This is a genomic window from Cohnella silvisoli (genome assembly GCF_021190915.1).
Taxonomy (GTDB): Bacteria; Bacillota; Bacilli; order Paenibacillales; family Paenibacillaceae; genus Cohnella; species Cohnella silvisoli.
In genome coordinates this window covers 288,357-394,577 of sequence record NZ_JAIOAP010000005.1, presented here as the reverse complement: position 1 = coordinate 394,577, position 106,221 = coordinate 288,357, and the positions used below count along the sequence as shown (strand labels likewise).

Annotated in this window: 99 protein-coding genes, 2 tRNA genes, 1 rRNA gene, 1 pseudogene and 1 riboswitch (1 of these 104 cut by a window edge); of the genes and pseudogenes, 63 read left to right on the top strand and 40 right to left on the bottom strand. The window is 48.6% G+C overall.

Going from position 1 to position 106,221, the window contains the following annotated elements; translation table 11 throughout:
• From K7P76_RS12790 to cysI, 16 genes are all read left to right on the top strand, one after another.
• Nucleotides 1–173 (top strand): 23S ribosomal RNA (locus K7P76_RS12790); the annotation flags it as partial.
• A gap of 305 nt (nt 174–478) precedes the next feature.
• On the top strand, nt 479–1,708 hold the full coding sequence (locus K7P76_RS12785; protein ID WP_232185673.1) for a putative glycoside hydrolase: 1,230 nt from the start codon (nt 479–481) through the stop codon (nt 1,706–1,708).
• Between the two features lie 151 nt (nt 1,709–1,859).
• Entirely contained in the window at nt 1,860–3,317 is a 1,458-nt protein-coding gene (gene guaB / locus K7P76_RS12780; protein WP_232185672.1) for an IMP dehydrogenase, read from the top strand.
• A 136-nt stretch (nt 3,318–3,453) separates the two neighbouring features.
• On the top strand, nt 3,454–4,797 hold the full coding sequence (locus tag K7P76_RS12775; RefSeq protein WP_232185671.1) for a D-alanyl-D-alanine carboxypeptidase family protein: 1,344 nt from the start codon (nt 3,454–3,456) through the stop codon (nt 4,795–4,797).
• 78 nt (nt 4,798–4,875) lie between these two features.
• On the top strand, nt 4,876–5,757 hold the full coding sequence (gene pdxS, locus K7P76_RS12770) for a pyridoxal 5'-phosphate synthase lyase subunit PdxS (protein WP_255678475.1): 882 nt from the start codon (nt 4,876–4,878) through the stop codon (nt 5,755–5,757).
• Nucleotides 5,758–5,892: 135 nt separating this feature from the next.
• Nucleotides 5,893–6,480 (top strand): pyridoxal 5'-phosphate synthase glutaminase subunit PdxT, encoded by a 588-nt coding sequence (gene pdxT / locus K7P76_RS12765; protein ID WP_232185670.1) that lies wholly within the window; start codon nt 5,893–5,895, stop codon nt 6,478–6,480.
• An 18-nt stretch (nt 6,481–6,498) separates the two neighbouring features.
• Nucleotides 6,499–7,782, top strand: a complete 1,284-nt coding sequence (gene serS / locus K7P76_RS12760; RefSeq protein ID WP_232185669.1) for a serine--tRNA ligase — start codon at nt 6,499–6,501, stop codon at nt 7,780–7,782.
• Between the two features lie 83 nt (nt 7,783–7,865).
• Nucleotides 7,866–7,954 (top strand) — tRNA-Ser (locus tag K7P76_RS12755).
• Between the two features lie 111 nt (nt 7,955–8,065).
• On the top strand, nt 8,066–8,413 hold the full coding sequence (locus K7P76_RS12750; protein ID WP_232185668.1) for a hypothetical protein: 348 nt from the start codon (nt 8,066–8,068) through the stop codon (nt 8,411–8,413).
• A gap of 15 nt (nt 8,414–8,428) precedes the next feature.
• Nucleotides 8,429–8,605, top strand: coding sequence for a hypothetical protein (locus tag K7P76_RS12745; RefSeq protein WP_232185667.1), 177 nt, complete (start codon nt 8,429–8,431; stop codon nt 8,603–8,605).
• A 14-nt stretch (nt 8,606–8,619) separates the two neighbouring features.
• Nucleotides 8,620–8,769, top strand: coding sequence for a small acid-soluble spore protein P (locus tag K7P76_RS12740; protein WP_232185666.1), 150 nt, complete (start codon nt 8,620–8,622; stop codon nt 8,767–8,769).
• Nucleotides 8,770–8,914: 145 nt separating this feature from the next.
• The gene (locus K7P76_RS12735) at nt 8,915–9,820 is read left to right on the top strand and encodes a YitT family protein (protein ID WP_232185665.1); all 906 of its coding nucleotides are present in this window, start codon (nt 8,915–8,917) and stop codon (nt 9,818–9,820) included.
• Nucleotides 9,821–9,952: 132 nt separating this feature from the next.
• Complete coding sequence (locus K7P76_RS12730; RefSeq protein WP_232185664.1) at nt 9,953–11,098, top strand: hypothetical protein; 1,146 nt, start codon at nt 9,953–9,955, stop codon at nt 11,096–11,098.
• A 121-nt stretch (nt 11,099–11,219) separates the two neighbouring features.
• Nucleotides 11,220–11,450 (top strand): hypothetical protein, encoded by a 231-nt coding sequence (locus tag K7P76_RS12725; protein WP_232185663.1) that lies wholly within the window; start codon nt 11,220–11,222, stop codon nt 11,448–11,450.
• A gap of 150 nt (nt 11,451–11,600) precedes the next feature.
• On the top strand, nt 11,601–13,427 hold the full coding sequence (locus K7P76_RS12720; RefSeq protein ID WP_232185662.1) for an assimilatory sulfite reductase (NADPH) flavoprotein subunit: 1,827 nt from the start codon (nt 11,601–11,603) through the stop codon (nt 13,425–13,427).
• A 37-nt stretch (nt 13,428–13,464) separates the two neighbouring features.
• The gene (cysI, locus tag K7P76_RS12715; protein WP_232185661.1) at nt 13,465–15,189 is read left to right on the top strand and encodes an assimilatory sulfite reductase (NADPH) hemoprotein subunit; all 1,725 of its coding nucleotides are present in this window, start codon (nt 13,465–13,467) and stop codon (nt 15,187–15,189) included.
• A 462-nt stretch (nt 15,190–15,651) separates the two neighbouring features.
• On the opposite strand, the gene K7P76_RS12710 is transcribed toward cysI, so the two are convergent.
• From K7P76_RS12710 to K7P76_RS12675, 8 genes are all read right to left on the bottom strand, one after another.
• Nucleotides 15,652–15,867, bottom strand: a complete 216-nt coding sequence (locus tag K7P76_RS12710; RefSeq protein WP_232185660.1) for a hypothetical protein — start codon at nt 15,865–15,867, stop codon at nt 15,652–15,654.
• Between the two features lie 105 nt (nt 15,868–15,972).
• Nucleotides 15,973–17,460 carry an NHL repeat-containing protein gene (locus K7P76_RS12705; protein WP_232185659.1) on the bottom strand — a complete coding sequence of 496 codons (1,488 nt, stop codon included), beginning with the start codon at nt 17,458–17,460 and terminating at the stop codon, nt 15,973–15,975.
• Nucleotides 17,457–20,015, bottom strand: a complete 2,559-nt coding sequence (locus K7P76_RS12700) for a FecR domain-containing protein (RefSeq protein WP_232185693.1) — start codon at nt 20,013–20,015, stop codon at nt 17,457–17,459. The genes K7P76_RS12705 and K7P76_RS12700 overlap by 4 nt, the downstream gene beginning before the upstream one ends.
• 468 nt (nt 20,016–20,483) lie before the next feature.
• Nucleotides 20,484–20,559, bottom strand: a tRNA-Arg gene (locus K7P76_RS12695).
• A gap of 181 nt (nt 20,560–20,740) precedes the next feature.
• A complete protein-coding gene (locus K7P76_RS12690; RefSeq protein ID WP_232185658.1) occupies nt 20,741–23,290 on the bottom strand; it encodes an ABC transporter permease in 2,550 nt (849 codons plus the stop codon).
• Nucleotides 23,287–23,979: an ABC transporter ATP-binding protein gene (locus tag K7P76_RS12685; RefSeq protein WP_232185657.1), complete on the bottom strand. Its 693-nt coding sequence runs from the start codon at nt 23,977–23,979 to the stop codon at nt 23,287–23,289. Before K7P76_RS12685 ends, K7P76_RS12690 begins: the two co-directional genes overlap by 4 nt.
• Before the next feature lie 94 nt (nt 23,980–24,073).
• The gene (locus tag K7P76_RS12680) at nt 24,074–25,384 is read right to left on the bottom strand and encodes a sensor histidine kinase (protein WP_232185656.1); all 1,311 of its coding nucleotides are present in this window, start codon (nt 25,382–25,384) and stop codon (nt 24,074–24,076) included.
• The gene (locus K7P76_RS12675; RefSeq protein ID WP_232185655.1) at nt 25,372–26,061 is read right to left on the bottom strand and encodes a response regulator transcription factor; all 690 of its coding nucleotides are present in this window, start codon (nt 26,059–26,061) and stop codon (nt 25,372–25,374) included. Before K7P76_RS12675 ends, K7P76_RS12680 begins: the two co-directional genes overlap by 13 nt.
• Before the next feature lie 221 nt (nt 26,062–26,282).
• Here K7P76_RS12675 and K7P76_RS12670 point away from each other — a divergent pair, with 221 nt between their 5' ends.
• Nucleotides 26,283–26,567 (top strand): Spo0E family sporulation regulatory protein-aspartic acid phosphatase, encoded by a 285-nt coding sequence (locus K7P76_RS12670; RefSeq protein ID WP_232185654.1) that lies wholly within the window; start codon nt 26,283–26,285, stop codon nt 26,565–26,567.
• On the opposite strand, the gene tadA is transcribed toward K7P76_RS12670, so the two are convergent.
• Entirely contained in the window at nt 26,499–26,960 is a 462-nt protein-coding gene (gene tadA, locus K7P76_RS12665) for a tRNA adenosine(34) deaminase TadA (RefSeq protein WP_232185653.1), read from the bottom strand. The two genes, K7P76_RS12670 and tadA, sit on opposite strands and share 69 nt — an antisense overlap.
• Nucleotides 26,961–27,202: 242 nt before the next feature.
• On the opposite strand from tadA, the gene K7P76_RS12660 reads away from it, so the two are divergent.
• Together K7P76_RS12660 and K7P76_RS12655 are read left to right on the top strand one after the other, a co-directional pair.
• Nucleotides 27,203–27,976, top strand: a complete 774-nt coding sequence (locus K7P76_RS12660; RefSeq protein ID WP_232185652.1) for a hypothetical protein — start codon at nt 27,203–27,205, stop codon at nt 27,974–27,976.
• 15 nt (nt 27,977–27,991) lie between these two features.
• The gene (locus K7P76_RS12655) at nt 27,992–28,666 is read left to right on the top strand and encodes a Rossmann-fold NAD(P)-binding domain-containing protein (RefSeq protein ID WP_232185651.1); all 675 of its coding nucleotides are present in this window, start codon (nt 27,992–27,994) and stop codon (nt 28,664–28,666) included.
• An 80-nt stretch (nt 28,667–28,746) separates the two neighbouring features.
• Here K7P76_RS12655 and K7P76_RS12650 read toward each other — a convergent pair whose 3' ends face one another.
• The 3 genes from K7P76_RS12650 to K7P76_RS33120 form a co-directional block, all read right to left on the bottom strand.
• Entirely contained in the window at nt 28,747–29,574 is an 828-nt protein-coding gene (locus K7P76_RS12650; RefSeq protein WP_232185650.1) for a flagellar motor protein MotB, read from the bottom strand.
• Nucleotides 29,555–30,361 carry a flagellar motor stator protein MotA gene (gene motA / locus K7P76_RS12645; protein WP_232185649.1) on the bottom strand — a complete coding sequence of 269 codons (807 nt, stop codon included), beginning with the start codon at nt 30,359–30,361 and terminating at the stop codon, nt 29,555–29,557. The genes K7P76_RS12650 and motA overlap by 20 nt, the downstream gene beginning before the upstream one ends.
• 185 nt (nt 30,362–30,546) lie before the next feature.
• A riboswitch (cobalamin riboswitch) is annotated at nt 30,547–30,735 on the top strand.
• 38 nt (nt 30,736–30,773) lie between these two features.
• Nucleotides 30,774–30,896, bottom strand: a complete 123-nt coding sequence (locus tag K7P76_RS33120) for a hypothetical protein (protein WP_255678474.1) — start codon at nt 30,894–30,896, stop codon at nt 30,774–30,776.
• A 105-nt stretch (nt 30,897–31,001) separates the two neighbouring features.
• Between K7P76_RS33120 and K7P76_RS12640 the strand changes: the two genes are divergently transcribed.
• The 17 genes from K7P76_RS12640 to K7P76_RS12560 all read left to right on the top strand — a co-directional run bounded on the left by K7P76_RS12640 (nt 31,002) and on the right by K7P76_RS12560 (nt 51,457).
• The gene (locus tag K7P76_RS12640; protein WP_232185648.1) at nt 31,002–33,767 is read left to right on the top strand and encodes an S-layer homology domain-containing protein; all 2,766 of its coding nucleotides are present in this window, start codon (nt 31,002–31,004) and stop codon (nt 33,765–33,767) included.
• 47 nt (nt 33,768–33,814) lie between these two features.
• Nucleotides 33,815–34,486, top strand: coding sequence for a DUF4430 domain-containing protein (locus K7P76_RS12635; protein ID WP_232185647.1), 672 nt, complete (start codon nt 33,815–33,817; stop codon nt 34,484–34,486).
• A complete protein-coding gene (locus K7P76_RS12630; RefSeq protein ID WP_232185646.1) occupies nt 34,483–35,376 on the top strand; it encodes an energy-coupling factor transporter transmembrane component T in 894 nt (297 codons plus the stop codon). The genes K7P76_RS12635 and K7P76_RS12630 overlap by 4 nt, the downstream gene beginning before the upstream one ends.
• Nucleotides 35,349–37,052 carry an ABC transporter ATP-binding protein gene (locus K7P76_RS12625; RefSeq protein ID WP_232185645.1) on the top strand — a complete coding sequence of 568 codons (1,704 nt, stop codon included), beginning with the start codon at nt 35,349–35,351 and terminating at the stop codon, nt 37,050–37,052. The genes K7P76_RS12630 and K7P76_RS12625 overlap by 28 nt, the downstream gene beginning before the upstream one ends.
• On the top strand, nt 37,052–37,813 hold the full coding sequence (locus K7P76_RS12620; protein ID WP_232185644.1) for an ECF transporter S component: 762 nt from the start codon (nt 37,052–37,054) through the stop codon (nt 37,811–37,813). Before K7P76_RS12625 ends, K7P76_RS12620 begins: the two co-directional genes overlap by 1 nt.
• Nucleotides 37,788–38,075, top strand: a complete 288-nt coding sequence (locus K7P76_RS12615) for a 4a-hydroxytetrahydrobiopterin dehydratase (protein WP_232185643.1) — start codon at nt 37,788–37,790, stop codon at nt 38,073–38,075. The genes K7P76_RS12620 and K7P76_RS12615 overlap by 26 nt, the downstream gene beginning before the upstream one ends.
• A gap of 37 nt (nt 38,076–38,112) precedes the next feature.
• A complete protein-coding gene (locus K7P76_RS12610) occupies nt 38,113–39,840 on the top strand; it encodes an ABC transporter ATP-binding protein (RefSeq protein ID WP_232185642.1) in 1,728 nt (575 codons plus the stop codon).
• 85 nt (nt 39,841–39,925) lie between these two features.
• The gene (locus tag K7P76_RS12605; protein ID WP_232185641.1) at nt 39,926–40,531 is read left to right on the top strand and encodes a Uma2 family endonuclease; all 606 of its coding nucleotides are present in this window, start codon (nt 39,926–39,928) and stop codon (nt 40,529–40,531) included.
• Between the two features lie 229 nt (nt 40,532–40,760).
• Nucleotides 40,761–42,092, top strand: coding sequence for an ABC transporter substrate-binding protein (locus K7P76_RS12600; RefSeq protein ID WP_232185640.1), 1,332 nt, complete (start codon nt 40,761–40,763; stop codon nt 42,090–42,092).
• A gap of 73 nt (nt 42,093–42,165) precedes the next feature.
• A complete protein-coding gene (locus K7P76_RS12595) occupies nt 42,166–43,050 on the top strand; it encodes a carbohydrate ABC transporter permease (protein WP_232185639.1) in 885 nt (294 codons plus the stop codon).
• Nucleotides 43,047–43,892 (top strand): carbohydrate ABC transporter permease, encoded by an 846-nt coding sequence (locus tag K7P76_RS12590; protein ID WP_232185638.1) that lies wholly within the window; start codon nt 43,047–43,049, stop codon nt 43,890–43,892. Before K7P76_RS12595 ends, K7P76_RS12590 begins: the two co-directional genes overlap by 4 nt.
• A gap of 115 nt (nt 43,893–44,007) precedes the next feature.
• Nucleotides 44,008–44,814, top strand: a complete 807-nt coding sequence (locus tag K7P76_RS12585; protein WP_232185637.1) for a response regulator transcription factor — start codon at nt 44,008–44,010, stop codon at nt 44,812–44,814.
• On the top strand, nt 44,811–46,520 hold the full coding sequence (locus tag K7P76_RS12580) for a sensor histidine kinase (RefSeq protein WP_232185636.1): 1,710 nt from the start codon (nt 44,811–44,813) through the stop codon (nt 46,518–46,520). The genes K7P76_RS12585 and K7P76_RS12580 overlap by 4 nt, the downstream gene beginning before the upstream one ends.
• A gap of 142 nt (nt 46,521–46,662) precedes the next feature.
• Nucleotides 46,663–47,952 carry a class II aldolase/adducin family protein gene (locus K7P76_RS12575; RefSeq protein WP_232185635.1) on the top strand — a complete coding sequence of 430 codons (1,290 nt, stop codon included), beginning with the start codon at nt 46,663–46,665 and terminating at the stop codon, nt 47,950–47,952.
• Between the two features lie 184 nt (nt 47,953–48,136).
• The gene (locus K7P76_RS12570) at nt 48,137–48,787 is read left to right on the top strand and encodes a hypothetical protein (protein ID WP_232185634.1); all 651 of its coding nucleotides are present in this window, start codon (nt 48,137–48,139) and stop codon (nt 48,785–48,787) included.
• Between the two features lie 45 nt (nt 48,788–48,832).
• The gene (locus K7P76_RS12565; RefSeq protein ID WP_232185633.1) at nt 48,833–50,107 is read left to right on the top strand and encodes a glycoside hydrolase family 16 protein; all 1,275 of its coding nucleotides are present in this window, start codon (nt 48,833–48,835) and stop codon (nt 50,105–50,107) included.
• 27 nt (nt 50,108–50,134) lie between these two features.
• Nucleotides 50,135–51,457 carry a family 16 glycosylhydrolase gene (locus K7P76_RS12560; protein ID WP_232185632.1) on the top strand — a complete coding sequence of 441 codons (1,323 nt, stop codon included), beginning with the start codon at nt 50,135–50,137 and terminating at the stop codon, nt 51,455–51,457.
• Nucleotides 51,458–51,537: 80 nt separating this feature from the next.
• Here K7P76_RS12560 and K7P76_RS12555 read toward each other — a convergent pair whose 3' ends face one another.
• The 7 genes from K7P76_RS12555 to K7P76_RS12525 form a co-directional block, all read right to left on the bottom strand.
• Entirely contained in the window at nt 51,538–52,638 is a 1,101-nt protein-coding gene (locus K7P76_RS12555; protein ID WP_232185631.1) for a GerAB/ArcD/ProY family transporter, read from the bottom strand.
• Between the two features lie 16 nt (nt 52,639–52,654).
• Nucleotides 52,655–52,894 (bottom strand): hypothetical protein, encoded by a 240-nt coding sequence (locus K7P76_RS12550; RefSeq protein ID WP_232185630.1) that lies wholly within the window; start codon nt 52,892–52,894, stop codon nt 52,655–52,657.
• Between the two features lie 14 nt (nt 52,895–52,908).
• Nucleotides 52,909–54,117, bottom strand: a complete 1,209-nt coding sequence (locus K7P76_RS12545) for a Ger(x)C family spore germination protein (RefSeq protein ID WP_309244759.1) — start codon at nt 54,115–54,117, stop codon at nt 52,909–52,911.
• A 30-nt stretch (nt 54,118–54,147) separates the two neighbouring features.
• Entirely contained in the window at nt 54,148–55,686 is a 1,539-nt protein-coding gene (locus tag K7P76_RS12540; protein WP_232185629.1) for a spore germination protein, read from the bottom strand.
• Between the two features lie 187 nt (nt 55,687–55,873).
• Nucleotides 55,874–56,077 carry a DUF378 domain-containing protein gene (locus K7P76_RS12535; RefSeq protein WP_232185628.1) on the bottom strand — a complete coding sequence of 68 codons (204 nt, stop codon included), beginning with the start codon at nt 56,075–56,077 and terminating at the stop codon, nt 55,874–55,876.
• Between the two features lie 102 nt (nt 56,078–56,179).
• The gene (locus tag K7P76_RS12530; RefSeq protein ID WP_232185627.1) at nt 56,180–56,398 is read right to left on the bottom strand and encodes a GNAT family N-acetyltransferase; all 219 of its coding nucleotides are present in this window, start codon (nt 56,396–56,398) and stop codon (nt 56,180–56,182) included.
• A complete protein-coding gene (locus tag K7P76_RS12525) occupies nt 56,368–56,658 on the bottom strand; it encodes a hypothetical protein (protein ID WP_232185626.1) in 291 nt (96 codons plus the stop codon). The genes K7P76_RS12530 and K7P76_RS12525 overlap by 31 nt, the downstream gene beginning before the upstream one ends.
• A 229-nt stretch (nt 56,659–56,887) precedes the next feature.
• On the opposite strand from K7P76_RS12525, the gene K7P76_RS12520 reads away from it, so the two are divergent.
• The 4 genes from K7P76_RS12520 (at nt 56,888) to K7P76_RS12505 (ending at nt 64,113) form a co-directional block, all read left to right on the top strand.
• Nucleotides 56,888–57,520 (top strand): DUF975 family protein, encoded by a 633-nt coding sequence (locus tag K7P76_RS12520; protein WP_232185625.1) that lies wholly within the window; start codon nt 56,888–56,890, stop codon nt 57,518–57,520.
• Nucleotides 57,521–57,636: 116 nt separating this feature from the next.
• Nucleotides 57,637–58,827, top strand: coding sequence for an MFS transporter (locus K7P76_RS12515; protein ID WP_232185624.1), 1,191 nt, complete (start codon nt 57,637–57,639; stop codon nt 58,825–58,827).
• 39 nt (nt 58,828–58,866) lie between these two features.
• A complete protein-coding gene (locus tag K7P76_RS12510) occupies nt 58,867–59,706 on the top strand; it encodes a sulfurtransferase (protein WP_232185623.1) in 840 nt (279 codons plus the stop codon).
• Between the two features lie 630 nt (nt 59,707–60,336).
• Entirely contained in the window at nt 60,337–64,113 is a 3,777-nt protein-coding gene (locus K7P76_RS12505; RefSeq protein WP_232185622.1) for a KAP family P-loop NTPase fold protein, read from the top strand.
• A 537-nt stretch (nt 64,114–64,650) separates the two neighbouring features.
• Here the strand turns inward: K7P76_RS12505 and K7P76_RS12500 are convergent.
• The 4 genes from K7P76_RS12500 to K7P76_RS12485 all read right to left on the bottom strand — a co-directional run bounded on the left by K7P76_RS12500 (nt 64,651) and on the right by K7P76_RS12485 (nt 67,589).
• The gene (locus K7P76_RS12500; RefSeq protein WP_232185621.1) at nt 64,651–65,094 is read right to left on the bottom strand and encodes an effector binding domain-containing protein; all 444 of its coding nucleotides are present in this window, start codon (nt 65,092–65,094) and stop codon (nt 64,651–64,653) included.
• Nucleotides 65,095–65,126: 32 nt separating this feature from the next.
• Nucleotides 65,127–66,146 carry a hypothetical protein gene (locus K7P76_RS12495; protein WP_232185620.1) on the bottom strand — a complete coding sequence of 340 codons (1,020 nt, stop codon included), beginning with the start codon at nt 66,144–66,146 and terminating at the stop codon, nt 65,127–65,129.
• Nucleotides 66,147–66,170: 24 nt separating this feature from the next.
• Nucleotides 66,171–66,956, bottom strand: coding sequence for an RNA polymerase sigma factor (locus K7P76_RS12490; protein WP_232185619.1), 786 nt, complete (start codon nt 66,954–66,956; stop codon nt 66,171–66,173).
• A gap of 537 nt (nt 66,957–67,493) precedes the next feature.
• The gene (locus K7P76_RS12485) at nt 67,494–67,589 is read right to left on the bottom strand and encodes a putative holin-like toxin (protein ID WP_255678472.1); all 96 of its coding nucleotides are present in this window, start codon (nt 67,587–67,589) and stop codon (nt 67,494–67,496) included.
• A gap of 137 nt (nt 67,590–67,726) precedes the next feature.
• Between K7P76_RS12485 and K7P76_RS33650 the strand changes: the two genes are divergently transcribed.
• The 8 genes from K7P76_RS33650 (at nt 67,727) to K7P76_RS12450 (ending at nt 75,679) form a co-directional block, all read left to right on the top strand.
• A complete protein-coding gene (locus K7P76_RS33650; RefSeq protein WP_373692384.1) occupies nt 67,727–68,065 on the top strand; it encodes a nucleotidyltransferase domain-containing protein in 339 nt (112 codons plus the stop codon).
• The gene (locus K7P76_RS33445) at nt 67,984–68,355 is read left to right on the top strand and encodes a hypothetical protein (RefSeq protein ID WP_309244758.1); all 372 of its coding nucleotides are present in this window, start codon (nt 67,984–67,986) and stop codon (nt 68,353–68,355) included. The genes K7P76_RS33650 and K7P76_RS33445 overlap by 82 nt, the downstream gene beginning before the upstream one ends.
• Before the next feature lie 823 nt (nt 68,356–69,178).
• Complete coding sequence (locus K7P76_RS12475; protein ID WP_232185618.1) at nt 69,179–69,964, top strand: ankyrin repeat domain-containing protein; 786 nt, start codon at nt 69,179–69,181, stop codon at nt 69,962–69,964.
• A 448-nt stretch (nt 69,965–70,412) separates the two neighbouring features.
• Nucleotides 70,413–72,275, top strand: coding sequence for a terpene cyclase/mutase family protein (locus K7P76_RS12470; protein ID WP_232185617.1), 1,863 nt, complete (start codon nt 70,413–70,415; stop codon nt 72,273–72,275).
• Between the two features lie 1,186 nt (nt 72,276–73,461).
• Nucleotides 73,462–74,010, top strand: coding sequence for a dihydrofolate reductase family protein (locus K7P76_RS12465; protein ID WP_232185616.1), 549 nt, complete (start codon nt 73,462–73,464; stop codon nt 74,008–74,010).
• A gap of 281 nt (nt 74,011–74,291) precedes the next feature.
• Nucleotides 74,292–74,747, top strand: a complete 456-nt coding sequence (locus tag K7P76_RS12460; RefSeq protein ID WP_232185615.1) for a MarR family winged helix-turn-helix transcriptional regulator — start codon at nt 74,292–74,294, stop codon at nt 74,745–74,747.
• Between the two features lie 60 nt (nt 74,748–74,807).
• Nucleotides 74,808–75,194, top strand: a complete 387-nt coding sequence (locus K7P76_RS12455; RefSeq protein ID WP_232185614.1) for a DoxX family protein — start codon at nt 74,808–74,810, stop codon at nt 75,192–75,194.
• Entirely contained in the window at nt 75,191–75,679 is a 489-nt protein-coding gene (locus K7P76_RS12450) for a VOC family protein (RefSeq protein ID WP_232185613.1), read from the top strand. Before K7P76_RS12455 ends, K7P76_RS12450 begins: the two co-directional genes overlap by 4 nt.
• A gap of 19 nt (nt 75,680–75,698) precedes the next feature.
• On the opposite strand, the pseudogene K7P76_RS12445 reads toward K7P76_RS12450, so the two are convergent.
• From K7P76_RS12445 to K7P76_RS12420, 6 genes and pseudogenes are all read right to left on the bottom strand, one after another.
• Nucleotides 75,699–75,809, bottom strand: a pseudogene (locus K7P76_RS12445) (ABC transporter permease); the annotation flags it as partial.
• A gap of 119 nt (nt 75,810–75,928) precedes the next feature.
• Nucleotides 75,929–77,452, bottom strand: a complete 1,524-nt coding sequence (locus K7P76_RS12440; protein WP_255678500.1) for an efflux RND transporter permease subunit — start codon at nt 77,450–77,452, stop codon at nt 75,929–75,931.
• A 290-nt stretch (nt 77,453–77,742) separates the two neighbouring features.
• On the bottom strand, nt 77,743–78,510 hold the full coding sequence (locus tag K7P76_RS12435; RefSeq protein WP_232185611.1) for an ABC transporter permease: 768 nt from the start codon (nt 78,508–78,510) through the stop codon (nt 77,743–77,745).
• Nucleotides 78,511–79,272, bottom strand: a complete 762-nt coding sequence (locus K7P76_RS12430; protein ID WP_232185610.1) for an ABC transporter ATP-binding protein — start codon at nt 79,270–79,272, stop codon at nt 78,511–78,513. It abuts the gene before it with no gap.
• Between the two features lie 14 nt (nt 79,273–79,286).
• On the bottom strand, nt 79,287–80,150 hold the full coding sequence (locus tag K7P76_RS12425; RefSeq protein WP_232185609.1) for a pentapeptide repeat-containing protein: 864 nt from the start codon (nt 80,148–80,150) through the stop codon (nt 79,287–79,289).
• Between the two features lie 14 nt (nt 80,151–80,164).
• On the bottom strand, nt 80,165–80,494 hold the full coding sequence (locus K7P76_RS12420; protein WP_232185608.1) for a PadR family transcriptional regulator: 330 nt from the start codon (nt 80,492–80,494) through the stop codon (nt 80,165–80,167).
• Between the two features lie 414 nt (nt 80,495–80,908).
• Between K7P76_RS12420 and K7P76_RS12415 the strand changes: the two genes are divergently transcribed.
• The 4 genes from K7P76_RS12415 to K7P76_RS12400 all read left to right on the top strand — a co-directional run bounded on the left by K7P76_RS12415 (nt 80,909) and on the right by K7P76_RS12400 (nt 84,836).
• Nucleotides 80,909–81,592: a helix-turn-helix domain-containing protein gene (locus K7P76_RS12415; protein WP_232185607.1), complete on the top strand. Its 684-nt coding sequence runs from the start codon at nt 80,909–80,911 to the stop codon at nt 81,590–81,592.
• 79 nt (nt 81,593–81,671) lie between these two features.
• Nucleotides 81,672–82,538, top strand: coding sequence for a hypothetical protein (locus tag K7P76_RS33365; protein ID WP_304518403.1), 867 nt, complete (start codon nt 81,672–81,674; stop codon nt 82,536–82,538).
• Between the two features lie 396 nt (nt 82,539–82,934).
• Nucleotides 82,935–83,387: a helix-turn-helix domain-containing protein gene (locus K7P76_RS12405; protein WP_232185606.1), complete on the top strand. Its 453-nt coding sequence runs from the start codon at nt 82,935–82,937 to the stop codon at nt 83,385–83,387.
• A 21-nt stretch (nt 83,388–83,408) separates the two neighbouring features.
• Nucleotides 83,409–84,836 (top strand): hypothetical protein, encoded by a 1,428-nt coding sequence (locus K7P76_RS12400; protein ID WP_232185605.1) that lies wholly within the window; start codon nt 83,409–83,411, stop codon nt 84,834–84,836.
• 557 nt (nt 84,837–85,393) lie between these two features.
• Here the strand turns inward: K7P76_RS12400 and K7P76_RS12395 are convergent.
• The 5 genes from K7P76_RS12395 to K7P76_RS12375 form a co-directional block, all read right to left on the bottom strand.
• Complete coding sequence (locus K7P76_RS12395; RefSeq protein ID WP_232185604.1) at nt 85,394–86,419, bottom strand: alpha/beta fold hydrolase; 1,026 nt, start codon at nt 86,417–86,419, stop codon at nt 85,394–85,396.
• A 460-nt stretch (nt 86,420–86,879) separates the two neighbouring features.
• Nucleotides 86,880–88,265: a sensor histidine kinase gene (locus K7P76_RS12390; RefSeq protein WP_490166407.1), complete on the bottom strand. Its 1,386-nt coding sequence runs from the start codon at nt 88,263–88,265 to the stop codon at nt 86,880–86,882.
• Nucleotides 88,228–88,908 carry a response regulator transcription factor gene (locus tag K7P76_RS12385; RefSeq protein ID WP_232185602.1) on the bottom strand — a complete coding sequence of 227 codons (681 nt, stop codon included), beginning with the start codon at nt 88,906–88,908 and terminating at the stop codon, nt 88,228–88,230. Before K7P76_RS12385 ends, K7P76_RS12390 begins: the two co-directional genes overlap by 38 nt.
• Before the next feature lie 373 nt (nt 88,909–89,281).
• Nucleotides 89,282–90,223 (bottom strand): aminoglycoside phosphotransferase family protein, encoded by a 942-nt coding sequence (locus K7P76_RS12380; RefSeq protein WP_232185601.1) that lies wholly within the window; start codon nt 90,221–90,223, stop codon nt 89,282–89,284.
• 138 nt (nt 90,224–90,361) lie between these two features.
• Nucleotides 90,362–90,988 carry an FMN-dependent NADH-azoreductase gene (locus K7P76_RS12375; protein WP_232185600.1) on the bottom strand — a complete coding sequence of 209 codons (627 nt, stop codon included), beginning with the start codon at nt 90,986–90,988 and terminating at the stop codon, nt 90,362–90,364.
• 314 nt (nt 90,989–91,302) lie between these two features.
• Between K7P76_RS12375 and K7P76_RS12370 the strand changes: the two genes are divergently transcribed.
• The 4 genes from K7P76_RS12370 to K7P76_RS12355 all read left to right on the top strand — a co-directional run bounded on the left by K7P76_RS12370 (nt 91,303) and on the right by K7P76_RS12355 (nt 95,128).
• Entirely contained in the window at nt 91,303–92,694 is a 1,392-nt protein-coding gene (locus K7P76_RS12370) for a hypothetical protein (RefSeq protein ID WP_232185599.1), read from the top strand.
• 216 nt (nt 92,695–92,910) lie between these two features.
• Complete coding sequence (locus K7P76_RS12365) at nt 92,911–93,351, top strand: hypothetical protein (protein ID WP_232185598.1); 441 nt, start codon at nt 92,911–92,913, stop codon at nt 93,349–93,351.
• Nucleotides 93,352–93,585: 234 nt separating this feature from the next.
• Entirely contained in the window at nt 93,586–94,158 is a 573-nt protein-coding gene (locus K7P76_RS12360; RefSeq protein ID WP_232185597.1) for a helix-turn-helix transcriptional regulator, read from the top strand.
• Nucleotides 94,142–95,128 carry a BtrH N-terminal domain-containing protein gene (locus K7P76_RS12355; RefSeq protein WP_232185596.1) on the top strand — a complete coding sequence of 329 codons (987 nt, stop codon included), beginning with the start codon at nt 94,142–94,144 and terminating at the stop codon, nt 95,126–95,128. The genes K7P76_RS12360 and K7P76_RS12355 overlap by 17 nt, the downstream gene beginning before the upstream one ends.
• A gap of 56 nt (nt 95,129–95,184) precedes the next feature.
• On the opposite strand, the gene K7P76_RS12350 is transcribed toward K7P76_RS12355, so the two are convergent.
• Both K7P76_RS12350 and K7P76_RS12345 read right to left on the bottom strand, forming a co-directional pair.
• Nucleotides 95,185–96,057, bottom strand: a complete 873-nt coding sequence (locus K7P76_RS12350) for a hypothetical protein (RefSeq protein ID WP_232185595.1) — start codon at nt 96,055–96,057, stop codon at nt 95,185–95,187.
• A gap of 160 nt (nt 96,058–96,217) precedes the next feature.
• Nucleotides 96,218–97,489, bottom strand: a complete 1,272-nt coding sequence (locus tag K7P76_RS12345) for a hypothetical protein (protein ID WP_232185594.1) — start codon at nt 97,487–97,489, stop codon at nt 96,218–96,220.
• Between the two features lie 413 nt (nt 97,490–97,902).
• Between K7P76_RS12345 and K7P76_RS12340 the strand changes: the two genes are divergently transcribed.
• The 4 genes from K7P76_RS12340 (at nt 97,903) to K7P76_RS12325 (ending at nt 101,814) form a co-directional block, all read left to right on the top strand.
• Nucleotides 97,903–98,907: a stalk domain-containing protein gene (locus K7P76_RS12340; RefSeq protein ID WP_232185593.1), complete on the top strand. Its 1,005-nt coding sequence runs from the start codon at nt 97,903–97,905 to the stop codon at nt 98,905–98,907.
• A gap of 30 nt (nt 98,908–98,937) precedes the next feature.
• A complete protein-coding gene (locus K7P76_RS12335) occupies nt 98,938–99,510 on the top strand; it encodes a stalk domain-containing protein (RefSeq protein WP_232185592.1) in 573 nt (190 codons plus the stop codon).
• Nucleotides 99,452–100,033 carry a hypothetical protein gene (locus K7P76_RS12330; RefSeq protein WP_232185591.1) on the top strand — a complete coding sequence of 194 codons (582 nt, stop codon included), beginning with the start codon at nt 99,452–99,454 and terminating at the stop codon, nt 100,031–100,033. The genes K7P76_RS12335 and K7P76_RS12330 overlap by 59 nt, the downstream gene beginning before the upstream one ends.
• Nucleotides 100,034–100,290: 257 nt before the next feature.
• Nucleotides 100,291–101,814 (top strand): ABC-F family ATP-binding cassette domain-containing protein, encoded by a 1,524-nt coding sequence (locus K7P76_RS12325; protein WP_255678499.1) that lies wholly within the window; start codon nt 100,291–100,293, stop codon nt 101,812–101,814.
• Nucleotides 101,815–101,984: 170 nt separating this feature from the next.
• Here K7P76_RS12325 and K7P76_RS12320 read toward each other — a convergent pair whose 3' ends face one another.
• The 4 genes from K7P76_RS12320 to K7P76_RS12305 all read right to left on the bottom strand — a co-directional run bounded on the left by K7P76_RS12320 (nt 101,985) and on the right by K7P76_RS12305 (nt 103,933).
• Complete coding sequence (locus tag K7P76_RS12320; RefSeq protein WP_232185589.1) at nt 101,985–102,080, bottom strand: putative holin-like toxin; 96 nt, start codon at nt 102,078–102,080, stop codon at nt 101,985–101,987.
• Nucleotides 102,081–102,298: 218 nt separating this feature from the next.
• Nucleotides 102,299–103,261: an NAD(P)-dependent alcohol dehydrogenase gene (locus K7P76_RS12315; protein WP_232185690.1), complete on the bottom strand. Its 963-nt coding sequence runs from the start codon at nt 103,259–103,261 to the stop codon at nt 102,299–102,301.
• The gene (locus K7P76_RS12310; RefSeq protein ID WP_232185588.1) at nt 103,258–103,485 is read right to left on the bottom strand and encodes a helix-turn-helix transcriptional regulator; all 228 of its coding nucleotides are present in this window, start codon (nt 103,483–103,485) and stop codon (nt 103,258–103,260) included. Before K7P76_RS12310 ends, K7P76_RS12315 begins: the two co-directional genes overlap by 4 nt.
• 1 nt (nt 103,486) lies before the next feature.
• Nucleotides 103,487–103,933: a hypothetical protein gene (locus K7P76_RS12305; protein ID WP_232185587.1), complete on the bottom strand. Its 447-nt coding sequence runs from the start codon at nt 103,931–103,933 to the stop codon at nt 103,487–103,489.
• Between the two features lie 370 nt (nt 103,934–104,303).
• Here K7P76_RS12305 and K7P76_RS12300 point away from each other — a divergent pair, with 370 nt between their 5' ends.
• The 3 genes from K7P76_RS12300 to K7P76_RS12290 form a co-directional block, all read left to right on the top strand.
• Nucleotides 104,304–104,729, top strand: coding sequence for a VOC family protein (locus K7P76_RS12300; protein ID WP_232185586.1), 426 nt, complete (start codon nt 104,304–104,306; stop codon nt 104,727–104,729).
• A 5-nt stretch (nt 104,730–104,734) separates the two neighbouring features.
• The gene (locus K7P76_RS12295; RefSeq protein ID WP_232185585.1) at nt 104,735–105,508 is read left to right on the top strand and encodes an RNA polymerase sigma factor; all 774 of its coding nucleotides are present in this window, start codon (nt 104,735–104,737) and stop codon (nt 105,506–105,508) included.
• A 201-nt stretch (nt 105,509–105,709) separates the two neighbouring features.
• Nucleotides 105,710–106,221, top strand: partial view of an aminoglycoside 3'-phosphotransferase gene (locus tag K7P76_RS12290; RefSeq protein WP_232185584.1) — the 5' portion only. The gene runs 199 nt beyond the window's last position; only the first 512 of its 711 coding nucleotides appear in the window; it begins with the start codon at nt 105,710–105,712; the stop codon falls past the right edge of the window.

Genomic DNA, 106,221 nt, shown 5'->3' with positions numbered 1-106,221 from the left:
GTAGCCAAGTGCGGAAGGGATAAGCGCTGAAAGCATCTAAGCGCGAAGCCTGCCTCAAGATGAGATTTCCCAATTCGTAAGACCCCTGGAAGAACACCAGGTTGATAGGCTCGGGGTGGAAGCGCGGCAACGTGTGCAGCTGACGAGTACTAATCGGTCGAGGGCTTATCCTAACGAATAGACACGTAAGACAATGGATACTCACCTTCTTCCGAAGCTGACCCGCACGTAAGTGTGGTGTCGACCACCGCTTTGTTTCGCATCCAGTTTTCAAGGCGCAAGCCCTTTTGCGCGTCTAAACGAAGTATTCTCTAACGAGAGTAGCTTCGTTTTTTTGCGTTCTCGTCCATATTGAGCGCTTTCTGCGAGTTAGCCCCACAAGATGCAGTAACCCCCTTTTATCCCATAAACTCTAACGCTGCACAATCACACCCGATGCAAACACTACCTCTACTCTGTATGCGAGAGGTGTCCTTTTATGGATGACGATCACAAATTAAACAGGTCCGCCGCCTTGTTGATCCTATTCCTTATTCTGGGGTGCGCGATGACGGGATGCGGGTCAGCTGGGTTCAAGGCATTGGAGCAAAAGGTGAACGAAGGATCTCAAGATAATGCTAAGTCGCACAGCAAAGCGCAATTCAAATTAAACGCTTCAAAGTCCAGCGTTATTCTAGACGATAATCGGCCAGTCTCGATAATGAAAACAACTTCGCCTATACGCGCCATTTATGTATCATCTCATGTGGCCAACAGCAGAAGAATGAAAGAACTAATCGGTCTTGTGGATCAAACGGAACTAAACGCAATGGTGTTGGATGTTAATAGCGGTATTTCATTGTCGTCGGCCGTTCAATCAGAAGGCAAGAGCGGTCAGGTTCACTTCGTTCCTTCGAACAAACGATCCGCGCAGCATTATCGTCAAGTGATCAAGCAGCTTAAAAACCACCATATTTATTTAATTGCCCGTATTGTCACATTTAAGAATCCTTCTCTTGCGGAAGTAAATCCGGCTTGGGCTCTCAAACGGAAAGACGGTAAGTTATGGAGGGATAGAAACGGAACCCCTTGGATAGATCCTTTTCGTCAGGAAGCGTGGGAGTATCCAATCGCTCTGGCTGAGCATGCGGCTAAAATCGGTTTCGACGAAATCCAATACGACTACGTACGCTTTCCTGAAAACGGTTCGAAGGTAGATCGAGAAGTCGCATATGCCAATAAGCAAGGTTGGACCAAGAGCGAAGCCGTTCGCCGTTTTCTTCATCGGGCCACTATACGGGCGCACAAATATGGGGCAAGGGTTTCCGCGGATGTTTTCGGAATGGTTGGCTCCTCGAATGATGATATGGGGATCGGACAAAAATGGGATGCAATCGCCAAAGAAGTGGATGTTATCTCGCCTATGATTTATCCGTCTCACTACTCCAAAGGGATGTGGGGTATCGACAATCCGGATCTTAGCCCAAGCCCAATCATAACTCGGGCCTTAATGGATACGGCAAAGCATAACCGGAAGCTGAATCAACAAGGATTTGTAACGGCCAGAGTGCGCCCGTGGCTGCAAGGCTTCACTGCGGGATGGGTTCATCCCCATCAGAAATACGGAGCCGCGCAAATTCGCGAGCAAATTCAAGCCGCGCGCAAAGCGGGTTTTAATTCCTACATGATCTGGAATTCGGCCAATAAATATTCTAAGTTCAATGCTTAAGAATGCTCCAATTGGATGAAAAAACGCTTACATGGTGCGGGTTTCCGCGCTTTCGAATGTGCTTGACAGCCTATGATGCCTCTGCTAAGATTGACGATAATCAATCGGAGACATTAGCCGGATAAGCAACCGGTAAAGGGGGTAGTTAACTGTGTGGCAAACAAAATTCGCCAAAGAAGGACTTACATTTGATGACGTACTGCTCGTTCCTCGTAAATCTTCCATTCTTCCTCGGGACGTAGATGTCTCAACAGTGCTTAGTCCTTCAGTAAAGCTCAACATACCGTTGATCAGTGCGGGGATGGATACGGTCACGGAAGCGGCTTTGGCGATTGCGATTGCGCGTGAAGGCGGAATCGGTATCATTCATAAGAACATGTCGATAGCGCAGCAGGCTGAAGAGGTGGACCGCGTTAAACGCTCCGAGAGCGGGGTTATTACGAATCCTTTCTCTCTGACGCCTGACCATCATGTATACGATGCAGAAGAGCTAATGGGCAAATACCGTATTTCGGGCGTGCCTATCGTTAACGAAGAGGGCAAATTGGTCGGTATTCTCACCAATCGCGATTTGCGGTTCGTACATGATTTTTCCATTAAGATTAGCGACGTCATGACACACGAGAACTTGGTAACGGCTCCCGTCGGAACGACGTTGCAGCAGGCGGAAGGCATTTTGCAGCGTCATAAGATCGAGAAGTTGCCGCTTGTAGATGAGACGAATACCCTTAAGGGCCTAATCACAATCAAGGATATCGAAAAAGCCATACAGTTCCCTAACGCAGCTAAAGACAGCCACGGACGTTTGCTAGTCGGAGCGGCGGTCGGCGTTTCTAAAGATACATTCGAACGAGCCGAAGCCTTGGTTCAAGCAAGTATTGACGTTCTTGTCGTAGACTCCGCACACGGTCATCACATTGACATCGTTACGATGGTTCGTAAATTGCGGGAGAAGTATCCGGAGCTCACGATCGTCGCGGGCAACGTTGCAACGGGCGAAGCGACGCGCGATTTGATCGAAGCAGGGGCGTCCGTGGTGAAAGTCGGCATCGGGCCGGGATCGATTTGTACGACGCGGATCATTGCCGGTATCGGGGTGCCGCAGATTACAGCTATATATGACTGCGCAACAGTAGCCCGTGAGTACAACATTCCAATCATTGCGGACGGCGGAATCAAGTACTCCGGTGAAGTCACCAAAGCGATCGCGGCTGGTGCTAGCGTCGTTATGCTTGGCAGTTTGTTTGCCGGTACGGAAGAAAGCCCGGGCGAATCCGAGATTTACCAAGGCCGTCGTTACAAGTCCTATCGTGGAATGGGTTCCATTGGAGCAATGAAAGAAGGCAGCAAGGACCGGTACTTCCAAGAGAACGAAAGCAAGCTGGTGCCGGAAGGAATCGAAGGCAGGGTCGCTTACAAAGGGCCGCTTAAAGATACGATCCACCAATTAATGGGCGGCTTGCGTTCCGGTATGGGGTATTGCGGTACGTCTTCCATCGAGGAATTGAAGAACGATACCCAATTCGTTCGGATTACGGGAGCTGGATTGCGCGAGAGCCATCCGCATGACGTACAAATTACGAAGGAAGCGCCAAACTACTCGATGTAGGATCCTGATTAGGTATTAGGTTTGAGCCTATAGAGGAGCCGAGGGACAGGAACGATTCTGACCTTCGGCTTTTTCCTTTCCAGAGTCGTATGTTACAATGGAGCGAAGGAATTTTATCGAAAAAGGAGAGAATGCGTTGAATCGCCATCATCTATTGTTGTTACCTAAATCATTCTTTACGAAGCGGTTCGTCGCCGTTGTCGTTCTCATTAATCTTTTGTTTATGTTTGTTTTATCCTCGCTAGCTTCGGCTGCTGATTCTCAAACGCCCGGAGCACCGCAACTGGATGCCAAATCGGCTATCTTAATGGATGCGGAAAGCGGGCAAATACTCTATCAATTTAAAGCGGATGTTGCCGCCCCACCCGCCAGCATGTCGAAGATGATGACGGAATACTTAGTTTCCAGAGCGGTTAAACAAGGCAAGCTCTCCTGGGATGAGAAAGTAAAGGTTACCGAGAACGCTGCCAAACAAAAGGGCAGCCGAATTTTCCTTGCCGAGGGAGACCAACATACGATCAAAGAATTGTACGTTGCGATGGCAGTAGGTTCAGCTAATGATGCCACGGCACAGCTGGCGGAATCGGTTGCCGGGTCTGAGGAAGCATTCGCTAAGCAAATGAACGAAACCGCGGCGGAGCTTGGGATGACTACCGCTCATTTTATTAACTCGACCGGTCTTGACCGCGCGGATATGCCCGAGAAATTCCGGCCTTCTTCCATTGAAGGCGAAACGGTTATGTCAGCTCGGGATTCGGCTATTCTGGCTTACCATATCCTCAAGGAAGAGCCGGAGTTTCTGGAGACGGCCAAAATTCAGAAGTACAAGTTCCGCGAGCGCGATAAGAAAGCCATCGATAACTGGAACTGGATGCTTGGCAGCAATAAAGATAATCCTAACTTGCGTAAGTTCGCTTACGAAGGCGTAGACGGTTTGAAAACCGGACATACGAGCAAGGCAGGCAACTGCTTTACAGGCACTGCACTGCGTAACGGAACTAGGCTTATCGCTGTTGTAATGGGAGTGCCCGGAGGTACGAATGATGGCAAGCGGTTCTTGGAAACCGCCAAGCTGTTCGATTACGGTTTTAACAATTTCGAGAAAAAGACGATTATCCAAGCTAAGGCGACCGTACCTGAATACGAGACGTTGAAAGTCAAAAAAGGCGTATCGACGAAATTGCCGGTCGTAACGGCAACGGATATCACGGTACTGATTCCGAAAGGACAACCGGTCGTGCCGGTCGTTCAAGAAGTGAAAAGTACGCCTGATCCGCTCGTTGCGCCGATTAAGCTTGGCGATAAGGTGGGAACAGTCACTTATAAGTATAAGGATCCATCTACCCAAGAAGACAAAACGATTTCCGTGGATTTGATTGCGGCGGAAGACGTCGATAAAGCAAGCTGGTGGCGGCTGCTGTTCCGCGCGATCGGCAACTTCTTCTCAGGCCTGTTTAAGGGAATCGTCAATCTTTTCTAAATTCCGACTTAAACCGTTGCCTATTCAACATTCTTCATGTAAAATTTATGGTTAGAATCTTCGGGAGGCATAAAAATAATGGAAACAGGAACTTCGAGAGTTAAACGCGGCATGGCCGAAATGCAAAAAGGCGGCGTCATCATGGATGTCATGAGCGTCGAGCAAGCAATAATAGCCGAAGCAGCTGGTGCAACGGCGATAATGGCTTTGGAAAGAGTGCCATCGGACATTCGTGCAGCCGGCGGCGTAGCTCGCATGGCAAATCCGGAATTGGTTGAGCAAGTCATCAAAGCCGTAAGCGTGCCTGTAATGGCGAAAGCGCGTATCGGGCATTTCGTTGAAGCAAAAGTGTTGGAATCCCTAGGCGTCGATTATATCGATGAGAGCGAAGTGCTTACTCCGGCGGATGAAGTATACCATATCGACAAGTCCTTGTTTACGATACCGTTCGTATGCGGCGCTAAGGATCTAGGCGAAGCGTTGCGCCGGATTCAAGAAGGGGCATCCATGCTTCGTACGAAGGGCGAGCCGGGAACGGGAAACATCGTTGAAGCGGTCCGTCATATGCGGATTATAACCGGTCAAGTTCGCAGAATTCAGAACTTGTCTAAGGACGAGTTATTCCACGAAGCCAAGATACTGGGAGTCGCTTATGATTTGTTGTTAGACGTTCACAACACCGGCCGTCTTCCGGTCGTTAACTTCGCTGCCGGAGGAGTAGCGACTCCGTCCGATGCAGCGCTTATGATGCATTTGGGCGCTGACGGCGTATTCGTAGGTTCCGGTATTTTCAAATCCGACAGCCCGGAGAAATTCGCCCGTGCGATTGTCGAAGCGACTACGCATTATGAAGATTACGAATTGATTGCACGAGTATCCAAAGATCTGGGCGCACCGATGAAAGGAATCGAGATTTCCAAGCTCCATTCCAGTGAGCGGATGCAGGATCGCGGACTTTAAGCCATTCGATAAGGGCTCTATAACATGGCTTGTCATGCACGCGGTTAACTATCGAGCGGCTTCCATTCGGCACAATCCTATGCCGAAGGAGGCCGTTCGAGATTTATGATATGTGCGGGGGAAGAAGGAAGAGACATGAGAATCGGAGTACTGGCACTGCAAGGGGCGGTCGCCGAGCATATTCGAAGCATCGAGCTAGCGGGCGGAACAGGGGTTGCGGTCAAGAAAACCGAGCAATTAGCTGAAATTGACGGACTCATTATTCCCGGAGGCGAGAGCACGACGATCGGCAAGCTCATGCGCAAATACGGTTTCGTCGAAGCGATACGCGAATATGCAGGCCAAGGCAAGCCGGTGTTCGGAACATGTGCCGGATTGATCGTATTGGCTGAGCGGCTTGAGGGGGCCGAAGAGCCTCATCTGCGGCTCATGGACATGACGGTAGCGCGCAATGCGTTCGGACGTCAGAGGGAGAGCTTCGAGACGGATCTAGACGTTAAGGGTATCGATACGCCGCTAAGAGCGGTGTTTATTCGTGCGCCGTTAATCAAGCAGGTCAGCGACAAGGTGGATATACTCTCCATGTACAAAGGGGAGATCGTAACCGCCAGACAAGGGAACTTGTTAGCGTCTTCCTACCATCCCGAATTGACCGACGATTATCGATTGCATGAGCTGTTCATTGGCATGGCTCGGGAAGCCAAGAACGTCAAAGCGGAATAAGAAAGGGGATAATCCTTCATGTTGGACGTAAAATTGCTCCGCAATGACTATGATAAAGTCGCCCAAGCGCTCACTAATCGTGGGGCTTCTTTGGATTTGATCTCGGCTTTTCCACAGCTGGACGTCAGCCGCCGGGAGAAGCTTACGGAAAGCGAGCAGCTCAAGAATCGCCGGAATATCGTTTCGCAAGACGTTGCCAAGCTTAAGAAAAGCGGCGAGAATGCGGATGATCTGATTTCCGAAATGCGAAACGTAAACGACCGAATCAAGCTGTTGGACGATGAGGTGCGTGAAATCGAGGCAGAGATGGACACCCTGCTGTTGTCCATTCCGAATGTGCCGCATGAGAGCGTGCCGGTCGGAGCATCAGAAGAGGACAACGTCGTTCTGCGCACCGTAGGACAGCCGCGGCAATTCGAATATGATCCGAAAGCCCATTGGGACCTAGGCACGGAACTTGGGATATTGGATTTCGAAGCGGCAGCGAAGGTTACGGGATCGAGATTCGTGTTCTATAGAGGCCTCGGAGCACGATTGGAACGGGCTTTGATCAATTTCATGATGGATCTTCATGCCGATAAGCATGGCTACGAAGAGATTTTGCCTCCTTATATCGTAAATCGGGACAGCTTGGTGGGTACGGGCCAGCTGCCGAAATTCGCGGAAGATCTGTTCAAGATAGAGGGAACGGATTACTTCCTCATTCCGACCGCCGAAGTACCTGTAACGAATTATCACCGCGAGGAAATATTGGCAACGGATGCGTTGCCTCAAGCATTCGTTGCTTTCAGCGGCTGTTTCCGCTCCGAAGCCGGCGCTTCCGGACGGGATACGCGCGGATTGATTCGTCAGCATCAATTCAATAAAGTCGAGCTGGTTCAGTTGGTTGCTCCCGATAAGTCCTACGAGGTATTGGAACAACTGACAGGGCATGCGGAGCGCGTACTCCAATTGCTTGAATTGCCTTACCGCGTTTTGTTGCTTTGCACGGGAGATATGGGCTTCGCCTCTGCGAAAACCTATGACTTAGAGGTGTGGATTCCAAGCGCCGCGACGTATCGGGAGATTTCTTCGTGCACCAACTTCGAGGATTTCCAAGCTCGCCGCGCGGGCATCCGTTACCGTCCCGAGAATGGTGCGAAGCCGGAATTCGTTCATACGCTCAATGGTTCCGGTCTTGCGCTTGGCCGTACGGTCGCTGCCATTCTGGAAAATTACCAGCAAGCGGACGGAACGATTAAAGTGCCTGAAGTATTGAAGCCTTACATGGGTGGAATTGATTCGATAACATCCAAGAAGTAGGGGTTGAAGTCATCCCACGGCTTGTGATATGATAATTTGGCAGTATCGGTCTGACCTTCACGGGAAAGTCGTCTGCCAGTCGTGGAGAGGTACCGAAGCGGTCATAACGGGGCGGTCTTGAAAACCGTTAGGGTGCAAGCCCACGTGGGTTCGAATCCCACCCTCTCCGCCATTCATCCATCATATGAATCCGATCCTTTAACAGGGGTCGGTTTTTTTAGGTTTAAAATACCGCATAAGAAAGGTTCAATGGGTCAACCTAACGAAGGTGGAGGTGCTCATCATGTCAAGCAATGACGAACTGACGGTTCCGCAGGATGATTTGGCTGCGGCCTGGCAAAGAACGCTGCCTGAGCGATTGCACGGCGGCGATAAAGCCGAAATAATGGCCGATGAGGCTGATCCAAGTACGCTCCGAGTCCATATTAAAACAGCGGGGCATCAGATGTTGGAGTTTGATTTCGCAGTTCAATATGTCGATAGCCGCGAAATCGATATTCAATTGACGGATGTTGAGAAGGATGGACAGACGGTTGATGAACGAACCGATATCATGCAGGATTTGATCGCGGACTATCGCCGTCACCTGCATGAAACCGCTCAAGCGTTGCATCATTATACCCATTCGTAGGAGGAGGCCAACCAGTTGTCCGATTCTAACGGTTTTGTTGACAAAAATTTAAGCAATGTAGCGGAGGATTTGGCTAAAAATCCGGTCAATTCTCACCAGGCTCAACAGTTACAGCAACAAACAAATGATCGCCGCCATCAAGATGCGCTCAATCATGATAAAACGACAGACCTAAAGCATTTCAAATCGTAAGGAGGCTGCCCTCTATGAGTAAGCCGAAGACGCAACCCGTGCCTCAGCCGGCAGATCACAAATCGCGGGATTCGACGGTGGAACATCAGCCGACAGAGCCGCTTGCCGGCTCCAAGTCCGTTAAGAACCAAAACCATACAAGGCATAATAACGCGGAAGGTTAATCCGGTCCCGGCGATCAGCCGGGATCTTTTACATAAAATAGTCAAAAAATTGACTAATTAAGCAGGCAGGACAAGGCTTAATGCGTTTACCCCAAGTATATACATTGGTATAATTAATTAAAATCGAATAAAGGAGGACTTGTTCATGACCGATGTAACAACGCTAGCACCCCCAGGCGCAACTAATCAGATCCGCCATCACAAGCAAACCCCCTTGGAAATCGCCCGTCGCATTATTTTTATTATCGTAGGAGCCGTCCTGGTTGCCGTAGCCTTGGAAATTTTCCTCGTAAATAATTCCATTATTGATGGAGGAGTTACGGGTATCTCCATTATGACCTCTTATTTGTCAGGCTTCCCGATCGGGATCTTCCTATTCATCCTCAACCTCCCCTTTCTTATTCTAGGTTATAAAACAATAGGCAAGACATTCGCCTTATCTACTCTGCTTGGAGTTATCGTATTATCCATCTCCACTACCCTTTTGCACCCCGTAGAACCATTTACCGATGATATTTTTCTAGCGGCTGTATTTGGAGGCATTTTCTTGGGAGCGGGAACGGGTATCGTTATCCGTGCGGGAGGTTCCCTGGACGGTACGGAAATCGTTGCGATTTTGCTTAACCGAAAGACTCCCTTCTCCGTGGGCCAGACAGTTATGTTCATCAACTTCTTCATCCTCGGAAGCGCGGGTTTCGTCTATTCTTGGGATCGCGCGATGTTTTCCTTGATTGCTTATTATATTGCGTTTAAGGTGATCGATCTCACTATCGAAGGTTTCGATGAATCCAAGTCCTGCTGGATCATCAGCGATAACTACAAGGATATCGGGGATGCCATTTTCGCTCGGCTTGGGCGCGGCATTACGCTGCTTCATGGTGAAGGCGGCTATGCGGGCGATCAGAAAAAAGTGATTTTCTGCGTGATTACCCGTTTGGAAGAAGCGAAGTTGAAGTCGATTGTTAACGAATACGATCCGGGAGCTTTCTTGGCCGTTGGTAATATTCATGACGTTAAAGGCGGAAGGTTCAAGAAGAAAGACATTCATTAACAGCAGTTACGGGTTTTTACGGAATTTAACATAATTTTAACAAAGAAAGTCTTTTCGCGGATGCGGAATTGAGATACAATGAACTTTGCTTGATTTTTGTTTATTTGATTATTTGGAAGGGGTTTGTTCATCTTGTTCAAAAGTAAATTAGGTTTCGTGGTCTTATCTATTCTATTGACGGTAGCGATCGTGCTTAGCGGCTGTACTAAAGATAAATCGCCTAAAGAAGCGCTTCAATCATCCATGTCGAAATCCGCGGAGATGAAATCCTACAACTTCAAAGGAAACATGAAGTTCGAGGATATCAACTTCCCTCAAGAAGACATGAGCGCTAATGAAGCGGCAGCCGTAATCAATACGTTGAAAAGCGCGGAGCTGTCGTGGACGGGTGCTTATCGCGCCGATCCATTGCTGATGGAAATTAACCTGCAGCTTGCTCTGAAGGGCGATCTTGCGGTTACTTTCAACGTTCCTATCGTGATGACAGGCGAGAAGGTTTGGGTGAAAATCCCGAACATTCCGATGCTGCCGATCCCAGAAGACGTAGTAGGTAAATTCGTCGAACTCGACTTGAAGAAACTCGCCGAGGAATCCGGTCAAACCTTGCCTAGCATGGACGTAGGCAAATCGCAGAAACTGATTAACGATGTTCTCGCGATCGTGTTTAAGAACGTTGAGGAAAAAGATTACATGACCGAGATTAAAGTAAAAGACGCAGGCTTGCCTGCCGATGTCGATGTGAATCAAGTCGTACAATTCCACATGGACAAATCTCAAATCGAACCGTTCGTCAATACGGTTATCGACAAGATCGCTCCGGAAATCATCGATCTTCTTTCCAAGAATGAAGATTACCGCAATCTGTTGCAATTGAAACAGCAGGACCTTGATGACGCCAAGAAAGCGCTCAGCGATGTGAAAAGCGGAGAAGTTGCAGATGGCTTAGCAGAAATGAAAAAAGAGCTTAAATCGCTTGAAATCAAATCGAATATCGGTTTCGACAAGAAAGAGTATCCGGTTTATACGGACGCGACAATTAAAGCGGCGATTGAATCTGCTGATTTGACCGGAAGCATGGGGATTAAAGTTGTTTCCCAGATTACCGGTATCAATAGCGAAGTGAAGTTTGAAATCGGCGAGCCGAAGGGCGCGGACGTGATTCCAATGGATCAGCTGGAAGAGAAATTGGGCGGCATGTTCGGCCGAAGCATGGATGGTTTGGATGGCACGGATGGATCGACCAGTACGGATGGTACGGACAGCACGGAAAGCAATTGATCAGGGCTTAATAGCTAAGTAAATGAAACCCTCGCCGATGGCGGGGGTTTTTTCACGTTGTATATTGAAGTTCCTTTCGAGTATAATAAGAACAAATGTTCCTATTAAGGAGGGGTTTCGTGTGACCATTGAAAGTTGTATCGGCCGTTTAGTCGAGATTGTTTATGTGGATACTAGCGGCAAATTCTCGCAGCGCCGCGTTAATTTATTCGCAATTCGTAATGGAAAGGCACGAGTGTTCGACTTAAATAAACGAGGGTTCCGAACGTTAAGCGTAGACCGTATATTGGCGGTACTTCCACTATCATCTTCAAGTATTAAACCCGTCGTTACTGCTCGCCAACCAACATAAATTTCCCTTTATCAGTTTTAATGATGGATCCTATAAGATCATTCTAATTGACCCGTTCCGCCTGCAGTGATAGGTTTAAGTGAGAATAGAATTAATGCGACATGAATACTAGGAATTTTGCTCAATATAGACTACGCGGGGTGGATATTGTTGGAACTTCAAGTTACAAACAGTCCTTTTAATCAGGAGCAGGTAGAACTGCTTAATCGCCTTCTGCCTAATCTAACGGATGCACAACGGATCTGGCTGAGCGGGTATCTTACAGCTCTTCAAGGAGCAACAGGTGCAGTGACGTCCGGTGTTACGCCGCAAGCGACCTTGTTGGCAACGAATGTAACGGCTCCCTCCAAAGAAGTAACCATTCTCTTCGGATCGCAGACCGGCAACAGCCATGGGTTGGCCAAGAAGATGTCCAAGAAGCTGGAGGAGCAAGGTTTTCATGTAACGCTCTCCTCGATGGGCGACTTCAAACCGAATGGCTTAAAGAATGTCCAAAACCTGCTTATCGTGGTAAGCACTCATGGGGAAGGAGAGCCGCCGGATAACGCCATTCCTTTCTATGAGTTCCTTCACAGCAAGAGAGCCCCTCAACTGGAGAGCCTGCGATTTTCCGTGCTCGCACTGGGAGATACATCTTATGAGTTTTACTGCCAAACAGGCAAAGATTTCGATAAGCGATTGGAAGAACTGGGCGGTAAGCGGCTTACCCCGCGTATTGACTGCGACGTGGATTATGACGAGCCTGCTGCGGAGTGGATGAACCAAGTCCTAGGCTCACTTAGCGAGATGTCGACAGCCTCCACAATTGCGAGTGGAGCCAGCGCGGATGCCCGGAGTGAGAAGGAGTCGGAATACTCCAGGACGAATCCGTTTCAAGCCGAAGTTCTTGAGAATTTGAATTTGAACGGCCGTGGATCGGATCGGGAAACTCGCCATATCGAGCTATCTCTTGAGGGATCGAACCTTCAGTATGAACCTGGTGACAGCGTAGGCATTTATCCCGAGAACAATCCTCGTCTCGTGGATGAGTTAATCGAAGCGATGGGCTGGAGAGCGGATGAGCTCGTCCCCATTAATAAGAATGGCGATAAGCTGCCATTGAGAGAGGCGTTGCTACGCCATTATGAGATTACCGTGCTGACGAAACCGTTGCTGACGCAAGCGGCGAATTTTGCTTCAGGTAATGGGCTGAAAGAGCTTCTTGAATCGGGACGCGAACAAGAGCTTAGGACGTATATGGACGAGCGAGATTTATTGGATTTGGTGCAAGATTACTCCCTTAAGGGCGTGTCCGCTGGCGATTTCGTAACGATCCTTCGGAAAATACCTGCTCGCTTGTATTCGATCGCAAGCAGCTCGAAAGCATTTCCGGATGAGGTGCACGTCACGGTCCGCACGGTACGATACGAAGCCCATGGAAGAGACCGCTACGGCGTTTGTTCCGTTCAGCTCGCAGAGCGTGTGCAGTTGGGTGAAAAGTTACCGGTTTACATCCAACAGAACTCGAACTTCAAGCTTCCGGAGAATCAGGACACGCCTATCATAATGATTGGACCGGGTACGGGCGTCGCTCCGTTCAGGGCCTTCTTAGGAGAAAGAGAAGAGATCGGAGCGAAAGGGAAAACGTGGTTATTTTATGGCGATCAGCACTTCTCCACAGACTTCCTTTATCAGATTGAATGGCAGCATTGGCTTAAGGATGGCGTGCTTACACGTATGGATGTCGCGTTCTCCCGCGATACCGATAAGAAGGTATACGTACAGCATCGGATGCTTGAGAAGAGCGGGGAGTTCTACAAATGGCTGCAAGAGGGGGCCGTTGTATATGTCTGCGGCGACGAGAAAAAGATGGCACATGACGTCCACGCAGCCCTGTTAACGATCCTTCAACAAGAAGGCTCTTTGAGCCCGGAGGAAGCTGCGGAATACTTGACCCGTATGCAACAGCACAAACGTTATCAGCGGGACGTTTACTAGATCCGGATCCCAATGGTTGCGAGAGGAGAAAAGCCAAATGTCAGAAAATCATTTACTGTCGTCGAATAGTGCGCCGCACAGCGATGTAGAGCAAATCAAGAAACGAACCAATTACCTGCGGGGGAGCCTTGCAGAAACGCTTAAAGACGTAATCACGGGTTCCATACCCGAAGATGATAATCGACTGATGAAATTCCATGGCAGTTACATGCAGGATGATCGGGACTTGCGTAATGAACGGAAAAAGCAGAAGCTGGAGCCGGCTTATCAGTTCATGCTGCGTGTACGTGCGGCTGGCGGGGTTGTTACACCGGAGCAATGGCTGATGATGGACCGCGTCGCACAGAAATACGGAAGCGGAACGATTCGTCTGACAACCCGTCAGTCCTTCCAGCTGCATGGCGTAATCAAGTGGAACTTGAAGCAGACGATTCGAGAAGTGAACGATTCATTGCTAAGCACCCTTGCCGCTTGCGGCGACGTGAATCGCAACGTCATGTGTAACCCGAATCCGTATCAATCGGAAGTTCATTCCGAAGTGTACGAGTGGGCCAGCCGCGTCAGTCAACACCTTGATCCCCATACCAAAGCCTATCACGAGATCTGGCTTGATGGCGAGAAAGTGGTGGACAGCCTGGATAGCGGGGTAGAACAAGAGCCGATTTATGGGCCGGTCTATTTACCGCGTAAGTTCAAGATTGGAATGGCCATCCCCCCTTCTAACGATGTTGATGTATTTTCCCAGGATCTTGGGTTCATTGCCATTATCGAAGAAGGACGCTTAAAGGGCTTTAATGTCTCGGTAGGCGGCGGGATGGGAATGACGCATGGCGATACGAAAACATATCCCCAGGTGGGTCAAGTGATCGGGTTCTGTTCCCTCGAACAGCTTATCGACGTAGCGGAGAAGACGGTCACGATTCAGCGGGATTACGGCGATCGTTCGGTCCGGAAGCATGCGCGTTTCAAGTATACGATCGATGACCGCGGCATTGAATGGTTCATCGATGAGCTAAGCAATCGTCTAGGTTGGAAGCTTGAGGAAGCACGTCCTTACCATTTCGACCATAACGGGGATCGCTATGGCTGGGTGAAGGGGAGCAATGGAAAGTGGCATTACACCCTTTTTATCCAAAACGGCCGAATTAAAGACGAAGACAATTACCCTCTGATGACGGGGCTTCGGGAAATCGCTAAGGTGCATAATGGGGATTTCCGGCTCACGCCGAACCAGAACTTAATCATCGGCAACGTAAGCAGTCAGAAGAAGAAAAAGATTGAGGAATTGGCTGACAAGTATGGGCTCACCGATGGAATCCATCATTCAGCATTGCGGAGAAGCTCCATGGCCTGCGTAGCTTTCCCAACTTGTGGGCTTGCGATGGCCGAATCGGAACGTTATCTTCCTACGCTGCTTGATAAGATCGAGCCGATGCTTACGGAAGCCGGCTTGCGCGACGAGGAGATTGTCATTCGCATGACCGGCTGTCCGAATGGATGCGCACGTCCAGCGTTGGCGGAAATTGCGTTCATTGGCAAGGCGCCCGGCAAATACAACATGTATTTGGGAGGCGGTTTTGCCGGAAATCGACTCAACAAGCTGTATAAGGAAAACATCGGCGAAGCGGAGATTCTGGAGTCGCTGCAGCCCATTGTTACTCAATATTCGAAAGAACGGCAGCAAGGCGAGCACTTCGGCGATTTTGTCATTCGTACTGGCTATGTCAAAGAAGTTCATTCGGGATTGGATTTTCATTCGTAATGCAAAAGTCTTCAAGTTACTTGATTCTTGAGTATCTTGAAGGCTTTTTTGTTGGAGATGGGTACCAAAAAGAACCGCACAATAGCACGGTTCTGTAAACTTGCATGTGGTGGCGGCCCCTAGAGGACTACGGTTTAAGAAACAGTTAGTAACCCAGTATTAGCCAGCATGCCTTACGTTACTTCCGTACATTCAACAGATAAGGTATAAGAAAAAAGTAAAAATTATTTGGCAGCGGCTAAATGGGGGATTACACGTAGCAGAAATAAAACAAGTCAAGACGGACAACAACATAGAATGGGAACTCTCAAAAGAATATGATTATGAAAAAAGTAAATAATTAAAACGAGAACCACGGCCCTATGCTGTGGTTCTCGTTTTAATTATTAATGAGTATTGTTCATGACGGCAACATCGCTTTTTTGCACTATAAGAATGGACGCCAAACCGAGCCTTTTGCCGTTACTGTATTACGAGAATCCCTGCCACTTTCCGGCTGTCATGATATACGGCGAGTGCCATATGATCTTCACGATCGATGAAGGCCAGCGTGAAATATTCCAGAGGCACCGATAGATGCTGAAGGAATTCATGAACGAAGCGGTACGAGTCGTGCGGCGTTTGCGCCTGCAACGAGTGCAAACAAGCGAAAGCCGATCGCGACCTCGACGAGTTCATGGGGACTCCGAAGTAAAGGTTGGTAGAAAGGGTCTGTATTGAAAAAAGCCTGAGACTTACCTCCCCGAGGGACGGCGTAGTCGCAGGCTTTTTTGGTTGTAATTCTTATTGATGTCGAAGAAGGATGTGGTTATGCGCCTTGTCCCATTCCACGTCGAGACCGGCTTGTTCTGCTGCGGCGCGAAGGGAGACGTAATTCTTCTTGTCCTTGCCTTTCGTGATTTGGATAACCTTCGGAAGCGTAATTCCCAGCACCTTCAAAGCGTTGTCGGTCGTGATGAGCGTGGTGCCTTGGATAAGCACAGTATCGACTTTCACCAAAGCTCCGTCCAAGCTGATGCTCAGCTTACCGTTGGCCGGCAATCCGACAGGCAGCTTAGCGAACCGCAGAATTCGAATCTCGTTGTTGAGCAAGTCGGCAACGAGGATTCGGCCGTCGGCCGTTAATGCGACGTCGGTCGGATTATTGAACTGGGCATTCTTCTCGATCCCATTGGCCGATCCGGAATTCTGATTCGCATCTCCGGCTAACGTAGTCACGATCCCGTGGTACAAGTAACGGATGGAATGATTCAGGCTATCGGCGATGACCAATCCGCCTTCATCGGTGGCGACGATTCCCGTTGGATGGTTGAACTGGGCTTTGGCGGCGGCGCCGTCGGCATAGCCCCCTTGAGCATACAGAGGATCCGCATCATATAAGGAGCCAGTGGACGAGGATGCGGCGATGCCGGCAACCGTAGTTACGGTTCCTAGGGTCAAATCAATGTACCTAATGCTTTGGTTACCTGAGTCGCTGACGTATAGGTTGCCCTTGGAATCCAGGGCGAGAGCCGAGGGCTCGTTGAACTTCGCATCCTTAAGAGCGCCGTCTTGGAAGTCTCCAACGACAACGGTGGCGTCTGGAGAGGATTTCGCTTTGCGAGTCGAAGCGGCATTCAATGTGCTTACCGTTCCGTCCTTGGCGATGGCGCGAATGCTGTTATTCAAGGTGTCGGCTACATAAACGGTGCCATCCTTGGCTACCGCTACGTCCGAAGGGGAGTGGAACTTGGCTGCGCGGCCTACTCCATCGTCGTTGCCTTCAACGCCGTTACCGGCAAGAGTCTTAACATTGCCTTGCTTGTCGATGAGGCGAATCGCGTGATTGTCGGTATCGGCAACGTAGATGTTGCCTTGGTCGTCGGCCGCGATGCCGTTCGGATGGTTGAAGAACGACTCGTCGCCTTGGCCGTCGAGCAGACCGCCGACGGGAAGTCCCAAGCGATCCTTGTCTACGTAGACACCGGCGATGTCTTTCGTTACGCCGTTAGCAAGCTGCTTAATCGATTGATTGCCCGAATCCGAAATTAGGATCGTTCCGTCCGGCAAGGCGAGGATACTGCCCGGAGCGCGGAACGAGGAGGTCGCCGCTGCTCCGTTCAAATCATCGAATTGACCGGTTCCCGCAAAGGTGCTAATGCTGCTAAGTGCACGGTATGGGGAAGCTTGCGCGTGCAGGGAGTCCGAAGAAATCCCTGCCGCGTTGGTCGTCGTGCCGCCGATTAGTGCAATGGCTAATGCGGCTATTAATGGTTTTTTGAGATTGGTCATGGGTGGGGAACTCCTCCTCCTAGTCCTGGATCCGGAAATGATCCTCCCGGTCCTCCCGGTACTCCCGATCCTGATCCTGAACCGACGGTAGTCTCGCAAACGGTTTGAGTAATGCCTCCAAGCACCCCTGAATTAAAGGTAACCCGTACGACATCTCCGGGGTTCAAGGTAGTGCCGGGAATCGTAATAATGAGTTTCGGGGAACCCATTAAGGTATCCCAACCAATAGAGCTTGAGCTTAAAGTTATGGAAGTAGGAGCACCCATAGCAGGGGTCACTACGATCGATGATAAGAACTTCGAAAGAGTAGTATTGGATGTTATAGATTCTGCTAGAGGACTAGTGAATGAAATCGTTAATTGATTTTGAGATCCAACTCCTATATTCGAGAGAGAGAATGCATCCTGTGCCACAGGTAAAGTATAGTACGTGAGCACGAAGCCTACGACTTTGCCTGACGCGTCGGTAGCGGCCAGCCCGATATGTTGCTTACCGTTACTAATATCGATGTCTTGTTCGGATGAATAATCGGTTCCGCCGAAGGTTGCCCCTACAGCTGGGGTAGCGATCGAACTGGTGCTTGTTAGGATCTGATACTTCGTCGCTCCGGTTGGAAGGTTAGCGAGACTTACATAGAGCTTGGCCGTATCCGATTGACTTCCGCCTACGGGACCGGAATAATGTTTTGGAAAATACAATGAAACAAGTTCAGACGGCGTCTCGGTAGGAGCGGTATACTCGACGAGCTTGAATCTTACGACATTACCCGAAGCATCGGTAGCAGCCAAAGCGATAAATTGCTTTCCGCCGCTCATGTCGATGTCTACTCCCGCGGAATAATCCGTTCCGCCGAAGCTAGATCCGGCTATGGGCGTGGCGATCGGAGCGACGCTAGCGATGATTTGCCACTTCGTTGCTCCGGTAGGTAACTGCCCCAAAGTCGCGAATTTGGCTTTGCCCGATCCGCTACCTTGTTCGGGTAGGGAGTAATCCGTAGTAGGAGTCAGCGCTCCGGGAGCAACGGCAATGTTATTTCCGCTCACCGTAATATCGACGAATTTGACGACTAAGCCTGTTGAGCTAACGATCTCGTACAATCCGATATGGTCGCCCGCGGATACATTAGCGATATTGTTTCCCGAAACGTAAGCGACGCCGGTATCCCGAGCATCGAATGTTACGTTCGGAGTCGTAAAGGCGGTCGCTTGCTTCACAATGCGCAGACTGTTATTGGTGCCGGCGGCATACGAGATCCGAGTTGCGCCAACGACGGTGCCATTGGCGACGGTAAACCCTGTAATTTCGGTAGCATTAGCCGGGGCCGGCGGCGTAGAATTGTTCGATGTGCTCGTATTTGTTGGTGTTGTCGTTGAAGGTTTATTTAATCCCAAAGCTTCTTTTTCTTTCGCAATTCGAGCTTTCTCGTCTTCCAGCTTCTTCAAGGCATCCGCTAGCTTCTGTTTCGCAGCGGATTCTGCTGTCTTTTTGGCTGCATCCGCTGCCTTTTTCGCGTCTTCCAGCTTTTTCAGCTCGGCATCCTTCGCTTTCTGAAGATCGGGGTCGACCCCCGCCGTTTTGTCAAGTGGCGTGACTTTATTCAGATCGAGAGGCTTCGATGAAGTCTGATTTACTTCCTCAATCGTCTTTTCAATTTTCCCCTTGTCCACTTTGTTCGTATCAACCGCTGTTTTGACGACATTTCCGATCAGGTTGTCCAGGTTCTTGCTGACTTTATCTAGCGTATCTTGATCCGAAGTCGATAAGGAGGAGGTGGCGCCATCGCGGCTAAGAGCGGTATCTGCACCTTTGGCAATCTTGTCCTTCTGGCTAGCGATGAACTCTGCGTTCTCCTGATCGATAGAGGCTTTATCCTTAACAATAGCTTCAATGATTTCGGAAGAGGTTCCGGAGACGAGTGCATTAGGATCAATGATGCTGACTTTAGTCTCAAGATCGCTGACTTGATCCCGAGAATCCAAGGAGAGCTGTTGTGATGGCGCAATAAGAATAGGATTATTCTCGTTACTGTTATTATTACTATTAGGAGTGGCCGACACGATGCCGGCGGCTACGGCAGTATAAGTTTCCCCTGTTTCAGAGTCGACATTGGTCAACACTTTGGTTCCTCGAACGGTTAAATCCGCATTAGCTGTAACGAGCTTGAAGCTATCGTTCTTAGAGAGCTTGTTGACGTTAGACCAGACCGATCCGGCGACGATCTGAAGCTTCGTCAGCTTCCCGTTCCCTTGATTTTTCAGAACGGACAACACAACGGAAGTATCCGAGCCCAGAGAGACGACATCGTGACTGTCGCTTGCCGTCAATTGCGCGAACGACTTTTCGTCGACTTGGACGGAATCGCCTTGACGAAGCTTCATTCCCACGAAGGCGTTCCTTAATAGCGCTCCGCCGGCGGATTTAATATGTACCGTCCCTGCAAGCTCTGTAATTACCAGCTCGCGCGTTGCCGTCTTCCCCGCGGCATAGCCGGTTGAGGACGTGACTAACCCGAGCAGCAGACCTGCTGCTAGAATCATTTGAATCTTGGATCTCATTCCCACGTAAACACTCTCCTTAGGTTGGTGATTCGACAAAATTCTTTCATAATTGATTATATCGGCATAGGAAAAAAGAACCATTAGTCATTTTTGAATAACTGAAAAAAGAACCGCGCAGCTACGCGGGTCTGAAATATTTGAAAAATGGCGGACCCGACCAGAATCGAACGGATATCTACCCTTTAGGAGAGGGTTGCTCTGTTCGTTGAGCTACGGGGCCGCAATAGTGAAGATGATACCGAAAGTTGAATGAGACCTAAAGAGGTGCGTTCGCCCTCTCCAACCCGCAGGGCGGTTCTAGCCCAATCGTTGTTGTCCTGTTGTTGTCCTGTTGTTGTCCTGTTGTTGTCCTGTTGTTGTTCTAATGACAGCCGAAGGACAACCTTACCCACAAGCACCTAATCCCAACAATTCCACAACAAAAAAAGAACCGCACAACAGCACGGTTCTTCGAACTTTTATAAGTGGCGGCCCCGAGAGGACTTGAACCTCCGACCTGCGGTTTAGGAAACCGTCGCTCTATCCGCTGAGCTACGGAGCCACAATGGTTATCATTATAACACAAACCTCTGCCGAGGACATAGTAACACGACAAACTTTATGGGAACATCAAAACAAATTTTCCCGGCAGAATAAGGCGGACCTAGAGAAGGAGCAGGAAGCATAAAGGGTGATCTTAGGAAGCCAATATCAGCTCTTAAGACCACCCTTTTTAATGAAATTTAAGCTTCCTCGCGCAATTCTTCGATCAGGTTCGCCTTCTCCATTCGCCGCAGAGGGCCTTGCACGGAGATCAAACCCACGAGAAGCGCGGCACCGCCAGCGATTAGTGATGCACTCCAAGGGAACTCGAAAGGCATGCCTTGTACACCGGACAGCTGTACGTAGAGGAAATAGCTGAAGCCTGCCCCGAGCAGAATACCCCAGATACTTCCGATGACCCCGAACCAGACGCCTTCCGCCGACGCCATTCGCCGAATTTGACCCATTGTCATGCCTACGGCCTGCAGCAGGCCGATTTCACGGCGCCGGAGCAACAGATTAGTCTGCACAGTGTTAATAATATTCAGGCTGCCGATCACTCCGATGATGACCAAGAAGCTATATACGAATATTTGCATCTGCAGATTAAAGTTACGCGTTTCCTTCTGCTCCGCGGCAATGTCGATCAGGCGGCTGCCCGGAGTACTGCGCGCAATTTCCTCCAGATTCTGCTTGATTAAGTTGGAATCAGCCCCATCTTTCAGCGCTACGTCTATTCCAGTCCGCGCCGTACCGTATGAATTCAAATAATCAGTCTTCGGAATTGCCTCTAGCAGCTTAGCGAAAGTCGGCTTTGCCGCAATGATGACTAAACTATTTTCTTGATAGGCCGCGTCAAAAGGGGATTGAGTTAAGATTCCCGCTACCGTTACTTCGCGAACCTGTTTGGCTGTCGGCATCTTGGAATAGTCGGTCATCAGAGTCAATTTATCTCCGACTTTGTAGCGAGTTAAAGGCATAATCTCCTTTTTACCTGCAACGGTAAGAGGTTTAACTGTTTGTATGAGAAGTACCCCATCGGCAGCGGATAACTTCTTAGGATCCGCAGTTCCCGATATCACGTATTTCGCAGCTTCTTGAAATCTTGCCTCATCGTAAAGCATCAGCCTTGAGTAAACGACTTTATTAGATTGCCCATTCCATTTGACTTGCTCAAATTGACCATCCGTTTTCTTGGCGAAATCATTTTTGAATTGTTTGTCCGGCACTAGAGCCTGCGGATCAATACTCTGATATTTGCCATAGACGCCATAGACTCCCGGCAGCTCTCGAAGCTGCTTCATCTTATCGTCGGAGACAATATCGCTGGCTTGTTGGGGCTTACCCGTATCATCGGAGAAGAAATTACGAGTGAGTTGGAAAGCAACACGATCATCTTCGTTCGTAGTTGTCGTCAAGTTCAAGGTTTGCTGGGTAAAATAGTGAAATACGATAAACAGCATAATACTGATTACAATAGAAAAAGTCGTGATCCGGAATTTGGTGCGATTACGGCGTATATTGTTAGAAGCCATCTGTCCTTCGATTCCCAACAGGCTGAGAACAGAGGGAATTCGCAAGCGCCGATAGGATTCCCGCACGATACTGCCGGCGCCCTTCACGGCTTCGACGGGAGATACGCTTGAGGCTTTGCGGGCTGGGAGCCAAGCCGCTAAGTATACCGCTAGGAATCCAATTACGAAACTGCCCCCTATAATCCACCAATGGAAAGTTAACTGAAATTTTTCCATCATCATGATTTTCATTCCGCCCTTGGCCATGAGCGATAACACGAGCCATAAACCGGACCAGCCGATCAGCAATCCGAGAGGAACGCCAATGACGGATAAAACGGTTGCTTCGCGTAAGACCAAGTTGCGGACTTGTCGAGGGGAAGCTCCCAAAGTACGCAGCAGACCGAACTGCCTAATTCTCTCCAGTACGGCGATATGAAAGGCATTGTAGATAACGGCTACAGTAGAAAGCACGACAAGGCCGACTAATGTGCCGAATATGATGGCAAGCGCCCTGTTAAGGCCTGTATCGCGGCTTTCGCCCATGAGTGCGAGCAGGTTAGTATTGGTGAACATATCTTTGCTAAGCTTGCTGAAATCAGTCAACTGCCGGTTAATATCGACGCCGGGCTTAAACGTAAGAAATAGAGCGGTTTTCGAATCGATAATCAGGTGAGCAGGATCCATTAGCGTATAGGCTTTAGAAGAACCCTTTAGTTGGGTTATTTTCTGATTATTCATTATTCCTACGATCCGATAGGCATGGGGTTTCCCGTCCGGTCCGTTTAATTCCGCTGATCCGTTTAGCTTAGGCGTGCCCGGAAGCAGATCTAGAAGCCATTGTTCGACGATGAGTTCGTCGGCCGAAGCGGGCAACCGTCCTTCCTGAAGATGAGCCGGAAGAAGCTTAAGAGCGCCTTCATCCACGCTGCCAAGCTCGACTTTATAATTGCCTTGCAACGATGTGGACTCGCCAGGACGATAAATTCCTAATTGATCGACAAGCATGTGTTTCTTAAGCGTCTCGTACAATTCCGGGGTCGACTTACTGAAGCCTATATGGAAAGAGCCATCCTCGTATTTGGCGTTAAGGATCATATTATCCTTTAAGGCTTGCCCCATTGTTCCAAGAGCGCTTATGAGCGCAACGGAGAGGATAATGCCGACAATGGTCAGGATGGACCTTCTTCGTTGCTGCTTTAGATATCGTCCGGCCATTGCGCCATAGCTCTTCATATGCCCCTCCCGCCGCTGCTCGTATCATTGATAAGCTTGCCATCCTGCATATTCAATACACGATCGGCTTCCGCGGCGACATTCATATCATGGGAAATAACGATAACCGTCTGATGGTATTGTCGCACCGCCAGCTTCAAGAGCTCTAACACTTCCCGACCGTTCGCGCTGTCCAAGTTTCCCGTCGGCTCATCGGCTAGAACGATCGCAGGACGATAGGCTAGCGCCCGTCCGATCGCAACCCTCTGCTGTTGTCCGCCCGACAGCTCGGAGGGCAGGTGCTTTCGGCGCTCGTGCAATCCAAGCGTATGGATGAGGTCGTTAATATAAGCTTGATCCGGTTGGCGGCGATCTAACAATAACGGCAACTGAATATTTTCTTCCACGTTCAGGACGGGAATGAGGTTATACGACTGAAAAATAAACCCGATTTTCCGGCGACGGAATACCGCTCTCTGTTTCTCCATAAGCGCGTACAGATTTTCTCCGTCGATATGGACATAACCGCTGCTTGGTTTATCGAGACCGCCCAACATATGGAGCAGGGTGCTTTTCCCCGAACCGCTCGCACCGACGACCGCGACGAACTCTCCTTGTTTGATCGAGAAGGATACGTCATGAAGCGCGTTAACCTGCGTCGACCCTTTGCCATAAGATTTGCTTAAACCGTCTACATTAATTACGTTCACGTGTCATTCATCCTCCGGTTATTGGATTCGCGCAATCTCTGCTGCTACGAACCCAGTATAGCGCGGCAACCTTACAGGATAGCGGGTTAGCTGCTTACAGTTTTGTAAGCTTCGATGATGCAGGCGGGAAAGGATGATGGAGTAGCGTCAGGATAAAGGTCGTACCTCCCGAAGGGTTGCCTGCAGCGGAAACGATGCCGCCGTGTTTCTCGACAATGGATTTCACCAGCGGCAATCCCAATCCGACGCCATTGCTGTCCGAAGAGGTTCGATAAAATTTTTTGAAAATATGGGGCAAGTGCCGCGCTTCTATTCCGCGGCCTTGATCTTTGACGTGGAGCCGAGTGAATACGGGAGTGTTTTCCCAACCGACGAATACGGAGCTGCCCGGGGGGCTGTGTTCGACGGCATTCTTGAGCACATTCACGAGCGCCTCAGCCATCCAACGGGAATCGTGAGGAACAATTAGTCTCGTATCCGCTTCCTCTATGACAACTTTGATTTGTTTATTTTCCGCCAGGTGGCGAATGGAATTTACGGCTTCCCGCACGGTATTCGCAATAGGCGCTTCACTTAGGTTCATCTCCAGCGCATCGGCTTCTAGACGGGCCAGCTTAAGCAGCGTAAGCGTAAGCCATTCCATACGATCGAGCTCGCGCCTGCACGTTTCCAGAAACTCCGCCGCATGCTCGGCATCGACCTGCCCTTCCCTGAGCAAATCGACGTAGATCATTAAGGAGGCTAGGGGAGTTTTTAACTGATGGGAAATATCCGCTACGGTATCTTTAAGAAAGGCTTTATCCTCGTGCAGTTGCTCGATGGTCTCCCTTAGGCGAATCGTAAGCTCCTGAGCTCCGTTGGCTAACAAACCGAGTTCTCCTTCCTCATAACTGCGGAAAGCCATCGGCTTGTTATGCTTAACGGTGTCTTCAAGAGATACGGCCAAGCTCCGAATTTCCCCTAACTGCCGGCGTGATTCCCTAAGTAACAACAAGGCGGCAAGGGTAATGAACGCGATGACGCCAATGAGTAAAACCCACCAGGTACGGATTCGGTATTCTCCGATCACGGGCAACCAGCGCGTCTCTAGTTCTGCTGTTATGCCGTGACTCTCCATAATCTTGCGGCCTTCGGCTACGGCTTCTGGAGAAGGCTTATTGGTCTGCGCTAGTTCATTAAGCCAGCTGGCGGCCAGCTCCGGCCGCTCTGCGGACAGGTTGCCGATGATGGCCGCTTCCCTGTTGAGCCAGTCCTTCTTCAACTTTTCCGTGGAATAATGCGTATATAAACCGATGAACACGATTGCCAATACGATTAAAGCGGCTAGGATCAGGCAAAGCCGCCGTACGGAAGGGTTCTGGCGCATTCTTGCTAAACTCAGTCGCGATCCTTCTATACGTTCCATCGGTATCCGGCTCCTCTAATGGTCACGAGCGTTTGCGGATTATGCGGGTCGTCCTCAATTTTCTCCCTTAATCTCCGCACATTGACCGCTACCGTATTATCGTCCAACACCTCGGTACCGTCCGGCCATACGTGCTGAATAATCTGGTCCTTAGACAGCACCATTCGCGGATGCGTCATGAACAAGGAGAGCAGTCTGAATTCAGTAATGCTCAGGAGAACCTCGCGGCCTTCTTTTTCTAAACGCATCTCTCCGACATGCAGGACCAAGTTGCCCGCAGTGAGCAAATTTTTGTCCTCATCGCGGCTAACGGGGGCGCGGCGTCGGAGTACGGCATGAACGCGCGACAAAAATTCCCGCAGCCGGAAAGGCTTCGTAATATAATCATCCCCTCCGAGGTCCAAACCTCGGACAATGTCGAATTCTTGGTCACTAGCCGTTAAGAAAATAATGGGGATATCTCGAAATTGTCGAATTTCAGTGCAGAAGTCGAATCCGTTGCCGTCTGGAAGTTGTACGTCCAGCAAGAGAAGATGAATGTCATGATCTTTAAGCAACATTCGGGCTTCTTGCAGACTATGAGCGCTGAATACTTGAAACCCTTCTTGCTGTAGAGTGAACTGGATACCGCGATGAAGAGCTTCGTCATCCTCGACTAATAAGATCTGAACGCCCAAGGCCTGAGTTCCTCCTTAAGAAAATAGCGGATAATCGATAATTAAGCCTAATGGATTAGTCTTTAATACCTAATTTTGTCGGAAAATAAATTGTTAAACCGCATTCTTCTCGACATGGTTCTACAAAAATATGGATAATTTTGTCCTATAATGAGATTAGTTCGATTATCCTATCGTTGTATGGCAAAGCATGACGAAATTTATTAGAAAGGAGCGGTCAGATGACTCACTTGGAGACTTCACAGCTTATACGTCGCCTCCAGTTGCTTCAACGTCGTCTATGCGAGATGGCTAACGACCTGGGCAATCTGACCGATCCCGAGATTGTGGCGGTCAGTGAGGAAGCGGATTCGCTCATTATCCAGCTTCAACGATTGCGCAAGGAAGAAGCGGAATACCGGAAGATGGACGGCTCTTATGACGATTCGGTATCGGTATTAACGGCTTCTCAATCGACGGAAGAAGTCGGTCAACAAAGCCGAGCATTCCTCGTGAAGCACTCCTGATGTCCAAGGAGACACGTGATTGAATCGGGAATCTTGCAGCAAGTCCATTAGCGTTCCTACGCAGCCTGCTTTCGGATCGGATGCACCATAGACAACGCGTTCCACACGGGATTGCAGAATGGCGCCCGCGCACATTGGACAAGGCTCCAAAGTAACGTACAAGGTGCACCCGATCAGCCGCCATGCTTGCAAGCTTTCGCTTGCTTGCCGAATGGCGATCATCTCGGCGTGAGCCGTCGGATCGCGATCCCTTTCCCGCAGGTTATAACCTGCGCCGATAACGGAGCCATCGCGAACGATAACCGCACCGATTGGAACCTCGCCTAGGGATTCGGCTAGACGTGCCTGGTGAATGGCTTCTTTCATCCACCGTTCGTCTTCCGTAATTATCATATTTTCTACTCCTTACCTACCGAACGTGTATTCGTTGTTAACATGCTGTGTATAAATCTGTGGATAACTACCCTGTTATCCACAGATTTATACACATTTTTTATTTTACAGTGGGTACAAGTCAATTTAATTGTATCAGGTTGGCAAATAAGGTCAAACCGAGTGAAAAACGGAATAGAGTATAGAGAGCAAGTAGGACAAACTTATGTGAATTGCGATGCAGTACGGAAGGAGTTGTGTGGATGGATCGAATCGGTTCTGTATTTCGCAAGCATCCGGAGCTGGAGCCTACGGGGAAGCTGAGCATATTAGGTGCGGCATGCTGTTCCGCGGAGCGAATGAACGCCTATGTGAAGAGGCGTAATCCGAAAGCGCCCGAAATTGCCGAATTGTATTTACGGCAAGGGGAGCGTTACGGGGTAAGGGGGGATGTGGCCTATTGCCAGATGGTGTATGAGACAAGGGGCTGGACGGCTGAGATTTCGGGGCCTTCCTGGGCGCCGATTACGCTGAACCAATGGTCTGAAGAAGGATCGGTTGAGCAACAAATGCAGATTTTGCATACCTTTGCTGCTAATGGAGCCATGCCGCAAGACGCGAAGATAGCACAGCGGTCAATCGCGCTGATAGAGCGGGCGGGATGGAGAGGAAGGGTTGTTTGCTGGGAGGATTTGAACGGCAAATGGTCGGTGGCAGGCAATCGTTACGGGCAAGATATCGTGGCCATGTGGCGCAATATGATCGAATGGAGAGGGGAAGGGGAGGTAACTATGGAACAGCCGAATGAAGGGGACTATTCTCGTTCAGGAATCGCGAGGGAAAGGATTAACGGGAACGTCGATTGGTCATCCATCAGCAATGAGGAGATGAACTGGCTTAAGGGGCAACAATTGCTTCCGGATCCCGTACCCCACCCGGATCGGAAAGTAACATGGGCGGAGTTGGCCGTCTTGCTTCACCGATGGGAAAACCGACCACCAACTGCTACAATAGAGGCAAATAAAGTTTCTTCGTAGAAAGAAGGACGAGGTATGGCTTCCCAACCCAAAACCGCGCTAGTCGCAGGCTCAACAGGACTCGTAGGCTCTTGCTTGCTTAATCGATTGTTAGCAGACCCCAGATACGAGAAGGTTATCGCCCTAGCCCGGAAACCTCTTGCCATTATCCATCCTAAACTAGACGTGTTGGCGGTTACCCTTGATTCGTTGCCTCAAATGGCTCCGACACTGAAAGCTGACGATTGGTTCTGCGCTTTAGGAACGACGATTAAGCTGGCGGGGACACAGGAAGCGTTCCGTCGGGTCGATTATGATTACCCGCTGGCGCTCGGTCGGCAAGCCGCAGCCTCGGGAGCCAAGCAATTTTTAATCGTTTCAGCGATAGGAGCGTCTCCTGCCTCCTCGATTTTCTACAGCCGGGTTAAGGGAGAAGCCGAACGGGATCTAAGCAGTTTATCCCTGCCCAAGCTCAATCTCTTCCGACCCTCGCTGCTATTGGGTGATAGAGCCGAACACCGGAGCGGAGAGCGGCTATGGGGCATACTCATGAAAGGGCTCAATCCCTTATTGGTAGGTTCTCTAGGCAAGTATAAGTCGATCCGGGGTGATGCGGTTGCGGCAGCTATGATTCAAGCGGCCAACGCTCCGAGTGAGCTTGGGGTACATGTCTATGAGGGTAAGCGATTAGCTGACTTAGGCAACGTGTAGTAGAGATATATTCACAATCAAAAAGGAACGTCCGAGAGCATTGAGCGCTCTTGACGTTCCTTTTGTGTAGGGACAAATGATTATTGTTTATTGCCTTCATCAGCCATGGCAGTCAATGTAATCTGATTGGCGCCATCGGTGGCGGGTTCGACGTACTTGCGAAGAATCGAGACCTCGACCCGACGGTTTTTGGCGCGGCCCGCATCCGTGAGATTGCTCTCTAAAGGCCGATATTCGCCATAGGCGGTCGAACTGAAGAGCTTCGGATCTAAATTTCCGTATTTCAGCAATATCTTCATGAAGTTAACGGCACGTTTGGAGCTAAGCTCCCAATTGGACGGGAACTCCGCCGTATTGATCGGTTGGTTGTCGGTATGGCCGGTGACCAGAATTTCATAACCCGGATATTGATGCAGCATCTGGCCGATCGCCGTTGCAAGCTTCTGCGATTCTTGCTTGATATTGGCGCTCCCCGAAGGGAACAAGGCGTTGTCCCGGATCGTGATGAGAAGCTCGGACTGGTTGAGGTTCGTCTCGAGCTGAGTGGACAGCCCGCTTTTCTGAATATATTTGTCGAGTTGCTGTTGAAGCTCCTCGAGGTTTTGCTGTTCTTCTAGTTCAAGCGTTTTTCGGGATTTCTTGCCATCGTCTTTACGGTCGAGGTCTTCGGCTGTACGACGTTTCAACTGGTTATCTTCTGTAAGCGCGCCCTTATCCAGAATGCCGATACCTGAGCTAAAGGCGGTCTTGAATGCGCGGCTCATCTCTTCAAGCTTAGATGTATTCACTGAGCTTGCGGCGAATAGAACGATAAACAAAGCCAACAACAACGTCATCAGATCGGAATAGGGCAGGAGCCAGGATTCATCCGGATGCTCCTCATGAGGTTCATGCCGTTTTCTGCTCACGCTGCGGATCCTCCTTCTCAGCGAACGCCAACCGCTCCGTCGGGGTGAGGAACACTAGAAGTTTCTGTTGAATGGCGATTGTGGATACGCCCGATTGGATCGAGAGCAAGCCTTCGACCATCATAAGTTTGAGATCGATCTCGCGCTTCGAAAGGCGTTTTAATTTGTTAGCAATGGGATGCCACATCACGTATCCGGTAAATATCCCGAGCAATGTCGCGATAAACGCGGCAGCTACGGCATGGGCGAGCTTCTCCATCTCGGCAAGGTTACCAAGAGCTGCAATTAGACCGATAACGGCTCCGAGTACGCCGAGCGTCGGCGCATACATACCTGCTTGGGAGAAGATCTGCGCTCCGCCCCGATGGCGTTCTTCCGTTGCCGATATATCCTCTAATAGGACATCCCGCACGAAATCCTGATCATTGCCGTCGATGATCATGCGCATGCCGGATTTAAGAAAGGAATCCTCGATCTCGTCTACGCGGGCTTCAAGGGCTAATAAGCCTTCGCGGCGCGTGATCGTTGCCCATTCCATGAACATCCCAATGAGTTGTTGGCGCGGCAGCAGCTTGGGCTCCGCGAATATGAGCTTGAACAGCTTGGGTACTTTGCTGAGATCCGACATCGGGAACGCCACGAAGACAGATGCGCAAGTTCCGACGATAATAATGACGTAAGCGGCCGGGTTGGTAATCAAGCTGGCAAGCGGAGCGCCCTTCAGAACCATACCAAATATTAGTGCGATAAAACCTAAAGCTAACCCGATAATTGTTGAATTTTTCATCGTACACCCCGGCATATGGAAGAATGATATGTACGCGAAGGGAGTTTACTCTCACAACCGACACGATAATAGGTTTATCGACAAATCCTCCCCAAAGCTTTAGAGGAGAACGGCTCTTTTCACAAATTCGTGCGGCTTGGCTCGGTAGACAGCCTTCTGCCAGCGTGATAAGATGTCTACACAAGTGAATACGGCGGAAAACAGGTGCTCGCGAGAGCATAATAGGGAAGTCCGGTGCAAAACCGGCGCGGTCCCGCCACTGTCCATGGGGAGCCATTCGGAAATGCCACTGCCAACGTCGGAAGACGTTCGCGGGAAGGCCCGAAGAGCATTGATCCAGGAGCCAGGAAACCTGCCTGTTTTCGACAAACACCCAAGGTACCTACGAGGAATAGGGGAGGTGTGGCGGCATTTACGCGGATAACTTAAAGCTTATGAGCTGCTTGAGCAACCGCGACAGAGCACCGGGCAGGCATAGTTCGAGTTCGAACGGCTTGTCATTCGCGCGCGAGGCGCGAAGGGTTCTGGCCATCACGCGAACATCTTCCATATGGGGGATGTTTTTTTGTTTGCCTTCACTCGGCATGGGAAGAGTTTACCTCGCCGCGAGGCGGGGACATTCGAGGAGGAGCGTGGATTTATGAACGGGGAAGCATTATCGAGTGTGCGTGGGAAGTTGAAGGTGTGGCTGCGCAGCGGCTTGGCGCTAGCATTGGCGTTGCAATTGGTGTTAGGCGCATGGGCGGGAGTCGTGCAAGCGGCGGATTCCGCGGGTTCAACCGCTGCGGATAACGGAAAGTCTGAGGCTGCAGCTCCGACAAGGGAGCAAGTAGGCAAAGCGGTGACAGACCTGCAGGCGATACTGGGAAAAGCGGATCCGGTAAGCGATTGGGTTGCTTTCGGATTGGCCCGATCGGGAATTTCGGCAGCCGGCCGTTATTTGCCTCAGGCAAACAAGAGCGCGGATGACGGCAGCCTTCGTCTCGTGACGGATTTTGCCCGCGTGGCGCTCGCGGTTAACGCGAACGGCGGCGATGCTCGCAAAGTCGGCACGGGCGGTAAAGTCGATTTGCTTAGCAAAATCGTTAATTTCGAGAAAATAGCGGCACAAGGTGCTAACGCGCCCGCTTATGCGTTGATTGCTCTTGATGCGGCGGGTTACGTGCCGGGAACGACGGACCGCTGGACACGGGATGATCTGGTCAAGTGGTTAGTGGATCATCGCAATACCGACGGCGGTTGGTCGTTGGCAGCGGGCAAAAGCGATGTGGACATTACAGCGATCGTGCTGACGGCGCTTGCTCCTTATAAAGATCGCAAAGAAGTTACCGGTATTATAGATGAAGCATTAGTATGGCTCTCCGGCGTTCAATTGGAAACGGCGGGTTTCGGCAAGCCAACCGAGTCTAGCGAAAGCTCCGTACAGGTGCTGATCGCGCTCACTTCTCTGGGCTTAGATCCAATAAAGGATTCCAGATTCGTTAAGAACGGGAAGTCAACCCTTGCAAGATTGCTTGAATATCGTCAATCGGACGGTCAATTCTCTCATCTGGCATCGGGCAAAGCCGACGGAATAGCGACGTTCTACGCGCTGCTCGGCTTAACGGCTGTCGAGCGCTGGATGGATGGGCTTCCAGGCTTGTACTCGGGCGTTGCGACAGCTTCCAAAACGAGTGTAACCGTAAATGGACTGTCCGGCGTTATCACGACAGGTTCGGCAACGGGTAAAACCGCGCTGGAAGCGTTGATCAATGTGCTCAATAGCGCCAATATCGCTTACGGAGTAGATCGTCATCCTCAATTCGGAGCTCTGCTCAAATCGATCGCGGGCGTGGACAACGGCAAGTTCGGCGGCTACGATGGCTGGCAATATGCGGTCAAACGAGATGGAGCTTGGGTTACGATTACGGAGGGCATGGGTTCCTTCGTCCTTAAAGCCGGCGATGAACTGACCGTTTACTACGGAGGCGGCGATACGACGCTTGTTCATTCCGTGAAAATAGAGCCTTCCGCTCCCCGGGAAGGACAGCCGGTTACGGTGACGGTGGAGAAGGAGTCGTTTGATTGGGATTCCGGCAAAGCAGTCGTCAGCGCTGCAGAGGGCGCATCTGTTACAGTTGACGGCCAAGTTGCCAAGACGGATAAAGACGGCAAAGCGCAGCTGAAATCGCTGAAAGTCGGAGCTTACGTGTTGTCCGTAGACGGCTATCGCACCGATGCGGCTCCTGCTTATGTAGCTTGGAAGACAAAGCTGGATGTGGCTTCTTATTCGAAAAAGGTAACCGTTCGCGTAGAAGGCGATGCCGGAGTTGTAGCTTCAGGCAGTGCTCAAGGCGGAACGGCTTTGGAAGCACTCGAGCAGCTGCTGAAAGCTAGCGAAGTGAAGAATGAGATCAAAGATTCCGCGTATGGTAAATATATCGGTTCGATCGCTGGAATTGCCGCGGGCAAATACGGCGGGTATGACGGCTGGATGTTCGCGGTCGTGCGCGGCGGCGCATGGATCATCCCGGCGGAAGGGGTAGGCACATTCTTATTGGAGGACGGGGACGAGGTTGTCGTTTACTATAGCGGCGATGCGACTAAATTAGCCGATCCGATCTCGGTATCTCCCGCTCAGCCAAAGCCTGGCCAGGACGTCACCGTTACTGTGACAAACCGCTTATGGGACTGGAAAAACAATCAATTCGAAGCAGCTAAGCCTGTTGCGGGCGTTAAAGTAAGTATGGGCGAAGTCGAGGCTGTCACGAACGATAAAGGGCAAGCAACGTTAAAAGGCTCGCCAGAGGGACTCTATCAGCTGCAAGTGACGGGTTACGTGAAAGATGGAGCACCCGCACTCGTGCGTTCGGTTTCTACCTTGCAGATCGCGGGCAGTTACAGCGATCAAAGCGCGATATCCGCATGGGCGTTAGACTCGGTTACGACTTCAAGAGCTGCTACGATCTTGAGAGGATCGGGTGACGGATTAAGCGTATTTAAGCCGAAGCAAGGTGTAAGCCGTGCGGAGTTCGTCTCCGCGTTGGCGCGAGCGCTGGGGTTAAAGGGCAGTGCAAGCTCGGCATTCGCGGATATTCCAAGCAACGCGTGGTATGCGAAAGACGTAGGCGCGGCAGTATCGGCAGGTCTTGTCGGCGGAGTATCCGCGGGCAAGTTCGCGCCGGATGCGGCTTTAACGAGAGAGCAAGCGGCGATTCTGCTCACTCGCGCGCTGAAGCTTAAAGCGACGGCAACAACCGTTGTGGCGGATGCCAAACAGGTTAGCCCGAGCGCGGCGGCTTCGGTGCAAGCGGTGCTTCAGCAAGGTTGGATGACAGCTTACGAAAGCAAATTTGCGCCGAAAGCTTCTCTTTCCCGCGAACAAGCAGCCGTCATAGCGGTAAGGGTATTCGCAGCAAGTAAATAAGTCGGCTAAGAATGTCGTAATCAAGCAAAGGAAAGGAGGAAGCGGCAATGAGGAAAATAGGGGCTATAGGGTTTATAGCGGTATTATTGTTCGTGTTGATGGGATGCTCAGGAGAGAAAACAAGTCCTTCTGAGGCTACGCAATCGAAATCGTCCATAGAGACGAACGGCGGCAATACAGCGGCTCAAACGCCAGACGTTGAGCAAACGAAAACTTCTTCAGCCGTCGCTTCTCCTTCTCCCGAGCAATCGAAACCCGCGGCGAAGGAACCGGGAGCTGAGGAAACAAAGGAAACTTCCCAAGCCCCGTCCCCTTCAACGTCTCCGAAGGCTACACCAAAGCAACCGGATATCGCAACTCCTGCTGTTGACAGCATTACTCTTTCTATTGAAGGGAATGCGAAGTGGGGGACGGTTCTTGCAGCCGAGAGCGTTATTATTGCCAAAGGCGATACGGCTTCCGGAGTTCTTAAACGTACGGCCAAAGCGCACCGACTTTCCTACGATATTCGGGGCAGTGGAGCGTTGACCTATGTATCAGGCATCGACGGGCTTTACGAGTTCGACGACGGGCCGACAAGCGGTTGGAAATATCGCGTGAACAATATCGTACCCGACATCGGTGCAGGTGCTTATAAGCTTAAACCCGGAGACAAATTGGAGTGGTTCTATACTTCAGAGGACGATGCGGCCAAAGAAGATAAGGAGCCGGCGTCATGAAGGATGGTTTTGGTTTCCGTTCGCTTCATCCGATTGTTATATTGACTTATTATGCCGGAGGGATAACCTTCGGCATGTTGTTGTTTCATCCCCTTGTTCTATTGGCGGGATGGGGAGTTGCCGTTATCGTAAATCTCCATTTGGACGAAGGCCGGGAATGGCGGAAGTGGAGCTTGCCTATGCTAACCGGCGTCGTACTTATCGTTCTGATGAATCCGATATTGTCCCACAGAGGGCGGACGGTATTGTATTATTTAGGAGATATCCCGATTACGTTGGAATCCGTTATATACGGTGTGACGTTGGCGATATCGATGCTCAATTTGCTGACGTTTTTCGTCACTTATCGCTTGGTAATGACGGAACAGAAGTTTCTCTTTCTGTTTACCCGCATATCTCCTAAGGCTGCGCTGATCACGATGATGGCAATGGGGTTGGTACCGAGACTGCGCCGCCGGATGCAAGAGCTGATTCTTATTCAGCGGACTCGCGGCGTGACGGTAACCGAAGGCTCGCTCGCGCACAGAGCGCGAAGCGGGGCACGCCTAGTCGGAACGCTTCTGTCTTGGACGCTGGAGGATGCGCTGCAGACCGCCGATTCGATGCAAGCGCGGGGATATGGAACGGGAGCGCGCAGCTCGTATTTAGGCTTTCGGTTTCGCATGCGAGATGGATTAACGCTTGCCGGGTTTGCAGGTTTTGCTGCGTTACTGCTCGGAGCTTGGTGGAGCGGACATGGCTTTATGGTCATTTATCCGCGTCTAGGCTCTTTCGCGCTATCTCCGGGAGATGGCTTGGCTCTGATTGCGTATATTCTATATTTAATAGTGCCGCTCGCCTGGGAATGGAGGGATCGCAGGGCATGGCTCATTATGAACTACAGAAGGTAACCTTTACGTATCCGGAAGAGACATTGCCTGCGCTCTCCGAGCTGTCCCTGTCGGTGCCGTCCGGGGAGTTCGTCGTGTTATGCGGCCCTTCCGGAAGCGGAAAATCCACCCTTCTTCGGCTGCTTAAGCGGGAGGTGTCTCCGGGAGGCAGGATGAGCGGAGTTATTATGCTTGATCAGTTGCCGATACAAGATTGGCCTGCTCGGGAGCTTGCCGGGTTAGTCGGACTCGTTATGCAAAATCCCGACAATCAGCTAGTGGTGGATACGGTAGAGCATGAGCTGGCGTTCGGGTTGGAGAACTTCGGGCTCGGACGGGAGGCTATGCGCCGCCGGATGGCGGAGATGGCCGGATTTTTCGGATTGGAGCCGCTGCTTGACCGCAAGACGGATGAGCTGTCCGGCGGTCAGAAGCAAACCGTTAACTTGGCTGCGGTGCTCATGCTGCAGCCGCGGGTGCTGCTGCTCGATGAACCGTTAGCGCAGCTTGATCCGCTGGCTGCCCGAGAATTGCTTGGTATGATTAAACGGTTGAACGAAGAGTGGGGCATTACCGTCATCATGAGCGAGCATCGAATCGATGACTTGCTCCCGCTTGCGGATCGCGTTGTTCGCATGGAATTAGGAAGGATTGCATTTAACGGCAATGCGCGGGACTACGTCCTGGAAGCTTGGGATCACGAAGGCGAGGATTGGGTCAGCTCGCTTCCTTCCGTTACCCGCTGGGCTTTAGAGCAGTTACCGCCTTCGTCCCAACTCCATTCGGATGAACCGCCGCTCACTGTGAAAGAGACTAGGAACTGGCTGAGCCGGGCCGATATGGAACCTAAGTTAGCATCTGAAACCCTGGATCATAAGACTAGGAATGCAACCGTTTCACAACAATACCGTCACTCAACAACCCCGTCTCCAGCAAGCGATCCTACTCCCGCGTCGACTAAACCGTTGCTGGCGGCGGACGGATTATTTTACGCGTATGACAAACATTCGCCAGCCGTGCTTAAGGGATTGGAGTGGCAAATCCGACACGGGGATTGGGCGGTTCTGTTCGGGGGCAACGGAAGCGGGAAATCCACTTTACTGCAGCTGCTTGCCGGACTTCGCCTGCCGCAGAGGGGGGCCGTCCATTGGGAAGGAACTCCGTTCGCGCGAATGAGCTCGAAGGAACGATTTTCCGCGATCGGTTATTTGGCCCAGAATCCGCTTCTTCACTATGCGTACGATAGTTTGTCGGAGGATTTGCTCCAAGCCGCTAATCGAGCAGAAGCCGAGGATCCTAAGCAGGAAGTCGAGCAGATGGCCGAACGATTCGGATTAACACACCTCTTGTCCAGGCATCCGCACGACATGAGCGGCGGTGAACAGCAGCTTGGCGCGCTTGCAATAACGCTGCTGGGCAAACCTCGACTGCTGTTGCTTGATGAGCCGACCAAAGGGCTTGATCCTTTGGCTAAACTTAAGCTGGGAGAGCATCTTGAGAATATCCATGCGCAAGGAACTACTCTTATCATCGCTACGCACGACATAGAGCTTGCCGCGGCTTACGCTAATCGTTGTTCGCTGCTCTTTCACGGTGAAATCGTCGCGGATGGGGAACCGGAGCAATTTTTCCAAGGCAATCTGTTCTATGCGACGGCTTTGCACCGGCTCTTCGCGCTCGGGGAGGCATCGTCATAATGAGCTCCCGGAGCATGAAAATTTTATTTTCCAAGTGGATCATTGTCCCCATCGCCATTGCATATATCGGAATGTCGTATTTGTCCCTGAAACGGGGCAACTCCCTGCTCATTGGTATTGTGCTTGTTCTTCTGTCGATCATCCCGTTCCTGCTGCGCTTCGAACGCCGCGAACGCAAAGCGCGGGAATTAATGCTTATTGCGGTTATGGCGGCCGTCGCTACCGTGAGCAGGATTCCATTCGCCACGCTGCTTCCAGGGTTTACTCCGGTTACCTTCGTCGTGATCGTCTCCGGGATCGTATTCGGAGCGGAAGCGGGCTGGATGGTCGGGGCGGCTGCCGCGCTCGTGTCTAATTTTTTCCTCGGTCAAGGACCGTGGACGCCGTGGCAGATGTTCGCTTGGGGGATGGCGGGATACACGGCCGGTTTATTCGCCCATCGCAGCGCTTGGCGCCGTCGCCGATTTCCTCTAGCGTTATTCGGAGTTGCATGGGGATTTCTATTCGGCTGGATCATGAACGTGCAGCTTGCGCTCGACCAATGGATGCAAACGCACTCGTGGGCAGCCGTCGTCGGCAAGTACGTGCTGGGGCTGCCTTTCGAAATCATTCATGCAACGGCTAATGTTTTTTTCATCTTGGTGTTTAGCCCTTCATGGATTGCCTTATTGGAAAGGTACCGGCGTAAATATGGAACACTCGAACGGTTGGAAATGATGGAGGGGGACATGAACGATGGGCAAACATCCACTGTTAAATGAAGCGGAGCTGGAAGCAGGGTTGCTTGAACTGACGGGCTGGACGATCGAAGAAGGAAAATGGCTTGTCCGCAAGCGGCTGTTCGGAACTTTCCCGGAAGCCGTCGCTTTCGTGAACAAGGTTGCGGACATCGCCGAGGAGATGAACCATCATCCTTTTATCGGGATCGACTACAGGAAAGTTACGCTTCGGCTCACGACCTGGAACTCGGGAGGATTAACGCTGCTGGACATTGACTCCGCAAAGGCTTACGATCTTCTATAATTGATATAGCGTTGGCTTCATGGAGGTGCTTTAACCAATGATTCGCCGTTTCCTAACCTATTACCGTCCTTATACCCGCTTATTTACTTTGGATTTCGGCTGCGCCGTCGTGGTTGCTTTGTTGGAGCTTGGCTTTCCTATGGGCGTTCAATGGATGATCGACACCCTCCTGCCTACGGGTAATTGGGGGCTTATTTCTTGGGTTTGCGCAGGGTTGATGGCACTGTATTTAGTCAGCATGGGATTGCAATTCGTCGTCAATTACTGGGGCCATAAGCTCGGCATTAACATTGAAACCGACATGCGCAAGCAGCTTTTCCAACATATACAGAAGCTGTCCTTCCGTTTCTTCGATAATACGAAAACCGGACAGATTATGAGCCGGATGACGAACGACTTGTTCGATCTTGGCGAGATGGCTCACCACGGTCCCGAGGATTTGTTCATCGCTCTTATGACGCTTGTCGGCGTGTTCGGCATCATGTTCATGGTGAACTGGGAGTTGGCGTGCATTACCTTTATCGTCGTACCGTTCTTGGCGTGGATCATCGTCTATTTCAATCAGAAGCTGAATAAGGCCGCTACTCATATGTTCGAGAGGATTGCGGACGTGAATGCGCGGGTGGAAGACAGCATTTCCGGAATCCGCGTCGTTAAATCCTTCGGAAACGAAGCTTTCGAGATGGAGCGGTTTTCGAAGAATAATCAAGGTTTTCGGCTAGCTAAGCTTCGCTCTTACTTGACGATATCCTATAGCGCATCAAGCATCTATATGCTGACGCGGTTTATTACGCTTGTCGTGCTTGTGTTCGGCGCTTGGTATGCGTACCAAGGGAAGCTTTCTTACGGGGAACTGGTCGGCTTCCTGTTGTACGTGAATATTTTCCTCAAGCCGATCGACAAAATCAATGCGCTGTTAGAGCTCTATCCTAAAGGAATGGCAGGATTCCGAAGATATTGCGAGCTGATGGATACGGAGCCGGACGTGAAGGACGCGGACGATGCGATCGAGGCTCCTCGGTTAAAGGGGAATATTGAATTCCGCAATGTTACGTTCGGTTACGAGAATCATGCGCATGTGCTTAAAGAGATTAACCTGCAGATCCGCGCCGGAGAGACGGTTGCTTTGGTTGGGCCATCGGGTGCGGGCAAGTCGACATTATGCAGCTTGATTCCGCGTTTCTACGAGATCGATGACGGCGAAGTGTCGATTGACGGGATCGATATCCGCAGGATGACTCAGCATTCGTTGCGCAACCAGATCGGCATCGTGCAGCAAGACGTGTTCTTGTTCAACGGAACGATTCGCGAAAATATTGCCTACGGACGGCTCGATGCGACGGAGGAGCAGATTTGGGAGGCAGCGCGGCAGGCGCATCTGGAAGCGATGCTTAATGCGTTGCCGGATGGGCTCGATACGTTTATCGGGGAGCGGGGACTGAAGCTGTCCGGCGGTCAGCGGCAACGCTTGTCCATCGCGCGTATTTTCCTCAAGAATCCTGCGATTCTGATTCTGGACGAGGCGACCTCGGCGCTCGATACCGAGACGGAATCGATGATTCAGCAGGCGCTCGAACAGCTGGCTCACAATCGCACAACGCTAATCATCGCGCATCGCCTCGCGACGATCCGGCACGCCGACCGCATCGTAGTCGTAACGGAAGAGGGCATCGCGGAACAAGGTAGGCATGAGGATCTGATCGCCGCAGGGGGAACATACTCTCGGCTGAATGCGGCTCAACTTGGGGTTGCTTCGACGGTATAGCACGACCATGACTTAATGTCTCCTTGATGGAAAAGAATGTAACTGCTAAACTGGGCATAAAAGCTGGAAAGGCGGTGGCGAGGCTATGTCGAAAAACCGCAAGGAAGAGGATCGCAGTCATGAGAATGATCGGGTTAAGGAGCAGACTGAACCTTATCGGGAAAGCGAATCTGAATTTCTTGGAATGGAAGAGGATCGCTACGAGATCGTGGAAGGAATTCGTTATGAGCTAAAGCCTGCGCCGACAGTGACTCACCAGCAAATCTCAGGATCGTTACATATTATGTTGTATCATACTTGTCACGCAAACGGGACGATTCTGTACTCTCCGATAGACGTATACCTGGATGCGGACAATCAGTTTCAACCCGATCTAGTTTATATCCTTCACGAGAATGCGGCGATCATTAAGGAAAAGCGGATCGAAGGCGCACCGGACCTCGTCGTGGAAATATTGTCGCCATCGACAAGCAACAACGACAAAGTTCGCAAGAAGCGTCAATTTGAACGTTATGGTGTAAAAGAATATTGGATCGTTGACCCGGTTCATCGAACGATTGATCAGTTTATCCTGAATAAGGGCAAATTTGACCTTTTTGAAACATACATCATTTTCGATCGGATGACCTCACCTTTATTCTCTTGCATTGACATCGATATGAGTCGTGTGTTTCCAGATATTAAACAATAATGAAAGAAATAAAAGCCTCCAAAACCACGGTCAGCGTGGAATTGGAGGCTTCTTATGTTGGCTAATCCAAGCGGTCAGCCAAAACGATCCGCTCATAACGAAGAAAAAAACCGTTTCTTTATAGACAACTAAAAAATATCAGATTTCGACCCAGATATACACTGCCTATAATAAAGATCAAGGAGCCAGGCACCATAACTCCGGACACATAATATGAGGGGGAATTGGATTGAAACGGTTCAAAGCTTTATGGATCACGCTGCTTATCCTCGCTTTCGGAGTTGCGGGCTGCGGGACAAGCAAGAACAACGCAACAAACAGCGCAACAGCCGATACTTCGGCAAGCGTCTCCCAGAGCGCCTCGCCATCCGAATCGCAGTCGGCCTCTCCGGCGGAAAAGGTCAAAATACGCATGGCCTACTGGAACAAAGAGAGCACCGTACAGAATCTGCTTGATCTCATCAAACAGAAGCTGCCGAACATCGAATTGGAATATCAGTTCATTGAAAATTCGCAATACGATAATATCGTGGGCACTCAGTTAGCCGCGGGCTCGGGACCGGACATTATCTCGATCGGACCTCCCGCTGCATCCCAGTATTCCAAATTGGGCTATTTGGCGGACTTGTCCACTCTGGCCGATCGCTTTAACGAAGCCGGCACAAGCGTATACTCCGTCGATGGCAAATTAGTCGCCCTTCCGGGAATCAGCTGGTTCGAAGGCATCTACTACAACAAGGAGATATTTGCGAAATACGGCTTGAAAGCGCCTACCACGTTTGAAGAAGAGCTGCAGTTGCACGAAGATCTGAAGAAAAACGGAATTAAGCCGCAAGCCATGGGCGCGAAATCCTTTGAACCGATGATGAAGTCCTCCATGGGCTTGATTATGAACGAGTTTCTCTCCCTCCCGGAAAATAAAGATTTCGACGTTAAGTATGGCAAAGGAGAAATTACGCTCGAAGGAAATTGGAATGCAGGGTTGGAGAAATGGAGCGAATTGATCAAACGAGGCTATCTCACGAAGGATATGCTCGGTATTGACTACGATCAGGCTCTGGATGAGTTTGCTACAGGCAAAGCGGCTATGTGGGAGTCCGGCCCATGGGCTTTGGATACCATCAAGCAGAAAAATCCGAACATCCAATTGGACATGTTTCCTTTCTATGGTTCTAAACCCGGTCCAGGCTGGTTAATCGGCGGCCCCGGCGTAGGCTTCTCGGCGAATGCCAACTCGAAGCATCTGGATGCCGTAATGCAGGTAATGGATCTGATCGCTACTACTGACGGACAGAAGGCATTCTGGGAGAATAATCAGGGCGGAAGCAGCTACTTGAAAGGTGCGGACTTCGAAATGCCGGCCGAATTCGACGGAGTTAAAGAAACGTTCAAAGCGGGCAATGTGTATGCGCCTTGGAACAATTGGGGCGGCAACGTCTCGGGCGTTATCCAGGATTACGGCAAGAGTTTGCAGGAATTGCTTGGCGGTAAGAGCGATGTATCTTCCGTGCTGAAAGCTACGGACAAACAAACGGCAAGGATAATTAAATTGAATCCATAAACGCAATCATTTTGCGGCAGCCGCGATCATTTCCGCGACTGCCGCAAAATGTATCGAAAGGTTGGTCGATTGAGTGAACCGGACCAAAAGGGAAATCAATTACGGGATGTTCATTTTGCCGGCCCTGCTCTTCTATGTTTTGTTCTGCGTGTATCCTTTTGTGACGATGTTTTACTATAGCGTTACGGATTATTCCGTATCGAAGCAAACGAATCTGGATTATGTCGGTTTGCGCAATTATATAGAGATTTGGGATAACGATCTGCTCCTATACGGAATCAAAAATTCCATCGTCTACGCGCTTCTGATGACGGTTTTTCAAACCGCATTCGGCATCCTCCTGGCAGTAGCGCTGGATAAGAAATTAAAGACAAGGAATATTCTGCGGTCCGTTTTTTTTCTGCCGGCCGTATTCAGCCCCCTAGTTATCGGATTTTTATGGAATTACTTAATGTCGACTTCGGATTTCGGACTGATCAACCAAGGATTAACCTCAATCGGTCTGTCCAAGATCAACTTTCTGGGTGACTCCGACCTAGCTCTCTACTCCGTCGTCTTTACGCAATTGTGGCAATGGACCGGGTGGGCGATGGTCATATTCCTGGCGAATCTGCAGAGCATCTCTAAGGATTACTACGAAGCCGCAGAAATCGATGGAGCGACTGCTTCGCATCAGTTCTGGAAAATCACGTTGCCTTTGCTGCAACCTTCGGTCAGCGTAGTTGCCATAACCGCCATGATCGGCGGCCTGAAGGTGTTCGATATTATTATGTCACTGACGAACGGCGGTCCCGGCAACGCAACCGAGACCATCATGACAGCCTTTATCAAGACTTCGTTTAGCGAAGGGTTCTACGGGTACGGAGCAGCGTTTGGGGTTGTGTTTTTCGTGGCGGTTCTGCTTCTCACTATGCTCCTCATGCAATTTTTAAGGAAGTGGGGGGAGAAAATCGCATGAATAAAGCGATACGGATAACCAAAAGCAGAGAGGGATGGATACTGGAGGCGGCCTTGATTTTGCTGGCCATTCTGTTTGTTATCCCTATCTATTACTTGATCGTCACTACCTTTAAATCGCCCGACGAGGCGACCTTCCATCCGTTGGCGCTTCCATTCCATTTTACCTTAAGTAATTATTACGAAGCCTGGAATGCCATGAATTATCCGAAAGTGCTTATGAACACATCGATCATAACCGTATGTTCGGTAGCAGGCATTATTCTGTTCTCATCGATGGCGGCCTATAGCTTGGCAAGAAGGGACCATGCGGTCAACCGCGCCATTTTTTACTTTTTCCTCGCGGGCATGATGGTACCGTTCCAGATGGGATTGGTGAGCCTTTTCAAATTGATCAATTCGCTGGGAATCATGGACACCTTGCTCGCCGTCATTTGCGTGAATATCGGCGGAGGAGGGATCGTCGCTCTCTTCCTGTTCAAGAGCTTCATCACCGCTTCTGTTCCGATCGAGTTGGAAGAGGCAGCGTTCATCGACGGCTGTTCCGTCCAGAAGACGTTCTGGTTCATCGCTTTTCCTCTTTTGACGCCGGTTACGGCCACAGTAGCCATTCTCTCTACCCTTAATGTTTGGAACGACTTCTTGAATCCGCTGCTATTCCTGCAGTCAAGAGAGAACAGCTTGATACTGCTTGAAGTATATCGCAATATCGGGCAATTCTCAGTCGACTGGACCAGCTTGTTTCCGATGCTGCTGCTTGGCGTAGCACCGCTTATGTTCTTCTATCTCATTATGCAGCGATATGTTATTAAAGGTGTTGCGGCCGGCGCATTGAAGGGTTGAGTTTCAATAGAGTCAAGGACATTGTTTTAACGGCAGTCTTCCAACTTGAAGACTGCTTTTTGTACTATGATCGTTAACGGATCGTGCTACAATATTTCTATCGGGGAGGGATTTCATGTATCGCATACTCGTGGCCGACGATGACAAAAACGAAAGAGAAGGCATCCGGTACCTTATCGACAAATTGGAGTTGCCGCTGCGCGTAAGCATGGCTTTCAATGGACGGCATGCGCTCGAACTCTTTTCTCAAGACGCGTACGACATGTTATTGACCGACATTAAGATGCCGTTCATGGACGGACTGGAATTGGCCAAGCAAGCCAAGGAGATCAAGCCTGCATTAAAAGTCATTATTCTAAGCGGGCATGGAGAATTCGAATACGCGAAGAAAGCGATTCTGATCAACGTGGCCGAGTATTTGTTGAAACCGATCGAACCGAATGAATTCGAAGCCTCATTAAGGAAAGTAATTCAGCTATGCAAGCAGGATGAACAGAGGGACAGAATGCTTCTCCGTCTTACCGATGCAGAGGAAGATACAGCCGTCACAGAGCGTGCGACTGAGCTCCGGAACGGCATTGCGGATTCGGAGCTTCATGCTCGGGCGGTCGAAGAAGTCATCCGAATTATTGCCAAGGAATACGAACGGGATTTAAGCCTGGAGTATTTGGCCAAGAGGGTGCATCTGTCGGTCAGTTATTTGAGCCATATTTTCAAGAAAGCAACGGGAACAAGCGTGATCAAGCACATCAATCACTACCGAATGGAGAAAGCCAAAGAATTTCTCTGCGAGGAGAACTATAAGATCGTCGATATTTACCGCATGGTCGGCTTTTCCGACGCTTCTTATTTTGGGATGGCGTTCAAAAATCATTACGGCCTTACTCCTACCCAATTTAGAGCGAAGGTGAGGCCGAGGTGAACGAGGCGCTGGAATTTTTCAGGAACTGGAAGCTGCGAAAGAAACTGATTGCTTCCTATTTGATTCTTATCATTATTCCAATCGTGGCATTGGGCATGTACTCCTACAATACTGCAGAAAATTACTTGCAAGAACAAGCCAGATTAGGCTTGAATAATACTGTCGAACAGATGGCTCTTCATATCGACGAGAAAATGTCCCAGCCCCGAAACTTCATGGACTTCATGGTCTTTAATCCGACGGTCAAAAAAGTGACGGGGTATGAATGGGGGGACGACATTCTCAGGTATACGAAAGAGTTAAACGACAATATCGAACCGACGATTTGGTATTACATCTATATTAATCAGGAAATTTCGGATATCGCTTTTTATTCGGAGTTTACGGCCAAGCAGATCGGCAACTTCGTCTATCCCAGCGCTAGCGTGAAAAATTCGAATTGGTACCGCGCAGCGAAAGCAAGCAACAAGACGTTATGGCGATACGAGAATGGAACGTTGTTTGCCGTACGCAAAATATTGAATTACGACAACACTATGTTTACAGGTGTGGTTTATCTCAAATTGAACTATGAAAAGCTGTTTGAGAAACGAAAAGCCGGCCGTACTCCACAGGAAAGAATCCTCATAGCGGATAAGAGCGGACACACGATTTACACCGAATTAGGAACCGATCAATTTCGCGAAGAAGATTTGCTGCGAATCCGAGATACCGATCAAGATCAAATCAGTATCCGCGGACAATCCTATATTCTGAGTAGAGCAGACTTGCGCAACACGGAATGGACCTTGTACGATTTCACGCCGGTCAAAGGGTTTATCGTGAATACGAGCAGCATCATAAAGGCCACTTTCTCCATTGTGCTCGCTTGTTTGCTTATCTTGGTCTTGTTTATTTGGTTGTTTTCAAGGACGCTGGTTAGACCCATTTATACGCTGAAAAGAAAGATCAATATCGTGGAGAACGGGGATTTCGACATCCCGATCGTTTCCTCCTCCAAAGACGAGATCGGAGAACTGACGGAAAGTTTCGCCCGGATGGTCTATAGAGTAAAGCGATTGATTCAGGAATTGGATCAAGCCAGGGTTATGGAAAAAGAAGCTGAGCTAAAGGCGCTCCAAGCACAGATCAATCCGCATTTTTTGTATAATTCATTATCGACGATTAACTGGAAAGCGATTCAGATCGATTCGCCGGAAATTAGCAAAATCGCCAATTCCTTGTCCCGCTTTTACCGAACCAGCCTGAACAAAGGGATGAGAATCACATCGGTGCAGGAAGAGATCGCCAACGTCAAAGCCTATCTCGATATTCAATTGATCATGCACAATCACGAATTCGAAGTCGACTTTGACGTGGAAGAAGAGGCCAAGCCCTACGGAACGCTTAATTTTATATTGCAGCCGATCGTGGAAAATGCGGTTATTCACGGGATCGACGAGAAGGAAAGCGGACGCGGTGTCTTGACGATATCCGTCACGATAGATTCGGACACCATTCGTTTTGTCGTCATGGATAATGGAAAAGGAATGACTCAGGATGAAATCGAACAACTGTATAAGGTTGTTGGAGGTGGATACGGCCTGCGCAACGTCCATGAGAGAATCCGGCTGTACTATGGTGAAGCATATGGGGTTAAAGTAGAGAGCGAGTTAGGCGATTACACCAAGGTGATCATCGAGATTCCGGTTGATGGCTATTTATAATCTAAAAGCGAAAATGGACCGGGCAACCGGTCTTTTTTGTTTGCCATAGTGAGGTTTGTCACAGCAAATCCCCGGTAGAATGTTAGTATGAAGACATACAAAATATTCAAAATTATACGCGTATCACGATGGAGGGAAACTTATGCAATTCGACTACGTGCATCCCGCTGATCAGCTCCTACTCATCATGGAACGGATATACAAGCACGGCATGACCACAACATCGGGCGGCAATTTGTCCATTAAGGATGACAATGGAGACATTTGGATTACGCCGGCGGGCGTAGATAAAGGATCGCTGTCACGCCGGGATATGGTTTGCGTGAAAGCGGATGGAAGGGTGCAAGGCATTCATAAACCGTCTAGCGAGTTTCCATTCCATCGTTTGATTTATTGTACCCGACCGGATCTGAATGCGATTGTCCATGCTCATCCCCCGGCACTGGTATCCTTCAGCATCGTGCGGCGGATCCCGGATACGAGGCTGCTTCCGAACGAACGGAAGATATGCGGAAGGGTAGGCATGGCTCCCTATGCGCTGCCTGGGAGCGAACAGCTCGGGGAGAATATAGCGGCAGTTTTTGCGGAAGGGATCAATACGGTGATGTTGGAAAATCACGGCGTTGTGGTCGGGGGGAAGGATTTATTCGAGGCTTTCCGCATATTCGAAACATTGGATTTCTGCGCCCGACTGGAAATCGAAGCCCGGCGAATCGGAAAACCGGTGCTGCTGACCGATGAAGATTACGATACGGTGCGCAATAAAGGCATGGTTGCGTTAGACTCTTATACTCCGATAAGCTGTCCGGTCGCAGAGAGGGAAGCGCGGCAGGAAATGTGCGGCTTTATTCGACGGGCCTATCTTCAGGGATTATTCACAAGCACGCAAGGCACGTTCTCTCAGAGGCTGGATCAGGACAACTTTCTGATTACGCCATACGGTAAGGATAGAAATTACCTGACCCCTGAAGACTTGGTACGTATCGAGGGAGGACGCTCGGAGGCAGGGAAGACGCCAAGCAAGTCCGTTCTTCTCCATCAAGCCATTTACAAGCAGCAGCCGCATGTGGAGTCTATTATCATTGCCCATCCTCCGAATATCATGGCCTTTGCCGTCACGGACATGGATTTCGATTCCAGGACTATCCCGGAGAGCTACATCTTGCTTCGGGGCACGCCGAAGCTGCGGTTCGACGCCGTTTACAACGAGCCGGAAGAGACAGCCGCGGTTTTTGTCAAAACCACCCCGATCGCTATTGTGAAAAACAATTGCGTGATGGTAACCGGGCAAGGGTTGCTCAACACGTTCGATAGGCTGGAGGTTGCGGAGTACAGTGCAAAATCGATTCTTGCCTCCAGAGCGCTCGGAGATATCGTCCACATAGATGACGGCAGGATTCGTGATTTGGAGGTCGCGTTTAAGTTGGAATAAATATGTCTTTAAATACTGGGTGCAATAATTGAGCCGGCATATACCTTATGCCGGTCTATTATTGTTGCACTTTTGATTTTCCAGCCGTTTTTTGAGAGGAATCGCAAAAATATCAGATAGAATGAATCGCGAATTGATCTATCATTATATCTGCAAGCGCTTACTTATGAAAGGAGGTGCGATAATGACAAGCCGGCAGGCTGCCGTGGCCGCGATGTCACTCTTTGTTTTACTTTTTCTGACGGGCTGCAAGATCAGTAATGATGCAGCTGCGAAATCGTCGGATTCGAACATCAATAGGGATGAGGAAGCCAGAAAGCAACAGGAACGGGAAAGTCAGACGTTATGGTTTGTCATTGACGAGAACGGCAAGAAGCTTAGGAATCTTCCGGATGACGATCCCGAAGTGATGGGCGTTAACAAGCTGATGGTGCTTCATTCCGACGTTGTCGATAACCTCAATTATCGGTCACTGAACGTGAAAGATGAGTTCAGGTTTTACTCCCAAGGATTTAAGGAGCAGCTTAACCAGGAAGGATACCCTCAAGTGCTGCTTCTGATGTACAAGGACAACGAGATCGTATTGAAGCTGAACAGACTGGCCTGGTACGAGATGGCTTTCCATCGAAATTTCAAGACGGCCCGTCTCAAAACGGAGAGCGAGATCGTGATTGAACGGTGTTCTCAGGAGTATATGGATAAATACAAGCTCAAGCTCGGACAAGCCTACGTGCAGCCAAGAATCGTCGACCTTGTGAAGGAGGGATCGGAATGGAAAATCGCGCGGATCGATAAAGGCCCCTTTGTTGTAAAACCGTCTTCACCTGGGAAATGACGAATTCATGGCATCGAAATCACAAATCAAGAAAAGAGGGATAAAATGATGTCGAAAAGCAGGGCTCTATTATCGTTTGTTCTCATGCTTGTTTTAACGCTGCCGATGGCGCTGCAAAGCGTTGCTGCAGCCGACTTTCCGGCAAATCCACCAGCCAAGTCAGGCTATACGCTCGATTTTCAGGAAGAGTTCGACGGATCCGCATTGGATACGAGCAAATGGCTGGACTACTATCTTCCCCATTGGACGAGTACGAGGGAAAATGCCAAGGCACGGTACACGATTGCAGACGGCGTGCTCACCGAACGTCTAGAAGCCGACACTCCCGCCTGGAATGCCCAGTATGACGGCACGGTGAAAATCTCAAGCATCCAGACCTATGAGAAGGACTGGTGGCACAAGTTCAACGGTTCGATGCCTAACGACCATCACGAACCCGACTTTAACGGATACAGCACGAAATACGGGTATTTTGAAATCCGGGCCAAGCAGTCGAACGTCGGCGGCGGAGGGCATCAGGCTTGGTGGATGGTCGGCACGGGAGATACGAGCAGCAACTCGGCTAATTCGGAAATCGATATTGTGGAAACTTTCTTTAGCAAACCGCAGACCTGGAGAATCGCGGCCTATGGTTGGGGCGATCCAAATTTCCTTAGTTCATGGGTTGGATTCGAAGATCCTGTCCCTAGCGGCACTCCATCGGAGGAATATCATATTTACGCCATGGATTGGACGCCGACTTCCTTGAAATTTTATTACGACAACCAGTTGTATAAAACGATCAATGCCGCTCCACAGATGAATATGGGCATGATTCTGGGGATTTATACCGATGCCGGATCCGGCGTTCATAACAATGTATGGCCCAAAACCTGGAACGTGGATTACTTAAGGGTATGGAAGAAGGATGGCGGGTATTCGGTTCCGTTCTACAGAATCAAAAACCGTCAGACGGGTCAGTACATGCACATCCAGAACAAAACAGGCAAGGTGGAATACGGCAATGTACCGGCTTCTTATTGGAGTTCCCAATGGACCAAAGAATCGGTTTCCGGTGGATATATCCGCTATAAAAATCGATGGACCGGGGAGTATATGCATACCGAGAATTTGAATGGTAATGTTCAGTATTCAAATGTTGCTGCTACCGCTTGGCGAAGTCAGTGGACGGAGGAGAACGTCTCCGGTTATATCCGTTTGAAAAATCGCGATACGGGACTTTACATGCACACCGAACAGTTGACCGGGTTCGTCCAATATGGGACGGTGCCCAGCACTTATTGGACCAGCCAGTGGACATTCGAGGCGGCGTCTAATTAAACATTTATAGAAAGGACTGATCTCATCATGATGATGAAAAACATTAGGTTCATCGCGCTTTGGTTTTTCGCTGTCGTTCTTGTTCTATCAACAATAATTTCATTTCCTTCCAAACAGGCTAATGCGGCAGTCGGCGATTTCCCTCCGAATCCACTGGCCAAACCGGGATACCAGCTTTATTTCAACAATGAATTCGGCGGCTCAAGCATCGATACCAATAAGTGGGTAGACGCTTATCTGCCGCACTGGAGCAACAGAACGCAAGCGGCGCCTCGATACAATTTCAACAACGGCAGTCTAGTATTAAGAATCGATCAGGATCAGCAATACTGGAGTCCTTTCGACGGGGTAATTAAGTCGTCGGCCATTATGAGCGGGGAATATGCAGGCCCTCTTGGAAGCACGGAGGGACTTCACAACTTCAAAGGCAACAATACGGTTCTGGAAACACAGCAGAATGGATTAAAATTTGAATCACTTTACGGGTATTATGAGCTTCGAGCCAAAGGGAATATCGGAAGCGGAAATCATCTGGCTTGGTGGATGGTAGGATATGAAACTTCGCCGGAGAAAAGTGCGGAAATCGACATCATTGAAGCGCCGGGAGGGCAAATGGCTTCCAGCTCCTTCCTGCTCGGTCATGGTGTACATGCGTGGGACGACACGACAGTATCGAAAGAATATTATTTCGATACGATTCAAAGCGATGCAAAGCAATTTCATATTTATGGTTTCGAGTGGACGCCAAACCAGCTTAAATTTTATGTAGATAACGTGTTAGTGAGGACAATAAATAAGTCCATTCAATATTCGATGGTTCATATTATCAATATTTATGAGAATGAGAATGCCAGCGGCTTTCCGTGGGGGCCTTTTGACCCCAATTATACGTATCCGAAACAGTTTGAAATTGATTATTTCAGAGCTTATCAACCCGTCGACCAATACTATTTGATCAAGAATAGGTGGACGGGCCAATATTTGAACGTTCAAAATCAAACGGGGAAAGTCGAGGTTAGCTCGGTTCCTTCCGCTTACTGGAGCGGGCAGTGGAAAATGGAGAACACAGGAGACGGACATTTCAGGCTTAAAAACAGATACTTAGGTCAGTTGGGCGTTGGCTCATATATGCACAACGAAGATAACTTAGGATACGTTCAGTATGGGCAAGCGCAGACGGGATGGTTGACCGCTCAATGGTCATTAGAAAATGTGAAAGATACCGTTTATAAAAGGTTGAAGAATTCAACGGGTTATGTTCATAACGAAAACAAACTCGGCTATGCTCAGTACGGCTCGGTTCCCTCTACTTATTGGAGCTCGCAGTGGGAGTTTGTTCCAGTTCAGTAGTGCAACTAAGCTCTTCTCGTCCCTCAAGACGGCGCGCTAGCAGGTGTGCCGTCTTGAGACTTAACAGGCGGATTTACGCTTCAACGGTTTGTCCGTTTCTTCCGAAGAAAAGACACAACGAACAGCAGCAGCGGAAAGAACAGCCCGTTCGCCAACATGAGAGCCGGCCATATCCGATTATCCCAATCTTGCATATAAGCAACATTCGGATAATTTACGACGGACAATACGACTAGGATGAGCCCTAACGGCAGAACAAGCGGCCGATAATCTTTAAGGCGGAGGATATGTGCCAAGGTCTGCACAACCGCGTAGAAATAAAACGTTATTCGGAAATAGATGGCTATTAACCATATTGCAGCTACGATGGCTTCAATTCGCTGTAAAAAATGTCCGAGACTGATTTTTTGCGCTAGCAGATAACTTGCATACATGCTTCTTGCAGCTAAATCAGGTCCTAACACCATAGTGGCCATACCGGTTATAACGGTAATAATCATTCCGCCGTATAAACTGCCTTTGAATAAAGCTTTACGTGCTTCTTTGGGTTGATTCACATCAGAGGTAACCATTAATAGCACAATACTGGGCAGAAACACAATAGAAATCAAGGATAGCGCGGGCGGCCACAGGGGCTTTATGCCGTTCTCCATGATCGGCTGGATGTTTTCCGGCTTGATTTTGAAAGCGACTACTATAAAAAATAAGACAAGAAGCAGAATAAACCATGGAAACAGGATTTCGGCGGAACGGGCCAACGTTTCTAAACCAAGTCGCACGCCTATGACCACGATGACCGCGTAAAGAATATTAAAAGCTTGTATCGGCGTTTCAGGCATCATTTGGGTGACCATAAAGTTTCCAACAAAATACAATACGGCACCGGAACCGCTAATCAGTAGAGATATCATGACCAGCAGCATAAGAGCTCCTCCAAGCCATTTGCCAAGCACGGCTTCCGCGATTTCGACCAGGGTCATCCTCGGAAACCTAATCGCCAATGCATTGAACAGCCATATGATGAAACATCCAAACCCCATTCCTACAAGGGCGGCAATCCAGGCATCTTGCTTGGCCATCGAAGCCATGTCCGATGGAATGATCAGAATAGCGCTGCCGGTCGAAAACAAAATCGTAATGATCGTCATTTGGCGTGCGGATATTGTCTGCTGCTCAACCATGGTCATCTCCTCATCTTCACTTTATTAATCCAATGCCCGATAGAATATCGCTGAGCGGTTTAAATACGAATGTTATGCCGGATAACGGACTGGGAACGTTATTTAACAGTATACTGATCATACCGAATCCGACGCCTAGCATGAGCAGAATGGAGAACGCCCACAGTTCCCTCTTCTGCTTTTTCTTCATAAGACCGGGAATTTCTAATGCGACGATGAAGCCAGCAACCGCCAGTATTCCCGCAATTCTCAACATGGCGCTCCGCTCCTTCATTTCATTTCATTGAGAAACGATTTGCCCATCGTTCCGGTACCGCGAATTTTGTAATCAACGTTGATCGTCACCCTTAAATCGGTAAAATACTCTTCGTCCCAACCCTTTTTTAAGGTTTTCCAAGCTTTTGGGTTAGACCTCCGTATGGCTTTACCGAATCCGAAGATATCGGACTTGTACGAATTCTGTGCTTTTTCGATGACCGATTCCATTGACTTGCCAATCTTCTTGCCCATTTTCTTTTCCAGTTCCCTAATCGTGTCCTTCTTTGTCAGATCAAGTGTGGCGCATTCGACCTCACCCACGTTCCCCTCGATCCGCACGTTGATATTGACTTGAGGCCGCCCCCTGTAGACCATTCCTTTCACTACGGTGTTGGCACGAATGACTTCCCCGATCACTTTTCCCTCGCCAGGGCAAGTAACGTTGCCTACCGAGCTCTTCACGTTGTCCATTATAAAGTTGTATCCTCTGCTTTCATCTTCATTTAACCAGCCGATTAACCGGTCTTTTTTGAAAACCGCAAGCCCCGAGTATCTCAGGCGGCCGGGAGGATCGATGTTTTCGACATTTCTCTTCGACTTTCCCGTTTCCAGTTCTCCAACGACTCGAAGTCCGGTCAAGACGGGGTTCTTGCCATCGCTGATCAAATCGTCGATCAAACTATCTATGGTTACCGTCATGCTTGGCGACCAGTTTCTCTCCGATGCATCAAGGGACGAGAACAATTGATTGGCAGGGATCGTCTCCACGGCTGTCAAAATTTTCAGCGTATCTTCCGCTTTTACCCCTTTCGACACTACAATGTAGAAATCGGATCGAATCTCATGATCTCTGTTCAGAAAATCCAAAACTTCCGCCATTCCTTCTTTGGCGAGCGACTCATCGATGACGAATATGCGGAGGTGGGAAAAATAAAGTTTGCGCGGGCTGATTCGGGTTATTTTCCGAACCGCTTCAAATATGGTATCAGCCTCTTCCGTATATAATGTTGCGGGAGCGCGTCCTCCCCCTCCCCCTTTTCTGGAGCTCACTTGCCCGGGATCAACGACTTGCGCGGAAAACCGGTAACGATCATCCACTTTGTCGATGCCCGCCGCAAGTACGATCGCAAGTTCGTTCATCTCTTTGCGGTTCCAGCAGCCGGTCAGAAAAGAAACCCATACCAAGCTTATGAACATGTAAATAAAATACCGTCTATTCAAGATTCGCCCCTCCATAGGAATGTCACGAGTTTACTCCCTGGATTTCCGGGAAGGCGCGGGATTCAAACGGTTCACATTTTTCTGATTCGCGAGTCGGGGACGTGTTCGCATTAACCAATGGGGAAATCGAACCAACGTATCCTTCTGATCGGCAGGGGTAAGAGGGGCAAACGGTGACATATACGGTACCCCGAACGTACGCAGGCTGCACAAATGCAGGATAAGGAGGATAATCCCAAACATAATTCCGAATAATCCAAAGGAAGCGGCTAATCCCATCATGGGGAATCTAAGCATGCGAAACGCGATGGCTACATTATAGGCGGGAATAACGAAGCTGGAAATCGCAGTAAGCGATACGACGATTACCATAACCGCGGAAACGACTCCGGCTTCGACGGCGGCTGACCCGATAACCAGCGTGCCGACAATGGAGACAGCCGCACCGATGTACTTTGGCATACGAACTCCCGCTTCGCGCAAAATTTCAAAGGTTGCTTCCATGATGAACGCCTCGATGAAGGCGGGGAAAGGTATATCTTCACGCTGCGCCGCTAGTCCGATCAGCAGCTGAGTCGGCAACAATTCCTGATGAAAGTTGGTTATGGCGATATAAAGCGACGGACCCAACAGAGAGATAAAAATCCCCATGAAACGAAGAATCCGGATGAAGCTGCTGATGTCCGCGCGCTGATAATAATCTTCCGCAGCATGGAGGAAAGAAATGAACGGCGCGGGGACGATAAGCGTATACGGGGTTCCGTCTACAAGTATGGCGACTTTGCCTTCCAGAAGCTCGGCGGCAACCACATCCGGCCGCTCGGTGTTGAAGACGGTAGGAAAAGGAGTGAAGTTTGAATCCTGTATCAATTCCTCGATATACCCGCTTTCCAGAATTCCGTCGATATCGATGCGGTCCAACCGGGCATGCACTTCTTTAACAATCTTGTCGTTCGCGATGCTCTTGACATACATAATGCCGATTTCCGTGCGGGTCACTCGGCCGATTTGTTTCTTATCCATTCGTAAATCCGGACTTTTAATCTTGCGGCGGATCAAAGCAATATTGATGCCGATCGATTCCGAGAAGCCTTCCCGCGGCCCGCGCACGACATTTTCCGAAGCCGGCTCCGTAACGCCGCGATCCTTCCAGCCTTTGGTATCGGCGGACATTCCCGCTGTATAGCCATCGATCAGAATAACCGTATCTCCGGAAAGTACGGCGTTATACACCGCTTCAAAATCGGTCAGATCATTTATGCTGCCCAATGCAAGAACGCTGTTCTTAAGGCTTTGCACATCATCCTCGAAGCCGTTTTTATCGAGATCATCTTTGTCTTCGGCGGAATTGGAATTTGACATCAGCGATTCCACGATGAAATCGTTAACTAATTTTTTATCTGCCATCCCGTCGATGTAGATAAGCGTGATCATCCGCTTTCCATGCCGGCTTAACGGGATAGTCCTAATCACGATGTCGCCGCTGTTTCCAAGTGTTTGCTTGATCTGCCGAAGATTTTGTTCAAGGTTATCGAATAACGTTTGGAAGGACGTATTAGGGTTATCCATGAATGCTCCTTCTCTCGCAACGGTGTTATGATCCAGTATTGGACAAACTTCCCGCAACTAAACTTATGTAAATAACTCTAAGTTAATCGAAAGCTTAAGCAATCGTGAAAAAGAAAAAAAGACTGCTAGACCCTCCCGGAAGCGAGCATATCGCCCGGGAGGGTCTAGCAGTCATCGAGTCATCGTTTTAATCGTCTCTTGATACTTTGGGGAAAAGCGCAAGTGCGTAGAGCGCGGCGAGGCCAACGATCGTGTACACGATTCGCGAACCGACATCGTCCGCCGCCCCGAAGATTTCACTGACGACGTCGTACTCGAACAAGCCGACCGAGAGCCAGTTCAAACCACCGAGGATAATGAGAATTAGGCTAATGACGTTTAGCGCCTTCATTCAGAAACAGCCTCCTTATTGGGGTTGCACACCCTTTTCTGGTAAAACTGCCTAACAGTGCAGCTAATTCTTAGTTGTTTACTATAGTTGTATGAAAGGCGTTCACTGGTTATGCCACACCATGCAGAACACGCTGACGGTTCCGTGCGAAGCTCTGCGCTCATATTCGTCCGTAATGACAAACCCAGCTTTCTCGTACACCCGTATGGCGCGTTTGTTCCATTTCTCTACCTCAAGATCAATCTCGGCACCGGGCAATCTGCGGGCAGCCTCACGAACGGCTAATCCCGTCAGAGCGGCGCCCCATCCCGATCGCAGCAATCCGGGCGCAAGCCCATCCCGATCCGCAGCGTGCGGTCCATCTGAAAAAACTGTACATACCCGACGAGTTGCTCTAATTCAAACTCCCGTTTGGTTCGAACGGCTAAATATTGGACCTGACGGATTTGGGGATCGCCGAACTCTCGGCCCTGTTTGACCATCGTCTCCCATGAAGGCCACCGATACAGATCGTAAGGCGCGGGGTAGCGCCATTCGCAGATTTCTCGCCCATCTCCCTCAGTCAAGGCATCCAATATCAAAAGGGGTTTCTTTTTTATGACAACCGATCCTCTCCGTACATAAATCTTAACTGTTCCTATTATAATGGATGGGGAGATATGGCGATATCATTGCGTAGGGAAGGCATGCAGTAAATTTTGCAGATTATGTCGAATTGTTTATTGTAAGAAATAGACTTTTTAGGTAAAATGACTCTGTATTCATGTATTGTATTTGCTGTTCACTACTTACAAAGGTGGAATTAAACAAGTGCTTACAAGTGCTGAGATTCGCGCGAAAGCAAGAGCAAGCCTATCGGGTAACTGGACGCCCGCGGTACTGCATTTCTTACTGTATTATGTTATTACACTCGCACTTGGAAGCTTCTCACTCATTCCGTTTATTGGTTGGCTTGCGAGCTTTCTGGTATCGGGCGCTTTGACTTACGGACTTCTATCGTACTATTTGATGCTATCACGCGGCGAGAACCCTTCGACGGAAACTCTCTTTAGCGGCTTCGAAAAATTCGTACAAACATTCATCCTGAGTTTGCTAATAGCTATCTTCACCATCTTGTGGACGCTGTTGTTAGTCATACCAGGAATCATTGCGGCTTTCCGTTATTCCCAAGCGTATTACATACTAAGAGACAATCCGGGAATCGGGGCGTTTGAAGCGATTAATCGCAGCAAGGCGTTGATGGTCGGGCACAAAGGAAGACTGTTCGTGCTTGTGCTTACTTTCATCGGGTGGTTCCTTCTGTGCGCGATTACTTTCGGCATCGGATTCTTATGGTTAGCTCCTTATTTCTACACCGCGCTAGGGCACTTCCATGATGGACTCATTAATCGTTCGACATCGGTTCCTCCTCCACCTAACCCGTATGGCGGCGTTACGATTTAAGGAATGAAATGAAGAAGAATGCCGAGCCTTCAGGGGTTCGGCATTCTTCTTCCTATTTCCCCAACATGGTATAGTAAGGAAGTAGCAAATTCATGTGCATGAAGGGGATAGGAATAATGGCTCGGCTAGTCTTCTTGGGTTGTGTAGCATATTTAGCAGTCGGGCTTGGGCAATTGGTCGTCGGTACGATCATGGAACCGATGGTTGACGCATATGGCGTACAGTACGGCGATGGCGGTCAGTTGGTCATGAACCAATTTCTGGGCGGGATGGTCGGCATCATGCTGGCGCCTTGGCTCATCGGGCGAATAGGGAAAAAGATGTTATTGCTGTCCGTGCTTGCCCTAATGGTCATTACGCAAACGATTTATTCCTTCCAGCCAGGATGGGAAGTTATGCTTGCCGTAGGGCCTTTTGCCGGTTTTGGCTTCGGCACGACGGAAGCGGTCGTCGGTTCTTTCATTATTGGATCCGCGGTAGGGAATGCCAACGTTGCGATGACCAGGGTTGAAGTGTTCTTCGGGGTTGGGGCGTTGCTCATGCCGTTCGCGGGCTCGGCGTTAATTTCCAGCGGGCACTGGGTAGCAGCTTTTATAGTCGTTGGAGTGATTGCGGCGATTACGCTGGTTATGTGGACCCTAATGTGGCCGAAAATATTAGACCGCCCGGGCGGGCATGCGGCAGATGAGGCTGCCAGATTATCTCCGAATACGAACAACCGTTGGCGGGTTAGGATCGTTCTTGCGGCTTGTTCGTTGTTTTTCGCTTTTTACGTCGGATTAGAGATGAGTTTCACGCATTATTTGCCATCATTGCTTGTCATTAATAACGGTCTTTCGGATTCAACCGCTTCTTTGTCGCTTAGTATTTTCTGGGGAGCTATCGTGCTTGGGAGAATCGTATCCGGTCAGGCGGCAGACCGCTGGGGCGGAGGTACTTATTTGCTGGTTACCTGTATCGCTGCGGCTGTGTTGTTCATTCTAATGGGTGGACTGGAAAGCGTATGGGCAACATTCGTACTGACTTTCTGCGCGGGGCTTGCAATGTCGGGGATGTTTGCCATTGCGCTCGTATTCACCAACCGGATGGCCCCTGGCATGACGGAGCGAACGACGAGCTTATTAATGGCTTTCGGAGGAATTGGCGGGGCGTTAATGCCAAGATTGACGGGCTGGTTTCTGGACGAAAACGGTACGGATGCGACTCGTTGGTTGTTTGCCGCCATTGCGGTAGGCATGCTTGGGATTATCATCTGGGCTCTGCTGGCGGCTAAGCCGGTGCAGCGGGCTGCGGAGGCCTCTGTATAATTTCAGGGAAATAATTTTAGTAAAGGTGGTTACCCAATTATGCAGCATATTGTCCCCGTAAAATGGTTGCTAGCCCGTCTATATGAACCGGACTTGCTTATCGTGGATTGCAGGTTCCAACTAGGAAAGCCGGACGATGGGCGTAATGCTTATGAAGAAGCTCATATCCCGGGTGCTGTGTATTTAGACTTGGAACACGACCTGTCCGCGCCTGTCGGCAAGCACGGAGGGCGGCATCCGTTGCCGGATGTGGCTAAGCTTGCGAAACGGCTTGGCGAAGCGGGCATCGGAACTGAGTTTAGGATTGTGGCCTATGACGACCAAGGCGGAGCCATGGCTTCAAGATTGTGGTGGATGCTGAGCTATTTAGGACATGAAGCGGTTTACGTGATGGAGGAAGGATTCTCCGCATGGCAGAAGGCGGGTTTGCCTGTGTCTTCGGAGCGGAAGGTCATTTTTCCGAAGACGTTCGTTCCGCATCCGCGTCGGGAGATGCTCGCGGATATGGAGGAAGTAAAGGCGAAGCTCGGGAAGCCGGGCGTCGTGTTGGTGGATTCACGCGACGGCCCGCGCTACCGCGGTGAGGTGGAGCCAATTGATTCGGTGGCCGGACATATTCCGGGCGCGAGGAACTTGTTCTGGGCCGAGGGCCGGAGGGCCGACGGCACGTGGAAAGACGCGAACGAGCAGCGCGAGCGGTTCGCGGACTTGTCGCAGGACGATGAGATCATCGTATACTGCGGCTCGGGGGTTACGGCAACGCCCAACGTGTTGGCGTTGCGGGAAGCGGGGTTTACCCGCGTGAAGCTGTACGCGGGGAGTTGGAGCGATTGGATTAGTTATGAGGAGAATCCGGTGGCGGTGGGGGATGAGGAATAGCGGAAAGATGAATAGCAGTGTGTAGATCTTAAATACAGAGCATGGTGGAATGATCGCCATCGCTCTGTATTTTTCTATATCCAGAGTCAACACGGAGTCAACAAGCGGTCTCTGAAAATACTTACAAAATGGGTCATACCGAATGCTCGCTCGTATACTCTTCAATGCCTTGTACAGACAAACAAAGGGCCAGAAATACCCACTATTTTGTGGCAGCAATCCCGGCCCAGAATATGAATCAACAACATAACGAAACGAGAAAACCATTCAACACAGGATCAACGAGTGTGTTGTTCTGTTACAAGCAGACCGTTCTATTTGAGCAAGAATGCTGGAGTGTGGTTTATGGGACTATAATAAAAGATCAAATTTCAATTTTGAAAATAAAAAGGAATAATGTGGAATTAAGTCGAACTTATAATATAAATTGGAATTAGATCTAAGTAGAGCAATAATCCGACACTTACTCCTCAATGCATTGACCGGCAAGCGTTACTACTACGAGAGTTAATATGAGTATTGACAGTGCATTCAGACCAAAGGACGTGATTACAAGAAAAGAATCGATCACACTTTGGATTGAAATCCCCCTCAATTAAAACATATTACACAAAATAGGAGCAGCATATTATGGGGAAATTGAAAATGAAAAAGTACTTCATTAAGGATGCTTCCGTAAACGGAATTGATGACGACTTATTTAATTATTCGGATATATCGAAAGTAATTGAACGCATATTGGATTCAAACGAGCCTCCGTACAATATTGCCATCATTGGGAAGTGGGGCTTAGGTAAATCCTCGCTGATTAACCTCGTTAGAAACCGGCTGCGAGGCGGTGGCTCCTATCTTTTTCAAGAAATCAACGCTTGGAAGTATGAAAAAGAATCGTTGCGACGTGTATTCTTGAAGCAGTTATGGCAAGGTATAAGCGGTGAGAAATTAAAAAGTTTTCACGAAATACAACGGACATTTTCTGATCTGATTAATAATACCGTATCACCTACAAATGTAGGTGTAAAAACGAAATGGTGGGTGACTGTTGGGAAAACGTTTCGTAAGTATGGTTTACCTATATTGGGCCTAGTATTGTTTACAGCTGTCGGATTTACTTGCTACAAGCTAATTCAGGCTCATACCAATAATGTTACCGTTAATTCGCTTTTTTGGTGGAAAGTAATTTTAAGCTATGGCAAAAATATTTCTACGACTTTGCTGTTGCCTGTTTTGATTGCTTTGTTAACTGCATTGCACAGTGAGTACCGGAAAAAAGAACCAAAAAAGTTTGAATTCAACTTTCCGCTAGAGACAGCGGACGATTACGAGTTGTTTCTTGAAAACTCGATTGCTGACAAGCTCAAAAACAATCCTGACCTGAAAATCGTAACTGTCATAGATGACCTTGACCGGTTAGGGCTTGATAAAATTGTTGAAGCGCTGGATTCAATCAAAGCATTTGTTAACTTACCAAATTGTGTGTTTGTTGTTCCGTTTGACGATGAAATAATCAAAAGTGCATTGGAAAAACGACGTGAAACGCAATTTGGTGAAGATTGCGATGTAATTGAAAGTGAATTAATTCTGGATAAGCTATTTCAGTTTAAAGTCTATCTACCTCCACTCTTAAAATATGATATAAAGCAATATACGATGAACCTTGTCAAGCGGGAAATCCCTGACTTTATTGCTGACAATTGCCCCGAAGAAACCTTTGATCGACTTGTGAGCAGAATATTAATCCACTCAGATGTTACAACGCCACGCCAAGTTAAAAAACTTATTAATGCGTTTGTGAACAACTATCTTATTGCACGCGAACGCGAGGAATCAGGGCGAGTGGAAAAAGGACTTTTGACTGGAGAACGCGGTATTGAACAAATTGCTAAACTATCCGTTCTACAAGCAGATTTCAATCACTTTTACGATTTGCTATTCAAAGATTTTTCTTATGTCACCCGTTTTGTGGAAATAGTTCAAAATCAGAATGCACAGACAGATGTTCCAGCAGATTTACAAGGTTATTATAGATTTATCAAAGACGGTAATAAGAACACCGTTGACAGTGTGTTGCCCATATACGAGCCGCTACTCAATTTCCTTATAAGTAGAGCAAAATATAGTGTTGATAATATCGCACCGTTCCTCTACTTGGCACAAGATGCGATCAGTATCAAAACAGGTGATGAACAACAACGTAGAACCATTGCCGCATTAGAAAGCGGTAATGAATCAACGTTAAGAACAATGCTCGGGGAAAAGCCAGAAATAGCTGAGGCGGTAATCTCGTACATTTCAGAATGTGCAGCTACAGAATTACCATTACAAGCAGCCTATCCAATCGTGTCTTTCGTAGACGATGTATATACTACTCCCCTTGCAAACATACTTATTGAACGTTCTATTGAGTCTGATACAGATGCTACAGAATTTTCGCTTTCCTTGTCGCCGGATAATGTCCTATATGTTGCTCAACAAGCGGAGCGAGATGAATACGGCATGGCATTAATAGAGAAATATCTCTCAGCAATTGCTGATGAGAAAAGTGTAAATGAGCAAGTGATTACTAACGCATTAAAAACATTCATTCCTGAGTACAGGTTTCTATCATCCAATGCACAAGATTTAATCAAACATGCAACTAATATTTGTTGCCTCAAAGATAAAATATCTGTCAATTCCATACTTCCTCTGCTTGACTACTCAGATAGTTCTTTGTTCGCAACGCTATGGGGAGTCGATTGGTTTAGCAAGCTGTGCACTCATATCACAGACGAAAACGATTATAAAGTTGATGTTGTCGAAACACTAAAAAAGAGTTTCAATACGCTAACAAGCATTGCAGACTATTCCGCCATTATTAATTGTGTCATCCCATTGTTCAAACTACCACCGCTATTAGAAATTCTGAATGATATGTTTAGTGTGGAACTATGTTCAAAATTTGACGAATCACTATCAACAGACATTGTTAATGAGTTAATCGTCCACAAATACGATAAAAACTCTAAAAATATTCATAAATTGCTTAGTAAGCTAAGATATATTGTCGATGATGAGAATGCAGAGGCTATGACGGAATTTACCGAGAATTATGCGACTTCAGCATTAATGGATGATGTGTTGGTTTACTTGGGAAAGAGCGGCTACTTCCCTAAAATTAATGCAACACTTAGCAAGCTTGTGATAGATGTATTTACGGATGAAAATAACGATGAGCTTCTTGGGAAAATAAGTAATTATCTTACAGAGGATGTCCGCGCCGAATTGTTTAATCAGCTTGGCGCGAGAACGCAGTATGGGGCAAGCGAAGATTATGTACGGGAGTTGGCTGTAATATCTGTACTTGCATCGGACGATAGTTACAAAGCTAATTTTGAAAATCTTGCAGTAAATACGCTCTTGTCACAAACTAACAATAATCAAAATTACTATTGTCATTATGTATATTTTGAATTTGTAGCACAAGCTATTGGATCAATTAAAAGTTTTCTTCAACAACAACTCATTGATGGTTACGTTGATAAACTCATAAATCTATTCCCTTCTCAACGTGCGAAATGTTTATATGCGTTTGAGAGACTGACTGGAGTTTTATCAAAAGAACGATTCGCTAAAGTATTTCCGCTTCTTACGACGAATATCCCAGACAGTGAGTTTGATCAAGCACTTAAAATACTAATGGACAATGACAATGTGCGTCCAACGGGGGCTACGGAAAGAACTGTTTATCGCAAGTTCTTAACATCGCATTTGGAGAAATCAGCAAATCCGAATATGGTATTGCAAACTCTCAAAAATTCGTTTAGTTATTTCTCCGATATGAAAGAATTGACTGTATTCGCTCTTAACAATAGCGCGACAGATAGAAACCTATTGATTGATGTGATGGCAAAATGCTTTAACGGTTACGAGGATGCTGATAAGGTTTCGAATGAAGCGTTGCCATTGTTCGATATCGAGGAAGAGTTTACTGTGTTGAAAGAAGTATTTGCTAAGCTCACTAAGCATTCGTTTGATGATGTATTTACGGCTCTAAGCGAAAAACTTGACACTGCAACAAGTATAGATACTCTCGTTAATATTGTTGACTACGCAAAGAAATACAATTCAACCCAATCAACAGCGTTGTATGTCAAAACACTAAACTTAAGTTTGGAACACGATAATGTGCCAGATAAGGTTGTTAAGATTATTTCGACATTATCAGTACTGGATCGAAGTATGCGCAATACCGTCAAAGATGAGTTTATTACTTCACTACATTCAGGCTTTACGCAGACCACTAGTGAATCCATTTTGAATTCGATTGTTAGTACTGTCATGAAGCTACGCTGGACGAAACCATTCAAGAAACTATTAAAGGAGAATGAAGAAAAATTGAAACTTTTTGACGAACTGGCAAAATGAGATTCATTCCTGTATTGATTTGAATTAATAACTCGGTAAGTCCAACTTGCCGCTACATACAGCGTAGAGAACCATATTATAAGTAACAATCGTAATTGGAGCGATTGGATTAGCTATGCGGGGAATCCGGTTGCGACGGGGGATGAAGAAGAACCGAAAAACATATAACAGTGTATTAATTCTGAATACTGAACATGGCGGGCAAGTGGGCGACTTCGGGTGTCTTAAAGAGTTCCAAGTCAACAAGGAGTCAACATGTGGCTGATGAAGTTACTGAGAGTATAGGGTAGAACTGAGCACATGCCCGTACCATAATATAGACAACAAGGGCCGGGAGCCTCTCGAAAGAGTGGCTGACCGGCTCTTGTTTGTAAATATTGATAAAACTATGGCAATATCCGACTTCTTCGTTCCTTTACAAGTCAACACGTTTTGGACGTGAGCCTATTGAATCAACATGAAATCAACAATTGTAAGATCAGCTAGCGGGTAGTGGCTCTTGGGTCAACGAGAGTCAGGATTTCTTAGGGCACAATATTATCCGTTTGTCGGAAAATAGATTTCAGTCACGCCCTGCGGTTGAAGATCTTCCTTGAAAATCTCGAATCGGATTTTATCCACGTTCAAATTATACTTGACTTGGGCTGAAGGGTTGCAGAAAAAATCCCAGAAGTCACCGATATACTTTTCATCAAACCGAAAAACCTGATAAGTATCCGCCGGAATCGTTATCTGCTCCATGCCCGCAGGAATATTTCCTTGTTCGGAAACCGCAGCTGCCACATATAATCCGTGCGGGCTAATAATCAAATATTCGTAATCATTAATCCGATGACTGATTTCATTTTTTCGGTATCTCAAATTCGCGAATAGCTTCTCTTCGTCTTGGGGGCCGGCGCCTCTAAACCCGATGGCCTTGATAGCGTCGACCTGCATTTTCTTAACCTGCATCAAGTCCTCGATACTCGCTTTTATTTCCATTAGATGTTCCTCCCCGAGTTTTTATTCTGGTCTCAATTTTGAATCCATTTACCAAGCGAGAGTGGATTCTCTCTTTTTCGTTGTAGCAATTTGTCTAACATTTGTTGCATGACGGCTATGCCTTTTGCTTCTGAGTCTCTCGCTCTAATCAGTCGAGGAATAGCCCATTCCGCTTCGTTGGGATCGTTAGGTTCGCCTCCATGGGGAAAAGGGAATCTGGATATCAGCTCCGACAAAGCGTCCGCTGTATCACGATAATGACGGGCTGCTTCCGAAGCCAAAGGGGTTAATTCGAGATCTAGAGAAGCACGGCCGAATACGGTGTCCGAGAAACTAGAGAAAAACTGGGCCGCAAACATCCGTCCGTCACCCGTAACGGACAAGTTATACGCATTTTCAGGGATATCGATCCCCCTGTTCTTAAATGCCTCTATCCACGCGTCATAACCAGGCAGTCCATGGCGGTACTCAGAGGAGGGATTCCGATCGGTTTCCAAAGAAAACGCCACGGCTCTTCGAAGCGAATCCTCTAGCGTATCTAACGGGTCGACATGAGTAGATGCATAGATGGCTGTAGCTTGTATGCAGGTGAATCGCCTGTTATTGATTTCGCTGAATGGGATTTGACCGACTTTTTCCGCATCTCGTGCATGCAATAATTGTTTCTGGTGATCATATCCGTAAATCAGCCCGAATTCCGGGCAAAATAGATCCCAACCAATTACGGGCAGTCCGCGGTCCACGCTTTCTTTTACGAATTGGACATACACCTCCAACTGCTCGGGCGTCGCCGGAATCTCATAGAAGCACTCTCCGATGTCGAAACCCATAGCCAGCAGTCCCTTCCCCATTAAATGATAGGGGGAGAATAAGGTTGGGCCGGCACCGAATACCGTTACGGGATGAATGTTGATCATAAACGAGCTGTTCGTAATGAACATGACATCGGCAAGTGAGTAGAAATGCTTTTTGTTCGTATACTGCAGCAGACCGTAAACCGCTTGGGCAGACGGGGACCAAGTTAGCCGAACGGGCTCTGATGCTTTTTGCAATTTGTAAACCTCCCTTTAAGACAGTTAGATTTCAAACGGGCGTGCTAAAATGCGTCGAGTAGGTTGGCCGTCGCGGACCATCGCCGCAGCTACGTCCTTGAAATAGATTTGAATTCTCTCCTTGCGTACCTTGCTGCGCGACCTGGATAGCAGAGTGTAGACGTTCGCGGTGGTTGTACCTAGCACTGAGGCGATCTCGGACGGCGGCAGTTGACGAAAGAAGTGCGCTTCGAATACACCCCGTTCGTGCTTGCTTAAACAACCTAATAACGAGCGGATTCCTTGAATAAATTCCAAGCGTACGATTCGGGCTTCCGGGTTCTCATCGGATTGGCGGGCTTTCAACGATTTACTAAAATGAAACAGAATAGAATCGATATCAAACCAATCCGTATCTCCCCATGAAGAGGAATCAGTGGAAGTCGTACCTTCTTCCATACTCGTGAAGGGACGTTCCTTGCCATAAGGGCCTCCGCGCCGCAGACGATAATTAGCCTGATTCTGAACGATTCGTCGAAACCAAGATCGGAATCGGAAAACATCGGAGATCGTCCCCACGTGCAAGAATGCGCGGACAAGCGCATCCTGAACGATGTCCTCCGCGACTTCGGTATCCCGGGATATGGACACTGCCCATCCTAACGCCTTGGCGCGATGGTGCCGGACAAGCTCACCGAACGCTTCGCGGTCGCCGGCGCGCGCTTTTTCCACAAGTTGTTCCTCTCGCGTCCACTCCAAAGGATCATCGGCATCTGATGAAACTTCAACATTGTCATTTTTATTAGCATCTACGTAAACTTCAATCACCATCTCCACCACCTCTCCCGCATGCGTCACTTATATGGATACCAGAAGGGAGAAAAACCTTTCATTATTTTTAAATAAAGTTCAAAATGTGCATTTAAGGACTTCTATATTAACTTCAATTCTTCCTGTAAGGACTGGCAGAATGGGATTTCGGAAAATTCGACAGCTGGAGCGATTGGATTAGCTACGAGGGGAATCCGATTGCGACTGGGGTAGAGTAAGAACCGAGAAGCCGTTCCGGACGCGGGTTGGAGGGCTGTGACAGGTTAGGAGTAAGTGACCTGTTGCAGCCCTCTTTGGGCTTTCCGTTCAACAGTTTGCAAACAGGAGGTCAGGGAAAGTGAACGTTACAGTGGTCTGTCGGCGAGACTGGCAGCAGTATTTATCCCACTTGTTTATGCGATATCGCATATGTTAAAATTAGATTCAGAAAGACCGAGTGCGGGAACACTCGGTCTATACAATTGGCTTGGATGGGTTTCCCTTCTAAGCTGAAAAGGACAAAAAACCCACCTGCGGCGCTAACCTTGGGGTGGGTTTTTACTTTTTCTTGTAGTTATTCGCGATGTATGTTAAAAGTGCAATGACAAAGGTTGAAAAAGCGATCATGATGAGGATTGCATCTTTTATTTCCATGGCCTCACCTCCTTTCGAAGGGGAACCATGCCCACCCAAGATTCAATTGTACAATTTCATCTTATCTTATAAACGGTATGAGAGCAAATGTTCTTGTTGAGATCGAGCGCCGATTGGATTATTAAGTTCTACGTTGTATGAGGAGGATTACCCTGAGGACGGATATCAACAATTGGGTGACCTTAACTGTACCTGAAATATGTACGGTTTTTTCAGAGATTCCTGTTACTTGGTGTATTGCAGGAGGCTGGGCTTTAGATTTGTATGTTGGCAAGCAGTCAAGGAAACATGACGATGTAGACGTAATAATATTACGTGAGGAGCAATTAACTGCATTCCAATATCTATCGAAAGACTGGACGCTGTACAAAACCGAGAATGGAACGCTCGCTCATTGGAAAAAGGAGAATTTCTTACCGTTACAAATGATATATGGGTCAGTAAAGATAGCAACTCCCCATGGGCCTTTCAAATGATGTTGATAGATTCAAACCATGATTCGTGGATTTACGGAAGGGAAAATTCTATTAACAGATCAATGGCAGATATAATAGCAAAGACAAAAGAAGGTATCCCAAACTTAAAACCAGAAATACAACTTCTTTATAAGGGTGGAAGTTCAAAAATCCGAGAAAAGGATCATAATGACTTCTTGACTGTTATTCCATTGCTCACTCCACAAGCCAGAGAGTGGCTCAAAGCTTCTTTGCATACACAATTTCCAGAGGGACATGTTTGGGTGGATTATATCGAAAACGATAATTGATTGAGGATTTCATTATTTATGTAACTTTGACGTGGGCTTGGTTTGCAAACAAACCGTCAACAGGCTGCAAACAACAGTGTTAGTAGCCCCTATTCGTTTACACTCCAGCCCATCCACCCTTTGGGGTGCTACCTTACTTCACTTGACCTTTTGTTGGCGTTTCGTTCGACTTGACCCAGCCACAGGGGTATACTTCGCCTTGGCTCAAACCACATTGTTCCGCTAGCTCCGTCGTCTACGGGCTTCTTGCTCCCAATGTGCTCCTAAGCGTAGCCAAGGGAGATCGTTGCACATGGGCGTTGGCATATGTTCCGAGACATTCCCGCCGCGTTGCTCCGAACCTCTACTTTTTTGTTTTGGAACCGTTCAAACATAGGGGTTCGTGGAGGGATAAGAAGTTGGAGCGATTGGATTTCGTATGAGGACAATCCGATCGCGGCGGGGAAATAGTAGGGGCCGAGAGGCCGCGCCAGACGCGGGTTTGGGGGCTGTGACAGGTTGCCGAAAGGTAGTCTGTTGCAGCCCTTTTTGGGCTTTTTCGTTCAACAGCTTGCAAACATAAAGTCGGAGAAGGCAGTTGCAGGATCCCCGGAGAACGGCGAGTTCTTACGTGTAGTGCAAGAGTCCAGCCGCCATTCAGATAGCGTTGATGAACCAAAACTTTTTCCATCTACTAACGAACAGGACATTATAAACATTCCACGAATACTTCAAGTACGGTGAATTTACGGAGCTCAAATTTAAATCGTTATACAATTCAAACTGTTGCATGAGCCATGAAGGATAGATGGGACTGATTATATGTGTGTGAGGAGACTTGGATATGGAATTTATTTACGAAGATGAAACGCTGGCAGTAACCGTTGTTCAAGCGATCCAAACTGGCGATATTCCATCGTTAAAACGACTGCTCGTCGAGAATCCAGGGTTGGCAACGGCAAGAATTATCGGAAGAGACAATAGCAACGAAGGCGAAAGTTGTAGGATGTCTCGAACACTGTTGCATGTGGTGACCGACTGGCCCGGTCACTTCCCAAACGGATCGGCTACCGTGGGAGTGTTAGTCGAGTTCGGTGCGGAGGTGAACGCTCGTTTCACGGGTTCGAACACCGAGACACCGCTTCATTGGGCTGCGAGCTCCGATGACATTAAAGTGCTTGACGCGCTTCTTGATGCTGGCGCCGACATCGAAGCGCCAGGTGCAGTGATCGCAGGTGGCACACCACTAGACGATGCAGTAGCGTTCGCACAGTGGCGGGCAGCGCATAGGTTGGTTGAACGTGGAGCGCAAATCGCACTCTGGCATGCGGCTGCGCTAGGACAATTGGCTCCAATTGAGGCCTACTTCGCCGGTTCCACACTTTCAGAGCGATATCCTTGGGGAGCAAGTCGCTCTTCACCTCCGGACAAGATTACCGTCGCCTTCTGGTGCGCTTGCCACGGTGGACAACGGCGCTCTGCAGAGTACCTTCTCGACCGAGGTGCTGAACTGAACTGGATTTCGGTTTGGGATGGATTGACCCCACTGGACGCAGCGCAACGTAGTTCTGCTACTGATCTGGTTCATTGGCTGCATAGTCAAGGCGCCAAATCTGCCGGTGAATTGTGAAGGATCAATTATGGTTGCAGAGCCTCAAGCTAGAGTTCCTGAGGATTAGCTGACGGATACGATTGTTCAATGCATAATAGTTTGCAAACAACCTGCCAACAGCCTGCAAACAACAGCGGCGGCTCCCCCATCCACCTCTGGGTGCTACCTTGCTTCACTTGGCTTTTTGTTGGCGTTTCGTTCAGCTTGACCCAGCCACAGGAGCTTCTTTGAGCCCTCATCTTCATGACAAGGTGGGGGCTATTTGACGTATACCGTTATTCAAATCTATCGCAGCTGTTAGATACCCTGCAAAGTAGTTGTATAGAGACTCTCCCCCCACAGCAAATGCTCATCTAGGCAAATGATTGAAATTCAGCCTGCTAGGGTGAAAACCTCCACCAAAGTATCACACCGTACATAGTATGAGCCAAATGAGGTGTGAACCGCCTGTTTCGGGGTGTAAAATATGCAAATATTGGAGGAAGTACAATTAGAAATTGAACGATGCATCAGCCGTCTGAGGAAGGAACAACATGCGGACGGGTCTTGGAGGTATTGTTTTGAAGCAGGACCAGTAACAGACGCCTATATGATGATTCTCTTAAGCACCCTTAACAGCCAACACAAGGAGCTCATTCCCTTGCTGGGTCAGCGCTTGCTGAACAAACAGGCAGCGAATGGAGCATGGAAGCAATACGACGATGATGAAGGTCATCTCTCTTCTACGATCGAGGCTTATACCGGGCTGCTGCTTTCCGGTTATTCAGATCGATATGACAGCCATATGCAATTGGCGGAAGCCTTTATCCTTCGTAACGGCGGAGTCGAGAATGCTCATATTTCCACCAAATTCATGCTGGCTTTAAATCATCTCTACCCCTGGCCTGCCTTTTATCCGATCCCGCTATTTTTATTGCATATGCCTAAGTTTATCCCCTTTAGCTTTTACAGATGGAGTTCCTATGTTCGCATTCATTTTGCCCCCGTATTGATTCTTTGCCATCGTAAATTCTCGCTTAGGAAGCCATCCGCACCGGACATTACTCACTTATTTGCAACTCGTAAACACAGGAGACTGGATAGAAAGGGTCGTTGGTTACATGTATTTTCGAAACCCCGGCCAGCTAATCCTGTCTCTAAGGCGGCAATTAAGAAAGCGGAGCGTTATATGCTGCAAAATATAGTACAGGATGGTACTCTCGGCAGTTATGCGAGCGCCACCTTCTTCATGATTTATGCTCTTCTGTCTCTCGGCTACCAGCATGATTCTCCTGTTATTCAGCATGCCATTCAGGGGTTAACCTCTTTTGGATACCAAATAAACGATGAGGCCCATATTCAGAACTCTCCTTCTACGGTATGGGACACGGCGCTGATCTGCCATTCTTTACAGGAAGCGGGACTAACGACAGAAGATCCGGCGGTTCAGAATGCTGCTCAATATTTACTTGCTCTTCAGCAAAAGGATCTAAGGGAGGGAGGAGTGAACACTCTTGATCACCTCGCAGGAGGATGGGGATTTTCTGAAGGCAGCACCGCAAATCCGGATGTGGATGATACGCAGGCCGTTTTGCGGGCGCTTACGCGGTTTGCTGACCATCAATTAGACTATCGGGAGGCGTGGAGAACAGGAGTTAACTGGTTGTTAGGAATGCAAAATGATGATGGGGGCTGGGCAGCCTTTGAAAAGAACAGCATCCCATCCATGACTCGCCAATTCCGTATACCGAACTTTGCCGATACGGCTGTAGATCCTTCTGCAGCGGATGTAACAGGTCGTACCCTTGAATTTTTGGGCAGTCACTTAAAGTTGACAATGACTCATCCCCGGGTTCAAGACAGTGTACATTGGCTTATCAAAAATCAAAAAAAAGATGGATCATGGTATGGTCGGTGGGGAATTTCTTTCATCTATGGTACATGGGCCGCTGTCACCGGGATGAGAGCAGTCGGGATGTCTGCCGATCATCTGATCATTCAACAAGCGATTGACTGGCTGTTAAAGATCAGGCAATTGGACGGTGGGTGGGGCGAGTCTTGCAAGAGCGATATACACAAAAAGTATGTTCCTGCTCCCTACTCTACGGTGGTTCACACAGCCTGGGCAGTCGATGCCCTCATTGCCGTCCATGATCAGCCAACTGAAGAGATCAATAAAGGACTGGCCAATTTAATGGAATGGAACGGGCAGGAAAGCAAACGATCATCGTACCCGACCGGTGCCGGGCTGCCCGGGCATTTCTATATTCATTATCACAGTTATCCCCATATTTGGCCCTTGCTCACCTTGAGTCATTATATGAAGAAATACAAAGGCTACTGCATTTAAACAATTTCACTTCTATGAGAAAGCAGCCCTGCCCCCTTTCTGGACGATCACATATGCTAAACTAACCGCTATAAAGGCGGAGAAAGCTTTTAGTGGCGAGAACAACGATCAATAGGAAAGGAGAAATTGGAGAAGTTATGGCATACCTTGACCCGCAATTAATGAGAACGTTCCGCTGCAAATTCATGAACCCTCTGCATTTCAGCCGTGTTTGCGGAATTCTTAGATCCCATCGATTTGAAGATTTAAAAGACCACGGTAAGTGCTGTAACATGATTGATCGGCTATCCGATTGTTTGGGAGTGCCGGTCACGCCCGAACAAAGAGAGAACGCAGCCCAGTGGCTGATGAACTGCTGCGTTGATCCTGAGAATCCTTACCATCGTAGACGGATGTGGAATCTAATCCACGGGAATTTGATATCGCTTTGAGTTATATTGAGCTGTCTAATAGGCAGCTCTTTGTTTTGAGTACTTGGCTGAATGTCAAGTACGGCACCCTGGACACGTTGGATCATGCCGGGCGGACAACAATCTGGAGCCATAGCCGATGAGTAAGCTGAAGCGACCCGGCATGCACTTGCTGTCCTCTTTGCAGGAGGGGCATTTATATAGATTAAAGGGCCTCGGGCTTCTTGTCGGCGGGGGTGCCACGGTGGCATGAAGATGACTCTTACCGCCAAAGCTAAAGCATAACTTAGGGATGTATGGTCCGCCGCGCTCCCCTCTTCCCGAACCAATGGCGCTGACGTTTTGCCGCACCAATGACGGCTCTCCCCTGAGCAAAGTGCCGGTCGGCACTTCACCTCCGCTGGCTCAATGAACCTGACGGAGCAAACGAGCGAACCGCTTCCTTCGGTCCATACTTCCTGATGCGTACTTCAAGTGAGAGATCCTTGTGGGCAACGACAGCTGGAGCGATTGGATTAGCTATGAGGAGAATCCGATTGCTCGGGGTGAGGAGTAAGTGCTAAAGTGGTCGCGTCGGACGCGGGGTGGAGGGCTGTGACAGGTTGCCGGGTGGCGACTTGTTGTGGCCCTCTTTGGGTTTTCCGTTCAACAGCTTGCAAACAAGATTCTTGATGCGGAAATAAGTGTGCAAAGACAGCAATTGAAAAGAAACTATACGAATTATCTTGATTTATAATGTTAGAATCAAAATATAATTAATCAAGGATGGTATATCGATGAGAAAGCTGATTGTTCAAGAGTTGGTTTCAATTGACGGCTTCTTTGCAGGTCCAAACGGAGAAATTGATTGGCATCTCGTGGACGATGAATATGGCGAGTACGCTAAAGATTTCCTCAATTCATTAGACATTTTATTATTCGGAAGAGCGACTTATCAGCTTATGGTGAGCTATTGGCCGACAGAAACTAATGATTTTGCCGACATCATGAATTCGATACCAAAGATTGTTATTTCCAAAACATTGGAAAAAGTGGATTGGCAAAATACTAGGCTGGTAAATGAAAATATTGTTGAAGAAATCACGCAGATCAAGCAAGAGTCGGGTAAAGACTTGGCGATATTGGGGAGTGCCGACCTCGCTTCTTCTTTGTTGAATGCAGGTTTGATTGATGAATATCAGATTACGGTTGTGCCAGTTGTGTTAGGTGATGGTAAGCCTCTATTCAAAGACATGCATGATAGAGTGAACATGAAGCTTCTAAAATCAAGAGTGCTCCATTCTGGGTGCATCCAACTTCATTACCAACCGGATGGAGCCGAATAGACGTAACATTGCAAACAACCACCAACAAACTGCAAACAAGCTCCCGTCGTCCACGGGCTTCTTGCTCCCCAATTGCTCCCAAACGTAGCCAAGGGAGGTCGCTGCACATAGGCGTCGGACGCGGGTTTGGGGGTTGCGGCAGGATGCCAGTAGACGCGTTGTTGCAGCCCTCTGTTGGTATTTCGATCAACAGCTTGCAAACAAGAACGAAAGAAGGTTCACTTGACAAGTTTTATTTATTGATTACAATATAATTAGAATTCTAACTATAGAGGTGTGCAATGATTAAAGAAAGCGAGCATGAGGATTGGCAGTGGGATAAAGGACCGATAGGCCGGCTGATAAAGACGGGCTATATTACGCTTCGCAGAGAAGTGGAGGAGCTGTTGGTGCCGACAGGGCTATCCCATACACAGTGGAGCGCGTTGGGCATTATCCGCCATTTTCCCGGAATTATGCCGTCTCAATTGGAACCTATTCTTATGATCGAACGGCCAAGCGTTACAAGCTTGATGAACGGACTGGCGAGCAAGGGATTAATCATACGTAAGGAACATCCGCAGGACGGGCGATACAAACAAATCTATCTAACGGAAATGGGTTTGAAATTGGCAGAGGAGACGCAGCATTTCACTACTGCTATAGAAGAGCGGATTAAGGAAGGGATGACGGCGGATGAATTCAATTCCCTAAGGGCGCTTTTGGTTAAAATGGTCGGGTTATTCAAAGAGGAGTGACAACCTTTTTTAATCATATAGTTAGAATTCTAATTAATTGTCAATAAGGAGAGACAAATTATGAAGAAATCGATTCGTATTGCCGGATGGATTGTTGTAGGGGTGACTTCATTATTTTTTGTTCAGAGCGGCATACAGAAGTTGGCGGGAACGGAACAGATGGTCAATTTGTTTCAGAAATTGGACTATCCCGACTGGTGTCGAATCGGAATTGGTTTGTTGGAAATTGCGGGCGCAGTCGTGTTGGCGTTTCCGCGTTTGACCCTCTATGCAGCGGAAGCGCTTGGCGTTCTTATGATCGGAGCAGTTATGTCCGAAGTAACAGCCGGTCATGGTTTTGGCGGGGGCGTATTACCCGGACAGTGGTTAATCGTATTGGCTCTGATTGCAGGGGTGCGAATCAGATTCATTTCTCAATCGAAAGCAAAGGAGAGGAGCAAATTATGACTGAACAATTCCAGATAATTGGATTCGAAAGCTCCGGTTGGTTAGGCTTTCATCATGTGGCCTTAGTGACTTCGGATTTGGACGCTACCATTCGCTTTTATGAGAACGTGCTTGGAATGCATTCATCATCGGTGTATCCGGCAACCTCCCAACGCGGCAGGCACTGCTTTGTGAAACCTGGTAATACGGAATCTTGGGGAATCCATTTTTTCGAATACCCGGATGCCCAAATCTATCAAAGCGTCGATGCGCTGAGACGTCTGGCGGAAAATCCAGAGTCGGCAGATTTGTATCGATTCGTACCCGGGGCGCTTCAACATATCGCGTTCGCTCTCTCATCAGAAGAAGATGGATTGGCCCTGCGCATTAAACTGAGCAGCTGCGGGGTTGCGATGACGGATATCTACGATCAGGGCAAAATACGCAATTTTATTTTTATCGATAATAACGGAATCCAGTTGGAAGCCGCCTGGCAGAAGAGATGAGACATTGGGGGATAGAAAACGGCACAAACGCCGAGCTGATTAACGGCAGGAAGATAATCGGGTAGGAAAAGGCGCTTGCGCCATCCACCGATTTTGCGGACAGTCCGGCAATCGCCGCGACCCAAGTAAGAACGGGTTTCCCGCTTTATTCGCACCTGGCGCCGCAGCCAGCTACTTACACACAGGAAAGGGCAGGATGAATGCACTCATTCATCTGCCCCTTCCGAAGTGGAATTCTTATTAGATTGTTTAGTTTGACAAAGCAGTAGGTCTAGCAACAGTAGAAGCTATTTGTTTTCTTTGGCGTCTGGCCTTTAAGAAGTGAAGTGCCTCATAGAAGGTAGGCACCATGATCAAAGTGAACAAGGTAGCGGAGGTTAACCCTCCGATAACGACTACGGCTAAACCCTTGGAAACGATGCTGCCTTGTTCCGCTTTTGAGAATAAAAGGGGAAGCATAGCGCAAATTGTTGCAATGGCCGTCATCATAATTGGACGCATTCTATTGGAGGCTGCTTCAAGCAAAGCTTCACGGATGCTCATTTTCACCTCATTTTGTTTAACGCGATCGATCAAGACAATCGCATTGGTAACTACAATTCCGATGAGCATCAAGACACCGAAGATAGAGGTTATTTCAAATGGCGTTTGCGTGATCATCATCGCAAGGACAGAACCGATTGCGGCAAAAGGCAGAGATAGTATACTTGCAATTGGCGCACGGAAGGTTTTAAATGTGACGACCATAATCAGAAGCACGATCCCAATAGAGACAACCATGGTCATGTATAAATCATTAAAGTCGCTCGTTTGATTCACGGAGGCTCCGCCTTGCACGAGAGTAACTCCGGCGGGAAGCTTTAAGTCTTTTGTTTTCGTTTGGATTTCTTTGTTAATGTCGGATAATTTATCTGCCTTAACCTGAGCCGTAATCCGAATATATTGCCGTCCGTCTTTATGCAGAAAGCTGCTTGGATCGCTGGTTGCTTCAATTTTGGCAATGGATGATAGCGCAGTTACACCCTTGGCGGTCATGATTTCAATGCCGGAAAGATCTGCGCTGGTAGCAGGATTAAACATGGCACCTAAGAAAATCGGTGTATCCTTGCCATCTAACTGCATGGAACCAATTGGCGTCGGATTAAGCAGAGAACGCATCGCCATAGCCGTTTCTTGCGGATTAGCTAATGCCGGATCAACAACAACCGAATACCCTGGTTTCTTCTCATCTTGGTTACTAACCACTTTAGTTACACCGTTGATGGCTTTGATCGTAGTAGTGATTGTCGCAGCGGCTGTTGTTAGTTCTTCGGCATTATCTCCTGTTAAGTCAATAGTAACGGGTGAAACCTTATTTCCTATAGAGCCTGCACCGACGGCCTCTATTTCGGCGCCTGGATAATTCGATTTTTGTGAATTAACCTGATCGATAAAGTGATCTGCATTGGCTCCTGTCTTCATAATAAGGGTGAATTTTGCAAGCGTCGGGGAGCTGACCAGACCCCATTTGGCATTGTCTTCACTGTTGCCTTGCTGCAGAATTGAATATTTGACCTCGGGCTGCTTCATGATGAATGCTTCCAATTCAATGGCCTTATCCTTTACAGCTGTAATGGGGGTTTCTGGTGGATAGGTCAAGTTGATCGTAAGGAATGTAGCATCTGATGTATCGACAACACCCTTAGGTAAGGTTGTATACAAAACAAGCGAGCCAATAAAGAATACAATGGAGATGACACTGGTTATTACCTTATGATTCAAGCTCCATTTCAACAAGCCAAGTAGACGCTTTGGTTCTGCCTAATATAAGTGTTACTAAAAAAGATACTGCTGCTTTGTTGCCAAATGCCCATTTTGTAAACCAAGTCATTCCTCACAAATCCCCTTCCAATTTTTCTAAAAATTAGAAACTCATATTACCGAAAATAAACGCCAAGCCTATGATTATGCCTCCCGGCTTAGCGTTTTCCTTTAAACAATACCTAAGTCTTGACCGATCATAGAAAAAGCAGCAGCTAACGTGAAAATAAAGTTCTAGATTGCAGCTTCCTTCTTTAACTATTTCACACCCGCTTTTTATACACTCTCATCGCAAAGAAATAGGCTACGAGCAAAATCCCGACGCACCACGCAAGAGCGACCCATATATCATTGCCCACCGGCTGATCTGACAGCAGCGCACGTATGGCTCCCACTATCGAGGTCACCGGCTGGTTTTCGGCAAAGGCGCGAACGACCGATGGCATCGATTCGGTGGGCACAAACGCCGAGCTGATAAATGGCAGGAAGATAATCGGGTAGGAAAAGGCGCTTGCACCTTCCACCGATTTTGCGGACAATCCCGCAATCGCCGCGACCCAGGATAATGCCAGCGTAAACAGCATGAGTATGCCGGCGACCGCAAGCCATGGCAATATCCCCGCCGATGAACGAAAGCCCATAATGAGCGCTACGAGAATGATGACGACAACCGATATGGCGTTGGATACCACCGAGGTCAGCACGTGCCCCCACAGCACGGCGGAACGTGAAATCGGCATGGTGTGGAACCGCTCAATTATGCCCCGTTGCTTATCCAAAAACAGGCGGTAAGCCGTATAGGATATACCGCTTGCAATCGCAATCAGCAGGATACCGGGCAACAGGTAGTTCACATAGTTATCCGTACCGGTTTGGATTGCGCCGCCAAGCACATAGACGAACAGCAGCATCATCGCAATCGGAGTGATGCAGACCGTGACGATGGTGTCTATACTGCGGAAAATATGGCGCATGGAACGTCCAAGCATAACGCCCATATCGCTGAAGAAGTGGTTCTTTGCCGTCTCCATTTACGCGCCCTCCTTTTTGCCGACGATGGCGAGGAATATCTCTTCCAATGTCAGCTGTTTTTCAACATACTCCACCTTTGCGGGCGGGAACAGCTTTTTCAGCTCTGCAAGCGTGCCGTTGGCGATGATTCTGCCCTCGTGCAGAATGGCAATTCGGTCGGCAAGCTGCTCAGCCTCATCCAAATACTGCGTGGTCAGGAATACCGTCGTTCCACCGTCGGCAAGCTCCTTGACAATCTTCCAAGCCTCAATGCGTGCCTCGGGGTCAAGCCCAGTGGTCGGCTCGTCGAGGAAAATGATCTGCGGATTCCCCACAAGGCTCAAGGCGATGTCGAGCCTGCGGCGCATACCGCCCGAATAAGTAGACGCCCTGCGGTCGGCGGCGTCTGTCAAGCCGAAACGTCTAAGCAAATCATCCGCTACCAGACGCGGACTTTTGAGATATCTCAGCTTGGCAATCAAGATCAGATTTTCCCGTCCGGTCAAAATTTCGTCCACGGCGGCGAATTGCCCGGTCAGACTGATCGACTGCCGCACATTCTCGGGTTTTGTTGCAACATCGAATCCGTTTACGGTGGCGGTTCCGCCGTCTGAATTGAGCAGCGTAGTGAGGATTTTGACAACCGTTGTCTTGCCCGCCCCGTTGGAGCCGAGCAGGGCGAAAATACTGCCCTTTTCCACCTCAAAATCTACGCCCTTTAGGACTTGTAGCTGCTTGTAGGATTTTTGCAGTCCTTTTACTTGAATGGACTTGGTTTGCATATTCTTCCCCTCCCTTAGATAACCGTAACCTTTGACAAATCGGCACCCATGCCTTTAAGCGAAGCATAGGTCAACTTATCCATCATCGCGCCATCAAAGCAGACGGTTTTGATAATACGGTAATATTTTTTAGACAACGAAGACGTCGGAAAAGACACGTTCTTGAGTGTCGCGCCCTTAAACGAAACTTCGTTCAATGCCGACTTGTCAAACTTAACGCCGATAAAGGTTTGCCCGTCAAAACACAGCCCTCCCAGATCGGAATATTTGAACTCCACGCCGTCAAAGATACAGTTTTCAAAGATTGTTTTTCCGAGGTCGGTCATGTTCAGCTTGACGTCGGTCAGTTTTACATCGATGAATTTGGCCCCGGCCAGCCACGACTTGCTGAAATTGGTGCGTACAAGGATCGATTTATTGAAGCTTGCATTCGCAAGATCAAGGGCGGACAGGCTGCAGTCAGTCAGATTTGCGCCATCAAAATTGGCTTCACGTACATCGCTGCTCGCAAACGTGCTGCCGGTCAAGTCCGCACCTGAAAAGTCGGAACCGTGCAACGCGCTACCTTTAAACAGTCCTTTATGGGCCGTAACGCCTGCAAAGTCGCTTTTCGCCAGGTTACTCGCGCTAAAGTTTGTCACCACCTGCCGCTCCAGCGAGCGGGAGAGGTTGGCAACCTCTTGTACCGTTTGCTCAATGTCGCCGATGCTGTCAATGGTCATCTCAAAAGCCGTTTCATCGTCCTTGCCCTCGGCTTTGAGTTCGCGGAACCGCTCCTGCAAATCGGAGAGCAGGTCAGTCTTTAATTCGGCGACGCTTTTTACCCCATCGTACGGTGCGAAAACGCCGTTCAAATAGTTGTTCAATTTTTCATTCATAACATCAAATCTCCTTATAATAAGTTTTCAAGCACGCGTTTTGCGTACTCCCAGTTGCTTTTGTTGCGAGCGTAAGCAGCCTTTCCCTTTTCGGTAATCCTAAAATATTTACGCCGTCCACCCTGAGATTCATCGCCCCAATACCACTCGATATCACCATCCACCTCAAGCCGCCGTACGCTGGAGTACATCGTGGCTTCCTTTAATTCATACTCACCACCCGAGCGCTCGGCAATTAGCTTGACAATCTCATAGCCGTAGCGGTCAGCTTCGGACAAGATCCGTAAAATCATCGTATCGGTATGTCCTCGCAGCAGGTCGGATGTAATTTTGTTCTCGCTCATGTAATCACCCCCGCATTTGTATAGTACGACATAGTACTGTGACTGTCAAGGTAATATTTTAGTTATAATACTTTGTTTGAAAAACATGATATATATTCATTGCGGTATCTAACGGATTCATTAACCTAACGGATACGATTGTAACGAAGTTATCTCCCCGGCATCAGCTTCTCAGCCCATCCATGACTTTTGTGATTCAAATCGCTTCCGCTTGTCGCATGTTATCGCGCTTCCGCCAACGCATTGTCCCAGCAATAATCATCTTTGCGAAAGGTTTCAAACCCAGTTACTCGAATAAATTAAGGTACATGGCAAACCCAGGATGGGCCTAAACGGAGGAAAAGCGACTTATAGTCGGTCGACGCTTGAAAACGGGGGATGCTACAATCAAAAACGCAATCTGAGGTGATTCGGATGGATGACCTATTGCATCAATTCGGACAACGGATGAAGGAACTGCGAGGCGCCTTCGGCATCACGCAAGAGGGGCTTGCGGCTCGCTCCGGGCTCGATCGCACCTACATCGGCAGCGTAGAGCGCGGAGAACGCAACGTGTCTTTGCTGAACATCGAGGCGATCTGTCATGGGCTTGACGTCGACATCGGCTATTTTTTCGCCTATGAGCCTTTCGCGGTTCACTCTGCCTCGATGAAGCGGGCGTACAGGAAACCGCTGGAGGAGCGGTTCGTCTATACGGCGCACGAGGAGGAGCGCTTGCTGGAGTGGCAGATCAACGGAGGCATTACCGACCGTGAACTGACGAAGATCGGCTCCGTGCTCATGAGACATTGCGTCGATCTGTCCCGTTACGGCAAGGTGAAGCTGCTTATCGACATTCGCTCCATGCTAGCCGAGGGTCAATCGTTCGTTTTCCGTCCAGAAGTGTTGGATCGATGGGAACAGCTGCAAAGGTGGGCCGTCCCCTACTGCGACAAAGTCGTCGTCCTCTGCAATAGCAAATTCATGCAAAATCAAATCCAGCGCCAATCCGTACGAAGCGGCATTGCCCCCGTGCAGGATTGCTTGTACGAGCTCGATAACCAATGGATGGAAGAGGAAGCGCACGAACGGCTCGGCATCGTGTGCTTGAAGCCGTAACACCGCCAGATCTGATCGGCAAGTCCATGTTTGTTTTGAGCATGAATGCAGGTAATTCCAACGTTTGGAGGGGGAAAAATTGTATATAAGCAAAAAAATGATTTTAATATGTTGCGGTCTCCTCGTGCTTGTTTGTTCCGGTTATGGCGCTTACGCAGCCGTTCAGAACAAACAGACGTCAAGCGTAATTAACGCTTGCGCCAATACGAATGGGGATCTTCGAATCGTTGCCTCATCTAAATCGTGCAAGAAAACCGAGAAATGGATCTCGTGGAACGTGATCGGACCCAAAGGAGATACCGGTTTGACCGGGGCAACCGGTCCGCGAGGCGCGAAAGGAGATACCGGAGCAACCGGAACGACAGGCCCGCAAGGTGTCAAAGGAGATACTGGCGCGACTGGGGCGACAGGCTCGCAAGGGGCCAAAGGGGATACCGGGGCGACAGGTCCGCAAGGTCTCCAAGGTCCTAAAGGAGATACGGGCACAGCAGGGCCTCCGGGCACGGAGATCATTTCATCGGCTTTCAGGGCTAGTGGGGGACTCCAAAAAACAAACTATCCCTCAGGCATTGTGTTCGGAACTGAAAGTTTTGATTTAGCGGATGAATTTAACTCTACTACATTCACTCCTAAAAATGATGGTATCTATTTCGTTCAGGCTTCTTTCGAAATCTATCTGGGTAGCGCTTTAGGCAGTAATCTAGAGCTAGGTATCGTTGAGAGGCCGGCTCCGGGGATGTTTAATTACCTTCACAAGTATAAAATCACTCCTAAGGGCCCGGGTTACTACGATATCACCACATCTGCGATTCTTAAGCTTAAAGCCGGGTCCCCAATTGACATTATTCCTTTTTATACGGCTGTGAACGGAGACGATACAGCGATTACGGATGCAGTTTTCGAAGCGGCGAGACTCCCGTATCCCCTTACATCTCCTATTGAGTAAGGAGATCGGAGGCCGTGTCGGATGCGGGTTTGGGGGCTGTGACTGGTTATGGGCAAGTAACCTGTTGCAGCCCTCTTTGGGCTTTCCGTTCAACGGCTTGCAAACAAGAACCCGACGAAAGCAGTTGCAAGAAGCCCGGAGCCAGCCGCAGTCCGGAAGTCGGAACAGGTGGTTGTTGAAGGGTATCGTGCATCTTGACGGCATCCATCCACCAACAGGCGAGGCGTAACCTTTCGTGCGGAGCAAGAGTCCGACCGCCTATTGGAGAGGAGATTACTCAAGGGGATATTGATGGCAACTGGAGGTTGCGGGACTCTGCAACTACAGCGGTCTTTACTTTTCGTATGGGGTCAGCAAATAATGACGTATATATTACTGAAAGGTTGCTGCTGAAATATGATTTTTGGAGAAAAGTTAAAGACGGAAAGAAAGAAGAAGGAATGGTCTCAAGAGGAATTAGCGGCGAAGCTTTTTGTTAGTCGACAGTCTGTTTCCAAATGGGAGAATGGCCAGAACTATCCGAGCATTGAAGTCATCATTAACGTAAGCGACCTCTTTGGTGTAACGATTGATGAATTATTAAGAAGTGATGAGGAGTTGACAAAGAAAGTGATAAGAGATGGTAAGAAATTGGCCTATCCAGGATTAAAATTAATATTCGATGTTTTGTTTTTAGCCGGTGTTGTTCTGCTTGCCATAAAACTGGGTGTCCTCCTTTTGAACAAATTAACGCCACTGGATATTACATTGTTCGGAGGGAAGTTTTTATGGAATTTTGGATCTCTATTTCTAATGGTCGGTGCAGGGATTGGTTCCGGTATCCTCAAAGAGAAATATAAAAAAGACTAACCAACTATGTTGGCGTTCGACATGTTAAAGAAACGAGGGAGATTAAATATCCGTACAGATATATCGCTGGTGCTGCTGGTGGCAATGGCCGCAATTGCGATTCCTCGCGTGGTCGTAGAAGACTTGCAGCTTCTTTCGTTGGAGTCGCCACTCTATAAGGTGCTTTCAATAGGCCCATTTCTAGTATATCTTGCCGTTGCTTTGTTACGGAAGAACAAGCGACCGTTGTATGACTATATAGTCTTGGGTACGCTGATTGGCCTGTTCGTGGCTATAACCCATCAGATAACCATGGAAATACCTGACCTTAAGGGGAAATTGAATGACTCGTTCAGCCCGGCACTGGAAGAGATAGTCATTCGCTTCGTGATATTTATAAGGATGCTTGCGACTCATTTCATAATTGGTATAGTTTTTGGCTTGATCGCCACCGCTGTTTGCTGGATCCGACAGAGAAGAACGAAGAATCCACCCAGGGATTCTTCATCATCATCAGCACTGCTTCAGCGCCTTGCTCCAGCGCTGGGCTTGCTTCTGCTTGCGCCATGGGTGGGTGAATTTTTACTGGGAGTCAGTCCGCTCCGGAACATTCTCGGGTTTCCGCTAATTCTGCCGCTGTATGGTGGGGGCGCTCTGCTCGTTCGAGAGCTAGCCCGTCGTACTGGCCGCGGTTGGCCGACTTTATTCCTTTTGGCTGCGGCATATGGCGTTATTGAGGCGGGTCTCGTAGATCAAGCGCTTTTTAACCCAGCCTTCTTAGATCTTGAATCCCAGAAAGTTACGCCTATACCCGTTTTGGGTATCAGCGCCTACAACACCCTGGCTTTTGTGATGGGGCATGTCATTTGGAGTATCGGCGTCCCTATAGCCATAGTTGAGATGCTGACGCCTGCCAGAATGACGGCACCCTGGCTAGGTAAGGTTGGTCTGACCATAACGGGTGGTTTGTACCTTGTTGGCTGTGCCATCGTGTTTAACTTTATATACGCCGATGAAAAATTCTTAGCTTCGCCGGGACAGCTAATAGGTGCCGCCGCTGTGGCGCTCACGCTGATTGCTATCGCCTTTGCTATTAAAAAGAAAAAGGATCCTGCTGTACCTTCAGCCCGCCCGGTGCCGAAGCCATGGCCTCTTGGTGTGGGTACGTTTGTAGTAGCAAGCTTATTTTTTATGAAGCCTGAAAGTTGGGCTGGTGTAATTATAGGCATATTCATCTTGTGTATCGTGTCGCCGCTCGTTGCCCATTGGTCGCGGCAGCAGGAGTGGTGCTTGCGGCATCAGTTCGCATTGGTTGCTGGAGCTTTACTTACGTATGCATGGGGAGGCTTTGCCATGACAATATTGTTATGGCCGGATGACTCTCTAGCTTGGCTAGGCAATGTGCTCTTTTCGTTGATCGCCATTGTGTTGCTGATTGTGACCTCAAAGCGTATACCCCAGACCCCTTAGGCAATTAGGCCGAACATTCATTCCAGCCAAGCTCGGATGGTAAAGAGATTGTTATTCCGCTAACAGGAATTGGCTGCAAACAAGAGGTCGGGGAAAGCAGTTGCAAGTACCCCCGGAGCCAGCCACAGTTGGCCGGTCGGGTCAGGCTGTTGTTGAATGCTCGGTGCAGCGCACCCTTTCGTGCGAAGCACGAGTTCGATCGCCGTTGGCCCTCGCGCCCCTTACGCTTGAGCTTCGGAGGCGTTAGAGTCAAGCTGCAGCAAATCTGCCTTGGAACCGCTCTTGCGGGGGCTGTTGTCACTCTTACGGTACTCGCAAGAGCAGCGTGAGGACAGCAAAAGGGAGCAGCCCGAAGGCAACTCCCCCAATGCAAAGCTGAGGCCTAGTAGAACGTATCACAAGTCCTTGTCTAGTACCGCCTGAAATTCAGAGCAACGCTGGTATGGGAAGCATGAACGCAAACCCGTCACGCAGGTCCTTTGTAAAACATTTTGGATTCGTCTTAACTGCCAGAACTACCTATCCCATGTGTAGGGTAGAACTTCTGGAACGTTCTACTAGGGAAGTGCATTTGCGCGTGTTACCTTTCCAACGACGTCCTTGATAGCAGCAATGACCGCGTCTGGGCGCTCCAACTGCATAACGTGGCTGGAGTCTGTGAGGACTTGATGTGTGCTGTTGGAGGACCAACTGGCTTCCTCGTCCTGCATGCTTGCCCAAGCTGCTTCCGAACGATTGAACTGTTCGCGCGTGAGCCCACTTGCGGTTCGTTCAGCTTCGCTGAAAGCGCTCCATGGCTTTCCTCTGGAGAGCACGGCGAGGGGCAAGTTGCCTAGGGTGCGAAATGTGCCGGCCTCACGCAGCGAATCTTCGAATACGGCTGCCTCCGAGAAGGCGGCTGCGAGTGATGTCGGTTGATAGGCCGTGATTGCTTTAGCCGTCTGGGACGGCAACTCCGGGATTTCAGCATCGGGAAGCACGAGCCTCGGCAAACCGGACCACGCCATTGCGGCGAGGGCGCGAAACACGAATGGAATCGGATCGCTCGCTGGCACGCCGGAGGCCTGAGCGAGGCGAGCGGTCTGTTCGGGATGCGAGGCGTCGACCAGAACCATCCCAGCGACCTCTTTTCCGTAGTACTTGGTGAACGTCATGACGTACGGGCCACCCATGGACGCACCGACCAAAACATAAGGCGCTTGTTCATTTGCAGCACGCAGGGCCTTGTGAAGATCTTCGGCAATGGCGAGACTGTTTCGCGGACCTTTGGCCGGATCGCTCCACATAATGCCGGCCCGGTCATAGGAGCAAACACGCGTGAACCGGGCGACCTGTTCCTGCACGGGTTGCCATAGCGGAGACCCGCTTGTGTCGGCACCCGCCTCGAGCACGACGACCGGTGTGCCTTGACCCTCACAATTCAGATGGATCTGGCGGCCACCTATGTCCACAAGCCTTCCAGGCGCCGGGAAATCCTTAGCAGCCCGGCTGCGAGCCGCCTGTTCATAAAAGACGCCAATCGAGACTAGAGCGATTGCAAGGATAGTGATGGTGATGGCTACGCGCTTTATCCAACGACGCATAATATTCCTCCTACTGTAAAAGTAATGTTTTCTCCTGCTTTCTCGCGAATTCTCCGAATTGCAACTTTGACATGAGCTTGGACCGATTTTCTCCAAAACTGTGGATAGTTGATTATGACCGTACAGTGGATATCCAGATTGGCCCATGGGGTTTACCCTTCCATGTCACGCTGGTCTATGAATGTTATGCTTCGGCTTCTCCGGTGCTTCCGTTGTCAGTTGCGATACAGGTTACTCTCGCGATGAATCAGGATTCTTGCTTCTCGCTTGCTGATGTTGGTCTTCCCTTCTCGTTTACCTGAGATGTTATCTTTCAGCGCTCTCTCCTTTTCATTCATCTAGGGACACTATACACGTCTTATTTGAATTGAAGATGAACGGAGAGTTACAAAAAAACAATCGGAGGCCGGCGACCCTCCGATTGTGATTAAATCAGGTGATATGTGCTGCTATGCGGATGTTACAGGCCCTTCCTGAGAGGCAGCTTCACCGTGAAAACCGAACCTCCGCCCGGCTCTCCATCCGCCCGGATTTCCCCTCCATGCACATCCACGATTTGTTTGACAATGGACAGACCTAGTCCGCTTCCGCTTACGGCACGGTCACGGGCCTTGTCCACTTTGTGAAACGCCTTGAAAATATCCGTCCGCTGATCCTCCGGTATCCCGATGCCGCTGTCCGTTATGCGGACGACCGCCGACCGACCGTCGGCATAGGCGCGAATGCAGATCCTTCCGCGGACAGGAGTGAATTTAATTCCGTTGCCCAGTAAATTCGTCCATACCTGGCTGAGTTGATCCTCGTCCGCATGGATGGTTACCGGCTCCAGGTCCAATTCGACGGCGATCTCTTTACCCGACCATTGCGGCTCGAGAGCGATAACGACCTTACGGATCTGTTCGTCAAGTCGGAAAGCCGCCGATTGGACGGGATGACGATCGTGCTGCAAGGAAGAAAGCCGCAGCAGGTTTCGGCTGATCCTGGACAACCTATCGCTTTCTTCCTCGATAATCGTCAGGTAATGCATCCGGCTTTCCTCGCTCATGGGTTTCTGCTTCAAAGCCTTGGCGAAACCGGAGATGGACGTCAGCGGCGACTGGATCTCATGCGATACGTTCGCTACGAATTCCCGCCTCATCCGGTCCAGCTTAGCAAGTTCCTGCGACATCTCGTTAAAACTCGCGTTAAGCTGTCCGATCTCATCCTTGCGGTTGGTCCTGAGCTCCACGTCAAAATGGCCTTGAGACATTCGTCCGGCCGCATCTCTCAGCCGTAGAAGCGGCTTCACAATCGATCGCGCGGCGACCAGAATGAGGGAACTTCCGATCAGGAAGACGGTCAGCATCTCCGTGTTGACTTCTTTGTTCGACTGCAGCCACAATTCGTTGCTCTTCAGCATGACGAATAAGGCATAGGACTTGCCGTCAACCGGGAATGGAAGTCCGACCATCGGATATCGGCCTTCGTTTTCGATGTCCCCGGCCACGCCGCCGGCCAGCACGTGACGAATCCGTTCCGCGTCGGGAACGGCAGGCTCCGACCTGTCTTCCAGCAATGGCTTGCCGGAGGCGTCGAACAGTTGAATCGCATAGATCGATATGCTGGAAACGTTATTCATGAAAGGAATCAATTCCGTTCCGGCGGACGAACGGTAGGTCTGAATGATTTGCTTGCCGTTTGACAACAAGCTGTTCTCCAACGTGTGCACAAACGGTTTCCGAAATAGGAGCGCAGACGCAATGGAAGCGATGATAAGGCTGACGACGATGACGCCGATGAAGATGAGGACGATGCGGGTATAGAGCGATTTAATCCCGGCACACCTCCAGGCGGTAGCCGAGACCACGCAGCGTTACAATGCGGAAATCAGACTCGTGTTCGGCGAAGCGCTCCCGAAGCCGCTTGATGTGAACGTCCACGGTTCGCTCGTCTCCTTCGTAATCTTTTCCCCAAATCTCCCCGATCAGATGATCCCGGGTGAACAACTGCCCCGGGTAACTCCCGAACTTGTAGAGCAGTTCGAATTCTTTCATGGGCAAGGTGACCTCCAGGCCGTCCTTGTACACCACCTGGTAGCTTTTGCGGTCCAACTGCAGATCGCCAAGCTGGACCGTTTGGGAACAGGTGATCCGGTAACGTTTCAACAGCGCCTTGACCCGGAGCGTAAGCTCCGTTGGGTCGAACGGCTTCACGAGATAATCGTCGGTACCCAGCTTGAAGCCTTTGATCCGGTCCGCCAACTCGTCTTTTGCGGTAATCATGAGAATCGGCATGTCCCCAAGCTCGCGGAGCTTGGCGCACAAGTCCCAACCGTCCATTCCCGGCATCATGATATCCAGGACGACCAGATCCGGCGAATGGTTCTCGGCGTATTCCAGCGCTTCTGCGCCGTTTCTCTTCTGCACGACTTCGATCCCTTCATCTTCGAGGTAGAGCCGTACCAGTTCGCGAATGTGTGCGTCATCGTCCACAACCAGCACTTTGGGCATCCGAATCTCCCCTTTCCGCCTGTGCCGCCACATTTTACAACATTTGTATGAACTCAGTATGAACAAAAGCCTCCGGCGCGACAGCAATCTCCTCTTGCTTCTTGCCCTTAGTAAAACATGCCAAAAATTCGGTTGTCAAATACTTGGGGAAAGAGGTGCAGAGCGGACAAACTGCGGCTTGTCGCGTCACAGATACATACGGTGCAATGAGCGGCAGTGCGCAAATCGGGGGAGCATTAGGGAGGAGTGTTTGAACGATTGCTTGGCGGGATAAGAAGCTGGAGTGTTTGGATTAATTATGAGGAGAATCCGATTACGAGGGGAGAGGAGTAAGAGCTTAGAGGCGGCGTATCTTTCGTGCGGAGCACAAATTTTAGGCCATTTCTTGCAATTCTTTCGTTAGGCTGGCCAGTGTCTTCGTTCGTTCTTGCGTCTCCTGTTGGTCGAATAAAAGCTGTTCTATCCATTCCCAAATATCCTCCAGTCTGCGTCTTCCCTGATAAAACCGCAGAACGTCGGGTTTCAGAACAAAATCAGGGTGTCGCTTCCGATAGACACCTAAAAACGTATCATAATAAGGTTGATCAACTAGGAACATGAAATCCGCCTCGACGGGTGCCAGACGCAATCCTTCCCAATCAATTAGGATGAGCTGTTCTTCTGCTTGCATCAGATTCCAGTTATGGAGGTCTGTATGGCACAGTACATTTCGCAAGGATCGTTGCGGCAAATCCCGAGACAGTTTTTCAATTTCGTCGATCAGCTCATTCATTTGCTCTGTATACTGGCTTATCACTTCGCTCACGTCTGATGGAACCGGCGATACTTGCCCTTTCATGAGCTGCTTTAATTGCCTGACAAAGGGGATGGAGAAATCTTCTTTAAGATGCTGTGTATTAATCGGTAATTGTTCGTCGTACGAGTGAAGCTCCGCAATAATGTCCGATAGTTGTACCGCCTGATTGTTTGTTAAATCCCGGGGCCCGATTGTTTCTCCGTCAATGTAATCATAGAGCAGAAAGATACCCTCAGCGTTAGCACATTGGTAATTACCACCTCTTGTTGTAAGGGGAACAGGGATTTTTCCTTTTAAACTGCTGTGATGATGGAGCCAGATCAGGACGGGGACATATTCGTTAATCAGGGCAGTCCATTTCGGAGTGGATGCTCTGTTATTCTCGTAAATTTTCAAGAAGTAAGAGCGGTTGTCCGCAATCACCTTGTAGGCGAGCGAGGACCAGCCGCCTTGTTGCGGTGCAAGGTGCGACACATTCAGCTCGTAATGCTCATATATCGTTTCCTCAATTTTGTTCATAAGTCCTCCAGTTGGAAAATCGCAAAGTCATCGTATGGCCACATTGTAACGGATGTCGTACTGCTTGTCATCTCGGGATGTTCGCAAACAACCTGCCAACAATTTGCAAACAGCCCCATCCGTCACACCCCAGTCCTTTTAAAAAGTTTTCGCCGTTTCAACAGCCAGTTGAATGGCGTCTTCGATTATTTTTCCCCTTAGTTCCGGAGACTTGTTATGGCCTTCAGCAATAACCTTCGTTATTTCTCGGATACCGAATAAATGTAAATTCCTTACTACAAAATTGACCGCCATTTCCGATGAAGCCGCCTCTCCCTCAGAATAGTAACCTCCGCGAGCATTTAATAACGCCACCTTTTTACCTGAAGCCAATCCGACTGGGCCTTCCGGTGTATATTTAAAGGTGGTCCCAGCGCGATTCAAATAATCGATATACGTATGCAAGACTGCTGGAACGCCAAGATTCCAAAGCGGAAAACCGATGACGATCTTGTCCGCGGCCAAAAATTGATCCAGGTATTTGGTTGCAATATCTGTTACTTGCTTTTCCTCCGGAGTGAGAGGCATGCCCTGACTGAATTTGAATGCACCGTTAATCATAGCAGCATCCAAGTAAGGCAAGTGCGCTTGAAATAAGTCAAGCTCAGTCACCTGATCTTCAGGATGGGAGTCCACATAACTTTTCAAAAAAGCTTCATACAATTTAACACTTACAGCTTGTTCCACTGGACGATTATTTGCCTTTACGAATAAAACCTTTCTCATTCCCGTCTCCCACCTTATTTTGACTATTGCTTTCGCTCCTAGTTTAATCCCTTCCACTAGTGTCAGGGTCAATACCTTTCTGTAAGAGACCATGCGATTGGATTTAGATATCTTATTGTTGAACCAGAGCACTCTATGTTAAAATAGCGTTAGAAAAACCGAGTGCGCGAACATTCGGCCTATATCATTGGCTTGGATGGGGGATCCCTTCAAGTTAATGAACGGAACCCAAACCCACCTTCGGCTGCTACCTATAGGTGGGTTTTTTACTTTCTTTTTCACAAGATGGCTTCAGGTAAAGGAGAACGATCGGCTTGATTATTGCGCAGCTCGGCTATTTCGGACTCGTGTTCTGGTTCGGCTTATATGTGGTTAATAGGGATATAAGAAACGTTAGGCTATTGCTTGCCGGTCTCGGCGCAATTGTTTGCTCGCTTGGTTTTGGGGTGGCTGTATTGATGCCCTATAGCCAAGGGGCCCAGCTTGTGGGACTGTCACTCGGCAAGGTACGGGATATCTGCTTTTATCTGCCCTTGGTTCTGTGGCAAGGTGCCGTTCTATCGACTGTCTCCGGAAAAGAGGATAAACGGAACGTATTATGGCAGCTATGGAAGTACGGGCTGACGGGGTTGGCGCTGGGTAGCGTGATTTGGCTAGCCTTCGCTGAGAATCCTGACATATACGACGTTTCCTACAAAGCTGCGGTATGTATGTTTTTTATCCTGTTAACGGTGCTTTCCATATGGGGGGCGGTGTCCGATGGGATAAAAAGGCCGCTTCACTTCTATGTCTTCAGTTTTGTGCCGCTTCTGGTATTTGCCTGCATGACGGCTTTGAATCTCTTTTTCCCGGAGGACGAATGGGGCCAGGGGACGCTTGTGGCAATCGGTGCCGGAATGCTGCTGTTTGGCGCATATACGTTGATCAAGGAAATCAGGGAGCAAGGGGAATCCTGGCTGCCCGATTTGTTTCGGTCGCTCGATTATTCTATCTTTTTTACACTCATTTTTTCCGGTCAGGTTGCGCTTGTTATTTTGCTCGGAACGGGGACGGGCTTCGATTTTGCGACGCTGTCGTTATTGATGGTCAGCATGATGGTTTCCATTGCATTCCAAGTGTTCGTGTATCCGATTCGGGCTTTGCTCGACAACATTGCTTTAATGACGTTCCCGAAGCTGCGCACGGAACGCTCCAAACTGCGTTTGGTCGAAAGCGTTCAGGTTCGTATTGATGACGATGCGAAACCGGAGGAGATGGACGATGAAGAGCTCTACCGTCATATCCGGCGCGCGACTAGTAACTTGGGCAATTTGGAGCGATTGGCGTCGAGTCCGCTCGCGCAATTGAAGCTCATTGACGAAAGGCTTCGGAAGCGGGGGGCGGCGGATGGCGTAGTGGAACGGGCTAACGAGCTTAAGTCTTTGCTTATCGAAAGTATTTTGCAAATGAAGCCGCGCCGGGATGAACAGTTCGGCACGACGGACGAATGGAAATTTTACAATGCTTTGTATTTCCCTTACGTCGTCGGCATTAAGCCGTATAGCGTGCGCTATTCGGACAATCAACTGGACGCCCCTTCCAAAGACGCTTTGGAGTGGTTCCGTACCTGCGTGCCCGAGCGCACCTGCTACAATTGGCAGAACGCAGGCGCGCGTCTTATTGCGACAAGTCTGAAGGAGAAAAATGCCCTTATCAAGGCGCAATAACGATGAAAGACATAGATGGCGGTTGTTTCCTTGGGAATACCTAGGGGAGCGGCCGCCATTTTTTTGCTGACCGAAAAAATACGCAAGATTGGCACCAAATGGCAGTGAAAAGCATGGTTCTGGCAGTCGTATGTGGGCTAATCTCGGTGTTGTAAGGGCGCAACCAAACCATTAGGAGCGATCATTAATCGCCCCCAAAAGAAAGAGGAGATAGATATGAAACAAAGTAGAGCAATAATGCCAGCAGGAGAAACTCTCATCCGCAAAGTTCTGCTGACGAATGCCGTTTCGTCCGGGGCATGCGGGCTGCTGTTGTTGTCCATTCCCGGGTATGTCGCCGTGTGGACAGGACTAGACAGTAGAACCGCTTTGGTCGAAACCGGGATTTTTCTGCTCTTGTTCGTCGCATTTCTCGTTTGGACCGCAACCAGGAGTATTGTTTCTCCAACGGCCGTGCTTGTTATTGCCGTGATCGACATTCTTTGGGTCGTCGGCAGCGCGCTTCTGCTGGAGGTTAAAGGAACTACGGGGACGATGACCGTTTTCGGTCTCTGGGTAATCTTTTTGACGGCTGCGGTAGTTGGCGTATTCGCGATTTTCGAGGTGTTGTATTGCTGGCGTAACCGTTCTTTCGGAAGAAATCAAGCAATCCGGTAAATGGCGCAGCCTGCCGGGTCTCAGATTAAGAGCCGAGAGGCCGCGTCTCACGCGGGGTGGAGGGTTGCTGCAGGTTGCGAGTAAGCGACCTGTTGCGATCCTCTTTGTCTTCTCTTACAAACGACTTGCAAACAAGCACTCGCTGAAAACAGTTGCAGCAGGCCTAGATCCGCCTTTATTTTATATTTCAGTAGTGTTATATTACATATATGGAATATAACAAGGAGACAAACAATGAACCGTCTTTCCAACGTGGAATTTATGTTGCTGCAAATTATTGCGGAATCCAAACAAGCATCGGGATACCAAATCAATAAGTTAATTGAGCTTAGAGGCTACAGAGAATGGGCGAATATAGGTACTACTTCTATTTACGCCGGCTTGCAGAAACTGAAAGACAAACGACTGATCCGATCCGAAGATTCCGGCCATAAGTCCGGCAAAGGACCTTTGCCGTCTACGTATGTCATGATGGAAGCCGGTATAGAAACATTAAGGAATGAAATCATCATAAGCCTAACTTCCTCGCGGGAACGGGATAACCGCTTCGATCTCGGACTCGCGGCTCTCCCTTTTATAGGGAAAAATGAAGCCATAGAAGCTTTGCGGAAACGGCAGAACTTTCTTGAGGAGACATTGGGGAACATTGGGAAGAAATATGAATCCCAAGGCGGCTATCGATTGCCGTTGCACGTTAAGGCTCTTTTTCTACACCCGATGAGTCTCATCGAGAATGAGAAGACATTTGTCGCAAATCTGATCAGCGAATTAACAGGCGAACTGGAGGGACATGCGCATGATGATTGAAGGTTTTACTCTTTTTCAGGGAGAACACTGCGAGACGACAGCGATGGGCAATCTCCTTCAACATGAAGGCGTTCGATTATCGGAGCCGATGTTATTCGGTATTGGGCAAGGTTTGGGATTCATTTATTGGGATTCGAAGGGAATGGACTTTCCTTTTATTGGGGGAAGGGTGAAGCCTGATGAACTGTCTGCTTGCATTGCATCTCGGCTCAATTTGAACATCAGTGTGCAAGAAACCTCGTCTGTCACAAAAGCGTGGCAGAACGTGCAAAGCTGCATAGACCGGGGGATTCCTGTAGGCCTTAAATTGGATTCTTATTATTTAGATTACTTTACGAACAAAATACACTTTGCAGCCCACTATGCGGTGATATATGGCATGGATGACGAATTCGCCTATATGGCAGACACAAGCCAACAAGGCGGACTCGTGACAACGCGATTGTCGAATTTGACCTTGGCAAGAAACGCAAAGGGGCCCATGAGCTCCAGAAATCGCTCTTTTACGATCGAGCAAACGGATACCCTTCCGACGCTTGTACCCGCCATACGATTAGCGCTTATCAACAATGCTCATGCCTATTTGAATCCGCCTATCCGCAATATGGGGAATAAAGGAATCAAAAAAATGAGCGGTGAAATCCTGAATTGGCCTTCTAGAAGCAAGGATTTAGAGAAAGATCTGTGTTTGACTGCTTTATTGATGGAACGAGCGGGGACCGGCGGCGCTTTATTTCGAAACCTTTATAGAGATTTTCTAAAAGAGTGCGTGGATTTGTTCGGTGATTCTAAATTAGAGCAGGCATACTTTCTGTTTACGGAAATCGCGCCGATGTGGAGCGGTGTTTCGGCGTCAATTGACAATGCGGGAAAAACCGGAAATCAACAGGAGCTAAGACGTGCATCCGAGCTCTTAGTCGACATTGCGGAGAGAGAACGATTGGCCATGGAGTATTTATTGACAATTTAACTTTATAATTGGATTCGCAACCCAACTCAGCGTTGCAGCCCCCATCCGTCCACTCCCTAAGAGTCGAGAAACCTTTGATTGGTAACCGACGGCTGATGAGGCGTGTCGGATGCCGGAACAGCGGACTGTCTTTGTAAGTCTAAAGGTCGGAATACCGGATTGCTGTTCTGCAGAACTGGCGGATGGCCTTCCGGGCGAACGCGTAACGCAGAAACCGTTTCCGAGACTCCCTCTTGTGTAGTGAATCGCTTGTCCAGTAGCTCCAGCAGTTGCTGAATGAACTGTTCGGGGGAATACTTGTAACTTGACCCAAGCAACATGAACCGGATGATCGAACCGTCTAACAAGCCAACCGATAAGATCAATCCTTCCCCTTTTTTGCCATGGCCTATAAGGCCTAGACGGTCGATGTCGCTCAATCGGATCTCTGTTCGTTCGCCTTCATCCGGTGTTGACATGCGGATGGCAATCAGACGGTCAGGCGTCAATAGGAGTATTTTTGCCCCGCCGCTAGCGGAGACCCAGCTCTGAAAATCTTTGTACATACCGATTACGATTTCGTCCGGCCGAATAATTCCAAGATCCTCCAATTCGAACAGCGCTGCATCGTCCACTGGAGTATGGAGTTTGATTCGGGGTTTGATGACGTATTGAATCAGAGCGATACCGCCAATGGCAGATCCAATGGCATATCCAATGGCATATCTTAGGGTATGCCTACTAAAGTCTCCAAACCATAAGCTACCGATGATAAGAAGAAGGATAAAGACTTGACCAACGGTCAAGACACGGTTTTTCCGGCTGCCCGTGAGACGATAAAACCAGAAGCCTTTGCCAGGACGATAAGGCGGCAGGGCAGTTAATTGGCGATGTAACATGGATAGTCCAGCAATACAAGCGACCGTCGCGCCTCCTGATACAAGCGCCATGTACCAATCGCCTAACATGATGGCTGCCAGGGTGACGAGCCCGCAAAGGATTAACCCCACCCTATGATCGCTTTTTTCTTCCAAACCTGCTGTGTGAACTGCTCTGACATCTCCGACACTCCCTGCATGTAAAAATCCTAAGGTAAGATCGAATCAGCACCTAAGTCACGTCTTCTGCAGTCTCTTTCTGAAGATCGTCTAAATTATCGTAATACGTATATAACTCTAATATTAGTTTCATATTTGATTTTTCAGATTCCGAAACGACATGATCTCTATGTCCCTCGCTTCCGTCAAACCTCATTTTTACTGACTTCCCATTTGCAACCTTCTGCATCTGATTTATCAAGTCATTATTTGAAAAGCTGTGCTGAGTCACCCATTCCGCAATTCCGCCATATTGAACCTGAGATTGTCTATCCCCATACGCAATCTCCCAATTAAAAAGCTCGCCATCCACATTAAAAATAATTTTATCTGTAAAAACCCAGTTATCCTGCTCAAATCCCGCGATTACAGTGAATGCGGCAGAACCATCCACAATTCTAATTCGAGATTCGATATTAATTCGACTACTAATATTCACGTACATTGCGCTATAGCCCTTAGGAACAATAGTGGTAAGCTTGGTCATATCGTCAAACTTAGAGGTCACTTGCGCCAAAAGCTCCTTTTTTCTTTTCTCCTTGCGTATTTTCTCTTCCTCAATTGCCTTTTTCTTTAACGCCTCAACTTCAGTTATTTTTTGGGTTAATTCCGAGTCATCGGGAAAATACTTTTTAGTAAGCTCCAGGATATTAATAGCTTCATCGTATTGTTTACTGCTAACGTGGCGGTTTGCCTGATTTTTATTATCTTCGTATAAAGCTTGAAGGTAAGCATCTTGTTTCGTTTTGATCGTAGTATCGTTCGGGTAGAATTCATCCAGGCTCTTGGTTTCATTGTATGCTTCCTCATATTTCTTCTCGGCAAACAGACGCTCAGAATTGCCTAGAACGTAATCAAACATTTCTTTGATGCTCAATTGTATTTTTTCTGCCGATGCAGAGTAATTCTCGGTATCTTCGGAGATGACTTCTTTATATTTAATAATTGCGTTACCGAAGTCCTTGTTATCCCTCAGTTTATTCGCATTTTCATAGGCATCCTTTGACTTCTTAAATTTATCCAGACGTTGTTGATTATCTTTTAAAGCATTTTTTAACGACTCAAAGGGCTTTAATTCTTGGATGAGATTATTGGCTGCATGATAGTCAATTGCATTATCGATATACTTATCGACTCGGATTTCGACCTCGGAAATCAATTTTCCATTGATTTTCTTAATCGCTTGTTTGCTGCTACTATCCGACTCTTCAAGGAGAATGTCTTCATACACTTGATAAGCTTCTTCAAGCTTTTCGGCATTAACCAGAGTTAATACGGAATTCACCTTGTGATTTACTTTGTACACGTTCTGATAATAAAAATAGGCTCCGGCACCTAATAACAAAACGATTGTTGCTAACAATGAAAGTAATGATTTTTTCTTAATGGGATATCCAACCCTTCTACATTATTCTTCCAAACCCGTACTCAAAAGTAATTCTAGTTACTTATTACTGAGCCTTTAAGACTATATAAATTACACTATTCGCCAATTTTTACTCTTTTCCTCTTTGTATGGAATAAGTCTTCAATATAACTGTCGTGACCGCTGTTCTTCTAGCAGCGCGTTATTGTGGAGCACGACTTATTATTTTTTGTTGAGAGCTTCACCAAAAAATTAAATAAATCTCATAAACGTTACAGCTGCGATCATTTTCGGATACTTTGAAAAAAGAAGGTTGTCGAGGGGAGTCCGATATGAATCTAGAACAGAAGATGAAGAAGCGGATTGGCAAGCCTATTTTCATTGTGATCTGTGCTCTGCTCTTGTTGGCAACAATGCCGCTTACCGCAATTGCCGCGCAGGAGAAGTCGATTGCAGCGGAAAATGTGACGATCAAGTTGAACGGGAAAGCCGTACGGTTAACTGATCCTGTTAGAGTGATGGCGGGTAGACTATATCTGCCTGTTGCGCAATTATCTAAGATGTTCGGGGCACAAGTCGATTGGGATCAGAACAATGAAGAAACAACGATAAATACCGAGTACGGAGATCGCATTGTACTAGGCAACGGCGTGCCGGTCGTCTACTTTAATGGCGCACGTTATGTTATGGATGCATTTCCATTCCAAGCAGAAGGACGGATGTATATTCCGTTACGTGATGCCGCGGAGCTGTTGCATGCGAAGGTAAGCTGGAACGAGGAGGAGCAGACTGCTTGGCTCGAAACGGTTCCGCAGGCCGTTGTGACGGAGCAATTAGGTCTGACTGAGATCAGCAAGCAGGCTGGCAGCAGTGATGTTAAGTTGTTAAGCAATGGTATCGAAAATAAGGATATCATCGAGACGGAAGCGAAGCCTCTTGTAGTGATCCCGTCCATTTTTGACCATGAGGCGAAGCCTTTCACTGAAAAAGATCGGCTGTTGCTAGCCAAGATTACGCAGGTCGAGGCTGGGGATGAGTCCTATGAAAGCCAGCTAGCGGTAGCGAATGTCATTCTTAACCGGGTGAAGGACTCGCGGTTTCCGAAGACGATCCGGGATGTGATCTATTCCGGAAAGCAGTTTCCGCCCGCGCATAACGGGTTATTGGATAGAAGCGTGCCGAAAGCAACTGCGCTGCGCGCCGCCAAGGACGCATTGAACGGCAAGAACAATGTAGAGGATGCCGTCTATTTTTACAATCCTAGGGTATCCAAAGGTGCGTTCTGGTCCAGTCTTACGGTGATCGATACGGTCGGTTCTCATCGCTTTGCGAAGTAAGAGCGGGTGCCATGTCAGGGAGTGAGCACGATGGGAAGATGGGGAAGTTGGAAGGCGGGAACGGTTGGGTTTCTGTATGGTGCCGTATTTTTCTCAGGAATCACTTACGCGGCGATCGGGACGATTAAAGTTGATTTTCGCGATATTCGCTATTATTTTGACGGAGTAAATAAGCAGCCTTCAAAGGACGTTCAGGGATTTACCTATAAAAAAACGACCTATGTACCGCTTCGGTTCGTATCCGAGTCGTTGGGAAAGCCAGTAGAATGGGTTAATTCGACCAGCTCAGTCTATGTGGGCAGCAAACCAAAACCGACAGCTCCATCAACTCTGCAAGTATTCCCGAGGGATAATCCTTGGAATACGGATATTTCCGGTTATCCGGTCCATGCGAACTCGAAGAAGTTCATCACCTCGATCGGTGCTAACATTGGGGTACACGCCGATTTCGGCACGGATTGGGAAGGTGCTCCAATAGGAATTCCGTACACGATCGTAAGCGGTGATCAAGCTAAAGTGAAGGTTACGTTTACGGACTACGGCGATGAAAGCGATCCGGGGCCCTATCCGATCCGGCGACCGTCATGTCATCGTTGTCGATAAGGACAATCAGTTGCTGTACGAGCTATACAGTGCACGTCCGTCGGGCCAAGGCTGGACAGCTTCAAGTGGAGCCAAGTGGGATTTGAAGTCCAATGCGCAGCGACCGAAGAACTGGACCTCTGCGGATGCTGCGGGATTGCCGATTTTCCCCGGGCTGGTCCGTTATGAGGAAGCGTCAGCAGGAGAGATCAACCATGCTCTGAGGTTTACGGTAAGCAAGACGCAACAAGGATTTGTTTCCCCAGCGAGTCACTATGCCTCTAGCAGTACCGACCCCAATCTCCCGCCAATGGGACTGAGATTGCGGTTGCGTCAAGATTACGATATCTCCGGGTTCTCGCTTACGAACCAAGCGATCCTCCGCGCATTGAAGAAATATGGAATGATAGTTGCCGATAACGGTAGCAATCTATACCTAAGCGGCGCGCCAAACCCTCGCTGGGACGACGATGATTTACATAACCTAGGAAAGATTAAAGGTAGCGACTTCGAAGTCGTGGATACGGGTAAAATCGACAAGTGAACGCAAATTAGACGCTAGTATACGCTGCACCATGCAAGAAAGGCGTCCGCCATGGACGCCTTTCTTGCGTAGCTACCGGTCTGTAAGGCCTATTTCTGTTTTAGACGGCAACGCACCGTATTGGAATCAAGGCGGGGGAAGATTAGCACTGGCACGGCGATCTAGTGTTATAATCACGCTAGACTGACGGAATTAGAAGGGTGATAGCGATGAGCGTAATTCGTTTGGAGAACGTCACTAAGAAATAGGAAGAGTCCCTGATCTTTCGCGATATCTATTTTCGCGTGAGCCAAGGAGAGCGTATCGGCCTTATTGGACGGAACGGTGCAGGTAAGTCGACGGTTTTCAAACTGATCATGGGTAAAGAAGAGCCTACGTTCGGAAAAGTGGAAATAGATCCTCGGGTTAGGGTAGAGTACTTCTCTCAATTCTCGGAAATGCGCGGAAGTCTGTCCGTTCAGCAAGAGCTGGAAATGTGCTTCGAGCAGGTTGCTATTATCGAACGGGAGCTGCAGGAAGTTGGGGGAAAGCTAGGTTTGGTCACCGATGACGGCGAAATGGACGGACTGTTGAGGAGGCAGGCGGAGCTATTCGAACAAATGGAGCATTTGGATGGTTGGAACGTATCCGTCGAGATTAACACGGTTCTTACGAAGCTGGGGTTCGACGAGAGGTCGCGCAATCAGCCTATCGATGAATTGTCCGGAGGTTGGAGAAACCGTGCCGCGCTCGCCAAGATGCTAATCGAGCTGCCCGATGTCGTCTTGCTCGACGAACCTACGAATTACTTGGATATGGAAGGTATAGCGTGGTTGGAGCAGTGGTTATATCGGTTCAACGGCGCCATGATTCTGGTGTCGCATGATCGGCAATTTATCGATAAAGTGGTCACGCGAACGATCGAGATCGAGAACTATCATTTTCAGGAATACGAAGGGAATTACACCGACTACATCCGCAAAAAGAAGATGCGCAAGAAGGAGTTGGACCGCCAGTTCGAGTGGGAGGAAGAGCTTCTCCTCATGGAGTCGGAAGCAATCGACAGCCGCGCGAGCAGAAAATCTTCCAAGGATCGGCTTTCCCGACAACTGGCGGATAACAAGAAGCGGATAGAGCCGCACCCCGTAAACGTTCTAATTACCGATATTTACGAGAGGCTGCGTTTTCCGGACAAGCTATGCGAAGTGAAGCAAATCGGGCAGACCTACGACGATCGGCCGATCTTTCAGAACGTCAGCTTCGATATTCAGAAGGAAGATCGCTTAGTCATCGTGGGCCCTAACGGAAGCGGGAAGTCCACGCTCATTAAGGTGCTTACGGGACAGGAGAAGCCCGAATCCGGTGAGGTGATCTGGGAGAAGGGTGTCAGCTATGCGTACTTCAACCGGATGTGGGAGGAGCTAAATCCTAAGGATACCGTTAGCCACTCGGTGAATACTTATGGATTGGGACTGGACGCTCCGCGGAAAAAGGTGAACAAGTTTCTATCCATGCTGCAATTCTCGGAGATGGATCTAAGCAAGGTCATCGGCAACCTATCCGGCGGGCAGATGGCCCGGGTCGCGCTAGCGAAATGCCTTCTCTCAGGTGCCGCAGTCATCCTATTGGATGAGCCGACCAATCATCTGGATCTAACGAGCATTCAGGTCATGGAGCAGGCGTTGATCCATTTTCCCGGCGCCGTCGTTACGGTAAGCCATGATCGGTTCTTTATTGACAAAATCGGGACGAAAATGCTGAACTTCGACCCGGTACTGGGAATAAGCGAGCAGAATCTGTAGGGGAGGAATATCTTTAAGCAATTGTTTTGTCTGCAACGCATATGTTAAAATGGCAATAGAAAGACCGAGTGCGACAACACTCGGCCTATACAATTGGCTTGGATGGGGTGCCCCTTCAAGTTAATGACGGACGTAAACCCACCTTCGGCGGAGAACCTTGGGGTGGGTTTTTACTTTCTCTTGTTGTTATTTCCGATGTAAGTTAGAAGAGCAACGATAAATGTGCTGAAAAGAATCATGATTGTAATCGCATCCTCAACTTTCATGGCTTCACCTCCTTTCGAAGGGAAACCATGCCCACCCAAGGTATTCAATTGTACGATCCTAGCTTACCTTTTATCCTGAATGAGATCGAGCGTTCTCGTTTTTGTCCGATATTCTCGTCTTTTTTACTTCATCCTTAAGAAAAGGGCATCCTGATTTGTGCGAGTCAACAATCGCATGACGAGAAAGATGGTTCAGCAGGAAATCAACACAAAGCCGATTACAAAGCGATGACCACATTCCCCTTTTTGCGTCCTGTTTCAACGTACCTGTGAGCCTCGGTAACCTGTTCCAAAGGATAGCGTCTGTCGATGACCGACTTTATGTTCCCCGCCTCAAAAAGGTCTTTGAGGAAGGCTAGATTTTCCTTATTTTGCTGCAAGCCAGCAGCCGTAAAAATGGCTTTTTTGCCGCCCATCTTTGAAGTCCATAACATTTGAAACATAATTCCCAGTGTAGGGACAGTTGAGAGATAAGCCCCTCTTTGCTTTAAGGAGTCTTTACAACGTGAAAATGAACTTTTGCCTACCGCGTCGAAGATAACGTCATAGGTCTGACCGCCCTTGGTAAAGTCCTCTTTGGTATAATCAATTACCTTGTCGGCCCCCAAAGATTTCACCAATTCTAAATTCGTGGTACCGCATACTCCGGTAACTTCCGCTCCATAGTACTTGGCAAGCTGTACGGCATAAGCACCTACCGATCCAGAAGCGCCATTGATGAGCACTTTTTGTCCGCTCCGAATATTCGCCTTATCTCTAAGGAACGTCAAAGCGGTTGGTGCTCCATCACAGAAGCCGGCCGCATCTTCATAGGTCGCATTGGCCGGTTTTATGAACACCGCTTTATTTTCGGGCAGACACATGTACTCGGCAAGAGTACCAAAGCTATGTGGACTCATACCAAAAACCTGGTCACCCTTCTTAAATAACTTCACATCTTTGCCTACTTCTTCAATTTCCCCGGCAAACTCGACGCCTAATATCGTATATTTGGGTCTTCTGAGACCATAAAGAAATCTGATCATAAAGGGGTCCGCCTTTCGAAAGGCACAGTCCGATGGTGTTACTACTGTCGCATAGATTCTTATCCGTACTTCATTGTCCTTGGGAGTCGGTTTTTCAACCTCTTGGAGTTGAAGAACATCCGGTGTTCCGTATTTTGCGCATACGATCGCTTTTATAAGAATTCCTCCTTATTTTCGATAAAGAATACTTCTTCCAACGGCGAGTTAAAGACGAGAGCAATGCGAAAAGCCAATTCCAGCGAAGGGGAGTATTTTCCTTGTTCGAGGGCTACGATGGTTTGTCTTGTCACGCCCGCTTTATCAGCCAATTGTTGTTGGGTCATTTCATCATGGTTAAAACGTAGTTTCCGAATGTTATTGCTAATAAGAAATTTGCCCATCTTAGACTCCTTTCCGATAGAGGTAGAGCTGCGTAATCACTCCAACCATTTCTGACACAAACCCTGAGAAAATAAGGATGATGAACATCATATAAGGTGGCAAATCGATGACCAGCGATCCCATCGCTAGAACAAAGCCAATGATAAACACATAATGGGAATTCCTTGTGGCTTTCAATTCAATGATCTTGTCTAGTTCATCAGCAAATGAAGGTTCCTTTTCATTTGTAGATATTCTATAGATGATGTTGAATACAATATAAATGATGATTTTGGCTACAATCGACACCGGGATTAAGATTAAAATGACGGACGCCCAAAAGCTGAAGGTTTCTGTCGAATTTAAGGTCGCTTCGGGGTACCTTTCAAACACATATAAACAATAAAATACAAAAACCAGTAAGGTACCGATTAAAGAAACGATATTCTTCTTTTCTTGATAGGACATCTTTTACTCCTCCTATAAGTTAACCTTTACATTGAAGTAAAGTATTGTGTACATAATGTAATATAAATCATACATGTTGTCAATTATATATTACACTAAATGGCGTAATGATATCTTACCTGAGTTGCACATGCTAAAATGGCATTAGAAAGACCGACTGCTACTAACACTCGCCCTATACAATTGGCTTGGCTTGGATGGGATGTCACACTTCTAAGTTACAGGAACGCGAAAACTCACCTTTGGCAGCTAACCTTGGGGTGGGTTTTTACTTTCTCGATTTCAAATATTTTGAATGCCCCCGTATCTATGAGCTGATTATCTTCGTTATGATAGATGATAAGAAAAAAGTAATATGGAGGATTGTTCCATGACAAAGATAGTTAGTAAAGTCAGTGGTATCTTTATTCCGGTTACAGATATGCGGAGATCGGCAGAATGGTACATACGGGTATTCGAGCTTGAGATTATTGAACAATCTGAAGGTTGCACAGGGCTCGCATTTCCGGGGGAGGCAACCATCCTGAATTTATGGAAGGTAGACCGTCCTCAGCCGACACAGTTCGAAGCGGCCGGGGGCCGTAAAATCCCCTATTATAATTTCGAGTCTTTCGATATCGAATTATCTCATGCCTTTCTTAAGGAAAAAGGTGTAGAGGTCATTCCCATTGTGAATGACAATGGCGGGGTGCGTTACTTTGAATGTCTCGACCTGGATGGCAATTTAATCGGGATTGTCGAAGAATTGCCGAGCTCTATTTACTACCCGCACAAACAGAAGTATCGACGGGATTGACATCAATGGCAACGTCATTTGATGAGGAGTTTGATAAGCAAACGGTGCCGTACAGACCGGAGTTACTTCGGTATTGCAGGAAACTGACGGGATCAGAGTGGGATAGCGAGGATTTGTTTCAAGAGGTTATGTTAAAAGCTTTTCGGAGGTTTCAACGTTGGCCGGAGCGGGAACTAAGCAAACCGTATTTGTATCGTATTGCGGCGAATGCTTGGTTCGATATCTGTCGTCGGAGGAAAATAACATTTTTGCCAGAGTTGCTGTTAGACCAGAGCAAACTGGCATACTCCGAATGGAGCCGGTATGACGTTCGTGAATCTCTCGAATATCTCATGGATACGTTGGAGCCGAGACAAACGGTATTGATTCTGTTGACGGATGTTTTCGGGTTCTCTCCCACGGAAACGGGAAATGCGCTCGGTCTGCCCGTGTCCGCGATTAAAGCCGTGCTTCATCGGGCTCGGGCAAGGTTGAAGAAGGTGGCTGATAGACAGCTTCACAGGTTAGAAGAAGAAAATCGGACTGGGAAGCTGACCGAATCAAATCCAAAGGCGAATACCAAACTTTTCGAGTCTTTCGTGAAGGCGTTCCGGGAAGCGGATACAGAATCCATGTTCCGTTCCTATCGGGATTTATCGGTATATGGGGTGACAGTAGATCAAGTACTTCTCGTTCGAGAGCATGCTTGGTTTTATTTTAAGGACCCGGATGGCAACATCCTTATGATGTCGTCGCCTTTTAAGAGGGGCGGCAAGCCTTTCACTGCGGAACAAGAGTAAGAGAGAAGTGCCTATGGGAGGGATTCGCTTTCGCTTCAACCCACCGACTCTTCAAAAAAGCCTCCTAAGCTGTGGCGAAAGAAATTGGGGTGAAATAATCTGATTGCAGAGAGACAGGTAAATGAAACATTTCCTGCCGGAATACAATCATTCCTTAAGGGGGCAACCGTCTCCGTCATTAAGAATAAGGTTAGATCTTCTGTGTTTAGCATAGAAAATCGGAATTACAGTATTTTTCTAAAAGTGACTCCCAAAGGACAGATGCAGTCAGAAGCACAAATGACCGACTATCTATCAAAACACGGGGTTTGTCCGAATGTATTGATTTATACATCAGACGAATCAAGAGATTATCTTATTACGAACAGGATTATGGGTACGGATGCTGCGAGTGACGAGTACCTTGCGCAACCGAGTCGTTTAACGGATGTGTTTGCTAACTGTCTATCGAGCTTTCACCGAATCGAATATGTAGGCTGCTCTAGGGTAAATGGTTTATCGGAAATGATTATTCGGGCGGAAGGAAACTATAAGGAAGGAAAGGCTGAAAAGGGCATTCTTCGATATTTGGGGTATACAAGCGTGGATGCTGCATACAAAGATATGGTTTGTTTATACGGAAATGTTTGCGAAGATAAGGTAATAGTCCATGGGGACTACTGCTTACCAAACATGATCGTACATGATTTTGAAAATAGAGGGCTTATTGATGT

What these genes read in the sequence shown, in the direction of transcription:
- K7P76_RS12380 (WP_232185601.1), bottom strand. Translation starts at nt 90,223, where the DNA reads ATGAACAAAATTGAGGAAACGATATATGAGCATTACGAGCTGAATGTG.
- pdxS (WP_255678475.1), top strand. Translation starts at nt 4,876, where the DNA reads ATGGAAACAGGAACTTCGAGAGTTAAACGCGGCATGGCCGAAATGCAA.
- K7P76_RS12575 (WP_232185635.1), top strand. Translation starts at nt 46,663, where the DNA reads ATGCAATTCGACTACGTGCATCCCGCTGATCAGCTCCTACTCATCATG.
- K7P76_RS12560 (WP_232185632.1), top strand. Translation starts at nt 50,135, where the DNA reads ATGATGATGAAAAACATTAGGTTCATCGCGCTTTGGTTTTTCGCTGTC.
- K7P76_RS12550 (WP_232185630.1), bottom strand. Translation starts at nt 52,894, where the DNA reads ATGTTGAGAATTGCGGGAATACTGGCGGTTGCTGGCTTCATCGTCGCA.
- K7P76_RS12635 (WP_232185647.1), top strand. Translation starts at nt 33,815, where the DNA reads ATGAGGAAAATAGGGGCTATAGGGTTTATAGCGGTATTATTGTTCGTG.
- K7P76_RS12310 (WP_232185588.1), bottom strand. Translation starts at nt 103,485, where the DNA reads ATGGGCAAATTTCTTATTAGCAATAACATTCGGAAACTACGTTTTAAC.
- K7P76_RS12340 (WP_232185593.1), top strand. Translation starts at nt 97,903, where the DNA reads ATGAATCTAGAACAGAAGATGAAGAAGCGGATTGGCAAGCCTATTTTC.
- K7P76_RS12610 (WP_232185642.1), top strand. Translation starts at nt 38,113, where the DNA reads ATGATTCGCCGTTTCCTAACCTATTACCGTCCTTATACCCGCTTATTT.
- K7P76_RS12655 (WP_232185651.1), top strand. Translation starts at nt 27,992, where the DNA reads ATGGCTTCCCAACCCAAAACCGCGCTAGTCGCAGGCTCAACAGGACTC.
- K7P76_RS12690 (WP_232185658.1), bottom strand. Translation starts at nt 23,290, where the DNA reads ATGAAGAGCTATGGCGCAATGGCCGGACGATATCTAAAGCAGCAACGA.
- K7P76_RS12705 (WP_232185659.1), bottom strand. Translation starts at nt 17,460, where the DNA reads ATGACCAATCTCAAAAAACCATTAATAGCCGCATTAGCCATTGCACTA.
- K7P76_RS12295 (WP_232185585.1), top strand. Translation starts at nt 104,735, where the DNA reads ATGGCAACGTCATTTGATGAGGAGTTTGATAAGCAAACGGTGCCGTAC.
- tadA (WP_232185653.1), bottom strand. Translation starts at nt 26,960, where the DNA reads ATGATAATTACGGAAGACGAACGGTGGATGAAAGAAGCCATTCACCAG.
- K7P76_RS12460 (WP_232185615.1), top strand. Translation starts at nt 74,292, where the DNA reads ATGATTAAAGAAAGCGAGCATGAGGATTGGCAGTGGGATAAAGGACCG.
- K7P76_RS12700 (WP_232185693.1), bottom strand. Translation starts at nt 20,015, where the DNA reads ATGAGATCCAAGATTCAAATGATTCTAGCAGCAGGTCTGCTGCTCGGG.
- K7P76_RS12330 (WP_232185591.1), top strand. Translation starts at nt 99,452, where the DNA reads ATGAAAGCGATCCGGGGCCCTATCCGATCCGGCGACCGTCATGTCATC.
- K7P76_RS12640 (WP_232185648.1), top strand. Translation starts at nt 31,002, where the DNA reads ATGAACGGGGAAGCATTATCGAGTGTGCGTGGGAAGTTGAAGGTGTGG.
- K7P76_RS12555 (WP_232185631.1), bottom strand. Translation starts at nt 52,638, where the DNA reads ATGGTTGAGCAGCAGACAATATCCGCACGCCAAATGACGATCATTACG.
- K7P76_RS12415 (WP_232185607.1), top strand. Translation starts at nt 80,909, where the DNA reads ATGGATGACCTATTGCATCAATTCGGACAACGGATGAAGGAACTGCGA.
- K7P76_RS12405 (WP_232185606.1), top strand. Translation starts at nt 82,935, where the DNA reads ATGATTTTTGGAGAAAAGTTAAAGACGGAAAGAAAGAAGAAGGAATGG.
- motA (WP_232185649.1), bottom strand. Translation starts at nt 30,361, where the DNA reads ATGAAAAATTCAACAATTATCGGGTTAGCTTTAGGTTTTATCGCACTA.
- K7P76_RS12305 (WP_232185587.1), bottom strand. Translation starts at nt 103,933, where the DNA reads ATGTCCTATCAAGAAAAGAAGAATATCGTTTCTTTAATCGGTACCTTA.
- K7P76_RS12535 (WP_232185628.1), bottom strand. Translation starts at nt 56,077, where the DNA reads ATGAAGGCGCTAAACGTCATTAGCCTAATTCTCATTATCCTCGGTGGT.
- K7P76_RS12360 (WP_232185597.1), top strand. Translation starts at nt 93,586, where the DNA reads ATGAACCGTCTTTCCAACGTGGAATTTATGTTGCTGCAAATTATTGCG.
- K7P76_RS12475 (WP_232185618.1), top strand. Translation starts at nt 69,179, where the DNA reads ATGGAATTTATTTACGAAGATGAAACGCTGGCAGTAACCGTTGTTCAA.
- K7P76_RS12335 (WP_232185592.1), top strand. Translation starts at nt 98,938, where the DNA reads ATGGGAAGATGGGGAAGTTGGAAGGCGGGAACGGTTGGGTTTCTGTAT.
- K7P76_RS12510 (WP_232185623.1), top strand. Translation starts at nt 58,867, where the DNA reads ATGCAGCATATTGTCCCCGTAAAATGGTTGCTAGCCCGTCTATATGAA.
- K7P76_RS12385 (WP_232185602.1), bottom strand. Translation starts at nt 88,908, where the DNA reads ATGCCCAAAGTGCTGGTTGTGGACGATGACGCACACATTCGCGAACTG.
- K7P76_RS12785 (WP_232185673.1), top strand. Translation starts at nt 479, where the DNA reads ATGGATGACGATCACAAATTAAACAGGTCCGCCGCCTTGTTGATCCTA.
- K7P76_RS12615 (WP_232185643.1), top strand. Translation starts at nt 37,788, where the DNA reads ATGGGCAAACATCCACTGTTAAATGAAGCGGAGCTGGAAGCAGGGTTG.
- K7P76_RS12400 (WP_232185605.1), top strand. Translation starts at nt 83,409, where the DNA reads ATGTTAAAGAAACGAGGGAGATTAAATATCCGTACAGATATATCGCTG.
- K7P76_RS12395 (WP_232185604.1), bottom strand. Translation starts at nt 86,419, where the DNA reads ATGCGTCGTTGGATAAAGCGCGTAGCCATCACCATCACTATCCTTGCA.
- K7P76_RS12710 (WP_232185660.1), bottom strand. Translation starts at nt 15,867, where the DNA reads ATGAACTCGTCGAGGTCGCGATCGGCTTTCGCTTGTTTGCACTCGTTG.
- K7P76_RS12590 (WP_232185638.1), top strand. Translation starts at nt 43,047, where the DNA reads ATGAATAAAGCGATACGGATAACCAAAAGCAGAGAGGGATGGATACTG.
- K7P76_RS12450 (WP_232185613.1), top strand. Translation starts at nt 75,191, where the DNA reads ATGACTGAACAATTCCAGATAATTGGATTCGAAAGCTCCGGTTGGTTA.
- K7P76_RS12735 (WP_232185665.1), top strand. Translation starts at nt 8,915, where the DNA reads ATGACCGATGTAACAACGCTAGCACCCCCAGGCGCAACTAATCAGATC.
- K7P76_RS12680 (WP_232185656.1), bottom strand. Translation starts at nt 25,384, where the DNA reads ATGGAACGTATAGAAGGATCGCGACTGAGTTTAGCAAGAATGCGCCAG.
- K7P76_RS12515 (WP_232185624.1), top strand. Translation starts at nt 57,637, where the DNA reads ATGGCTCGGCTAGTCTTCTTGGGTTGTGTAGCATATTTAGCAGTCGGG.
- K7P76_RS12620 (WP_232185644.1), top strand. Translation starts at nt 37,052, where the DNA reads ATGAGCTCCCGGAGCATGAAAATTTTATTTTCCAAGTGGATCATTGTC.
- K7P76_RS12465 (WP_232185616.1), top strand. Translation starts at nt 73,462, where the DNA reads ATGAGAAAGCTGATTGTTCAAGAGTTGGTTTCAATTGACGGCTTCTTT.
- K7P76_RS12455 (WP_232185614.1), top strand. Translation starts at nt 74,808, where the DNA reads ATGAAGAAATCGATTCGTATTGCCGGATGGATTGTTGTAGGGGTGACT.
- K7P76_RS12375 (WP_232185600.1), bottom strand. Translation starts at nt 90,988, where the DNA reads ATGAGAAAGGTTTTATTCGTAAAGGCAAATAATCGTCCAGTGGAACAA.
- pdxT (WP_232185670.1), top strand. Translation starts at nt 5,893, where the DNA reads ATGAGAATCGGAGTACTGGCACTGCAAGGGGCGGTCGCCGAGCATATT.
- K7P76_RS12470 (WP_232185617.1), top strand. Translation starts at nt 70,413, where the DNA reads ATGCAAATATTGGAGGAAGTACAATTAGAAATTGAACGATGCATCAGC.
- K7P76_RS12750 (WP_232185668.1), top strand. Translation starts at nt 8,066, where the DNA reads ATGTCAAGCAATGACGAACTGACGGTTCCGCAGGATGATTTGGCTGCG.
- K7P76_RS12625 (WP_232185645.1), top strand. Translation starts at nt 35,349, where the DNA reads ATGGCTCATTATGAACTACAGAAGGTAACCTTTACGTATCCGGAAGAG.
- K7P76_RS12605 (WP_232185641.1), top strand. Translation starts at nt 39,926, where the DNA reads ATGTCGAAAAACCGCAAGGAAGAGGATCGCAGTCATGAGAATGATCGG.
- K7P76_RS12485 (WP_255678472.1), bottom strand. Translation starts at nt 67,589, where the DNA reads ATGGAAATAAAAGATGCAATCCTCATCATGATCGCTTTTTCAACCTTT.
- K7P76_RS12365 (WP_232185598.1), top strand. Translation starts at nt 92,911, where the DNA reads ATGAAACAAAGTAGAGCAATAATGCCAGCAGGAGAAACTCTCATCCGC.
- K7P76_RS12740 (WP_232185666.1), top strand. Translation starts at nt 8,620, where the DNA reads ATGAGTAAGCCGAAGACGCAACCCGTGCCTCAGCCGGCAGATCACAAA.
- K7P76_RS12505 (WP_232185622.1), top strand. Translation starts at nt 60,337, where the DNA reads ATGGGGAAATTGAAAATGAAAAAGTACTTCATTAAGGATGCTTCCGTA.
- K7P76_RS12500 (WP_232185621.1), bottom strand. Translation starts at nt 65,094, where the DNA reads ATGGAAATAAAAGCGAGTATCGAGGACTTGATGCAGGTTAAGAAAATG.
- cysI (WP_232185661.1), top strand. Translation starts at nt 13,465, where the DNA reads ATGTCAGAAAATCATTTACTGTCGTCGAATAGTGCGCCGCACAGCGAT.
- K7P76_RS12435 (WP_232185611.1), bottom strand. Translation starts at nt 78,510, where the DNA reads ATGGAGACGGCAAAGAACCACTTCTTCAGCGATATGGGCGTTATGCTT.
- K7P76_RS12355 (WP_232185596.1), top strand. Translation starts at nt 94,142, where the DNA reads ATGCGCATGATGATTGAAGGTTTTACTCTTTTTCAGGGAGAACACTGC.
- K7P76_RS12425 (WP_232185609.1), bottom strand. Translation starts at nt 80,150, where the DNA reads ATGAATGAAAAATTGAACAACTATTTGAACGGCGTTTTCGCACCGTAC.
- serS (WP_232185669.1), top strand. Translation starts at nt 6,499, where the DNA reads ATGTTGGACGTAAAATTGCTCCGCAATGACTATGATAAAGTCGCCCAA.
- K7P76_RS12565 (WP_232185633.1), top strand. Translation starts at nt 48,833, where the DNA reads ATGATGTCGAAAAGCAGGGCTCTATTATCGTTTGTTCTCATGCTTGTT.
- K7P76_RS12585 (WP_232185637.1), top strand. Translation starts at nt 44,008, where the DNA reads ATGTATCGCATACTCGTGGCCGACGATGACAAAAACGAAAGAGAAGGC.
- K7P76_RS12660 (WP_232185652.1), top strand. Translation starts at nt 27,203, where the DNA reads ATGGATCGAATCGGTTCTGTATTTCGCAAGCATCCGGAGCTGGAGCCT.
- K7P76_RS12540 (WP_232185629.1), bottom strand. Translation starts at nt 55,686, where the DNA reads ATGGATAACCCTAATACGTCCTTCCAAACGTTATTCGATAACCTTGAA.
- K7P76_RS12490 (WP_232185619.1), bottom strand. Translation starts at nt 66,956, where the DNA reads ATGGTGATTGAAGTTTACGTAGATGCTAATAAAAATGACAATGTTGAA.
- K7P76_RS33650 (WP_373692384.1), top strand. Translation starts at nt 67,727, where the DNA reads ATGAGGAGGATTACCCTGAGGACGGATATCAACAATTGGGTGACCTTA.
- K7P76_RS12320 (WP_232185589.1), bottom strand. Translation starts at nt 102,080, where the DNA reads ATGAAAGTTGAGGATGCGATTACAATCATGATTCTTTTCAGCACATTT.
- K7P76_RS12420 (WP_232185608.1), bottom strand. Translation starts at nt 80,494, where the DNA reads ATGAGCGAGAACAAAATTACATCCGACCTGCTGCGAGGACATACCGAT.
- K7P76_RS12430 (WP_232185610.1), bottom strand. Translation starts at nt 79,272, where the DNA reads ATGCAAACCAAGTCCATTCAAGTAAAAGGACTGCAAAAATCCTACAAG.
- K7P76_RS12300 (WP_232185586.1), top strand. Translation starts at nt 104,304, where the DNA reads ATGACAAAGATAGTTAGTAAAGTCAGTGGTATCTTTATTCCGGTTACA.
- K7P76_RS12570 (WP_232185634.1), top strand. Translation starts at nt 48,137, where the DNA reads ATGACAAGCCGGCAGGCTGCCGTGGCCGCGATGTCACTCTTTGTTTTA.
- K7P76_RS12670 (WP_232185654.1), top strand. Translation starts at nt 26,283, where the DNA reads ATGACTCACTTGGAGACTTCACAGCTTATACGTCGCCTCCAGTTGCTT.
- K7P76_RS12630 (WP_232185646.1), top strand. Translation starts at nt 34,483, where the DNA reads ATGAAGGATGGTTTTGGTTTCCGTTCGCTTCATCCGATTGTTATATTG.
- K7P76_RS12350 (WP_232185595.1), bottom strand. Translation starts at nt 96,057, where the DNA reads ATGGCGCTTGTATCAGGAGGCGCGACGGTCGCTTGTATTGCTGGACTA.